This is a genomic window from Methanolobus sp. ZRKC2, from assembly GCF_045291185.1.
Taxonomy (GTDB): Archaea; Halobacteriota; Methanosarcinia; order Methanosarcinales; family Methanosarcinaceae; genus Methanolobus.
This window is the reverse complement of the sequence record NZ_CP146980.1, coordinates 2,766,694-2,882,036: the sequence shown is the minus strand read 5'-3', so window position 1 is coordinate 2,882,036 and position 115,343 is coordinate 2,766,694. Positions and strand designations below refer to the sequence as shown.

The window sequence follows — 115,343 nt, the reverse complement described above, 5'->3', positions numbered from 1 at the left end:
GAATTGCAAGACGCTCCTTTTCATCAGGCAAGGAGAACTCAATCTCTTCCTCGAACCTGCTTCTTACAGCCGCATCTATTGTATCGTTCCGGTTGGTAGCTCCTATCGTGCATACGCCCGGACGTTCGACTATCCCGTCCATTTCTGTAAGCAAGGCATTAACTATCTCAGCCACGTCACCACGCAGTTCCTGATGCCTCCTGTCCAGGGCAATAGCATCCAGTTCATCAATGAAGATAATGCATGGAGCCATTTCCTGTGCGCGCTCATAGAGCTGATGTATCTGTCGGGCACCTTCACCTACAAATTCCCCTATCAGTTCAGTAGCTTTGACCGGGAGGATCGGCACATGAGTCTTGTTTGCAAGAGCTTTGGCAAACATGGTCTTACCTGTTCCCGAAGGTCCGAAAAACAGAACATTTCTTGGAGCCCAGCGACCAAACATTTCAGGCTGTTCCAGAAAACGCTCTATCAGTTTGCACTTGCGCCTCGCAGTATGCTGCCCAACCACATCATCAAAAGAGATGTCACTGGTAAACTCAACTGCAGGAGCACTACTGACAACCGGATCCTTAACTATTATTTTGGTCTTAAGACCAATAACAGATTCCAGAGGATACACTTCATTAATGCTGTAAGCAAAATCCGGATACATCCGCCTGTCAAAAAGGTACTCACCCTCGCGGGCAACAAACCCATTCCACTGTTCCCGTGCATAATGCTCGAAAACACCCGGATTCTCAATCTCCGGGTACTCTTCCAGAACGCTGGTCATAGGATACCCTGCAGGCTCAAGAACAAGAAACTCGGCAGTACTTTCAACAGGGCTCTTACTCAAGTCCCTGCCTACTTTAGTATTAACTTTTTGTACAGTCCTTACTATGAATATCATTCCTTTCAGGTGTGTTAATTCCTAGAATGAATTGAGCAATATTAAACTTAGCCCTTAATTATGCAAAAGATACTTTTAAAAATATACTAGTTGAAAATATATAAATATATTGACTATTAATATAATTATTCAAACATGGACACATCTGAAGCTGAGCAATCTGAAAAGGGAAGACAGATGAAGATCCCGAATCTTGCCAACAGTGTATTCCTTCTAATAGTATGCGTTTTCGGCATAATTATAATATCACCACTTATAGTGACTGACAAAACGGATATGATCATCCTGAGTTCATTCCTGATAGCCGTGACATTTGCAACGATAATATATGCTAGTTCCCGCATTGACAAGATGAATCTGGAACTGGAGGGCAAAATCAATGAGCTTAACCTCGAAAAAGCGGAAGTAGAGAATCTGGTGGAAAAAAATTCAAAAATTGAGAACGCACTTTCTTCCCTTATCTCTTTGTTCATCGCTCCCAAAGATGTTGACATGGCCATTAAAGAGGCACTGCAGAGGACGGGGCAATTCTGCAATTGTGAATGTAACTATCTCATACTAATTGGCAAGGATGAAAACTCACTTCATATGACATGTTGCTGGAGCCAGGAGAATTCCAGAGACAGGAAAACAATGTTTGAGAACCTGAACATATCCAGTTTCCCCTGGCTTGCTGAAAGGTTACATGAAAAACAAATACTGTCGATTTCAGAACTTTGCTCTCTGCCCAATCAGGCAACGAAGGAAAAAAATATTATGATTTCCCGCGGAGTTGAGTCACTACTCATCGTGCCCGTAGATCTTGATGAGAAGACAATAGGATTCATAGGAATCGAGAATTCAGATATTTCTGATGGATTCAGTGATGAATGGGAGCAAACACTGAAGATACTCTCAGAGCTCCTCGGAATGGCCGTTCAGCACAAGTTTTTCTTGAATGACTTAAGCCTTTTCAAGAGCCTGATAGATGAGTCCAACGACTTTATTTTTGTGATCGAGCCTGGAAAGGGCACTATTATTGACGTAAACGAAACAGCCTGCCATGAACTGGGATATTCCAGGGACGAGTTCATGAAAATGTCAGGCGATGAAGTTGAAAAAATCTTTGGAGGCCGTTTCTGGGAAAAATACATACAGGACATATGCGGTGACAGATTCCTTGATATTGACAAAACAATGATCAGAAAAGAAGGTTCATCTATCCCTGTTGAGATAAACGTCACTTTCACCGATCATGAGAATAACAGCTATGCACTGGCAATAGTACGTGACGTCACAAAACGCAAGGAAATTGAGGAAAATCTCAAAAAGACCCAGGAGAGAGTAGAACTTGCACTCAAAGGTGCGGACCTTGGCATGTGGGACTGGAACCTCAAGACGAATGAACTCATCTACAATGAAAGATGGGCAGAGATGCTTGACTACGAGGCACGTGAGATAAAGCCAAAAATCGCATCATGGATGGACCTTATACACCCAGAGGATATACCAGCTGTAAAAAATAACATCAATCTCCACCTGGAAGATAAGACACCGTTTTTCGAATCAGAGTTCAGGATGCAGAACAAAAACAAAAGCTGGCAGTGGATACTTACCCGTGGAAAGGTAGTTGAGTGGACAAACATTAATGAACCATTCAGACTTGCCGGCACTACCATGGACACCAGTGAAAGAAAGAAATTCGAAGAGGAACTTCGCCATTCCAACGAGCTTAAAGATCTTTTCACAGATATCATGCGTCATGATCTCCTAAATCCTGCAGGCAATGTCAAAGGATTTACGGATCTGCTTCTTGAACTTGAGGATAACGAAAAAAACAAAAAACTGCTCAACAACATAAAACGCAATAATGATAAGCTGATCGAAATGATCGAGATTGCTGCCAAGTTCGCCAAACTCGAATCTGTTGAAGATATCCGGCTTGAAAGAATGGACATAGGTGCAATACTCAGGAATGTCATCGAACAGTTCGAACACAAACTTGAAGATAAGCAGATGACACTTGAACTGAGAGCAAAAGGAACCTACCATTCCATGCTCAATCCTATTATAGAAGAGATTTTCGTTAATTTCATTTCCAACGCAATCAAATATAGTCCTGAAGGAACGCCAATAATAGTCGATGTAGTTGACACTAACTACCACTGGAAAGTAGAGGTTGCTGATTTTGGAGAAGGAATACCTGATGATGATAAGCCCCTTGTATTCGACCGTTTCAAAAGGGTCAATAAAAGAGGTGTCAAAGGAACAGGACTTGGACTTGCGATTGTTAAAAGGATAGCTGAAATCGTAGGTGGAGAGGTTGGTGTTGAAGACAATCCCGAGGGACAGGGAAGCAAATTCTGGGTAAAGCTTAAGAAATATTCAGGCGACACGTTCTACAATGAGCCTGAAAACATATCGCAGGAAGAGACTTTGCCTCCAACATCTTTAAGGCAGATGCCTCCCATCAGACCATAATTCTGATGACTATAAAGAGGCGTTTGAATGGAATTAGATGAGCTCACTATTACAAGGGCTATAGTTGAGGAATATTCGAAGGTCTTCCTTGACTATACGGATGTTGATGTCGCACTTGTAGGCGGAGGACCTGCAAACCTGGTTGCTGCCAAATACCTGGCAGATGCCGGAGTAAAAACCATAATCTTCGAAAAGAAGCTCTCTATAGGAGGAGGAATGTGGGCCGGGGGAATGATGTTCCCACGCATTGTTGTGCAGGAAGAAGCCAGGCATCTCCTTGATGATTTCAATATCAACTATCATGAGTATGAAAAGGGTTACTACGTTGCAAGCTCCATAGAGTCAGTGGGAAGGCTCATTACCGGTGCAACTGCAGCAGGGGCAGAAATTTTCAATCTTATAGATGTGGAAGATGTGATGATACGTGAGAATGATGCGGTTTGCGGCCTGGTCATCAACTGGGGACCAGTGTCCATGAACAGGCTTCACGTCGATCCCCTTGCAATCCGTGCAAAAGTCGTCATTGACGGTACTGGACATGATGCAGCCATCTGCAGCACAGTACAGCGAAAGGTACCCGGTGCACAATTGGGAGATCTTGGAGTTGTAGGTGAGAAGCCAATGTGGGCAGATGTCGGTGAACGTATTCTCATGGAGACCACAAAGGAAGTTTATCCCGGACTCATTGTCACTGGAATGGCGGCAAATGCTGTTGCAGGTGCCCCAAGGATGGGACCTATATTCGGTGGCATGATGCTTTCCGGAAAAAAGGCTGCTGAAATTGCTATTGAAAAACTCGGAAGATAAGAATAGTATCAGAATCTTCCTTCCATTGCACTTTTTACCTTTTTCCAAAGGAAAAGTTTATGTAAGAAACGGACATCTATAGGGTGCTTTCAAGCAACGCACCTCCTTCAAGCCGGGGTAGGGTAGCGGTTATCCTGTAGCCCTGTGGAGGCTACGATCCGAGTTCGATTCTCGGTCCCGGCCCCATTACACTATTTTTTATACAACTTTGTATTCCAGAACTTTTTCTTTCAACTTTCAGAACAGAAGTAAATACTTATGCTGAAATTATTGGAACAAGTCACGAAAAGAACAAAATACTTATTGAGTCAACCCTCTGTAAAAAAATCGAAAAGAGTAACCCCACTCCCTCATTCGCAAGGGGTGGTACAGGCCTTGCAAATGAAGATTCCATAATAACAGACAAATAAATTTGCCTTCATACTACTACAGTTTTCTACTATTTAACTGTATATACAATGAAAAGATTACTGTACAAAGCCTACAAACTGTTGTATTGATTACTGGAATTCATTGATTTTCAACTGTCTTCGATGACACATCTTTTCGCCGGGAATATCAACCGGATAAGCTCCCGTAAGACAGCCAAGACAAAGATCATCCCTGTCAATTCCAATGGAATCCACCAGGCCTTCGATGCTGAGATAGCCAAGAGAATCCGCATTGATAACAGCTTCCACACCCTTTATGGTCTTGTGAGCTGCGATAAGTTCATCTCTGGAAGCCATATCTATGCCCAGATAGCAGGGAGCAACTATTGGAGGACTGCCTATTCTGGCATGGACTTCCCTGGCACCTGCATTCTTTATCATATCAATTATACGCCTTGAGGTCGTACCCCTTACAACGCTGTCATCAATCAGGATAATACGCTTATCCTTGATGTTCTCGTTAATGGTATTCATCTTAAGGCGAACTGCAGTCTCACGCATAGCCTGGCCGGGAAGAATGAAAGTCCGACCTATATAGCGGTTTTTCATGAGACTTTCTTCATAATCGATATTTGATTCACGGGAATAACCAATCGCAGAAGTAATCCCGGAGTCAGGAACAGGAGATACCATATCCGCATCCACAGGATACTCTTTTGCAAGTCTTTCACCTATCCGTTCCCTTACCTTATAGACAAGTTTGCCATCTATGATAGAATCAGGACGTGCAAAGTACACATATTCAAAAACGCAATGTGCAGAGTTGACTTCACGGAAAAGCTGGTGTGACTCCATCTCACCATCGCGGAAAATCACAAGCTCACCAGGATTAACATCCCTGAGCAATTTACCGTTGAGAGTATCAATAGCCACACTTTCCGAAGCAACAACATATCCCGAATCGATGGTTCCCAGGCACAAGGGCTTGAAACCAAAAGGATCCCTTACGGCCATCAGTGTATCATCTATGAGGATAGTCAGTGAATACGAACCATTCAGTTGCTTCATAACATGACGGATTGCTTCTACAGGTCCGTACTTAAGAAGTTCCTTTACAAGAAGATGTGCTATAACTTCAGTATCCGAGCTTGCAACGAAAAGATGACCTTCTGATCCTAGTTTCTTTCGAAGGTCAGGGCCATTGACAAGATTGCCATTATGGGCTATCGCAACACTACCGCTCTTGTATTTTACAATGAAAGGTTGGCAGTTCTCAATTCTGGAATCACCGGATGTGGAATAGCGTACGTGACCTATGCCCACCTTACCTTTCAATTCAAGAAGGTCATTTTTTTTATAAACCTCGGGCACAAGTCCCATGCTCTTGATAGTATGGGGCTCACTGCCGTCATGAACAGTAATACCCGAAGATTCCTGCCCACGATGCTGCAATGCATACAGGGCGTAATACATCTGAAGTGCAGCAGGCACCGGCTGTGATTCGTCGCCGTGTTTTACCACACCCACGACACCGCATTCTTCACGCATTTTGATCCCGGGCGTGTAAAAAAGAAGAAGAAGCAGTTAGTATTTGCACTTTGCCTGCCACTGGTAACTTCTCATGCGAGGTGTCTTCCCAAAACCACAGGAAGTGCACTGTTTTGTATGAATGTTAAGTGAGACACTACCGCAACGCCTACACTTTGCATGTGTGCGTTTTTGCCTTTTACCCATTGAGGGAGTACCTTTTGACATCTATTATCACCTTTTGAGTTGAATTAGTTGAATTTATAAGTATGATAGCATACCGGTTGGAATGACATCTGATATGGCTATTAGTTCTTATATGTTACGTTCGTCTCAGGGGGAAACGTAGACTATGTTATCGCCTCTGATAACAACACTACCCAACTTCCTTACAATATCTCCTTCTTTCAGTTCTTCCGCTTCGTCAAGTACAAGGTTCATATGAACATCGTAACCCTGAAGTTTGCCTCTAAATTCCCTTGCACCTTTCAATCTCACGATCACAGGAGTGTTCAAAGCATTGTTCAATATATCAAGAGGTCTATTTCCCATATTACTTGCCCTCAGTAAATAAATCTGAATAACTAAATTCCACGTATCTTATTTGTCTGCGTACATATACGTCTTGTGATGCTCCAATGTTGCGAATACAGTATATAAAACTATCGAAAGGAGAGCTTTTTAAGAAAAGGTGAGGACTACCTTTCCATTTCGTACGACCAACTACTATTTAAGTTACAAGTCTTTTAGCCTGCACAATCACAAAATAAACTGTATGGTAAGTTAAGTAAAGGGAGAATCCATATGACGAAGACAACTGTTGTAATGACTATCGCAGGATCAGATTCAGGAGGAGGTGCAGGAATAGGAGCAGACATAAAAACCATCTCTTCTTTGGGACTGCACGGAACATGTGCCATTACTTCAGTTACATCACAAAATACCCAGGGTGTTCTAAGTGCTTTTGACCTTCCTGTGGAGGTTATCAAAAACCAGATAGATGCCGTGTGCACTGACATGAACATCGAATGGGCAAAGTCAGGCATGTTGTCTTCTCCTGATATCACCGCAACTGTATCTGAAATGATCAGCAAATACAAAATAAAACTGGTCGTGGACCCTGTAATGGCTGCGGAGGCCGGTGGAGACCTGCTCAAAAAGGATGCCATATCCACACTAAAAGAAAAACTGCTTCCCAGAAGTTACGTCGTCACACCCAATATCAATGAAGCTGTGGCATTATCCGGCATGGAAATCACAAATATAGAAGAAGCAAAAAAAGCAGCCAAAGTAATTGCTGAGACCGGAGTCAGAGCAGTCATTGTCACCGGAGGACATCTTGAAGCATCAGATGTTATTTATGAAAGTGCAAATGAAGAGTTTACAGTTATCCCCGGAGATTTCGTCAAAGGCGGGACCCATGGATCAGGTTGCACATATTCGTCTGCACTCACATGTTTCCTTGCACAGGGAATGAATCTGCCGGAAGCTGCCATGAATGCAAAATATTTCGTAGTTAATGCCATCCGGGGCAGCCAGGATATAGGAAAAGGAGTAGGACCCGTAAATCCGCTGGCAGGATTATTGTCAGACGCCAGGAGCTATGCAGTACTGGAAGATCTAAAAGATGCAACCAGAATCATCTGCACCTCAGAGAATTTCGGTAAGATCATTCCGGAAGTCGGAACAAACATTGCAATGGCTTTACCTGATGCATCAGATACATTCGATATTGCTGCAGTCGAAGGAAGGATAATCAGACTTAAAGGCGTACCAAGAGTCGTCGGAAACATTGATTTTGGAGCAAGCAGTCATGTTGCACGCATAATACTTGCCACAATGAAACACAACCCACAAATCAGGGCTGCAGTTAATGTGAAGTATTCGGAAAGTCTTGTCAGGATATGCAAAGAAATGGATCTTCGCATATCATCCTTTGACAGGTCGGAAGAGCCTGAAAAAACCCACACAATGGACTGGGGCACATCAAATGCGATTAAAGAGTATGGAAGTGTCCCTGACATCATATTTGACAAAGGCGGACCCGGCAAGGAGCCCATGATAAGGATTCTTGGCAAGAGTGCAAAAGAAGTTGCCATGATTGCCGTTGACATATCCGAGAAATATATCATTGAGAAAAACTGAGCACAAGAAAATCAACAGGCAATTGAAGAAAAAATTATCTCTTGAACACCTGTTGTATTAAAGAGTGAGCCATAATGGAAAACAAAACATTCAAAGATCTCAGCATCTCCAGAGAAACATTGAGAGGCATTAAAGAGCTGGGATATCTGGAACCAACGGAAGTCCAGAGCAAAGCCATCCCGCTGATAATGGAAGGTAAGGATATAATAGCCCAGGCAAAGACCGGTACAGGGAAGACGGCTGCCTTTGGAATACCACTCGCAGAACTCATAGACAATAATGCAAAACTGACACAGGCAATGGTACTCTGCCCGACAAGAGAGCTGGCAAACCAGGTTGCGGACGAGCTTGCGGGTATCTCGAAGTGCAAGAAAGGACTGAACATAACAGCTATCTACGGAGGGCGTTCCATGGGACAGCAGACACAGGATCTTGAAAATGGCGTCCAGATAGTTGTCGGGACTCCAGGAAGGATCATTGACCACATAGAACGCAAACATGTAAAGATGGACAATGTTGAGATCATGATCCTTGATGAGGCTGATGAAATGCTGAAGATGGGATTTCGGGAATCTATTGAAAAGATACTTGAAATATCTCCCCGGGAAAGACAGACTCTCCTTTTTTCAGCAACAATGCCAAAACCTATACTTCGTATCACTGATGAATACATGCAGAATCCCGAGCACATAAAAGTTACCGGCAAAGAAATGACCGTTCCCGAAGTGAAGCAGTACTACCTTGAGATGAAGGAAAACATGAAGGTAGAGGCATTGCACCGTCTGCTTGAAGTCGAAAATATCAAATTGGCTCTTGTTTTCTGTAACACGATAAAACAGGTGGACAGACTATATATAAAACTTAGATCACGAGGACACGCCGTAGAAACTCTGCACGGAGATATCAAGCAGAAGCACCGGGAGAAGACCATTGGTAATCTGAAGGATGAGAATATTAACATCATTATTGCTACAGATGTTGCAGCAAGAGGTCTTGACATCGATAATATCGAAGCGGTTGTGAACTATGATCTTCCACAGGAAATTGAGACATACATCCACAGGATCGGCAGGACTGCACGAGCGGGAAGGCCCGGGAATGCTTACTCTTTCGTAGCTAAGGGCGAGATCGGAAAGCTGACAGCCATACAAAGGCATACAAAAACAAAGATCATCCCAAGAGAGATGCCTTCCATAAAGGATGTGGAAAGAGTAAAGGAAACACAAGTAGCTGATAATATAAGAATGAGCATTAGATCAGGTAATCTTGACAAATACGACGCATGGGTCGAAAAACTAGCAGGTGAAGGGCATAGTTACAGGGAAATTGCTGCATCTCTTGCAAAAATGATACTCAAGGAAGGGAAAAAAAGAACCTGAGATAAAAGGAGACATTTAACATGAAAGATTTTGTTATAATAGGCCATAAGGCGCTGACTACAGGTGATTTTTCCTTGAACGACCTGCCAGGTTCTGCCGGGCGCATGGATATACTTTGCAGATGCATCAACTCCGCACTGTTCCTTTCACACGGGATGAGGCGAGACATAAATGTGCATCTTGTATTGCTTGGAGAACCTGATCCAGGCAAAATCATTCGTTTCAACGGAGAGGAACTCAGGTACCTCAACCCTGACGAAAGAAGTAGTGGCTCACTGATAAAAAAAGCACTTGAGAAAGACGCAACTGATTTTGAAACACGCTCTACTCCCGGAGTCTGGATTCGCCGTGGAGGACTTGAAAAGCTAATAAAAGAGTTCAGTGAGAACAAGAGGAAGATGTACTACCTCCGTGAAGACGGAGAGGACGTCAGAGCTGTAACAGACCTTGAAGACGATGCTGTGTTCGTACTCGGGGATCATATGGGAGTCACAGAGGAAGAGGAAGACATCATTAACAATGATAACTCAGAAACATTATCTATCGGACCCCTGTCACTCCATTCAGATCATTGCATAACGATTATCCTGAACGAACTGGACAGGTTTGAGCAACCCAAAAAGGATTAATTACAGATCAACCATTTCGTGGCAATCATTCATAATCCAGATAATATAGTAAGTGATCAAATGACCATACTTGAAACTGCAAAAAAAATTATTAATGAAGGTCCTATTTGTGATAACTGCATGGGAAGGCAGTTTGCAAAGTTATCTACAGGCCTGACAAATGTGGAAAGAGGACAGGCCGTAAAGCTTGCCCTTGCCATGGAAGGTGACTTCCTTTTCAAGGAAAAGGGAGAGGACGACGTCCTGAAAAAACTTGCACCAAGCAGTCTTTTCGCAAGAAAGAGTCTTGGAGTTGCAGGAGACGATGAAAAATGCTGGGTATGCCTGGGATTATACGATAATCTTTACATATGGGCAGAACGTGCCATTGAAGCCATAAGAGATATCGAGTACTCAACTTTCCTTGTGGGAACAAAAGTCAGCGGACTGCTTGCAGAGAACGAGGAAATACTCTGGAGTGAATGCGGAATCACACATGCAGAACAGTTCAAGACTGAGATGAACAGGGAAGTTGGCAAGCTCATCGCCGCACGTAACGAAAAAGAGGTAGAGTTTGACAAACCTGATGTTCTGGTCACCCTTGACCTTTCCGGCGAGAAGGTCGAACTCCAAGTACGCTCACTCTACATTCAGGGCAGGTACAGAAAACTCGTGAGAGGTATTCCTCAGACTCGATGGCCATGCAGGACATGTGGCGGGAAGGGATGTGAAAGATGCGACTTCACAGGCAGGCAATACCCTGAATCAGTTGATGAGATAATCCGGGAAGAAGTCGTGAATATGTGTGACGCAGATGATACGACATTCCATGGAGCCGGAAGGGAAGACATTGACGCACTTATGCTTGGTAGCGGAAGACCTTTCGTGGTGGAAGCCCTTAATCCATCCATACGTTCCATCGATGTTGCCGAACTTGAGAAAAAGATAAATTCTTTTGCCAATGGAAAAGTAGAGGTGGAAGGCCTGAAGATAGTGGGGAAAGAAGTAATCGAGACTTTGAAGACTTCTCAGGCGGATAAAGTTTATAAGTTAAAAGTTACATTCAGTGAGCCTGTTTCCAAGGAAAAACTTATATCTGCCATCAACAGTCTAGTCGGAGCTGAGATATCACAGAGGACGCCTCAACGTGTATCCCACAGGAGAGCGGATCTTATCCGAAAGAGGTTTGTTCATGACATGCAACTTCTGGAACTGACAGATGAGTATGCTATTATACAGGTACACTGTGACGGCGGATTATATGTTAAGGAACTCACGTCCGGCGATGAAGAAAGAACTCAGCCAAGCCTTACCGGGATACTTGGCATACAGGCAAAGGTTACTGAACTTGATGTCATAAATGTTGACATCTAAGTATCTGCCGGTTCATAGACAGGTTCCGGAAATATTAAGCTAATCAAACTAACAAATTAGTTACCTATACAAAATAAAATTCAATAGAATCTTGTTGATCAACGGAGGAAAAATTATGCCAACATCACACGGAGAAAAAAGCTGTACACGTTATAAATTGAAGAAGAGCGTAAGGGAAAGAGGACTTTCACCTGTTAGCAAAGCCATTCAGGAGTTCGATGAAGGACAGATGGTACACATTGACATCGACCCAAGTGTACAGAAGGGAATGCCACATGCCAGGTTCCAGGGAAAAACCGGAAAGGTTCTCGGCCAGCGCGGACGTGCATACCTGCTCCAGATCAGGGACGGGAATGCTACAAAAGAAATCATCTCCCTTCCACAGCATCTGAAATTACAGAAAAATAACTGAAACAGGATATTTCAGATTTACATCTGAAATTTTCTGTAACGTTAGATATATCTCTATTGCCAGCAATGGAGATAATATCAGGCATTTTTAATAATGTCAGACGAGAGAACATAACTTAATTTTCCAAAGAGTGTATACCAATGATTGTGAAGGAAATTCTGAGCGAAGATATGTTGACTCTCCCTGAAGTGAAGGGAGTTTTGCACGATATTATGGAAGAGCGTTTGAATAACGAAGAAGAACTGGGATATGAGTTACGTAAGGCCATAAACCATGCGGAAATGTTCTCAAAGTCATCACCGGAAAAATCAAGGGAACTTGTGAACAAGCTTCTGGTACTTGAAAAAATGAAGCCTGAGATCGCCATCAGAATAGCAGATATAATGCCGCAGACAAGAGATGAACTCAGATCCCTCTATGCAAAGGAGAGGTTCACCCTATCTGATGAGGAACTTGACCAAATGCTTGATATGGTCGAAGAGGCAATGGATTAGGTTTATATCATATACATTCTTTTTTAAGAGCAAGAGCAATTTACCATAGCAGTGGGTATGCCGGAGGGAAAATATGACAACTAGGGGAAAGCCACCTGAGAGAGAAGAATACACATGGGTTCTAGACTATCTCCCGTATGGAAGCACTGACGACAAGCGGCCATCCTACCAGAAAAAGCCAGTTGTGCAGGCAGTCGGCGAAAAGAATTTCGTTTTAATGGAGCTTGTACCTAAGGAAGGCAAGATTCCCGACATACAATCCCGAGTATACATTGGTGAAGGAGACAGGGATGAGATCGACCATGTAAAACACAGAATCTCATACAATAATCTCAGCCACGGCGCTCAGATAGAACTCCCATTCATTCTTGAAATGAATATTATGCATGATGAAGAAAGGTTTGTCAAATTCTTCAACGATGCACACCCAATAACCAACAGGCTTCACATGCTGGAGCTACTACCAGGCATTGGGAAGAAACTGATGTGGGCTATCATTGATGAAAGGAAGAAAGGCCCATTCAGCAGCCTTGAGGAACTTCACGAGAGGGTTGGAGGAGTACATTCTCCTCAAAAAATAATTGCTAACCGCATAATTGAAGAACTCAAGGAAGATAACATAAAATACAGATTGTTCACCCTTCCTCCCAGACGCCCGAAACATTAAAAGGTGTTCTTTTCTTGGTCAGGGATATTCTCAGAAAATACGGCATCCGTGGAGGAAACCACGACCAACATTTTTTAGTGGATGAACGTATGCTTGACAGGATAGTCGAAGCAGCAGACATCCAGCCGGATGAGGTTGTTCTGGAGATAGGAGCTGGTATAGGCAATCTTACTGAAAGATTAATGCCACGTGCAAAAAAAGTGATTGCTATCGAGCGCGACACGAATCTTGTCGATGTCCTAGTGAACCGCTTTGGAGAAACTGAAAAGCTGGAAATCATACATGCCAATGTTCTTGATGTTGATTTCCCGAAGTTCGACAAAGTAGTATCAAACCTACCATACTCGATCTCCTCAGAAATCACTTTCAAACTCTTCAAATACAAATTCAACCTGGGAATCCTGATGTACCAATATGAATTCGCAGAACGCATGGTAGCCCGAGCAAACTCCAAAGATTACAGCAGGCTTTCGGTGAACACACACTATTTTGCGGATGCATCTATCATTATGAAAGTTCCAAGAGGAGCTTTTTCACCACCTCCCGAAGTGCTTTCCGCTGTGGTGGAAGTCGTGCCCCGACCTTCACCTTTTGAAGTTTTTGACGAGAAATATTTCCTTGACTTTGTTACTGCGGTCTTCGGGCAGAGACGTAAGAAAATGAGAAATTCCATAATCAGGAACAAACAATTACTCGGAATTCCTGACATAAAAGAGTTCATTAACGAGCTTCCACAGGAAATGCTTGGAAAACGACCCGAGAATCTTGAACCTGCCGAATTTGCATATCTTGCAAACCTGATGTACAAACATAAACAAGACATCTGAATATGGTTACTATCAACTACAGGAATGCAGAAATAAAGCTGGCAGAAAACGTATACGAGCCAGCAGAAGATTCTTTTTTACTCGCAGATGCTGCGCTTGAAGTTTGCACGGATGGCATGAATATACTGGAGATAGGAACAGGAACAGGTTTTGTGACCGCCGTCTTGCAGGCTAACATGAATGTCGAACTTACTGCAACAGAGATTAATCCCTATGCAGCTACCTGTGCAAAATCCAATGGCATACCAGTCATAAGAACAGACATGTTTAATGGCATAAAAACAAACAAACTCTTTGATATTATAATATTCAATCCGCCATATCTGCCAACATCCGATGAAGAGAAGGTTCCCGGATGGTTAAACTATGCCTTTGATGGGGGAGAAAATGGCCGTGAAGCAATCATTCGTTTCTTTGAGGAAACCAGTGGTTATCTCAAAGAAGATGGAACTATTCTGCTTTTGATATCTTCACTTACAGGCATAAGTGAGGTTACAGAGCTTATGTCAGAATACGGTTTTGAGCCAGAGATTATTGCGAGTACGAAATGTTCTTTTGAAGAACTTGTCGTCATAGAAGGAAAGCACGGATAATACAATCTAAGTAAAAAAAATGGAAATGGCCTGGCCATCCCTCACATGAATCCATCAATCAACTCATTTACAATCCCGGCTTTTGTTTCGCTCCTGATGAGAGGACCGGATTTAAGCATACTAAAACCGTCCTCAAAAACAGGCCGGTCATTAACATAGAATACGCCAAGAGGTATCCTATCACCCCATTCAAGAGATTTCTCAAAGGCTTTTACCGCGTCATTTGACGGGTATTCATCTACTTCCAGTTTGTAGACCCTTTTCGAGTACCATTTGAATGTATTCAGATGGTTAAAGGTGACACATGGTTGAAGTATATCCACAAGGGAAAAACCTTTGTGCTCTATAGCTTTCTTGATCAATTCACTAAGATGCTTTATGTCGCCTGCAAAACCTCTGGCCACAAAAGAGCAGTTCTGTGAAATTGCCAGAGAGAGAGGATTGAACCGGCTGTTAAAGACACCTTCCCGATTGATTTTAGTTGTCATACCTTTTTCAGTAGTTGGAGATGCCTGTCCTTTGGTAAGACCGTATATCTGATTGTCATGGACAAGCAGGGTGATATCCGGATTCCTTCGGATCGCATGTATAAAGTGATTACCACCTTCACCATAGCAGTCACCATCCCCTGCAATTGCCATGACTGTCAGCTCATGGTTTACTACTTTCGCACCTGTAGCCGGGGGAAGAGTACGGCCATGCAGTCCATTGAATAAGTTGCAGTTCAAATAATGAGGGAGTTTCCCGGACTGACCAATTCCGGAAACAAGTAACATCTCATCAGGAGATTTATCCATTTCCACTAAAGCTTTTTTCAGGGCTTTGAGTATTCCAAAATCACCACAACCCGGACACCATGCTGTCTCAAAATTTCCGTAGTCATCAATGCTTACCATTTACACCATCCCCTTCTGCTTAAGATCATCAATTATTGACTGCGGACTGAAAGGCAGGCCATCATACCTGAGAACCTTCTCAGATATCTCGATCCCGGTTTCGATCCCGAGTAGGCGGGCAAACTGGCCCGTGATGTTGTTCTCAACACAGACCCTTTTATTGAATCTCGAAAGTATATTTCGCGTGCGCTCTACCGGAAGAGGATAGATACGACTGAAATGTACCAGATTTACAGAACCACCCTTATCATTAAGTGTATCCACAACTTCAGCTAAGGGTCCGTAAGTAGACCCCCATCCGATCAGAGTTAGATCAGCATCCTCCGGTCCGTAAACTTCGGGAGGTTGCATCCCATCTGCAAGAAGTTCCAGTTTATTCATTCTCTTGCAGGTCATGTCAATTCTGTTCCCCTGGGACTCATCTATATGTCCGAACTCATTATGTTCATCGCTATCTGCACAAACAAGTACTCCTTTCTGTCCGGGAAGTGCACGGGGTGAAATCCCGGTAGAAGTTAATTCATACCGTTTGTATTCTTCTTCCAAGTCCCGTATATCTTCGTCAGACAGCAGATGCCGATCAATTGAAACTTTTGAAGGGTCAAATCTTTCACATGTGAAAAGAGAATCCGCAAGATACTGATCACTCATGACGATTACAGGTATCTGATACTGATCTGCAATATTGAAAGCCTCTGCAGTCATGTAAAAGCACTCTTCAGGAGTACCCGGGGCAAGAATACATCGCGGGAACTCGCCCTGTGCTGCATGAAGCGCAAACAAGAGATCACCTTGCTCTGTCATTGTAGGGAGACCTGTCGCAGGTCCCGGACGTTGTGCAAGGAAGATTACCACAGGGGTTTCTGTGGCTCCTGCAAGGCCAAGAGCTTCCACCATCAAAGAAAATCCGCCACCTGATGTTGTAACCATTGAGCGTGCACCTGTAAAGGAAGCACCTAAGGCCATATTAAGCGCAGATATCTCATCCTCCGCTTGTTCAACAACCACAGCTAATTTGTCGGATTTTCCTGCAATGTAATTCATTACCCCGGTTGATGGGGTCATCGGGTATGCAGATAGAAAATGCAGACCTGCGGCAAGAGCTCCTAATGCCACAGCATCGTTTCCCGCAATGAGCATCTTGTTCTCATGCTTTTCAGGCTCTTCAATACTGAATTTGCAACCCTGCGGATAGTTATCCTTTGCGTAATCATAACCCATTCGTGCAGCCTTGATGTTAGTATCAATTATTTCCTGGCCTTTCTTTTTAAATATAGAAGAAAGCACCCCTGCCAGTACATCGAAATCCAGACACATCAAGCCCATTGCTGCTCCGACAGCAACAGAGTTGGCATATAGCTTATTGCCACCGGTGTCCTTTGCAATCTTCAACAAGGGAACATGGAAAAGTGAGTCATGCTCTTTGTCAAACTGAACGACATCCCTGTCAACTATCACAACCCCATCAGACATCCCATCAATGTATTTCTCTATGGAATCCCTGTCAAGAGCTATCAATATGTCAACTTCCTCATCCATTGCACTTACAGGTTCATTGCTGATCCGTATCTGAAAAGTGTTATGCCCACCTCTTATTCTCGACAAATAATACTGGGTTCCGAAAACGAAAAAACCGCATTTCATTAAAGTTTTTGAAAGTACGCTGCCAATGGTATCCAAACCCTGGCCTGCTGCCCCACCTATTTTGATATTAAGATCTACTGTAATTGAAATCCCCTCCAGGTCCTTAAGCATGATATGTAGACATATTCACCGGAAAACATCGAAACCGGCAGATAATCAAAGGACTTTACTACCACACATATGTGGATTATTCGAGTTATGGCCTTATATTTTTAACTATCCTCCCGGGAAGTAGCAATATTGATGAAATAATAAATATTTTAAAAATAGGATATATTTATATAAGATATAATGTATTATAATCAGTAATTAGAAAACAAGCTCAAGTGTGATAAAAATGGAAAGGATGCCAACAGGTATTGAGAACTTGGATAAGAAGATTGCAGGCGGATATCCTAAAGGTAAAGGTATACTTGTAACCGGCGTTCCAGGAGCAGGGAAGACCATTTTCGGACTTCATTTTCTGCATAAATCCTGTATGGACGGGAAAAAGTGTATCATGGTTGCAACAGAAGAAACACCTGAAGACCTCATGTCACAGGCATCCATGTTGGGACTCGGACTTGATTCGTTCATAGAAAAAGGGAATCTGCAAATCAAACCTGTGATTGAATTCAGAGCTGGTGGTATTGCGCGAGATGCAAGACTGACAGAAGATTTTAGTGATACTGAAATAGAGATCATAGAAGAAACAGGACTTGACAGGTACATCAGACCCGATCAAACTGGTTTTAATATAGAAGAAATTGATCTCATTGACATTGTAAGGCTCATTCCGGAAGATACCGAAGTTGCTGTTATCGATAATATCGGAGTGCTGGCTTTCGGGCTGACAGCAAAGGAATTCAGGGACAAGTTTGACACTTTGAATCGCCTGCTTGCACAGCAAAAAACTACCACCCTGTATGTAATGGATGAAGCTGCATATGAGATGACACATAAAATAGCGGATTATTCCACATATGGTGCAGTAAAATTATTTGTTAAAGAGAATCCTTATACAGGAAATAACGAACGTTTCTTAAGCATACCCAAAATGCGCAGCACAAAAATTGGTCTTGATGTAAGTGTTTTTGATATAACTTCAGCAGGCATAAAACTCAAGGGTTCAAAAGGTAAGCTTGTAGAAATATGAAATAATAGCAAATTATTAACCATAGCTATTTCTTTTTTGTCTTTATGCTAGTATATCGGAAGTTCTCATTTTAAAGATCTAGGTGTCAAATTTTTTGCAACATGCTAATTGAATATAGCGATAATTATAAGAATAATTAAAAATTATCTAGTTATATAAAAATCAAAATTATAAATATTGTATTATCGGAGATTAAAAGGAGTTGTTAGAATTTCAAGCGAGGAGAAAGCAAAAATACTCATTGTTGATGATGAAATAATGAATATAGAATTGCTCCGGGCGTACTTGGAAGACAGTTATGAGGTAACCGCTGCTACCAATGGTCATGAAGCACTTGAAATTATCCAGGGGGAAAAGCCTGATATTATCCTGCTTGACGTAATGATGCCTGATATGAATGGGTATCAGGTATGCGAACACCTCAAGCAGAATCCTGAAACACAATTCATCCCCGTCATAATGGTGACAGCTCTTTCAGGAAGGAATGACTGGATATCCGGAATCGAGGCTGGTGCGGATGAGTTTTTAACAAAACCCGTTAACAAACTTGAACTTCTCACAAGGATAAATTCCTTACTCAAACTTAAGACCCTGCACTTCGACCTACTCGCCGAGAGGGACAAGCTTGAGCTTCAAAACCGCATACGCTCCGTGCTTACCCAGATAATTCCAGCTCTCCTGAAAACATTACCACCGGAACAAAAAAACATTGTCATTCATCAGATGATAGACATGGTAGTTGAAGCCATATTTGAAAGCTCCAATGATGAAATCAATTTTGTCGGATATGAATGCGTAGGCGAACTATGCTGCCAGATAATCAACCAGCTTGGAGCAAACTTTGAAGTTGAGAATATCGGTGAAGAAAAAAGTTTTACCCTTAAAGGAAATACATGCCCCTGGGGTAAAGAAGAAGCCCGGTCCAACCCCATACTCTGCACGCTTTCAAGAGGAATATTCTCAAGGATAATTAGCATGAAAGACGAGGACATGGAAATTGATGTCCTCGAGACCATGGGCAATGGAGACGAGCACTGCCTTTTCGAACTAATAAAGCTGGATTAAGGGATCAGGTCAAGTATCCTGATTGCAAGATAAGCTGCGTTGGCACCGTTATCTATTCCAACACTTGCAACAGGTACTCCCGGAGGCATCTGCGCTGTTGAAAGCAGGGCATCAAGACCCATCATTTTTGCACTCACAGGCACCCCGATCACAGGTTTCTTGGTCTTGGAAGCAATAACTCCGGGCAGAGCAGCCGACAGACCGGCAATAGCAATATAGACCTTCGAATCGCTCTGAGAAACGTATTCTTCAAGCTTGTCAGGATTACGATGCGCAGATATCACCTGTACATCATAAGAATAGTCACTGTTATCCAGTACACCAGTCACCCTATTAGCAATAGCCCTGTCTGACTCCGAGCCCATTATAACTGCAATGTCTACCATTTAATATCTCCTATGGAAGGTTTCCTTCACCACTCAATTCATGTTGACGTTCAATGCTCATACGTATAAGTATCTCAAAAATCTCTTTTACCGATGAAGTATCAAGGTTTTTCTCGGTGGCGGCATCAACAGCACGTCCAAGGACAACATGGTTCTGTCCCTTATCAGTAATCTGCATGCCTTCCTTCTGTTTTGATTCAAGAACTTTTTCTGCAAGATCGACCCTTTTGTGAATCAACTCAATAATTTCATGATCTATCTTTTCAATTTCCGCACGTACTTCTTTTATAGTGGTCATGTATCTCGCCGTTTAAAGTTTGCTTGCGCCCCTATTATTAATCTTCGTATTTATCAGAGTTCCGCTTACACCACATTCTTCCCATGCCTTCCTGAGAGAACATCCAGACTGCTTGTCAACAAGAGCAACATAAGAAGGACCAGTACCCGACAAAGTGACACCTTTAACACCAAGCTCAAGTGCACGCATCAGGAACTCCGTATCAAATCCAAGAGCATTGCAGTAAAGAAAACCGTTAAGCGTCATTGCCTTTTCATATTCATCTTCAAGGGAAAGACTGTAGGCGATATCCACCCAGGGAGCTATCAGTCTCGATCTTTCTACATTGGTAGAAGAACTAAAGGATTTTATGTCGGGTGCGAAAATCAATACTTCAGATTCCCTTTTTGTTCTTTTGACAAGTTTTAACTCCCGATTATCAGTAACAACAAGACCTCCGAAAAAAGAGGCACATGCATCATCAAAGGCACCGGTTATAGTAACACCTGAGTCCTTAGCTGCCTGCACACCAAGGCGAACGACCTCAAGAGGCTCCATTTCCTCACCGATGGCAGCCAGTGTTGCCAGTACTGTTGCATTGGCAGCCGCACTACTGCTTTTCAGGCCACTTGCAAGCGGGACATCACTCCGGGTTCTGACAGTACCTCCCATCTCCAGTCCAAAATGTTCCAGCACATACTCCACAGATTTCACTATAAGATTTGTATCAGCGTCAGGAACTCCTTCTATACTTCCTTTGATAGTGGACCCGTTTTTGGAAAGTTCCACATCTGCATACGTTTTTAGGTCTATACCAAATGCTGCACCTTTCCATGTAGCTATTGCATTGATAACAGTACCTGCACCCAGTGCATGGGCACTTCCTTCCAGAGTCATACCATCACACCATTTTTAACAATAATATTTGAGAGTTATAGCACACATATCCAAGATCCGTTTCTTGAAAGCTATATTCGTTTTTCTGAAATTATCCGCTCTCTTCCATACTCTCTTTGTAATGCAACATACATGGCAATATGCTATTTAAACATTCAGAAATATATGGGTGGATTATTTTAAGCAAATTGCGTAAATCGTGACCATTGAAACAATTAAGCAACATTTTATAACTTATGCAACTGAGTATAAAAAACAACTGCAGTTTTTTACGCCTTTGCATCCCTGAATCATTGCATTGATAGTATTATATGATAGAATTCTAAAGAACCATTTTTAGATACATTTATTAAAGAATACGAGAAAACAATTTGTAGAACAGGCAAAGCCTGTTCGGACAGATTATTAAGGGGGAGTAAGTTTATGGTAGCTGCTACTAATGCATGCAGTGTCCTGAAAAAAGGGCAGCGTTTTGCATGTGGAGAATGCGGGATCACTTTTGAAGTCGTCAGTGAGTGCAATGCTGGCTGCGCAGACGAGTGCGAAATAACACTCAAATGCTGTGGAAAAGAGATGAAACTAACTGAAGGTTAAGCCCGGGTTTGATCTTTTATTTTTTTTGGAGAACACTTTAATATAAGTGTTAGTTTCCTTTGCTTGTCAACCTATTCTTAAGTTCGCTATAGGACTTTTCATATGCGTCAAGAACATAAGGACTTAAGAGACCTTCATTTATCCCGTCCACGGTACAATTGCACATATCCCTGTCCTGTACCTTATCTTCATCACAGATCAAAGTCATCAGTTGGAACTTTGATTTTTTAAAATCTGAGAGAACATCTGCAAATGCGTCATTTTGGACACCATACAAAAGAAGGATACCACCGGAGATCTTACCATAGAACTTGATCTTCTCATAAGTCTCTTTTTTTATCTTTGATTTGTCGTTGTGCAAGGAAACACTTTGCAGATCCACAATTACATTAAGTCCTTTTCTTTCCTTCAGATCCATAGGTAACATATCAGGAGACAGCTCCTCATATTTGGCTCCAAGGTCATGAAGTTGCTTTACAATGTCTGATTTTTTTTCACTCATTATGATAAGGGATTCTATATCCCCATCTTTTCCAAGCAACTGTGATATCTCTTTTACAAAAATCTCACAGCCGATTATGCTCATCAATGGCATGTACCTTACTCCCGTAGCACTTGTTTCGAGTCTGGACAGATGCATAGACAGAGCAGTTTTTGGCAAAAAGGCCTGTGACAGTAAAATAAAGCCACCTACCAGAAGTCCGGGGCAAACTCAATGGCTTGCTTATCAGGTAGTGTATATCAGGACATTTCTGTTCATTATCCATCTGATACTGTCCCATAGGAAATGGGGGTTCAGGTAGTATATATAATCTCCGAAAAGTTTCTGTTCCCGAAATTAACACCAGTGAGCACACCATGCTCTATATAAGTACAGTGAATCACTAACAGGTACAAACGATACTTTTATAACAAATACGCGTCACTATATTTACAATTCTCTGAGATATACAATTCAAGAGAAGTAAAACCAGTTATTCGATAATTTGGAATTGAATTGCGGTAAACCTGATAGTTCTTATATTCAGTAATAATCGAGTTTACCTTAAAAGGCGTATTCATGCCACAAAAGAAAGAAAAAGTGCTCAATTATGGAACGTTCTACGGATTGCATATAGAGTGGAGTTTTGTCTAAGTGCTCACGTAACGTATCCGTCAACAGCAACGACCTAAAAAAGCATTTAAATGTTACAGGCAGGATTACGGAGAGATCAGATGAACGAAGTAGTGTTTGGAGAAAAAGACGACAAACAACTGATATATTTACCTGAGAAATGTATCGGTTGTGGAACGTGTACCATGGCATGTCCAAAAAGCTCCCTGGTCATCGGTTCAGTAGGAGCCGTTGCAAGGGGCCTTATAGACAAGGATTTCCTTGAGAATCAGTCAGAACTCTGCATTGTATGCGGAATCTGTGCAAAGACATGCCCCACTGGCGCACTCGAAATGAGACAGGCTGGAAAGTCTGTAAATGACAACAGCTACATCAGTGTTGCTCTTAAAGACACAACCGTCAATGACAATTGTGTACATTGTGGTCTCTGTGAGCAGGTGTGCCCACAGGGCTGCATTGAGGTTAAACAGTGGCTTGCAGATGACGGAAGCTCAAGTGTCGATGGTGAAACTATCATCGATAACGAGTGCTGTATTCACTGCAGCTGGTGTATGTCAGTCTGTCCTGTAGATGCAATTACAGTGGAAAAACCATTCGAAGGAACCTGGTTCAGGGATGAGAAAACCTGTACCGCCTGTAGGACCTGTGTAGACACATGTCCATGTAATGCTCTTTTCAACCCTGACTGGGAAGCCGGCCAGAGAGTCGACAAGGTTGCACAGCGTTCTGATGCATGCATATACTGTGGTGCCTGTGATATGTGCTGCCCGGTAGATGCAATAACAGTTACCAAGACAGCTATTATTCCTGAAGTTGAAAAGAGAGGACTCCTTGAGAAGAAACTTCTCAATGTTGAAATGCCAAGACCTACACTTACCTCAGTACTGGAAACCGACGAGGAAGCTTGCCTTGGATGTGGAAACTGTGTAATCGTATGCCCGGTTAACGCAACTGACGATGAAGTAGGAGCAGGTTACCTCAATGAAGTCGACGGTAAAAAACTCCTTGAAGTCAGGAATGGTACCGTCAAGGTAGTAGACCAGGAAATCTGTGGTTCTGACGGAGCTTGTGCCATGATATGCCCTGTAGATGCTATCAAACTCACGAGGAGGGAGTTATAATATGGCTGGAACAATTGCAATTAAAAACGGATATGTGTTCGATCCCCTCAACGAAGTCAACGGGGAAAAGATGGACATTTTCATAAAGAACGGTAAAGTCGTAACCGAACTTTCAGCCTCCGAACTGAAAGATGCAAAGGAAATCGATGCAACCGGCAAGACCGTTATGCCTGGTGGTGTGGACTCACACTCACACGTAGCAGGAGCAAAGGTCAACGTAGGTAGGATGATGAGGCCTGAGGACCACTACAAGTTCTACCAGAAGAAAACACCTATCACACACTCAGGATGTGGATACAGTGTTCCTTCAGTCTACCTTGGTGGTTACGAGTATTCCAAGATGGGATACACAACCGTATTCGAGGCAGCAGTCCCACCAATGGAAGCACGTCACACCCATGAGGAAATGCGCTCAACCCCAATGTTGGACATGGGCGGATACCTTGTACTGGGTAACAACTGGTTCCTTATGAGATACCTTAAGGAAGGAGACATCGAAAAGGCTGCAGCATACATTGCCTGGATGATGAAGACCCACAAGACCTACGGTATTAAATGTGTCAACCCTGCCGGTGTAGAGAACTGGGGATGGGGAGAAAACATAGGTGCTCTGGACCAGGCGAACATCCACTTCGAGGTCACACCGGAAGAAATCATCAAAGGACTCGCCGAACTCAACGAAATGCTTGGCTTCCCGATGCCGGTACACCTGCACGCAAACAATCTCGGACACCCAGGGTGCTGGGAGATCACGAGAGACTCACTTAAGATTCCAAAAGCCGTCAAGGCAAGACCAAATACCAATGTCGAATGGGCAGAAACTAAGATGAAGCCACAGAGGCATGAGTCTGTTTACCTTACACACTGCCAGTTCAACGCATTCGGCGGAACATCCTGGAGAGACTTTGAATCCGGAGTAAAAGGAATCACCGACTACGTGAACAGCCACGACCACGTTGTCATGGACAGCGGATGTGTCCCATTCGGTGATGCAACAGTCATGACCGGTGACGGTCCTGCAATCCACGATCTCTACATGCTTACCGGACACAAGTGGTCCAACACCGATGTAGAGTGTGAATGTGGTTCAGGAGTACTGCCATTCGAATACCTGAAAAACAACCCTGTACACAGTGTACAGTGGGCAATGGGTCTTGAAGTACTGCTCTATGTGAAGGATGCATGGAAGAGTATCATGACAACCGACAGCCCTAACGGTGGACCATTCATAAAATACCCACAGGTCATCGCATGGCTTATGTCAAACAAAGCAAGACAGGATACCTTTGCAGAATGTCACAAGTGGGCAACGGACAGGTCCGAACTCGCTGCTGAGACAAGAGAAATGGATCTCAATGAAATAGCCATTGTCACCCGTGCAAACGCTGCAAGGACTATTGGTCTCTCACACAGCAAGGGTACCCTTGCCGTAGGTGCAGACGGAGATGTAGCGATATACGATATCGATCCTAAGGCACTCGAAGTTAACGATTACGAGAGCATCATAAGAGGCTTTGAGAACGCAGCATACACCGTAAAAGGTGGACAGGTCGTATCCCAGAAAGGTGAGATCGTTGCAGTCCCTGAGAAGAAGACCTACTATACTGACATAGCTATCAGTGCTGACAACGAGAAGAACATGCTCGACGATGTCAAGGATTGGTTCAAGTACTACACTATCGGATTCAACAACTATCCGACACCTAACAAGTACCTTGCAAACCCAACTCCGATCAAGATAGATGCAGAGGTGTAATTATATGGCAGAAGTAACTCTTAAACCAACAGGAAATTTTGACCTGACAGTTGAAGCTGAAGTGGTCACACCTGACAACTTTGCCGGCAAAAGTGCAGAAGAGATCGGACAGTTGCTTGTCTGGCAGGGACCGGTGCAGTATCCTCTTTCTAACTATTTCGAAGTAAAGGGAGACGGTGCAGCTTCCGCTGAAGAAACAACTATTGTAATCGATGGCGATGCATCAAGGGTCAAGCGTATCGGTGAAGGCATGACTGCCGGAAAAATCCTTGTCAAAGGTTCAACCAGCATGCATGTCGGAGCAGAGATGAAGGGCGGCGAAATCATTGTCGAAGGTGACACTGATTCATGGGCCGGAATGGAAATGGAAGGCGGCCTGCTTCACATAAAAGGAAGCACAAAAGATCACCTCGGTTCCGCATACAGAGGCAGCTGGAAAGGTATGACCGGCGGACGCATAGTCGTAGACGGAGATGCTGTTAACCAGGTTGGCGGCGGAATGAGCGGAGGAGAGATCGTTATCAGCGGCAACGTAAAACACTTCTGCGGAATCCGAATTAACAACGGCCTTATCGTTGTAAAAGGAAATGCTCACAGGACAGTTGGAGCAGAAATGACCGGTGGTACTATCGTTATTGGTGGAACAATCGAACAGTTCACTCCGGGATTCGAGCTGGAAGACATTGAGTCAGACCTCAAGTTCGATGATATCGAGTGCGCCGGAGAATACAAGAAGTTCACAGGAGACTATGCTATCCCACAGAAGGGGAAAGGCACATTGTATGTTTCCTGTATGAACAATGAGTGTCTGTGAGGTGATATTCATGCAAGCATTACTCAATACAGGAAGTACTATCGAAGAAGGCAAGCTTGCCAAAGGCGGTAACAAGTACTCCGAAGAATACACAAAGGAATGTGCTGTCTGCTGGATGTGCGCAGAGGACTATGCAGTTCTCGGATTCCCTGAAAAGGTTTCTGTAACATCCAGGGATGGAAAGCACACGGTAGCAGTTTATCCGAAGGTGACCGAGGCAATGAGATCCGGTCAGGTATTCATACCAAGGTCTATCTGGGCCAATGTGGTTGTTGAACCTGACACATTCTCCACAGGTTCACCACGTTACAAGGGAAGCCCCGTTATTGTTGAACCTACCGATGAAGAGGTACTCAACGCCGAGGAAATTGTCTTGAAGCTATACATGGGAGGTGAATAAAATGGTCTACAAGAACATTATCTGCCCTGTTTGCGGAGGATCATGTGACGACGTCCAGATAGATCTGGATTCTGAGAATCGTACAATTGATGTCCAGAACGCATGTAAAATGGGTAACGCCAAGTTCCAGGAAGTTGTGAGCTCCCACAGGATACTTAAACCAACTATCAGGGAAAACGGCAAGGTCAAGGACGTCAGTTGGGAAGAAGCACTTGAGATGGCAGCAGACATACTTGTTGACTCAAAGCGCCCACTATTCTTCCTTGGAAGTGAGACATCATGTGAAGCCCAGGAAGTAGGAATGCACATCGCTGAATATCTTGGCGGTGCAGCCGACTCTAACGCAACTATCTGCCACGGACCAACCGTTATGGGAATCCAAGAATCAGGTATGGTAGGAGCTACAGCCGGTCAAGCAAAGAACAGAGCTGACATGATCGTCTATTGGGGTGTCAATGCACTGGAATCCATGCCAAGACACATGTCAAAGTATGGTGTTTTCCCAAGAGGTTACTGGACCAAGAGAGGAAGGTTCGACAGGACTCTCGTCACAGCCGACCCAAGGAGAACTCCCACAGCTGTCGCATCAGATCTGCACCTGCAGCTCAACCCAAACACTGACTACGAACTGCTCAGTGCCCTGTTTACCATCCTCAATGGCAAGGAACCACATCCATCCGTTGAAGAGATAACCGGAATACCAATCTCCGTGATGAAGCAGACCATTGAGATGATGAAGGAAGCAAACTTCGTAGCTATTTACGTAGGACTTGGTGTCTCATCATCATACGGCAAACACAGAAACATTGAGATCGCACTGAACTTCGTCAAAGAGATGAACAATTACACCAAGTGTAATATAGGTGCTCTCAGAGGTCACTGTAATGTGGCAGGATTCAACCAGCTTGCTTCCTACCTCTATGGTTACCCATTCGGTCTTGACTTCATGAAGGGATACCCAAGGTACAACCCTGGAGAGACAACCTGTGTGGACCTGCTCAGGGAGAAGGATGTTGACGCAGCATTTGTTATGTCCGCTGACCTTGTGAACCACATTCCTGCAGACTGTGCAAAATATCTCGCAGACATACCGATGGTCTGTCTTGATATCGCACCATGTCCCACAACAACAGCTTCAGAGGTTGTTATTCCTGGTGTAATTGATGCTATGGAATGTGACGGTACGTTCTACAGGCTCGACAATGTGCCTGTACACTTCGAACCATTCACAGATTCTCCATTTTCTGAAACAAAGAGCAATGAGGACACCCTCAAGCAGCTCTTTGCCAAGGTAAAGGCCAAGAAGGAAGCATGAGTGAGAACTGGTACTCAGAAAAGAACAGGAAAACTGAGGTCTTCCGAAAAGATGAGGAAAACATTTCCTCTCCCTTTTATGTTCCGCTGAAGTGCCTGGAGATCACTGAGAACAATAAACAACACATCAATGTGGACGTTATCATCGAGGAAAGGTTCGACCTTTTCGTGAATAACGTTCATATAACCACTTTTTTTGCAAGTCCGATGGAACTCAGAGAGCTTGCACTGGGATTTCTTGTCTGCGAGGGATTCATAGAACCTGATGTGAAAGTGGACTCCATCAGCGTAGAAGAGAAATCTATTTTCTGCGAGATCGACATCAATACTACGGAACTGGAAGAACTCACACATCTTGAGAGATGCGGTACCACATCATACAATAAAGACAACGTCAAAAAGGTTAATTCCAATACAGGATTTAGCACCGACGCCATTATCCATGCAGTAGGCCAGCTAAAAGAAGTAGGAAGAATCTGGCACCGCACCGGAGGAGCACACACATCCATCATCTGTAATAATCAGGGAGAAGTACTTTTCTTTTGTGAGGACGTGGGAAGGGCATGCTCGATGGACAAGGTTGTTGGCAAAGCTCTGATGAACGGCATAGACCTTTCCGGATGCGCTCTGGTAACTACGGGCCGGCTTGCCTCTACAATGGTCTCAAAAGCAGTTAACGCCGGATTCCCACTTGTCGCAAGCAAGGGAGCCACCGTGCGTGAAGCAGTGGAGCTTGCACAGGAGGCAGGGATTACACTGGTTGCTTTTGTGAGAGGGAGAAAATTGTATGTATATACCGGGGAAGAGAGGATAAACTAAACACTCTGACAAGTTAATCCTGTCAAAGAAATAGTCACCCTTAACGCCGAAAACAAAACCATTATATCACATAACCTCCCTAGTACACCCGCATTAAGTAACACAAATGCAATTAAGAATAATACTATCATTTTGAAAGAAGGTAACATTATGAGTGAAAAAATTGGAATTTTGGCTATTGGGCACGGCAGCAGATTACCATACAACAACCAGGTTGTAACAGAGATCGCAAACATGATTGCAGAGTCTCACCCTGAATATATAGTTAAAGCAGGATTCATGGAGAACAGCGAACCTACAGTTGAAGAAGCACTCATGTCCTTCGAAGGCACAGGAGTAACAACAATCGCTGCTGCACCAGTCTTCCTCGCATCAGGCATACACATCACAAAGGACATTCCTGCAATTCTCAAACTGGATGCTGAGACAAACGAGGGTGAACTCGAACTTGATGGAAACAAAGTCAGGATCGTCTACGCAAAGCCTCTGGGAAGTGACAGTCTCATTGCAGACCTTATCTTCAAGAGAGCACAGGAAGTTCTCTAAGACTGTGTCATAGACACAGTATTCTTTTTTCATCAGTAAATCGTTTTTTCAAAATCTTCATTTAATCTTATAATTAGCGATCTTTTTTGTACTTTTGAAAGATACTTCATCAAAGTAAAGTCTTAAAACTAATCATGGACAGAGTTCAACAATCCATGTTTTAGGCTATTAGATATCAAAGTATTTTGCATCAGTTGTAAAATAGATGGTTTTTCAGTTCTAAACATGCACTTCTTGAAAAGAGATATATACTTTATTGCTAATGATATTCCAGAAGGAAGAGCACATTATGAGCGAAAAAATTGGAATCTTAACTATTGGGCACGGCAGCAAATTACCATACAATAACCAGGTAGTCACTGAGATCGCTAATATGATCTCAAAAAAGTATCCGGAATATGTTATCAAAGTAGGCTTTGTAGAGCACAGTGAACCTACTGTTGAAGAAGCACTCATGTCCTTTGAAGGAACTGGTGTAACAAAAATAGCTGCAACACCCATATTCCTTGCATCCGGAGTACATCTCACCGAGGATATTCCAGAGATGCTTAAGCTAGATCCTGAAACCAACGAAGGTGAGATCGAATTTGAAGGACAAAAAGTAAAGATTGTCTATGCCAAACCTCTTGGAAGCGACAGACTCATTGCAAATCTCATTTTTAACAGAGTACAGGAAGCACTCTAAGTCTGTGTTACTTACACAGAACTCTTTTTTGTTTTTATTAGGATTCAGACAACAATACCGAGCTGACCTGATCTTGCACTGACCGCATTTTCTATAATATCTGCAAGATTATCACGCTCAATGTCAGTTACAGCTGCAAATACAGTTATTTTACTATCTTCATGAGCTCTGGTGCTGACATACTCTATCTCCGGTTGGTCCTGGTAGGAGGTCACACTGACTTTAAATGCTACAGATTCTGTGTGGAGAAGCATTTTCAGGTGTCCCAGGAACCGGGGATTCAACTTCATTATACTTTTTTTAATCGACTCTATCAGCTCCAGAACTATGTGAGTTACCTGATTCAGATCAGAAAAATCACTAATAGAATAGGAATCGGCATAACTGCTTACATTGAAGTGATTAAACTCATCCGCTTCAGGAGTACATGAATCGGCATGTACTTTTTTGTTTGTTTTTGTAGTTTCATCATTCATTCCTGAAAGATGTGGAGCATCTTTCAAGCTTCTGAGAAGTGAATCTGCAAAGCTGATGAATGAACCATCATCCCATTTCAATGACAAAGAGTGAAGTGTGGCATGAGGATTTATTTCTTTTATAGCTGTTTCAAATTCAGACAATTGATGTGTGCTTAGCAGGTCTTTTTTGTTAAGCAAAACAATATCTGCATTTTCTATCTGCTTTGTGATCGCTTCCCCCGAGTGCTGCATCAGATCTTCGAATTTACATCCATCAATCACCCCTATAACAGGACCCATACTTACTTCTGGACCAAAATCCATTTTCTCAATCTGCTCTTTCACCCTTAGCGGAAATGCAACGCCTGTCGGTTCAATAAGGAGGATATCAGGATCGTATTGTGCCTGTACCAGTGCTATATTTCCTTCCAGTGCATATTTCAGAGTGCAACAGATACAACCTCGTAGCATTTCTTTTGATTCCAGCCCGTTTTCACTGATAACCTGGCCGTCAACACCCACATCACCAATGTCATTAACAAGCACTGAAACACTCAATCCATTTTCTTGAAGGTATTTTCCTATTCTGATAACAGAAGTTGTTTTTCCACTGCCTAGAAAACCACCGATGATTACTATTTTCATGCACGTCTCCTCACTGAACAATTAAAACTGCTTACAAATCAAAGCAAGCAGTTATCATCTCCTGTACCGCAAACTGTCATGTCATGGTCATAGATATCATCCATAGCATCATTTTCTTCATGCAGATGTCCGTGCCCATGGTCCTCATGGTGATCATCGTCATGATCGTGGTGATGGTCGTGATCATGAGAGTCATGCAGACGTTGTGTTGTCATATTCCTGCTGGCAAATACATTTTCAACATTTTCATCCACAAGATGCACGAGACTATCCTCCCCTATCCCGGAAATCGCTGTCAAAATCTTAAACCGGGGCCCTGAATGGACAGCCGTCTGTATAATGTTCACTGCCGGACTTTCGGAATGTGAAGTTATGCTTATTTTTACAGTTTCTACTGAAGTCTCCAAGAACATTTTTATGTGTCCTACAAATTCAGGACTGAATTCAATAATTTCCGATTTGACATTTTCAGCAATTTCTATTGCAATTTCTCTTGCAGTCCCGGCATCAATGTCATCTTCCAGTATCCTGTAATCGTTTGCATATGAAGCAAGGCCTGAACTTTCACTATCATAGTGTGTATGATGGTGGTCAGCATGGTTATGGTGGCCATCGTGGTCATGTCCGGCTTCCTGATGAATTGTCTCCCCTGCCTTCATATGTTCTGTAGAAACTTCTTTATCTGTAACTTCATGTTTAACGGTTTCCGGAGCAATCACCCTCATCAATTCAATGAAACCTTCATCCTTCGCATTTGAAGACATTTTGATGACTTTTGCTTTTGGATTTAACTGCTGCACGGACTCTTCAAGAATTGGTACCCTTATAGAGTCTATCAAATCTGTTTTATTAATGGCCAGAATTTCCGCATCCTCTATCTGCCTTAATGCATATACCTTGACCGATTTCATAATGTCCTTAAACCGACTGCCGTCTATAAGAGTAACAAGAGGTGCAACCTTCACCTTGTCCCCAAAGTTCATCAGTTCAAGTTCCCTTTTGATAAGATTGGGAAAAGCAATTCCGGATGGTTCCACGAGAATAAAATCAGGATTATATGAGTTGTAAAGTTCTGTAAGTGTCGTTTTCATATTGAGTTTCAGTGTGCAGCAGATACATCCATTTGTTATCTCTTTTGTATCAAGTCCGTATTTTGATATCAGATCACCGTCAATACCTACTTCACCGACTTCATTCACTATTATCGCAACTGTGTTGCCTCTTTCAGCCAATTCTTTGCCTATGTTGATTACTGTTGTTGTCTTTCCGCTTCCTAAAAAGCCACCAATGACTATTGCATCCATCTCACCTACCTCCTTAAATGCAATTAAAAGTTAATTTCAACTTATACCATATAAACTTAACTACAAAGTTGGAGAATATCCAAAAAAAGCCTTGTAAATACAAAATCAAGTTGTAATCAGCCATTATTTAATTGATTTATCATTTATGAGCATAGAAAATACCCCTTATAAAATATATATTTTACAATGTCCTCAAATGGATTTGAATAAAAAACAAAGTCTAATGAACAACTCACTTGAAAATTTAAAAATAGAAGAAGTAACTATTTTTGCACTAATACCAACTATTAAGTTGGAAGGCTCAAGGGAAGTAAATGAAAGAGAACTCAAGTTTGACAGACACAAGGTCAAAATCGTTTATGTCAAACCCCTTGAAAGCGACAGGCTCATTGCAAATCTCATTTTTAATAGATTTACAGGAAGTCCTCTAAGTCTGTGTTACTTACTCAGCACTCTTTTTTGTTTTTTTACCTGGCACTCACTGCTAAAAGAGACCATTCCGACCATGAGACATTCTCATCAGAAGCCTCAATTCTGATATTCAAAAAAGCAAAAATCTTTGCCTTATTATTTTCTAAATGTTTTAAATAGAGTGACGTTGTGGTACACTATTTAAAAATTCATCATCTAGTTTTTCAATTGCATCATCTATTACTTTAATAGCTTTGTTCCTATCCCTTGGAAGCAATGCGTCAAAAGTAACTGTATTTATGGCATGTATACCTAAATAAGATACATTTTCAACTTCTATTAGTTCAATGAATTTTTTCTGTTCCTCAAGAACTTCCAATTCAGTTGCCAGTACAAATTTTCCATTTTCAACATCTTTTGCTAGCTGGCTATCACCGAAAGCTCCCATCGTAGTTACTGCTACAGCCGAAGGCTTTGTTGCATTGATCAATTTTGCTGTATCAATTGCATTTTGAATACCTTTTCCTCTGCCTGCTCCACCAAATATGAAAATACCAATATGCCTCATTCCAGCTTTGTTTAATCGTTCTAATTGCTCATATGAATCTTTTAAAGCAAAACCTTTATTCATGTAATTAAGAACTTCTTCATCTCCTGTTTCGAGTCCTACCCACAAGTCGTTTATTCTCAGATCACGTAGCTCACGAAGTTCTTCGTCTGTTTTACTTTTGATATTATTAACAGAAGCGTACATTGTAATAACTTCAACATCAGGTAAATATTTTATAATTAATTCTGCTATTGGCTTTAAGCGACTTGCAGATAATACAAATGCATCTCCATTTACCAGGAATACTCTTTTAGCATCCCCATGAAGCTTTCTTGCTTCCTGCAAATCCTTTTCGACCTGTTCAATAGACTCTGCAGCAAATTGAACATCTTTATACATTGTACAATAAGTACACCTGTTATGAGCACATCCCACTGTAACTTGGAGCAGTAAACTACCTGCTTCATAAGGAGGTCTATAAACTGGTCCTGTATACTTCATTTTACTTTCTACCTCAATTTCATGAATAAAACACAGAAAATACTAATTGCACAATCGGATTAACTAACCAGATCATTAGTTATGCTGATAAGCCTGGCAATTTCCGTTTCACTATAAGCATCTGAGTGCGCCATTCCAAAAGTCCCTTTATCATTGTCAAAATACTTCCCAGTAATCCCATTGTACTCTTCTGAAATTGACAAAGCATACAAAATATTTGCACCCTTATCAGCCGGAGACCAAAAGTTTCCGAAAACTTCTTTTACCATTTTTGTTCCAAGTAATGAGCCTGGATTTACTGCGACTACAGCTATATCTTTTAATTTTTTGGCTAAATAGAAACTCCACATAGTCAATGCCAATTTACTTTGTGCATAGGCTTCTCCTTCAGATAGCTCCTCTTTTCCTGATAGTGCTTTATACGATATCGAAGACTGTGCAGCCGAACTTAAATTTATAATGCGGGATTCTGCTCCTTTTTTTAATAGAGGTATTAACTTGTTAGTCAGTAAATACGGAGCTAGATAGTTTACTACAAAACGCACATCCAAGCCATCTTTATTACGAGATGGAGAACTGCTATAAACCCCTGCATTATTAATCAGTACATCAATTTTTGATATTTCTTTTTTGATTTGTTCAGCCATTTGTTTTACTGAATCTAAATCCGAAAAATCCGCTACAAATCCTTTTACTTTTTCATTTTTTGTTGTCGTTTTTATTTCAGAAACTACTCCACGAACTTTTTCCGGATTTCTTCCATGAATATAAATTGTATGTCCCTCTTTTGCTAGCTTTATAGCAGTAAGTTTTCCAATTCCATCCGTACTTCCTGTTATTAATATGGTCTTTTTCATTCTTTACTCCCCCTATGTAGCCTTTATTAGCCATGTCTTTTAAGCAATACGAATACAATGAATTGCTCCATATTTTTCTAAGAGAATCACGTAACTTCAAACGATTCGATATTTGCTTTCGCTATACCTCTACAAAACGCATTATGTCGTCAACATCTTTTCTTGGAGTTGGTGCCGGATGTTCTTCTTCATAGCCATAAACAACAAGTGCAGATACTGTTTTTTCTTCTGGCAATCCTACGATTTCAGAAATTGATTCATCACTAATGGCTCCCATTATACAGGTTCCAACACCCTTAGCATGTGCTGCTAAACAAAATGTTTGGCATGCAATGCCAGCATCAAAAACTTCCCAAACATTAGCTTTTGAAGTGATGTAATCACCTCCATCTAATTTGCCACTCTTACCTTTGACAAAGCTCAATATTGCAACACCTTGTGCTTCTTTCAATGTATTTATGTTATAAACAAATCCATTAACACCATCATTTGCAAGTTTTTTTATAGTTTTTTTATCATCAACCAATGTATACCTCGCTACCTGGAAATTTCCCCATGAAGGTGCCCATCGACTAATCGAAACAATTTCCTTCATAGTCTCCCTGTCTACTTTTTCATTTTTAAATTTACGAACGCTTCTGCGTTCTTTAATCATTGTAATTGCGTCCATTGCCTCTTTCTTCCTGTTTTATTTGTTCATGTTTGTGATTTTTTAAGCAAATCGCTTTTTAATCAATGCAAATTCAATGAACCATCTTGTGTACTATTAAAACACACTTAGTGTTACATATACCACATACAGACATTTTATGTAGTAGCTAACAAAAAGTATAGTTATACGAAATCCATGATAATCGATGAGAAGCTGATCAATATCAGAAACAACAAGGAATATCAATCTCCATAGAAGCAACTCTTGAAGTAATTAGTAGAAAGTAGAAGCCCCTAATCATCTAGTAGTTGAGATAATACGCTACAACAAACTGCAACAAAGAAACAATCACAATGTTTGCCCATCTATAAAGAGTGAAATGTTTGGACAAAAATACAAAAAGATAGTATATAGCATAATATTTTATGCCATTTTTTTATCGCAAATCCAAATTGATTTGGTTAACTGCATTAAAGCATTTCTATATAAAAAAACAGAAATTCAGTACATACAGCAGTACTGAATTACATAACTGAAATATTGCTTATCAGCAGGCGTAAGTACCAAACATGGACTTAGCAGATTCTACCATATCAGCCAGCATGCCAACAGGAATGCTCATTATCATTTCCTCTTCCTGTATCTCAGTGTATTTTCTGCTTCCACTGCAACCAACGGTTACTCCGGCCTCACCGGTAAGATATGGATAAGCAACTCCATCTGCACAGATACTCTGCTTACCCGCAAAGCCTGCGTTTATACGACCTCCTGATTTGTGAAGCAACGCCTGTGATAATTCCATTACCTTCTTGGGATTAGTAATGATGAGAATCACGTCAGGCATGAAGGTAGCTTTCTCAAGAGGGGAATAAACAACAGCCTTGATAGAAGTTGCAGGGACCATAGGTACCTTGTCCATAGTTGTCTTTGCAGAATCAAGGGTCTTGAAGTGGTTCAGGTTGTAGTAAACTTCACCAGACTTAAGTTTTGGATTCATTTCCATCAGACCCATTACAGCAGCCCCGCCCTTGCACTTCTGGTCATCAAGCAAAGCGTAGAACTGCGTACCCAGCCTTCTTACATTGTCTACCATCTGGCAATGCCTCGTATTTTCATCTATATGAGGAATTCCTTCAGGAATTTCCTCATCGGCCTTAACAAGACGTACAGCAACCGGAGAAGTATCGATTTTAAGTACGTCTATGAGTTCTTTCCCTAATTTCTGAATTTCTTCGTTGTTCACTGTGATAACTCCTGTAAAAAAGATCAGTTTCTCGGATGTGCAAATATTATGCACAACTGCTATATCAAACTTACCATTGAATAATTAGTAAAAAAGCATGATACTGCGCCACTATAAATTAACAGGCGTTAACATATGACAGATAATCATAAAGAAAAATAAAAGTAGATTATGTAATATTTCTTTTAGTATAAAAGACCGGGATTCTCAGAAGTTCTTTATTTTGTTTAAAATTTTGTTTAAAAAAAAGAGAAAGGAAGATATGAATTGCTTTTCATTAGTCCAAAGAAAACCTTAAATTCTCCAATGCTCTGCAGTGGACAGGCCGGAAACCTCGGAACCTATGTTCGGAGTGTCCATGACGCAACCAAAGGAGCATTGGAAGAAAGCTTCACTTAGATTCTTTTCTGCTATTCAACAATTTCCTGCCACCTGCAAATACAAGTCCAAGAACGAGGATACCTCCACCAATCATTGCAAAGCCTGCCATGTCGGAACCTGAGGAACCTGCAGGAACCGTCTCTACCTGGATCTTAATGGTGTCAGAAATCTGGCTGTGTCCGTCACTGTCCTCATACTTGATCTCACTATTAATTGCATATGGTTTGGATACTGCTGCTTCATCCACTTTCAGCTTGAATGCCGCTTCAGAAGTCTCACCCGGTGAAAGAGATCCGATAAACGACTGGTCATCCGTAGTACTGAAAGGATCATCGGCACTTATCCTCACAGTTGCATCTTTAACAGCCTCTTCACCGACATTTTTGTAAACAACGTACAACAAACCTTCCTTACCGGCTTCAAGTTGACCGGTTACATTTACTATTTCGAAGTCCGCTTCCTCTTCAACGACAATAGAGATTTGCTGCATCTGCTGACCGACAGCATACCACAATCCGACATCCATATTAGTGATACCGAGATCGGTTTCATTGTCACCATCGACCTGCACGTTTTCCTGGTAACCATAGTACATCAGCAGGTCCAGAGGATATTCCCCTGCAGGGGCATTCTTTGACACTTCTATGTTGAATTTTACAGGATTGTCCAGCTGCTGGCCACTGGCAAGAGTACCTGCTTCCTGAGGACCTGATTTTACTCTTATATAGGGAGTGCTTGAATTCATCATTGCAACAATACCGATTGCAGTAGTCCTTTGCGCCTCATAACCCATTTCTGCCTGCTGCAATTTCTGCTCAAGATCAGTCAGGAAATCATCATCTTCCTCAGATTCAAAACCTGTAACGACGCCCTTATTCATAAGATCGACATTAATGGTTACCTCATCACCGCGGGAAAACTCATTATCCCCCACAAGTGTTGCCTGTACATCCGGACCACCGTATACTGTATAGTAGTTCTCATCAAAATTGAAAAAATCGGGGAGTTCCAGATCCATTGTAGTCATTTCCTGAGCATATGCCTGTGAAGCAAACAACATCAGGAAAAGCATTGAAGCGATCGGGACTAAACGGGCCATGTTTTTGATCATTTTCATATCTTTCCCTCTTCATTATTTTTAGTTTTGTTATTGCCATTATTTCTTAAATTATTTCTTATACTCTTGATTACCAGCACCAATCCCATAACCAGAATTCCGGCCAGTGCAAGCCCTGTAACGTTCATCTGCCTGACAGGCACCTTGAGATCAATATTAACCTTCATGTTATCTGAGAAAGCAATTTCCCCGTCTTCATCAGTATACCTGACCTCACTGTCGATACCATACATCTTTTCCACTGCACCGCCCTCGGCACTGATGGAATAAGAGACAGTTTTGCTCTCACCGGGCTGAAGAGTCCCCAGACTCTTTACGGAACTTTCCGTGCTCAGAGGTTTCATAACAATGATTCTTGCCACAGCATCGTTTGCAGGTAACTCCCCGGTATTGGTATATGTTACATCGATTACACTGCTCTGACCTGCGGTGAGTCCCCCCGAAACGTCACTTACCGTAAAATCCGATTCACTTTCCACGACAACCGGAATGCTCATAGTTGTATTGACATTTGTATAGTATGTTGCATGGTCTGTGGATAGTCCCAGTTGCGCAATCTCAGTAGTTGTCATTCGAACATCGCTCTGATACTCATAGTCTACAGGCAATTCCAGAAGATAAGTGCCTGCAGGCGCATTATCCGAAATGGTAACTGTAAATGTCAGGGAATTGTCCGGCAATTCTCCCGGAGCGATCTTGTCCAGTGTCTGGCTGCTGGTTGTCGGGTCCACTTCAATAAATTCAGTGCCTGAGATCAGACTTGCCTTTACCCCATAAGCTGTGGTTCTCTGTGACTCGTATTCCAGTTCTGTTAATGATAGCTGCTGAAGTGCTCTTGAGTCATCCACATCCTTAACGGACTTAGCACCATACAGGACGCCCCTGTTTGACAGGACAACATTTAACTGAGCGGTCTCACCTCTGCTGAATTCGGCGTCACCGAGCACTGATGCAAAAAGTGCTGGCTCCCCATAGGCATCGTAATAATTTTCGGTGTATTCATAGCCCGGAGGAATGTAGTCCTTTGCAACTGCTGATGGCATATACATGGCAAGCAAAGCTGCGACAAGGATACAGACAGATAAGGAAATGAAAAACATCTTTGTTTTAGTACTCTTTTTGATAGGGAGTTTCATGTAATATTTGCCTCCGGTATCTTTTCATTTGAATTAAGCGGAGAGTTCACCGCTCTTTCTTGCAATTTCTTTTTTTGTTTCCTGCTCTCACGACGCTTATCTAGAAGTACGATTACTGCAGGGAAGACGATAAACGTAGCTAGCAAGGCGAGTATCACATCTATAACTGTGATCATACCAAAGCTGCTTGTGATCATAAAAGGTGAAGCTATCAGTGCGGAAAAACCGAATACCGTAGTCAGACCCGAAGTAAATATTGCCTTTCCAATCTTTACACTGGCTTCCTGCATAGCCTCTTCAGGTGTTGCGCCCCTGTCCTTCTCCTCAAAGTACCTTTCCATCATAAGGACTGCATATTCGGAACCTACACCAAGGATAAGCGCACCCAGTGTTGCCGTCATCGGGTTATATTCCATTCCCGAATAGTACATGATACCACCTGACCAGCCAACAACCATTGCCATGGTTATGACAGGTGTCAGGGCCTTGAGGTAATCGCGGTAGATAACAAGAAGACCAAAGAAGACCAGCACGATACCAAACAGTGTCATTTGTGTCCTGCCGGATGTCAGGGCGGCTATCACTTCTACAAAGACCATTGAACCTCCGGTGATAGTTGCAGTAGTACCCGGCGGAGGAGCCATCCAGGCAATATCTTCCTCGACCACATCGCTCAGGGCTTCAATGCCCTCCAACCCAAGCTCACCCATGGCATTACCGATATTGAGATTAAGCATTGTCATGGAATTTCCATGCATGAATCTCTCTTTAGTAGTATCAGGTATCTGAGCATAAATTGCTTCTATATCTGCCTCATTGTCAGGAATGGTTCCCCCATTCAGGCTCTTAACCACATCGACAATGCTGCTGGAATCATATACATGACTCCTTCCATCCACTTCATGTTGGGCGAACTCATCCATCCATTCAAGCAATTCAGGATCAGCATTATCCTCGGTTTTTATGATAATGTTAAGCTCATCCTCACCACCCAGAATATCACTCATATGTTCCAAATTGATAAGTCCGGGCATATCCTGTGGTACAAAGGTTTGAGTGTCGGTACTTATCGGAACCATTGTATCCACGTAGATACCACCGAGGCAGAAGATACCTGCAACTCCAAGTATAATGAGAGGATGACGCATGGAAATGGTAGCTGTCTTTCCGATAACCCTGTCCAGAAGATCAGGATCTTTCTCAGGATCAGCCACAACTTTTTTCTTTGACACAGATTTGGGTTTCAGTTTCCTGATGAAACTGTTTTTTCCCAGTCTGTCAAGGCCATAAATGACTGTCACTCCTACAAAAAGGGAGGAAAGGAAGCACATAACTATACCTATCATCAGAAGTTTCCCGAAATCCTGTATCATAGGTACAGACGACGTGAAAAGAGAGAAGAAACCAAGAGCCGTTATTATCACTGCTATGAGAACTGCCGGACCGGTATGTTTGATAGTGTCTATAACTGCTTCTTCAGAAGACTCACCTTTTTCAAGTTCTTCTTCAATGCGGTTGTGGAACTGGATAGCATAATCTATCCCAAGACCAATCAACACGGGGAAAGCAGCCATCGAGACCATTGTCATGGGAATTCCCAGGAACCCCATTGCACCGAACGTGTAAATAATTCCGAGAAGAACAATTGGAAGAGGCAAAAGTCTCCAGCGCACATGCCTGAACACAAGATAGAGAACTATCACCATGAGCACAACAGAAAGCATTAGCAAAAGACTCATACTTGTCATCATTTGCTCATTCATATCGATGTTGAATGCGGGCTGTCCTGTCACAATCAGGTTATAGTCCGCAGGGAAGCCTGCCAGCTCTACAGACTTCTCGGTTTCCCTCAAAATGTCCTCCTGCGTTGCTTCAGAAGCTGACCCGGCAAATACCACGGACACTACTGCATGAGTTTCATCTGGCATAAAGACCTCAGGGACACTTGACTCAATAATACTATCAAGCACAGCCCTGTCATCGGGTATCTCACTCCTCCCTGTCATCTCATAGTTAGTTTCCTTAATGACAGATGACGCGGAAGTTACCTCCAGCACGTTCGGGATGTTCTCTGCGGATTGCTGCAGTCGATCCATTGCCTTTAGGACTTCAGGCTGGGTTACATCACTTCCCTCCACCATCACAACAATAGACTCGGTACTGAACAGGTTCATGAAAAGATGATCGTAGTCCTGGTAAAGTTTTGAATCCTTATCCACAAAGGTATCCGTACCTGATGCCATCTCTATCAGAGAGGCACCCTGAAAGGAGATAATCATCAACAATAATGCAATAATTATGATAGGGATGGAATTACCCTCAATGAAAATTCCAAGTTTTTCAAAATTGTTTTTTATGATAGACACTCCTTATTCATGATTTGATAAATAAAACCTTTCTTTGGTTGTTTTAATCGTAATATTCGTATTTAAGGATTTTACCCCGAAAACAACTGAACAGAGGTGAAAACAGAAAAACGAGAGGAAATGCGAGACTGTTTTGTACAAAAGCATGACTTTCATCTCTGCTAAGTAATGCCGAGAATCTTCAGATACTCCCTGACCATACACATTCCTTGCAAGTAAATTATAATTAAGACGGACCCGACTATTAATAGTCATGCAGGACAATTTATACACAATCTTATATTTAACTTTTTGGATATGTTGCCTGTTTTGGAGTCTATTGAAGTGTAATCAAAAGAATTAGAGACATCTCCGATAGAGATGCCTCATTTCTTGGGGTGGTTGGGTGGTGGTACAAACTACACGGCAAAAGCCTTGCCGTAGGTACACAATTAATAATCAGAGTATTAATACATAAACCTTTCCATATATCGCAATGTTTGAATGTACAGAATCCAATAAGACGAGAAATAGCAATCTGAATTGCAGTTTAAAACAGTAATGAGCTATTAATAGCCATACAAAGATTAGAAAAGATTTAAAGATTTTACTCCTAAAAAAACTACTTCCAAGTTTCGTGATATAGTTTTCCAGAACTGGTTTTGAATTTTGCTTTGCAAAACTTTTATCTAAAACATCTGCTTAGTTGTTTTAGATCAAGCAACATGAAGTCAACTCCAATAATAAGAGGAGAAATAAAAACATGGATAATGAGAGACTACTAAAAGACCTGGGACTTACAAAATATGAATCATCTGCCTATGCTACACTGATTAAAGAAGGAATTATAGGTGCACAGGAACTCTCACGCATATCAGGGATACCTGTAGGAAAAATATACGAAGTACTTTCAAACCTCAACAACATGGGCCTGGTTGAATCCCAGAAATCACGACCCAGAAAATACAGGGCTGTAAAACCCAAGGTTGCACTTAACAATCTGTATAATAAAAAAGAAGAGGAAACAAAACACGAGCTTGAAAAGTTCAAATTGAAGGTAGCGGAAATTGAGGAAAAGTTTGCAGATATCACCACTCCTGACCACACGGAGGTCAAATTCTGGTCTACCGTGCTTGGCTATGAAGATATAATGAGAAATATCAAAAACACCCTGGATGAAACCGAAAAAGAAATTCTTCAGGTTCACTCGGGAAAGAAAAAAGATCATATTAAACAGCATAAATGCTTTGATCCGACTGTGATTCTTCCACTTGTTGCCGACGAGTTCGCAGAAGTTGCAAAAAAAGGAGTAAATGTGAAGATGATAGTTCCGGGAGAATTAGCCTCTAATGCATTTAATATATTTAAGGAAAGGTTTGGGAGTATAGAAGACGATGCTACAAGAAAAAAAATTGCCCAACATTTAGAAATTAAAATTCTTGAATGTGACTACGAATTTGCTATTATTGACAATTACCTCACCTTTATTCCGATTCCTGACCCGCTTGAGCCCAACATCATTTTCGGCGAAGTTAAAATGTATGACAAGGATTATGCAAAGAAGCTAAAGACAAAATTCAACGAACTCTGGGCTAAAGGAGAAAAAACCAATTTTACATGAAAACAATCTGACGAAGCAGAAGTCAATTCCAACAAATAAAGAAAAAATAAGAAAAGGATAGCCAGTAAAGTAGCCATCCCGCGTAGAATTTTCTTCTTGCTATATATTTATCCTATACGTGACTCCACATACTTATTGTGTAGTTTCCTTTATTTCAACAAGAATATCCTTTCCGTCAGAGTCCACTGTCACTGTTGAACCTTCCGGTACTTTACCCGCAACAATGAGCTTGGCGATCTTAGTTTCCACTTCATGCTGAATAACCCTGTTAAGAGGTCTTGCACCGAAGGTTTCACTGTAGCCTGCCTTACCCAGATAAGTCTTTGCTGCGTCGGTAATCACAAGATGGATACGCTTCTCCTTCAGTCTTACCTCAAGATCCTTTACTTTCAGTTCGACTATCTGTGACAGCTCATCGGGCTTGAGTGCATGGAAAATAACGACCTCATCAATACGGTTAAGGAATTCCGGCCTGAAATACTTGCCAAGTTCCTCCATTGCCCGTATTTGGAGTTCAGGATAACTCAGTTCTTTTTTCGCCTGCGGTTCGGGATAACCTTGTTCCGGCCTGTAAGTACCGTTGCTTGCACCAAGCATCTCTGTCAGGTCACCTGCAAAGATGTTGGAGGTCATGATAATAAGGGTGTTCTTAAAGTCAACAGTACGACCCTTGGAGTCTGTCAGTCTTCCGTCATCCAGTATCTGAAGCATGATATTAAAGACATCAGGATGGGCCTTTTCAATCTCATCAAACAGTACAACAGAGTAAGGTCTTCTTCTTACCGCTTCTGTAAGCTGGCCTCCCTCCTCATGGCCAATATAACCCGGAGGAGCACCTATCATACGGGCTACGGTATGCTTTTCCATGTACTCGGACATGTCAATGCGCACCATGTTATCCTCGCTGTCAAAAAGCTCAGCTGCAAGTGCCTTGACAAGCTCAGTCTTACCGACACCGGTCGGACCCAGGAAGATGAAACTACCAATAGGTTTACGGGGGTCCTTTATGCCTGCATAGTTACGTATGACTGCATCCGCCACAGCCTCGACGGCCTCATCCTGGCCGATTATGTACTCGTGAAGATTCTCAGCAAAATGCACCAGCTTTTCACGCTGGCCTTCCATAAGCCTTGTTACCGGGATATGAGTCCATTCACTTACTACCTCTGCAACATCTTCCTCGCCTACTTCTTCATTGAGGAGCATATCAGCCTGAACATCCTTGAGTCGCTCTTCCTCCTCTGCATATTCACGTTGGAGAGGTATAAGAGTACCATATTTGAGCTTTGAAGCAAGTTCGAGATTGTTATCATTTTCGGCAAGGTCCAGCTGCACTTTGGTCTCCTCAATCTGTTGCTTGAGGGAACCGAGCTTTGAGATAGTCTCCTTCTCAGTATTCCATCTGGCCCTGAGGGCATCGGATTCAGCCCTGATATCCGCAAGCTCCTTTTCCAGCATTTCGAGCCTTTCCTTGGAAGCTTCGTCCTTTTCTTTTTTCAGGGCTTCACGTTCAATCTCTAGTTGCATGATCTTACGATCGGCTTCATCAAGTTCCGCAGGTTTACTGTCAATAGCAGTTCTTTTCTTCGCTGCTGCCTCATCCACAAGGTCAATGGCCTTGTCAGGAAGGAACCTGTCACTTATATAGCGATCACTCATAACAGCAGCTGCCACAAGAGCTGAGTCCTTCAGACGGACACCATGGTGTACCTCATATTTCTCCTTCAGTCCACGCAGTATGGATATGGTATCCTCAACAGTTGGCTCTTCCACAAGCACCGGGAGGAAACGACGTTCAAGAGCTGCATCTTTCTCGATATACTTGCGGTACTCGTCAACAGTAGTAGCACCTATACAGTGCAGTTCGCCACGGGCAAGCATGGGCTTTAGCAGGTTCCCTGCATCCATAGCACCTTCTGTTGCACCTGCACCAACAATAGTATGAATTTCATCAATGAACAGAATTATCTGACCCTCTGAATCTGCAACTTCTTTCAGGACAGCCTTCAGCCGTTCCTCGAACTCACCGCGGAACTTGGCACCAGCAACCAGTGCACCCATATCCAGAGCAATAATCCTTTTGTCTTTCATGGCCTCTGGGACATCCCTTTTTGCCACACGCTGGGCAAGCCCCTCAACAATAGCAGTTTTACCCACACCGGCCTCACCTATGAGCACAGGGTTGTTCTTTCTGCGGCGTGACAGTATCTCCACTGAATGCCTGATCTCCTGATCCCTGCCTATCACAGGATCAAGTTTTCCCTGGGAAGCAAGTTCTGTGAAATCAATACCGTACTTCTTGAGTGGTTCCATAGTTTCTTCAGGATTTTCCGAGGTAACTCTTCTGTTGCCCCTAATCTGTTTGATCGCCTGTTTGAGGCGGTCCTTTGTCACACCCTCACTGGCAAGTATCCTGCTGCTTTCGCAGCTCCTCTCATCAATAATAGCCAACAATAGATGCTCAACACTGACGTACTCGTCCTGCATCTTATTGGCTTCCCTCATGGCTGTGTCAAGTACCCTCCGCAGGGTCTGGGTCATGTAAACCTGCTCACCACCGGGGCCGGATACCTGTGGCAGCCCTTCAAGATAAAGTTCGACTTTTTGGATGACATCTCCCACAGATACATCCATGTTCTGGAGCAGGGTTGGTACAAGACCCCCATTCTGCTCGAGCAATGCAAGGAAAAGATGTTCACAGTCAATCTGCTGATTCCTGTATCTTGCAGCAATAGTCGTAGAGCCCTGGATTGCCTCCTGGGCTTTTTGTGTAAAATTATTTAGATCCATATTCTAACCTACCACGATTATACGAAGACTTACCCCTCTGTAATTTTGGTCAAGGAACTATTAATTCTTTTTTAATACCCTACTGCATAAACATAAAGCAATGATCCAGTACTGATTCTAATACTTTCGACCCCACTTTACCATTCAGGACCTCATATGCTACTCCCATATGCTATGAGTTTTCGAGAATGCTTATTTTCTTCACCAGCTATACACATTGAACTGATACTAATATTAAATACGGACAAAACCTCCTATTTTATAGAATAAATGAAAAAGAAAGCGATCATATTATGATCGCTGGCGTCTGATCGTCTTTCTCATCGTCAAAATCAGTCACAAGTGCTTCTGTGGTCAGAACCATGCCTGCAATGGATGCAGCATTCTGAAGTCCGCTCCTTACAACTTTTGTGGGGTCGATGACACCTGCCTCAAAGAGATCCTCGAAAGCATCGGTTTTTGCATTGTAGCCATATTGCTCATTGCCCTCAGTCCTTATTTTCGCCACTACCTCTGCACCCTCACGACCTGCATTAATGGCAATCTGCCTCACAGGTTCTTCAAGCGCACGCTTTACGATGTTCAGGCCGATATTCCGGTCTCCCTGAAGCTCCATATTTTCAAGCACTGACACTGCATGGAAGAGTGTCACACCGCCTCCTGCGATAACTCCTTCCTCTACTGCAGCCTTTGTGGCATTGAGTGCATCGTCGATCCTCATCTTCTTTTCTTTCACCTCGGTCTCTGTTGCCGCACCCACTTTGATCACGGCTACACCGCCACCGAGTTTTGCAAGACGTTTCTTGAGTTCCTTCTTCTTAAACTCTGCTTCTGTCATCTCGACCTGAGATTCGATAAGGTCCATTCTCTTTTCAATTTCTGCCTTGTCACCCTTGCCTTCTACTACAGTGGTCTTGTTCTTGTCAATATTGACTTTGCGGGCGTGTCCAAGCATGTCCTCGGTGAACTCCTCGAGTTTCATACCTCTGTCCTCGCTGATCACCTGACCACCAGTGAGTATTGCAATATCCTCCAGCATTTCCTTTTGCTCGTCTCCGAAACCAGGTGCCTTTACCGCACATACCTTAAGGGAACCACGGATGATGTTAAGTATCAATGCTGCCTCTGCATCGCCTTCAATGTCCTGGGCGATCATAACAAGAGGCCTTCCTTCCTTTGCCACCTTCTCCAGTACAGGGATGATCTGGTTCATGGTGCTGATCTTCCTGTCAGTAATAAGCAGGTATGGGTCCTCGAACTCACAGGTCATCTTCTCATGGTCAGTTGCCATATATGGAGACACAAAGCCGCGCTCGAATTGCATACCTTCCACGACCTCAAGGGAGGTTTCCATGGTCTTGGAGTTCTCGACTGTGATAACACCATTGTAGCCTACCCTCTCCATTGCATCCGCGATGAGATTACCGATCTCCTCATCATTGTTTGCTGAAATAGTAGCTACCTGGATAATCTTGTGCTTGTCCTTGACATCCCTGCTCTTATCCTTCAGGTGCGCAACAACCTCTTCAGTTGCCTTCTCAATACCCCTTTTAACCTCAATGGGGTTTGCACCTGATGTGATATTCCTTAATCCTTCGGTAATAATAGACTGTGCAAGCAGGGTTGCAGTTGTTGTTCCGTCACCTGTGTTGTCCTGGGTCTTTGAAGCAACTTCCTTGACCAGCTTTGCACCCATATTCTCGAACTTGTCCACAAGCTCGATCTCTTTTGCAATTGTCACACCGTCATTGGTGACTACCGGACTGTTTGCCTTATCAAGTACCACATTACGGCCCTTTGGACCCAGTGTTATCTTAACGGTATTGGCTACCTTGTCAACCCCACTCAATAAAGCTTTGCGCGCATCAACGTCAAACATAATCTGTTTAGCCATCTTGATTACCTCTTATTTGCAGTATAATTGGTTATTTTTTATTCTTCCACTGCAGCTAAAATATCTTTGAAATCGATGAACAGGTGTTTTTCCCCGTCAACATCTATCTCATCACTCTTGTAGCCCCCGTAGATCACATGATCTCCGGCTTTAAGTGGAAGTGCCTTGCCATCCTCAAAAGTACCCACTCCAACAACGATACCTTCTTTTTTCTCTTCCTGTGCAGAGTCAGGAATGAATATACCACTTTCTGTGGTCTCTGCCTTTTTGACAGCTTTTATTAACACTCTTTCTCCGATTGGCCTTATAATCATACAAATCATCCTCTGGATTTTGCCCGGCAACACACCGGATCACAGACAACTATATCGTTAAACGAACATATAAACTTTTTGTACAAAATCTGGTTTTTTGCACTTTTATCGACATCATTTCGATAAATAATGCAAACATTTATATGCAATCCAAAAGATAGACACAAATCATGTCACAGCAGATATTACTTATCAAACTGGAAAAACCGCGGGAAAAAAAACTGGACCAGGATATCCACTGGCTGTGCAATAGTTTTGGATTGTCATCTGGAAGAGATACTGAAAACCTTGCTACAAAGATCGTTATTGACCTGCTGGAACAGATTTCCGATAATGAAGAGAAAGTGTCATCAGAAAAGATAGCAGAAAGCCTGGAAATTAACCCTTCAAGAGTCAATCACCATGTACGCAATCTCATCAACTCAGGACTGCTTTACAGGGAAAGGAGAAAACTCTGCTTGCGGGGAGGAAGTCTCAAGGCCGCAGTCCAGGAAATGAGAAAAGACTCCGAGCGCATGTTCAATGAGCTCGAAGAGATTGCCGAAGAGATCGATCGCCAGATGGGATTGAAGAACCGGTAAGCAACTGCAGCTATGAAAATTTATTCTTCGATTTTATCATTTATCATGAACCCAGAAATCACCATCTATTGTGAATTCTTTTTTCCATATAGGCACTTCTTCCTTTAATCTTTCAAGAGAATCTATCAGGGTCTTGAAAAGCTCTTTCCTGTGACCTGCAGCAACAACTATGTAGACTATGTCCTCACCCGCTTTGATCAGACCCGTCCTGTGATGCATAAGGACGTCTATAATACCCTCTCTTTGCTTCATTTCAGTGCATATTCTCTCCATTGCACTCTCGGCAACATCAGAATATTTCTCAAATTCAAGGGCCTTTGTATGAGTATCACCAGTGACCTGACGAACGATACCCGTAAAGGTAGCAATGCCACCTGAAAACTTTATATCAGGATTGCTTTTGATTTTCTTTACAAGGAAGCCCAAAGTTACCCAATCTTCCTGTTTAAGAACGAGGTTCACTAGTTCCCCGATGTTCCAGTCATCCTTTTCGGGAAGTTTTGCTACCACATTACTTAGATCTTCTTTCTCTCCTGCATCTCCCAGGACAATCTTTGGCAACTCGCTACTCTTTGCACCTTCCACGATGGCAAAGTCCATACCCATATCAGCCAGGGAATCAAGTGCTTCCTCAAGAGTAGGGTTCCGCTTGATGGTTACAAGCTCATTTTCGGTTATTGCAACAACACCAGCAGCTCCTGCTTCGAAATGTTTTCCCGTGTCAGTATATTCAGGATTGAAGCGGTGATGGAACATCATCTTGACAGTACCCACCGATCCTTTTTCAGAAAGTGCTTCTACAAGACGAGTGACCAACGTCGTCTTACCGGTTTTCTTGTAGCCTGCAACACAAATAACTTTCATAAAAATGGGTTATGCTTATTCATTCTATAAGTATACGACGAGCATTTTAGTCAGAATTAAATTGTAGCATGAAGAAAATTATATTAGCATTCTTCGAATAATTTATAAATGTAAAAATTGTTCTAAGCCACATGAGTGAATATAAAATATGTATCCGTGCAATGCCCGAAGATGAGCGTCCCAGGGAAAGATTGCTTAAATTCGGACCGGAAGCACTTTCAAATGCGGAACTTCTGGCCATCATATTGCGTACAGGATCGCGGAAAGAGAATGTGATCAACATGTGCAGCCGTATTTTCTCTGAGTACAGTCTTAAGCAATTGAGCCAGGCAAACATAAAACAACTGATGCAGATTCATGGTATCGGTGCCGCAAAGGCTGCACAGATAGCAGCAGTCTTCGAGCTTGCCCGCAAACTGGAAGGGTTCACGGATAAACCAAAGCGTAAGATCAGAAATCCTGCAGACGTGTACTCATTGCTCTACCCGAAAATGAGAGAGCAGAAAAAAGAAAAACTTGTGGCATTGTTTCTTGATACAAAGAATCAGGTAATTCGGGATGAAGTAATCTCAATCGGCACCCTGAATGCGAATATCGTGCATCCCAGAGAAGTATTCAAAGCAGCACTCATGGAGTCATGTGCCTCTGTCATACTCTCACATAATCATCCTTCAGGAGATCCCACACCGAGCATAGAAGACATTACAGTGACAGAGAAATTAGTAGAGGGTGGGAAATTACTGGGCATAGATGTACTGGATCATGTCGTTATAGGAGATGGTGGGTATGTGAGTCTTAAGGACGAAGGATACGTGAAATGAAGGAAACGACAGTCACGGATGATAATCCTGTGACTGAATTTATGTTGATAACACTTTGATATCAGCAAATCACATCATACGACAACCATCCACTACAATGGTTTCTCCGCTGACATAATCTCCAAGATCAGAACTCAAAAACAGTATCACTTTTGCAACATCCTCCGGAGTACCAATTCTTCCGAGAGCAATATTGGACAGCATTTTTTCCCGGACTTCAGTCTTGACATCTTTTATAAGGTCAGTCTCAATAAGACCGGGTGCTACAGCGTTCACTGTTATCCCGTACATCCCCATTTCCTTTGCCACGGATCTTGTAAATCCAAGAACTGCAGCTTTGCTCGCAGAATACACAGCCAGCCCGGCATCCCCATCAATCCCTGCTGTAGACGACAGGTTGATAATCCTCCCATGTCCCTGTTTTCTCATCATGTTCGCTGCATGCCTAGTGCACAGGAACATTCCTTTCAGATTAATACCCAGGGTATGATCGAACAATTCTGTGTTTGAGAGCAAAAAAAGACTGTTTTTCATAATTCCGGCATTATTAACCAGCACATCGAGCTTTGAATGTTTCTCCTTTATGTCTTTGAACATCAACCTCACATCATCTTCGGATGAGACATCGGCTTTAATCATTGAAGCATGAAACCCCTTTTTGTGAATCATATCCACAAGTTCGGCTGCCTGATCCTTACTTTTATTGTAGTTGATGATCACATGTGCATTGTTCTCTGCTGCCAGCAGGGCGGTAGCTCTCCCGATCCCCCTGCTTGCCCCGGTTACCAGCACAACTTTGCCCGAAAGCATTTTCAGTTGTCACCATTCAGGGAAAATACCGGTGCGACAGCACGTATATACTCAGTACTATCCTTGACATTGGCAATATGCTTATGAGCTTTGGTTATTTTCTCTTCAGACAAACCGGTGTTCTCCCTGATAATATCCAAAGGCAGTTGGTGCTCCTGGGAATAAAGTAATTGATCCATTATCTGGATGGGCATACGCCAGTAGAAGTCCTGGTCAGAGGTGTAATGACTCCATGTATCAGCGCTTGGAGGCCTCTGTATTATTTCCTCGTTGACATTGAGATAATTTGCCAGAGCATAGACCTGAGTCTTATAGCAATCCGCCAGAGGCTCAATATCTACGCCACCATCCCCATATTTAACGAATTGGCCCAGAACCATTTCGGTCTTATTGGTCGTACCACAGACAGCATAGTTCATTTTCTCAGCTTGCATATACTGAATTATCATCCTAGACCTTTGTTTGACATTTTGTAGCCCGATCAGTTCCAGATAATCGCTTGCTTTCAGCCTGTGCTGTGAAACCACTTCATCATCCTTAACCAGTTTTATGTAAGGAACAGTTACTAATCCCTGATCCAGAAAATCAGGCAGTACAAGTGATGTTTTATGAATCTCCGGATCATATTCCGGACAGGTTCGCTTTATGACCTCTTCCTTTTTCTCATATATATCAAGAGATTCCAGAATGGGAGATATAGGCATCTCCTCATATGGCACATCCAGGCTTTCACACATTTCTGCTCCAAGAGCCCTGCTGGAAGGAGCGGATTCTTTCTCAGGGAGAAGTAGACCATACACATTTTCCTTCCCCAGTTCCTGCACGGCAAGTGTAAGGGTCACTGCTGAATCAACACCTCCCGATACTCCCAAAAGCACTCCTTTCTTCTTGAAATCAACAACATTCTGTTTTATGAATCCCCTGAGATCCATAGATAATTTCTCTGTGTTTTTGTTAAGTTCTTCCAAAATTTGCATTACATTACTCCCCTAAATTTATTCCACTTTTAAGTTCAGTCTATTCGCAGCATCCAATATCATAGGCTGAGATAATTCCTGATTGAGTTTCTTCAATCCTTCTTCCCGGGACATATCACCGCTTCGGACAATTCCTGCTATGTCAAAAGCGTAAGCATGTATCCCATATTTTTGCAGATGATTGTAACAGGCAAATGAGTTCAATGTACAATTGGTCGAATTACTGTCATTGATGCCGGGAGGATTCCAGCCAAGTTCAACCAGTTTCTCCATAATCCTGCCTTCATTGTAATCCCACAGGCACAAAGGATGAATGATCTTCGGAGCAGTATTGTCTATGTTTTCAACTACTTCCTTTTTCATGATGAATAACTCATCCTTATCGTCAACACCAATATCCTGAAGCTGTTTCTCAAAAAGATCCCGTGACCAATTTATAAAACTGGAAGACAGATCAACAATTGGATTAGGGGTTTGCCCAGGTGTAAATGCAAACACGATAAAAGGTGCTTTGTGAACAACTGACATTTCGATAAGTTTCTGCTTTATGATGCCAATACAGGTATTGCATATGTCACTGGCCCTGTATTTGGCAACCTTGGGAAACATATCATAGGACTGGGCAGCCTTGCGAAATGTATCGTACAGTATCTCATCATCCATGGTCAGTTTGAAATAGTCAGATCCTGAAATCTCACACATCTTCTTTGCATTCTCAATTGCATTATCAGATATGAAGCCGTTATCGAACTGAACAGCCAGTACATTCAGGAAAGGATATTTCTTTTTGAGCTCATATAGAGTGTAAGAAGAATCTTTGCCACCGGAAAGAGCAAAAATCGCGTCATATTTCCCTTTGCCGCTTTCTTCTTGAAGTAACGTTTCCATCCGGGTAAGATAGCCATACTTTTCATCTGGAGAAAGAGGTTTATATGTCTCACAAAACTGACACATTCCGCTATCTTCATTAATACTTATACCTGGAATGTCCGAGTCCAGAATACATTTTTTACATACTGTTCTTGACATTTTGGTAACCTTCTATAATAGATCGATTTGATATTTTCCCGTTCTCGCTCAATGGTAACTGATCGATGCATAGTACTTCTAAAGGACATAGGTAACCAGGCAGATTCTCTCTGCAGAATGAAAAAATGGAATCTACATCCGTACCGCTACCGGGCATAACCATGAGACTTATTGCATTTCCCAGAAGTTCGTGGGAAACCGGAACAACAAAAACCCCGGAAACATCATTGTTGTCCTTTATATATTTTTCAAGTTCTCTTGGATTAACACGGTGATCACCTATCTTAATAATATCATCTTTGCGCCCCAATAATCTGAAATAGCCATTGGGTAACTTCTGCGCAAGATCTCCTGTGTACATCCAGCCGTTTATGATCTTTTTCTCCGTGGCAAACTCATCATCCAGATAACCCAGCATGATATTGTCACCCCTGGCAACCAGTTCACCTCTGTTATCCGGTTCAACCGACCGGCCACCTGAATCGAATACGTCCAGTGTAACACCGGGGATAGCTTTTCCTATCGTATCAACGAACTCGTCAACATCCTCCGAAGGCAGGTAGGCAAGCCTGGCAGTAGCTTCGGTCTGACCATACATTGGCATTACCCTGACATCAGGATTGGAATTTTTTAAATTCTCCACAATAGTAGCATCAATAGCCCCACCTGCCGTCGCAGCAAGCCTTATGTTCGTGAAAGCATCCCTGAACTTTTCCGGATATCTCAATAGCAGACGATAGGTACTTGGGACACCATAAAACATGGATATCCCGGATTCCATCATACTGAAAACAGAGCCCATAAAATTCATGGACCCCAAACATATGGAGCCTCCGGCCACCAAATGAGAATTGATTATGGAATTACCATAAGCATGGTGCGGAGATATTACCATTGCAGCTTTATCTGCAGGCGATATTCCGAGTATGTTTATTATAGACTCCGCATTTGCGACCATGTTCCTGTCACTTAACATAACACCTTTTGGGGTGCCAGTCGTACCGGAAGTATATAGTACCAGTCGAAGATGCGGATTGTTGTTTTCTTTTATAACCTCTTTTCGTAAAATATTTACGGAGTTATCTTCAGAAACAATTATCACTGTTCCAAAACGATCGAAAAAAGCCTCACTGAGCCTTGAATACTGCGCATCTGTCACGATAATGTTATTGATATTGGCAGTATCAAGAATTCTTTCCAGACTGAACATTGCCAGTTCAATTGGCAAGGGTATTGCAATGTTATCCGACTTATAAACGGCCATAAGCATTTCTATATACTGTATGCCAGGTTCTGCCAGAACAGCAAATCTGCAATTCCCAAATTCCATCATTGGTGAGGCAATTCTTTTTATTTCCTCATCAAGACAATCGTAGGAAATAGTGTTTTTGCCTTCTTCTAAAGCAATTTGATGAGGGTTTTTTATTGCATTTTCTGCTATAAAGGAATCGATTCTCATGATCTCTCTTTTTTCAGCTTGACGATCAGATCGGTAATTCCCTGCAATGAGTCTAAATTATCCGGAGTTAACATATCCTCCGGGATTTCTATCGAATATCTCTCACTTATGTGATCAAGAAGTCCTAGCAAACCAATTGAATCTATGATCCCGGCCTTCGTGAGAGAGTCATGGTCAGTAAACTGAGTGTCACTATCCATGAAAGATTGGCCTTTTAAAAAGTCAATTATATCTTCCCTTATTTGTTCCATGTGCTATACGCACCCCCTTTTGAGATAGAGTATACTACTCATACAACTGTTAAGTTATACAGACAGATCTACTCCCGGAACAGTCAATGTGTTTACTAATATATAAGAATTATCGGAGCATAGAGAAATAATTGTTCTTTGCAATTATATTATGGATACCATATACATCAGAATGAATACGCTGGCAGATTTTGAACCGTCCACGTCAGAAATTTTACCGAGCTACCACATCACTCAGGAATTATTTTCTCGAAATAGTTTATACTAACAGTATACTTGCCTGAACTGGTTACAACAGCAAGCAGATATCTGTTGTTTATAAAATAACCAGAATAAAAAATGTCGTTGGTGTCCAATGATTTACCGAGATATGAAATGATATTCCTGTTCGAATACTTGCAATACGCTTCTTTCAAAGTCCATGTTGTTAGTAAATTGAGATCGGTTGCATATCTGCCATCATATGAGGTTTCTGTTTTTAGGTATTTTGAAGCTTTTTTAAGAGACAGAGACCTCCTTATCTCAGCATCAATACCTACCTCTGTTTTTGAGATGGCCAGGAAAGACATATTTTCAGTATATGAAATACAGATATTCAGTTCATCATGGTTGCGGACATGGAGTCGTCCGTATTTGTCTTTGTAAAGAGATACATCAAAAACAGACTGCTTATCAAGGAGAATACACAGGATGTGTTTCAGGACAAAACGAGAAACTTTGAATCTTTTCCTGAAGTATTCGGTTTTCAAGCTTTCCAGATGCTCTTTTTCAACGTCTTCAAGATGACCGGCATCCAATGTGCTATAATCCTTAAGGTCTGCTATAAAGACAAGAATATCATTCTGTTTCCATAAATGTGATACATGCTCCAGGGAAACATGAGATGATACGTTCAAAGTTACTAATTCCATTATATTCTCTTAGTTCTTTGGAATAACTTGAATATAAAAAGTAATGTTTGAATCAGAAAAGTGTCGGAATACTGGATTATTCAGTCCTTTTCATTACTATGAGAAACTGTTTTCATAATTAACTCATTTTTAAAGTATAAATACTACTTCTTACAATTACTGTTTGGGGAAGAGAGATAGAGTTCGGGAAACTCTGTTCTCAATAGTGGAAGCTTGTTGACCACACAGTCATCACAAACAATTAACGAAAGGAATAGAGATTACTATCGCAAGGCTCCAATGCATTGTTCTCTCTGCGTATAATCATTTGTGCATGGAGATATTCCAGAAAAATGTGGTTCAAACATAGCTGCATAGAGAAGAATTAAATGTAGTCAGGAATAAATTCATAGTTGGTGGGGAATTTAATATTAGAGATTGTATATTGTCAATTGACTTGAGAAAAGCCAGGAAAATTAATTTTGGACCTTGTCCGGTGTATTCTGAATCTGTAAAAAGTATAGAGGCTGCTTGTTACTGATATTCACCTTTGAATTATATGCTGAGAATTCTACTCGAATTAGTAATAAATAGGTGTCTCTATTGAAAAGTAAAATCTATTTTAAGCCCGGTTTTTTGAATTCATTTCCTCGGAAATATTGGTGTATAAATGACTTTTATAGAATACAATATCGGAATATGTTCATGGTGCTTTGATGAAATCCAATGATTATCTTTATCGAAAAATCAGGTCATCAATGGGAACAGCCAAACTGGAAGAACAGGACTTTGCTTCCCTGATCAGGGCAATAGTAGGTCGTTTTTTCCAGATGTTTGCTTCATACCTGCCCATGACTCCGAGCATGAGGGTAAAATGCCAGAGAATCAGGGGAGTTAATATTGGAGAAAATGTGTTTGTTGGCTTTGAAGTTTATATGGATCCCGTGCATCCGCAAATGATAACCATAGAAGACGATGTCGCAATTAGCGGAAGAAATTCAATTTTAGTCCATACTTCTCCTCCTTCATATTTCAGGGAGTCTCATCCCCGAATGTCAAAACTCTTTGCAAAAACATCACCGGTAACAATAAAAAGAGGAGCCTGGATCGCTATAGATGTTGTAATACTACCCGGAGTCACCATTGGAGAAAACTCAATCGTTACAGCTGGATCGGTTGTAAGTAAAGACATTCCTCCAAATTGTATTGCACGAGGCAATCCGGCTGAAGTAGTACTTCGATTAGACAAATAAGCCAATTTCAAAGTTATAAATACTATTTCACATAATAATACTGTGGGGACTAAAGGGAGAAGTTCCCGGGATAATGCTTGGGATTTAACAGCTGAATAATGCCTGATAATGGCATTAAACTGAATCATACTGACAGATCAAGGAACTTAAAGGGGGATGTTCCGAAGATGATACTGAATATTGTTAAGTTGGATAGAATGGAGTGGAAAAATGAGTGGGAATCCAAAGAGCTCCTGTCGGAGACTCTGAAAAGTATTGTTGGAAAGGGAGGACTGGGATGAAGATTGCAATCATCCTTGGAACCCGCCCTGAGATAATTAAGATGAGCCCACTCATCAGGGAATGCGAGAAACTTGGTATTGACTATTATATACTGCACACAGGCCAGCATTACAGTTTCGAGATGGATAAAGTCTTCTTTGATGATTTGAAGCTACCTGTACCGAAATATAATCTTGATGTAGGCTCAGGTTTACATGGTGAACAAACTGCAAAGATGATCTCAGGTATCGAGGAGATACTAATTCATGATACTCCCGATGTGGTACTTGTCCAGGGTGATACCAACACCGTACTTGCCGGAGCACTTGCAGCATCCAAGATGCATATTAAAGTAGGCCATGTGGAAGCCGGCCTGAGAAGCTTTGACCGGAACATGCCTGAAGAGATAAACAGGGTCATTGCAGATCATATTTCTGACTACTTGTTTGCACCTACTGAAAACTCAAAGAAGTATCTTCTTGATGAAGGAATTCCCGGGAAAAAAATCTTTGTCACAGGCAATACTGTCGTTGATGCTGTTTATCAGAACCTGGAAATCTCAAAGCAGACCAGAAAAACCCTGTCCAGTTTAAACCTTAAAAATGGCGAATATTTCCTGACAACTGTTCACAGGGCGGAGAATACGGATAAAAAAGAACGCCTTTCAAGCATACTCAAAGGATTTGAACAAATATACCAGGCATTTAAGCTGCCGATCATTTTCCCTGCTCATCCGAGAACTGTAAAGATGACAAACGAATTCGGCCTGGAAATCCCCGAAGGTACAAAAGTGATTGATCCTGTCGGATATTTGGACTTCCTGCAGCTTGAAGGTAGTGCAAAGCTGATACTCACTGACAGCGGAGGTTTGCAGGAAGAAGGATGTATCCTCGGTGTACCCTGCATTACTCTAAGGGACAATACTGAAAGACCTGAAACGGTTGACGTGGGAGCTAATACCATAGCCGGAGTTAATGGCAATATAGCACAGCTTGCAAAGAAAATGACAGCTTCCGGAGTAAAATGGGATAATCCCTATGGCAATGGAAACACGGCTGCACTGACAATTAACAAAATCCTTGCTTGACAAATATACAGATATAAGATACAGTAGCTGGTACTATGACTAAATTATGTGTTCTGGGATTGGGCTATATCGGCCTCCCGACTGCACTCCTGTTTGCAAACAACGGAATCGATGTTGTTGGAGTGGACATCAACGAAAGAGTTGTGAATACCCTTAAAGAATGCAGGATGCCTTTTGAAGAAAAAGGATTCCAGGAACTTCTGGATGGGGCATATGAGAAGAAAAGCTTCAAGGCAAGCACAAAAATTGAGGATGCTGACATTTTTCTTGTAGCCGTTCCCACTCCATTTGACGCGGAACTCCGCATGGCGGACCTGAAATATGTAGTCTCAGCCTGCGAGATGATAGCTCCGCACCTGAAGAAAGACAATCTTGTGATTGTTGAATCCACTATTCCCCCAAAGACATGTGAAAAAAGGGTCAAAAGAATACTGGAAAAATCCAAGTTGAAAGCGTCCCAGGACTTTTACATCTCACACTGTCCGGAACGTGCCATCCCTGGAAATACTCTTCACGAAATGGTCAATAACGACAGGGTTATCGGAGGGCTTGATGAAACAGCCACTGAGCTCACACGAGACCTATATTCCAGCTTTGTCAAAGGTAACCTGTATCTTACAACCAGTACTTCGGCAGAAATGATCAAGCTCATGGAGAACACCTACCGTGATGTGAATATTGCCCTTGCAAACGAGCTTTCGATGCTGGCGGAAGAATATAGCATTAACATCTGGGAAGCTATAGATATCGCAAATAAACACCCCAGGGTTGACATCCACAGACCCGGGCCCGGAGTAGGCGGACATTGCATAGCCATAGATCCCTGGTTCCTCACTGAAAACGTAAATGACAGTAGCCTGATAACATTAGCCCGTAACATAAATGATTCAATGCCCATCCATGTTTTGAAAAAGGTAAAGGAACTTGTCAACGGTATCGAAAATCCTGTAATCACCGTGTTTGGCGTGGCTTATAAAGGAGATATAGCTGATACCAGGGCAACCCCTGCACTGAAATTCATCAAGCTGGCTGAGAAGGAAGGATACACAGTTAAAATCTATGATCCTTTCGTGAAAGACTTCGATTATCCAATCCTGAGTCTGGAAGAGGCTGTGGATGGAAGCGATTGTATAGTAGTGTTAACGGACCACTCGGAGTTTCGGGAAATGGAACCTGATATATTATATCATACGATGAAAAATCCGAATGTTGTGGATTCAAAGAATATCCTGTCAGTTCAGGAAAGAAGTAATTCAAAACTAATTTGATTTGAATGGGTGACATTTGATGTTAATTCAAGATTATTCTTTAAAGTTGAGTTCTCAAACTGATTTAATGACCTACCATCCTATTTCCAGAAGAAATGGCCTGAGTTCTTCCTTTTCAATGTTTCCTATTATTCTAAATACATTGTTTTAGAGATAGGTAAACGGGTGGTGCATACTCTGCAAATATATTGTTGCAGATGAAAATTATGGGATTGGGATATTTATTTTCAAATATCAAAATCTGAAATTTCTATGCTACGATCACAGAAAATAAAGATGAAACTATTGATTTGATGGGGAAGTATTCTGGTGATTAACTATAATGAGTTTGATTTTACACTTGACAAGTTCCAAGAGCTATGCTTTTCATTAGAAAAAAATGACTATTCTTCGATTACACTGGCTGAATACATGAAGGAAGACATGTTGCCTGAAAAATACATAATGATGCGGCATGATATTGACAGGAATCCCTCAAAGGCAGTGGAAACTGCAAAAATTGAGCAGGAATTCGACATAAAAGCAACTTACTATTTTAGAACAGTTAATGATAACCTGTTTTGTCCGGAAATTATAACCGAAATTAGTGATATGGGGCACGAAGTCGGATATCATTATGAGGTTCTAAATGAGTGTAATGGAAATCACGAAGATGCAGTAAAACTTTTCAAACGCAATTTGAAGAAATTTGAAGATTTATGCGATGTTAAAACTGTCTGTATGCACGGGCAACCTTTGTCGAAATATGATAATCGGGATATATGGAAAAAGTACGATTACAAAGACTTTGGAATTCTCGGGGAAGCTTACTTGTCAGTTGATGAGTCTATCAATTATTTATGTGATACCGGCAGGAGCTGGAATTTTGATCACTGTTTGAGAGACTTTATTCCCAATAAAACAGAAAATATTCGCATTCATTCGACTGATGATCTTATTGGATTGGTCGAAAGAGGCGATGTCAACAATTTCTATCTTTTGACTCATCCGGAAAGATGGTCATCAAACAGTTTTGAATGGCTATTTTTTTACTCAAAAGACATAGCAGTTAATATGGGAAAGAAATTTTTGCGGATGGCAAGGACATGGTAGAAATCACGGAAAATGCTACGGAAAAAGCATGGCATAAATTCTTACATGTATGCAATGATGCAACTATTTACCATACTCCCGAATGGAAAAAGTTCCTGGAAAAAACGTTTAATTATGAATCAAAATATCTGTTTGCAAAGGACGAATGTGGGAACATTGTAGGATTATTGGCCTTATTCTATGTCAGAAGTAAATTTGTGGGTAATAAGCTTTGCACAATGCCATTTTCCCATAGCAGTAGCTATATAGGTTCGGAAAATACGAAAAAACTTCTGCTGGATGAGGGAATAAAACTGTGTCACAAATTAAATGCAGGTTATTTTGAAATAAGAGACAAAGTAAACCATGAAAAATTCCAGTTTCAAAATTCATTTTGCATACATACAATTGAACTATCTTCGAATACTAACGAAATCTGGAGAAAAATCAGCAGAGGTGCCAGGAATTCGACTAAAAAACCAATAAAGCACGGTGTTGATGTTTATTCTACAAGGAAAGTTGAAGATTTAAAAGATTTTTATGAGTTAAACCGCATTACTAAAAAAAAGATTGGCGTTCCATGTCATCCGTGGAAATTTTTTAAAAATATGTTTGAATTGCTAAGTGAATATGTTAATCTTTATATTGTAAAATATAAGAATAAAACAATTGCAGGAGGAGTTTTTGAATATTTTAAAGACACCGTTACTTTCGGGTATGCAGCTCACAACCCCAGTTATCTGAAATTGCGTCCTAATAATTTGTTAGTCTGGAAAAGTATTGAAGATGCCTGTGTAAATAATTTTAAGAATTACAGCTTTGGGCGTACATCATACGACAACAAAGGACTGATGGCTTTCAAAGAAAGATGGGGAGCTGTAGAGACTGAATTATATTATAGCTACTATCCGAAAATTCCAAATTCATTAATAGCTGACCGTGGCAAAATTCAATATAGAGTGGGAACAAAAATTTTCAGGGATATGCCCGCCAGCGTTTACAAACCATGTAGTGATATGCTTTTTCGACACTTATATTAAAAATTTATAACTCAAAAATATTAGAGGATAAATGACTGATAATAACAAATCTGACAGGGAAAAAAAGCACAATATTTGCATGATCGCATACAGATCTTTACCTAAAAGTATTAACAGGATTAAAATAGCCAGTTCCTTGCAAAGTAATGGATATGATGTGGATTTTATAGGCCTGAAAGAAGGAGATCAACCTAAAGAAGAGAAGGTAAACGGCATAAACATCATAAAAGTAGCAAACGAATTAAAAACAAACAATTTTTTCATAGTCTCTATGAATCATTTAATATTCAGTATTAATGCTTTTTTTAGAATTTGCCTGATGTACAGATCAAAAAAATACTCTTTTTTCCATGTACATAATCCACCGGATTACCTGATCTTAATAGCCATTCCCTTTAAACTGGTTTTTGGCTCAAAAATCATTCTGGACTTACATGATATGTTTCCAGAAGCTGTGGAAAGTAATTTGCAATTCAAAGGAAATGGAGTCCTAGTGCGGGTAGCAAAAGCAATTGAAAGATTTGCAATTAGTTTTTCAGATGCAATCATAGCTACAAATTCCTACGATAAGCAGATTATTTCAGCCAGGAATAACTTTGATCCGGACAAAATATTTGTTGTGATGAACACGCCAAACTTAAAACAATACCCTATAGAAACCGCAATGAAAAAAGATTTCGGGTATGATAATAAATTCATCGTCCTGTTTGAAGGAACTATATGGAAAAGAAGAGGAATTCAAACTATAATAGATTCCGTTGATCTGTTAAAAGATACAATTCCGATTCACTTAATGATTGTTGGCGACGGTCCGTCCATACAATATTTGAAGGATATTGTAGCTGAAAAAGATCTCGGTAATTTTATCAAATTTACCGGCTGGGTTGACATAAAAGATCTCTCAAGATACATTTCAATATCAGATGTTTGCGTAATTCCCTTCTTAAAAACAAAAGTCAATGAAAGAGGAGTACCGAATAAACTATTTGAGTATACCATCCATGAAAAACCAGTTATTGCATCCAGGTTGAAGGGAATGGCTTTAACTTTTTCTGACAAGGAAATACTGTTTTTCGAACCGGGAAACCCGGACGACTTGGCAAAAAAAATACTCTGGTGTTTTGAGAATCCGGAAGAAACCGGGAAGATGACCACTAGCTCCAAGCAAAGATATGAAGAAGACTATTCATGGGACAAAATGGAAAATTCATTACACAAATGCTATGGAAGTGCGAACTGAACGCACTTTCTTCTATTGCTTGTGAAGTCCGGGGTATTTCAGAATCATCTTACAGAATTGGATGATTTATGCAATGTTGATAGCAAAATATATATTGTTAAATTTAGAATTTACGATGGGGTCGAAAGCATGGGTACTTTAAAAGATAATGATTTTATGTGGGAATCAGGAAAATCCCTTGGATGTTGGGAAAATCATGATACCTTGAATACTGAATTAGTTTACGTAATTTGTACGGATCAAAACATATCTCATCCTGGTATTGAAAATTTTAGTACAGGTCGGATGTGATTAAATATGGATCCAGCCACTTCCGGGGACTTATCTAATAAGAATTTACTTGTTATTACCCCATCATACCCTAATAAGGACAATACGTATATCACAGAGCTTTTTGTCAAAAACCAACTTGAGCCGCTTAAAAATTATTTCAATACGATCCACGTTATTGCTCCCGTACTGTTTAGCTTCAAAAGAATGAGCAAGGACAAATTATGTGAAAATTATGATTCAGACAACATCAAAGTTTATTATCCAAGATGCTACTATATTCCGATTTTTTACTTCAGCCAAATATTAATCGACAACCGTCTTAGAGTTGTTGAAAACCTGATCAAAAATGAAAACATCAACTTTGATTTGATTCATGCACATTTTACCTGGCCATCTTCCTATATAGGCACTAAACTGAAGGAAAAATATGACCGGCCGCTTGTCGTAACAATACATGAAAATTCAGAGTGGTTCGATAAAGAGCTAAGTATGAATCATCCTTTGATTAATGATTCATGGAAAAACGCAGATGCTTTGTTGAGAGTAAACAAAAAAGATATCCCGGTATTAAAGCAGTTTAATGAAAACGTCTTTTCCACTTTAAATGGGTATTCTTCTCAATTCAAAAAGATGGAGAAAGAAAAATGCAGGGAACAATTAAATCTGCCATCAGATAGCAAAATCATATTTAGTTTAGGATGGTTGATAGAAAGAAAAGGCTTTAATTTCCTCATAGATGCTATGAAGATAATTAAGGAAGAAAGAAATGACGTTTTCTGTTTCATAGGCGGATCCGTACCTGCAGAAGATGAGTTCAATAATAAAACCCGGGCAAAACTGGAAAAACAGATTAACGATTTAAATTTACAAGACCATGTGAAGCTGATAGGACTTGTTCCTGACGAGTCACTGCCATTATGGATGAATGCTTGTGATCTTTTTGTACTACCGAGCCTGAGTGAAAGTTTCGGGGTAGTTCAGGTAGAAGCTATGGCTTGTGGAAAACCGGTTGTTGCCACCCGCAATGGTGGAAGCGAAGAAATTTTAATCTCTGATGATTACGGTCTGCTGGTTGAACCTGCTAATCCGCAGGATTTGGCAGAGAAGATTGTAATAGCCCTGAATAAAGAGTGGGATAGTGGGAATATTTTGAATTATAGCCAGCAGTATCAATGGGAAAACATAGCTGAACAAATTCAGGAAATTTATAGTACTGTATTGTGCAAATAACTAATGTACTATGAATGTCAAAAATTAGTTAAGGTCATGAAGAATTGATGCTGCAGAATAATTTTGCATTTGACCAAAAAAAGTGATCAAACTTATTTAGTGGGGAAATAATGATCATTAGAATTAAAAAGCCACTTAAGGATAATATAATCAATAATTTAGCTTCGATTCTTCCATTTCTGATTATTTTTGCTATTTCAGGTGGTGTCCTGGCATCATCTGTTCTCAATCGATTTGATTTACTTTTGAGAGGATCAATAGTAGCAATTCCGGGAATATTTGCCGCAATTACTTTACATTTTGTATATGGCAGCTTAAACGAAAGAGAAGAGTATGAGTATAGTTTAGTTAAGCTAAAAGAAAAAAGCTGCATTAAACTATTTATCATTTTTTATTTATTCAGTATAGTCAGTCTAGCTATTTCCCCTACTCGATCTTTGTTATATTTTGGAATTATATTATTATTGTACGCTGTTATTTTTATCCAGATTTTCACCAAATCAAGCAATCATCATATAATTTTATTTGAAATTTTCCTGACACTATTGAATTTGATATATGGTGTTACTTTAAAATATCCATTATACTTCGGTGGAACTGATATATTGGGACATATGTTTTTGTCAGAAGTCACTTTTCTGTCAGGCCGTACAATCCCCATAGATTTGGACGGAGCTTATGCGAATTTTCCATTATTCCATATTTTAATATCTGAGGTTTCACATTTTCTTGGCTCCAATATCCAGTTTTCTTATTTTTTAGTAACAGCACCAATATTTGCAATTTCTATATTTTTTATATATTTCATGATGTTTAGTATATCAGGTGACAGGAGAGTTTCTTTATTATCAGCTTTGATTTTTTCTTCTTTTGGTGTTACTATTTATTCCGGAATGTATGTGGTGACACGCACCATGGCATTCATTGGTTTTGCAGCATTACTGTATCTAATGTACAACAGGCATAGCGAAAAATCATCTCTTTTCAAAATATTATGCCTTTTATTCGGGATGTTTATTATATTAGTTCATCAGGTTTCTATAACACAAATTATTCTCGTCTTTTTCTTCATTTTATTTGTCGAAATAGCCCTGGAAAAATTAATGCCGGGACAAAAAAAGTATATAAGCCAGACATATATTCTGCTTCTTCTGGTAAGCTTTATTGCTTATTGGATTTTTGTGAGCCATGTTTTTACTGAAGCATTGGTGACAAGCTACTTTGATTCTACAAATTATCAGTCCCTGTCAATGAAATCAACCATAAAGGCAGGTAACCAATGGTCTTTCATTTTAAACAGTATAGATTATACAGTAATCACTTTTTTAGCACTTGTGGGAATCGGAGGAACGTTGTTTGGACATAAGAAAAATTACTTGCAGGTATTTGCTTTAGTTTCTTTGTTGATACTACCGCTATACATTCCTACTCCGCTTCAACTTTTCTGGAACACAATGACATTCTTCAGGTTTGACAGGTTAATGTTACTTGTGAGTCCTTTTATGGCCATTATGATGGCTCTGGGTATAATTTACTTGATGAGGCTTTTCCAATACAAAAAAATTAATAAGAATTATTTTTATATATTTTCACTTTTACTTCTGTCAATACTTATTATTTTCTCAATAATATCAACATCTCCTGAACCCAATTACGGTGTAGACTCGGAGAGAAGATACTTTACTGCCACGGAAATGGCTAGCTTTAACTATGTTTTGAATTTCGTACCATATGATTCTCCGGTACATTCGGATTATTTTGCCAGGAGATACATTCCTTTCCAAAAGTTCAGCCAGACCGAAGCTCTGGGACTTCCCTATTATAACGGAACCTTCCGGACTTATCTTGACGTGCACAATCTTGATAGAACCGATGGCTATATAATTTGGCGTAACAAAGCTTTCTTTGAGTCGGGGTTAAGAGTGGGAAATGGAAAAATGGTTGACATCAGATCAGATAATCAATCAGAATGGAATAGTGTGAAAGCAGAGTTTGAGAAAAAGAATAAACTTTACTCAAATTCCGATGCAGAGATATTTCGTTAAAATTCTTGTTTAGTTAGGGGTTATTATTAATTTTAATTGAAGGGGTAATATGGCTAAAATTTGTATGTTAGTTACAAATCCTTGCGTGGATGATGCAAGAGTCTTAAAAGAGGCTACTTCACTCTCCGAAGGTGGACACGAGTTAGTAATCTGGGGAATAGCAGATGATGAAACACCGGCGTTCCAGCAGAATAATGGTTTTTCCATAAAGAGAATAAGCAGACAAATGAAACAGAATACTTTGCTGGGTAAACTGGCATATTCTTCAAAGTTCATATATCATTCTGCTAAAGAAAAGGCAGATGTTTACCATGCACACGACCTGAGTACCCTATTAGAGTGCTACATTGCTTCAAAATTGAACAAATCAAAAGTAATATATGATTCTCATGAATTATACATCAGAGATTTTAATAATAAAAATAATTACAAGAATTTATATTTTTATTTAGAACATTTTCTTATTAGAAAAGTTAATCTGGTAATTACGGTCAACAATCTAATATCCAAAGAATTACAGCAGCGATACAAGCTTGAAAATGTTCCATCTGTAATCATGAATTGCCCCTCATTAAGTAATTCTGAGGAGTGCAATAGGAATGACGAGTTGGACTCTAAATATGATGGAAAAAATGTTATTGTTTTTCAGGGAGTAATAAGAGAAGGTCTGGGTTTAAGGAATCTCATCAGATCTGTTGCTTACCTGAGTGATGATTACAATTTACTTATGATAGGCGATGGACCCATCCTTGATGAACTCATTGACCTGTCCAAAGAACTGTCCTTAGATGATAAAGTTCATTTTACAGGAAAAATTCCTCATGAAAAATTGCTTTCATATACAAAAAATGCTCATCTGGGAGTAATTTATCCGGAGAAATATAATTTAAGCCATTATTACATGGCTCCAAACAAATTTTTTGAATATATCCATTCCAACATACCGGTATTAGTCCCGAATTATCCGTTTTTGAAAGAAAATGTATTAAAATATAAAATTGGCTTGCTGGCTGACAATGAAAATCCGGAAGATTTCGCTAAACATATCACACAGTTTTTCAGCAACAGAGAAAAGTATGACGAAATGAAGCGGAATACTGAAGTTGCTAAAAATAATTTGAACTGGGAAAATGAAGAAAGGAAATTGTTGGAATTATACAGCAAATTGTGAGTGGTTTTTACAATTTTTTCCAACCATAGGAATGTAAATTAAACAGCGTCTTTTGAATTAAAGGTACCAGCAAATGAGTCAATCGGGGGGAAAAACAAATGATATTTCAACACATGAAAAAAAGAGTAAAAGCTTTGCATCTGATGTTTTAACACTTGTCGGCGGAACAACTTTTGCTCAGATACTCATTCTATTGGCGGCTCCTATACTTACCAGGCTTTACGGACCGGATGATTTTGGAGTGTGGGCTTTGTTCATTTCCATTACCGGAATTATAGGAGTTATTGTCTGTCTGAGATATGAGCTTGCAATAATGCTACCGGAGTCAGATGAAGATGCTATAAACCTTCTGGCCCTTAGCCTTGCCATTGTTCTGCTGGTATCAATAATAATGGTTCCATTATTGTACATATTCAAGGATTCCCTTGTGTCACTTCTCAATTCTCCTCAACTTGGAGACTATGTATGGCTGATACCTCCATTCATTTTTATTAGTGGGGTTTTTCTTGCATTAAATTACTGGAATTCCCGAACAAAAAACTTCAAAAGATTATCTTTTGCCCGTGTTTCCAGCTCACTCTCATCAACAGGAACCCAGATTGGTGCCGGAATTGGAGGATATACCTCAGGAATTGGCTTGATAGCCGGAAGTTTTGTTGGAAACTTCATTTCTACGGCCGTTCTTGGAGGACAGATATGGAAAGATGATCACAAACTGTTTAAAATATACACTCATCCCAGGAAAATGATTAGCGGTCTTAAAAGATACCGGAAATTTCCCCTTATTGATAGCTGGTCTGCTCTTCTAAATTCACTGTCATGGCAACTTCCAGCCTTTATACTCGCCTTCTTTTTCTCCCCTGCTGTTGTAGGGTTCTACTCGCTGGGATTCCGTCTGCTTCAAATGCCTATGAACTTTGTGGGTAAATCACTTTCACAAGTGTTCTTCCAGAGAGCTTCAATTGCCAAGTCTGAGAATAACCTGAATTTGCTTGTTGAAAACGTATTCAGAATTCTAGTGGTAGTGGGAATGTTTCCTATTCTCACTGTTACGATTGTTGGAAGTGATATTTTCAGCGTTGTCTTTGGACAGGATTGGGCCGAAGCAGGAGTTTATGCACAGATCCTCAGTATATGGGCTTTTACGTGGTTCATCTCTTCCCCGTTAAGTTCAATCTATGTAGTACTGGAAGAACAAAAGTTTGGTCTGAAATTCAATATTGTTAATTTTACAACCCGAATATTGGCCCTTTCAATTGGAGGCTATTTAGGAAACGCAAGAATAGCATTGTTCCTTTTTGCCGTATCGGGTATTCTGGTATATGGATATTTATGCCTGAAGATGATGCATTACGCAGAAGTAAAAATGTCAAGAGTAGCAAGGATAGTTGTTTCTAACTTCCTATACTTCATCCCTGCAGGAACTATCCTGATAATTTTGAAAATATTCGAAGTAAACCAGTTTGTTATTGTTGGCGTATCCGGTCTGCTTGTTCTTGCTTATTATAGTTATATTCTTTTAATAGATAAGCAGTTAAACCTGAAAAGTTATTTTGTTAACTGAAGCTCTTAAGAGCTTTTTGTCTGCTTTTCGAACTTTGCTTTGAAGATTGGACCATTATGCAGTCTCAATAGAAGAGTCATATATACTAACAGGAGAAGTCTTCAGGCTATCCTCAAATCTGAAAGATACTTTTGGTATTCAATATCAAATGTAAATTTATTTCGTCAGTGAAATCTGGAAAGATTTTGTGTAGATTGGATTTTAACCCAATGAAATACTGATGCTATTACAATTCACAAAACTATAATCGTAATACATAGCCATAATGTTACATAAGTGTATACTAGATTATATATATTACCTAATCTGTATTGTAGACTTGATGACTGATAAAACTAAAAATATATTTAAATGGTCATCTTTAAGATGGTCCTTGATTAGGAAAAACGTACTAATTGGGTTACTTGTACTATTCTGTATTAATGTTCCTCCTGCCCAGGCTATCCCCTCATCAGTACCGTCCACATCCGTAGCCACAGATGGTAGTGGCGACTACAATTGTGACGGAATAGCTGACCAGGTAGAAATTAATGCAGCTCTGCAATATGCCAAGAACAATGATTTGAATACGGTATACCTGAAATCGGGAACATACATCATAGACAATAGTATTGAAGTTCCGGATGGAATGACACTGGCAGGTGATCCGGATGCAACTGTAAAACTAATTGAAAACTGGGATGTCACACGTTCCGATATGTTCACACCAATGATTACAGGAACAACTGTAGTTACCGGGAAATATAAAGGTGGGTCTGATATTACAATTAGCGGATTTACATTAGATGGCAGCAAATTCGATCAAGATGTAATATTAGCAATGAAGGAAATTGACTCATTCCCTGGTATCCAGTTTTACTATTCAGACCATATTACGATCGAAGATATGGTAATTAAGGAAATACCAGGAGATGGTATCAGAATTAGTAATGGACGGGGAGAAAAAGAGAATGGTTATCACAAAATCCTGAATAACACAATTTACGATACCGGACACGATGATGTTTTTCTGATGTACGGGAATCATGATCTTATTGACGGTAACACACTCTCCCGAATTTCGCATGATTGTGGCATCAGGCTAGATGATTCTTCAAATGTGGCAGTTACAAACAACACCATATGGGCAGACAAGGATGCACTCTATGGACTTTCCGGCATATACCTGTTAAAACATGAAAATGACGCTGATTCGTATAATGTTACAATTGCCTATAATACGATATATGACACCCGGGAAATGGGTATCGTACTAGCCATGTATGCCGATAACATGCCAGTTACAAGTGCAAGAGACGTACATATCCATCACAATACAATATACGGAGCAGGCACCAATTACAGGGAAGGGTATTCATATGGAGGAGGTATCTGGCTGGATGGATGGGACAATACGATTATTGAAAATAATGTAATCGACGGTAGCCAGGGCGATGGTATTGCGTATGCTCAAAGGCTTCCCGGTCTTAATGATGCAGCTACATATACAACAATTGTCAGAAACAATGTTATAACAAACACTGTTGATTCTCCTCTCCAAAATGGAGATGGTTACGGTATCAACAACCGTCTTGGTAGCAATTACAGGTTTGTTCTTGAAAATAATGTTGTGTGGAACAATGAGAATGGTAACTATAACAATGTCAATTCTCATGACACTGACATTAATGCAGACCCAATGTTTGCTGATCCATCAAACCATGATTACCACCTGAAAAGTGCTGAAGGACGGTGGTCTGATGGAAAGTGGGTAACTGATACGGTTACAAGTCCACTCATCGACGCAGGAAATACGGTTTCGGATTACAGCAATGAGCCAGAACCAAAAGGTGACAGAATTAACATTGGCCGATATGGTAACACAGCCGAAGCCTCCAAAAGTGCTTCGGACAAGTCATCTTTAATGCAGGATAACCGGGAACCAATAATCACTCACTTCAAGCCTTTAGACGATGTAGTGCTTGAAAAAGGAAATACTGTTAATATCAGTGTGGAAGCAGTCGATGCTGAAAATGATCAGCTCAATTACACAATTTCCATCGACGGCTCACAGGTCAGCACCTCCACAAATTATGAGTGGATCCTGGACTCTGTATCAACAGGTTCACACACCATTGAGGTTACGGTGAGCGACGGAGTTAATACCGTCACAAGTTCCCATAATGTTTCGGTATCCGATCCGTAACAGGAATAGAACAATAATTGCATAGTTTCCCAGGGTTCTGATAAGAGCAATCAGAACCCGGGATAAAACCGAGTACTAATAGAGTGGTGTTCTCGGCTCAACATCTGAAATATTTTGTGGCCTGGAAACTGAAAATAGGCTAACTTGATTCTCAGTGTTGCAGCTTTTAACGATGATAATCTTATTTTTTATGTAGCATGCTTGCTGCAAACCAGACCAGTAATTAGGTTCAGAAATCTATCGTTTTTCAGACTGGTTTCAGGTTTTCCCTATTTATTTTTACCTGCATGAAAGACCTTCATGCTAGCCTGATCAGAAGACCAGTCACATAGACTGGAACACATTTCAGCATTTTTAATCAATGTAACAAAAAAATTATAATTATAGATAAAACCTTGACCCAAAAAACACTAAGCACAGCATGTTTTATGAACATAAAATCATGATACGTGTACATTAAACTTATTAAGTTATATACTACGTTATATATATTATGAGCTCCATACGGTGGAGCTTGGTGACTAAATAAAACAAAAATAGTTATCAGTAAGGTGGTCTTTAATGACAAAAAACGTACTAATAGGGTTATTAGTGCTACTATGCATTGGTATCCCTTTTGCCCAGGGTATCCCCTCATCAGCGTCAGCTATATCTGTGGCCACAGATGGCAATGGCGACTACAATTGTGACGGGATAGCTGACCAAGTGCAAATTAATGCAGCATTGAAATACGCAAAAAACAATAATTTAGATACAGTATACTTGAAATCCGGAACTTATACTATAGATGATAGTATTGAAATTCCGGATGGAATGACACTGACAGGCGATTCAGATACAACTGTGAAACTAATTGAAGATTGGGATGTCACACGTTCCGATATGTTCACACCAATGATTACAGGAACAACTGTAGTCACCGGGAACTATAAAGGAGGATCAGACATTACAATTAGCGGATTTACATTAGACGGAAGCAAATTCGATCAAGATGTAATATCAGCAATGAAAGAAGTAGATTCTTTCCCTGGTATCCAGTTCTATTATTCAGACCATATTACGATCGAAAATATGGTAATTAAGGAAATACCGGGAGATGGTATCAGAATTAGTAACGGACGAGGAAAAACCGCAAATGGTTATCACAAAATCCTGAATAACGTAATTTATGATACCGGACATGATGATGTTTTCATAATGTATGGAAATTATGATGTCATTGACGGTAACACACTTTCCCGCATTTCACATGATTGTGGGATCAGACTTGATGATTCTGCAAATGTGTTAGTTACGAACAACGTAATAAAAGCAGATAAAAACGCACTTTACGGACTTTCCGGAATATATCTCTTGAAGCATGAGAATGACGCTGATTCGTATAATGTGACGATTGCCTATAATACAATATACGACACCCGCGAAATGGGTATTGTATTAGCCATAGGCCAAGGCGCTAATTACATGCCAGCTACAAGTGCAAGAGACATACATATCCATCACAATACCATCTATGGTGCTGGTACCAATTACCGATCATATCCGTACGGAGGAGGAATATGGCTGGATGGATGGGACAATACAATCATTGAAAACAACGTAATTGACGGCTGTATGGGAGAAGGAATAGCATACGGAAGCAGATTCTCAAATACTCAAAATGCCGTATATACGACAATTGTGAGGAATAACATCATCACAAATACCCTCGATTCTCCAGTCATACCCAATGACGGTTTCGGAATCAATAACCGGCTTGGTAGCAACTACAGGTTTGTCCTGGAAAACAACGTTGTCTGGAACAATGAAAATGGGAACTACAATAATGTTGGTTCACATGATACTGATATCAACGCAGACCCACTATTCGCGGATTCAGCAAACCGTGATTATCACCTCAAGAGTGTTGCAGGACGATGGTCTGACAACCGCTGGGTAACTGACACAGCATCAAGTCCGGCAATCGATGCAGGAAAAACAGTATCGGATTACAGTAGCGAACCAGAACCAAACGGAAACAGGGTTAACATTGGCCGGTACGGTAACACTGCCGAGGCATCCAGAAGTGGCTCGGAGAAACCAGAAGAACCTACAGAAGCTGTTGTTTACGATAACCGATTACGTGAAGGATCTCCTGATGCCGTACTTGCAGAAAGCAGATACGTGGACATAGGACACCTTAGTGGTGTAGGTCGCTACAGAGATGTCATGTGGTTTGACCTGAGTGAGTACAAAGATACCGATACGATTAAAAGTGCAACTCTTTCTCTGTATTGGTACTATCCTACAAATTCAAGAGACAGTGATACAATCATAGAAATCTACAGGCCAGCTGAATGGGATCCGGCTTATGTGAGCTGGAACAACAGGGAAAAGAGTACACCCTGGAACAATGCAGGTGGAGACTGGTTCGATAAGAACGGCGTGGCTCAGGGTTCCGAACCCTACGCATCAATAACTTTCAGTGCCAGTGACCTGCCTGATAATCGATATTATGAATTGGATGTCACAGAGCTTGTACAGGACTATGTAAATGGTGAATACGATAACACCGGTTTCTTCCTGAAAGCACGGGATGAAAACAACAATTACATAGCTTTCTATAGTTCAGAATGGAGCAACCAGGATCAGAAGCCACAGCTAAATATTGACAATACAGCAACAAGCAATACAGCACCTGAATATGATGAAATTCCTGCAATTTCAGTATCCGAGGAAAATACAATCAGTTTCACGGTCAATGCAATAGATGCTGATGGAGATGAACTTAGCTACTCATGCACATCTATGCCTGAGGGTGCTACATTCAATGAAGACACTGCAACCTTCAGCTGGACACCGGAAGAGGGAAGTGCAGGCAATTACGAAGCAGTCTTTGCAGTTACAGATGGAGATCTGAGCGATTCTATCGCAGTAAGCATAACTGTCAGCCCACTTAACCGTGCACCAATAATAAATCTCTTCAAACCTGTAGATGCAGAAGTGTTTGAAGAAGGAAGCACTGTAAACATTAATGTGGGAGCAATAGATGCTGAAAACGATCCTCTCAGCTATACAATTGCAATCGATGGCTCACAGGTCAGCACTTCCACAACCTATGAATGGTATCTTGACTACTCATCCGCAGGTTCACACACCATTGAGGTTACGGTGAGCGACGGAGTTAGTACTGTTACCAGCTCGCATACTGTTTCAGTTACTGACCTTCATCCAAGATGGGACGTGAATGAAGATGGGATTGTAAATATTACTGACATCACCCTGATATGTCAGGATAGCGATCCTGCAACAACATTCCATCCAAGATGCGATGTCAACCAGGACGGAGTCGTGGATATCCAAGATGTCTCTATTGTGGTAAGCCACTTCGGTGAAACAGTAAATTAAGGCGCATATCCTGCGCCACTTTTTTATTTCATTTTTATTAATATATATTCACTTAGAAGATAACATAATAAACGGTTTATACCTTCAAATGCCTATTTACTAACATGCCATATTCGGTTGCACACGTGATGTTCTTTTTGTTCTGCACCAGTGTAATTGTGGTCCATACAATTCTTGGGGTTTTCTTTCGCAGGGAATTTCCACAGAGGAATTACATGCACATCCTATTGATTCTGTTTGTGGGAGGTTCTGGTGCTCTGTCGCCGGACCTTGCTGCGCATAGTATATTCCCGGGTAATTCAATGGAATTTTCCAGCATTAGTCCCGTTTCAATGTTTTTCTTATTTCCATCGGCATCAGTCATATCAGTATCCACCGATGGGAGCGGTGACTACAATTGTGACGGGATAGCTGACCAGGCGGAAATTAATGCAGCCTTACAATATGCCAAGAGTAATAATTTGAATACGGTTCACCTGGAATCGGGAACCTACACTATAGATGATAGTATTGAAATTCCGGATGATATGACACTTTCAGGTGATTCGGATGCAACTGTGAAACTAATTGAAAACTGGGATGTCACACGCTCTGATATGTTTACCCCGATGATTACAGGAACAACTGTAGTCACCGAGAACTATAAAGGTGGGTCTGACATTACAATCAGCGGATTCACTTTAGATGGTGATAGATTTAATCAAAGTGCAATATCAGCAATGAAAGAAATTGATTCTTTTCCTGGAATTCAATTCTACTATTCAGACCATATTACGATCGAAGATATGGTAATTAAGGATATGCCGGGAGATGGTATCAGAATCAATAACGGACGAGGAGAAAAAGCGAATGGCTACAATAAAATTCTGTATAACACGATTTATGATACCGGTCACGACGATATTTTTCTAATGTATGGAAATTATGATCTTATTGATGGAAACACAATTTCCCATGTTGCACATGATTGTGGGATCAGGCTTGATAATTCTGCAAATACGATGGTCACAAATAACATTATATGGACAGATAATGAGGGTCTTTCCGGCATATACCTGCTAAAGCATGAAAATGATGCTGATTCATACAATATCACAATTGCTTATAATACAATTTATGATACCAGAGAAATGGGTATCTTATTAGCGATGTATGCTGATGATATGCCAGTTACAAGTGCAAGAGATGTACATATCCATCACAACACGATTTATGGTACCGGTACGGAGTATGCCACAGGAAACCCATATGGGGGAGGTATCTGGTTGGATGGATGGAATAATACAATCATCGAAAATAATGTAATTGACGGTAGTCGGGGAGACGGTATCGCATATGCCCAAAGACTCCCAGGTCTTAATAATACTGCTACCTATACGACTTTTGTAAGGGATAACATCATAATGAATACCATTGATTCTCCTTTCCAAAGCGATGGTGGTTACGGAATTAACAACTATCTTGGTGAAAATTATACTTTTGTTCTGGAAAGCAATGTCATATGGAATAATGAAAACGGGAACTATAACAATGTTAGTTCGCATGACACTGACATTAATAGAAATCCACTCTCAGCGGATACATTTGACTATGTTCGCTATAAGATAGCCTTATGGTGGCGGCATTTAGTCGGAGAATGACACAGTTATTGAGAACAATTGATAGTAATATGGAAGATGGCTTAACGTATCCAAAGATTTCTTTAGCTTAATAATACACATAACAGTTCTAAAAATAACATTCAAAAAAGTACAGTTGACTTTCCAATAGTAACAGGTCCACTCACCAATATCAGGCATCTGACATCTTTTTCTACAAGTGTTTTTATTAATATATATTTACCTTTGAGATAATACAATAAATGGTTTATAGCTTCAATTCTTTATCTATTAGCATGCCTTACCCGATTGCACATGTTATGTTCTTTGTGTTTTGCATCTGTGCAGTGATGGTCTATGCACTCCTTGGAGCTTTTTTCCGCAAAGAACTTGCATATAGAAATTACAAAAATATTCTGTTGTTGTTGTTTGCAGGAGCCGGCGGTGCGCTATTGCCGGATATCATGGCTGCATACGGAATCATAACAGGTGGTTCTATGCAGCACTGTACTATTGGTCCGGTCTCAACACATTCTATACTGTTTGGTGTTTCTGCAGTCCTGTTTGGAATACTTGTTGGATATGTAGCATACAGAGATTCTGGAAAAGCTGCATACATGGGGATATTTTCCGGATCGGCTTTCCTTTCACACCTGTTGCTGGATGACATCGCAGGATACGAAATGGACTATTTATATCCATTTTTCAGGCCTATCAGTATGTTTTCTTATGTAGATTCGCAATTTGCCAGGACCGACCTTCTTCAGTATATGCTGGCATCCTATGTGGCGATAATGTCTATCTTCATTGTAATAATGCTGGCATTGTTTGCATTGAGTCATCTTGGTTTTGAGTTCAGGTATAAATCAGACGAGTAATATTATCCGTACTTTTGCCGAAAATATTGATTTATGGTTAATTTTATAATCAGAATGTATTAATCAGTAAGAACTTAATGAATGAACACATAAACAGCGTTAAGTGTAATCATGCTTACAGGTATAGTAACACCAACTGGTACATTGAGCTCTATATCTACAGGGATTCTGTCAATTATTACACCTGTTGATTTTCCGGATTACGGATTGCTGGCTGTCATTGCATTAATCCTGCTGCTATCTGTACGAGAAGTAGTATCAGTATCCACTAAGTGGAGCAAGTCCCTTGAATGTACATTTAACATGGCCATTATTCCACTGCTTGTAGCTTTTGTGGCAATCGTTGTTTTTAAGCTGGCAGAAATGAAATGATCTTTTAATGCTGAAATACTGCTCTGGATTCTTTGTTTTACATGAAGCAGTTATTCATTTTTATACATGTTTCAGAATAGTTACTGAGTTTGGACTAAAGCCCTGATTCTGACAACATAGTTGCAAACAAAACATTTAAGGTGTAAACCGGCAATTAGCCACACGAATGAAAGAGATTGAACTTAAAGATCCATACACCATTCCTTATAGGGGAATATATGCAGTATGTGATAAAAACAATGAATATGCGGAGATTATCGAACATACGAATTGCTACGGCGGTGCAGCCTGGTCTAAGTTCCATTATTCACATTCACCACTTATTCTTAATACAAGGTCAATCGGGAACATGATACGCTATCATGTGAAAACCGGGACATCGGCTCTTGACCTAAAACCCTCCAGATCAGCCGCAGGCATTGAGTCAGTTCTGGTTTGCGATGATGAAGTTCACATAACCTATGCAGGGCTTGGTGGCGGAGGAGTCGGTGCAACCAAATGCCGTGCCTTTGCCGAAGGTGTACTGCGTTACGAGTGCACCGAGTCCGGAGGAGGACGTGCTGCAAAGGGTACAATCGTAGTCCCCAGAAGAGAAAGGATACTGATCGGAATAGATGATACCGATACAAAGGAAAAGGGAGCTACATGGTCCCTCACACACAATATCGCAAAAGAACTCGATTGCCTGGAATCTGTTTACTTATCCCATACCCTGGTACAACTCTATCCGGTGGCAGCTAAAACACAGAACTGTGTTTCCACAGTACTTGAGTTCGGGTGCGTGGACAAAGAAGCAAAAAAAGAACTGCTGGAAAGCATCAGAGCAGCGCTTCTTAAATACAGTGTATCAAAGGAGACAGGAATGGTTGTTCTTTCGGACTTTGAAGCAAAAGATGTCTACGGATACAGCAAAGAATGTCGCTCTGGTGAGCTTACGAAAGATTATGCAATGCAGTATGCAGAGGAACACGGTGTCGAGGTATGGATGGATGGCAATGGAGTTATAGGTGCACTTGCATCGCTGGCATGGTTCGCAAGGCCTGATGAATCTATCTGTCTGGAAGCTGAAATCGAACAGATGAAAATATGAACGATAATCCTGAAATTACCGGACTTGAAGCATTATACTTTGCAGCCATTGATTCTGATGTAGAGCTTATCACCGCAGTTGCCGGGTTTCCAATTACTGCTGTTGCCGAGAAATTCATCCGGGAAAAGGGAACAGGGAAACACAGGATTCACTGGATCACGAATGAGAAATCTGCCCTTGAGACTGCATTAGGTGCATCGGTGACAGGACAAAGGTCACTGGTGCTGGTTAAACATGTAGGAATGAACGTACTTGCAGACCCTCTCATGACATCCGTCCTACATACCACGGGTGCAGGTCTTGTGATCTTTGCAGGAGATGATCCTGCGGCTACTGCATCACAGAATGAGCAAGATTCCCGATGGTACGGAAAAATTTCCGAACTTACAGTTTTCGACCCTGCGACTCCCGAAGATGCATACAAATGTGTGAAAAGGGCATTCGAACTATCTGAAGAAGCAAAAGTACCGGTTATTGTAAGAGTAACTGACAGGATTCAAAAAAGTGAGAGCTCGTTCGAGAGAAAGATAAAAAAGAACGGCTCTGTTGTCAAAAATGAATTTGACAGATCCATCTGGAAATTTACAATGCATGGGAAGCATCAGCGTTTCCATCAAAGATCATATCCACTTCTGGTCAGTGAGTCCGAAACCAGCCCGTTGAACAGGACAACAGGGACAGGCAAAGATATAGGTGTTATCTCATCGGGTTACCCTTCAGCAGTTGTTGACGAGCTCATTTCCTCAAATCCCGAATTTTCAGGAACATCAAATCTCACACTCAATGTGGTATCACCATTTCCCTTTGAGATGGTGAGAAAGTTCCTTCGCAACTACAGGCATGTACTTGTTATAGAAGAAAGTGAGGATTTTATTGAATCCCACTTGAGAATACTCGGAAATATAAGAGGGAAAGCCAGTGGACACGTGCCTGTAGGACTTGTAGGCAAAGAGCATATAGAGTTCGCACTCAAAAACATTGACAAGGACACTGTTACGAAGTACACCGATATCCAGACGATCAAGGCAAGAGGTCCACGCTCTGTATGTGACAGATGCCCATACATGTCACTTTACAATGTCCTGCGGGAACTTGACGTGATGGTTGCAGGAGATATGGGATGTTCCATACGTACCGCACCTGAGCCACTTGGTGCAGTTGATACCGGGTTCGCCCTTGGCGGTGCCATATCCACAGCCTGCGGATTTAAGAATAAGGGAATTGCAGTCATAGGAGACTTCGGACTTGCCCATTCAGGCATTGTAGGACTTATAAATGCCGTCAACTGCAATTTTGATGTTCTTGTTATCGTACTTGACAATAAAGTAGCAGCCATGACCGGAGGACAGGAAACGCCTGAAATCTTGGAAATGGTACGTACACTCGTTCCTGATATGACTATTTTTGACATTGATGAAAGCCTTAGTGTTAAAGGCATGCAGGGTACACGAGATGAACTTGAAGAAAAGATCAGTTCAAGGCTGATGTCCAAAGGCGTATCGGTGCTCTATGTAAAAGGAAAGTGTATCCTCTATTGAATTTTAGAAAAGAATCAAAAATCTAATTTTTATTAGAATTTCGGTTTTTGCCGTTATTTATATCCCGGCGTACAAGTACGAGGTAATAGGTATCTTGAATTTAAAATAGCTAAAAATTTGATAAATATTCTCTTAACCATTACTATTAACAGTTTGAAAATGAATAAAAAATAAAGTAGGCAGACTTGAAACTATTCTTATTTATGATATTAGTTTAGCAATAACTCTCTATTTCCGAAAAAATCTTCTTGTAAAGATTTAAGTAATCTTCATTAGGAGTCATATTATATTCTGACTTTAATGTATAGCACTCATTGAATGGTTTGCCTTTTGGTGAATCCAGCAATCGGTCTTTATATTTTGAATATATCTTGTTCACGACAGCGTTTGCATCTTCCATTGCAAGATGGGTTGCCATATGAGCAATTTCACCCATAAATCTAGATTCTAGGCCTGAAGATTGGTCTATCGACGCTCCACGACCACCAACAGGACCTATGAGAATATCCCTTCCACTTACAGTGTCACCAATTGCTTGGGCAGCCGTTTCATAGAACATCATATCAGTACAAGATCCAGCCCTGTTAAAGTAGTGTCTGGCTGTGTAGTATTGCATATTTCTAGAAATGGCAATTGAAGCCATATTAGAAGCCCAGATAATCTCTTTTGCTGAAGATGAATTTGTGCTTGCATGAACAGAACCTGACACATGGAAATTTGCTCCGGTGAGCATTTTGGATTGTATAGTCTCAGCCACATCAACTATAGCAAGTCCTTCTGCTGATCCTATACTATTCCCACCTAATACTGCAGATTGACTTGAAAAAAACTTGTTCCCATGTGTAAGGTGGAATATTGACTTGTTGAATGTTTCAAAGTCAGTTTTAATCTCGCTTAACTGATATACTTCCTGAGGATCATTCCTTGAATACATTTCATCAGATGATACAAGCATATAAGAAGGAGAACTTGTTGGCGTGCAGGGTCCTAATAATGCAAGGCCTTCCCTTGAAGCTACTTTTGTAGAGAGCCTTTCAAGTCTGGCTTCCTTTAATGTAGAAAGCAATCCAAAGGGACTGTTGCCCTGGACGTAATCGCCGCCCATAGTCTCCATTGCACCACCATAGACACCCTGTATTAAAGGTTCGTATGCTGAACTTAGGTGTATTTCCAGGAAGTATTTCTCAGATACTGTACCACCCATTGGACCACCTATGATAACTGGTGGTTCTGAATCCATGGTATACCGGTTTGGAACAGACACAACTTCGTTGAATCTTCCAATTTCCAGCGTTTTTGGAACTTTTATTGAACTTAAAATTTCATCCTCATCCAGTTTTATGACTCTACCCGTATCAATACAATAGATACCTACTTTGAGTAAAAGATCCAGAGCTGCTTCAAAAACCGAATCTGCAAATTCTACCTCAGAAGGAACAAATTCATCCTCGTCGTAAGTTATGCCATGAGAAGAAACAAGTTTCTGGGATTGCCTGAAAACTTCCAAATCATGCTTTTGCTCATCTTTTTTTTCACCATTCACTGCCCTTCTCAAATAGCTGTGGATATCCGCCATGTTAAGTCACCTTTAAGGACTATACTGCTCCATCAAATAGAGGCTGTTTAAGCAATTTATCTTTTATTATAAATCACCAAATTGATCAACTGTAAACTACAATCAAAATCAATTATTGAATGGATTTCATATTGTCAGACCATAATATGTTAGTCTCTGTAGTTAAGAAAGTGTTTTCAACAAAAGAAAGCTACAGATCCTTATTTAGTCCAAACCACTTGTAAACCTTTAAATAATCCTTTCACCTACAGAATTACAGTCGGTCAGGCATTGGATGATTCTATGAAAAGCAACATATTCGGAGCAGGTAACATGAAAATATTCAGAGATAGATCAGTACTATCTCCAAAATATTTGCCTGAAATCCTAGTTGCCAGAGACCAGCAAATAGAAAATATTGCTAATGTATTAAGACCTGTGCTTTCTAATGGTGAACCGAAAAATGCGTTCATATATGGAAAAACCGGTTCTGGAAAAACTGCTGTTGTCAGGTATGTACTCAGATTATTGAAAGAGGTGACAAGAAAAGAATTCAGGAATGTAAATACCATCATCTTGAATTGCAAACAGGTTAACAGCACGAGTCATATCATTTTTGAAATCATTAAGAGTATTGATCAAGATATTGATATTCCAAGAAGTGGTCTTTCTATAGGAGAATATTACACTATACTCTGGAAAGTAATTAATAAAAATCAGTCAATAATAATAACAGTCTTTGATGAAATTGACCAGCTAAAAGATCATAATATTCTCTACAATTTAAGTAGAGCAAGTGAAAACATGAACATCGAAAATGGTCTTTATATTGGTATCATAGGCATATCAAATGACCTTTTCTTTTCAGAAAAATTGGACCCCCGAGTCACCTCATCCCTTAATAAAAGAGACTTCGTATTTCCACCTTATAACATTGAGCAAATTTCCCAGATTTTAAATGATCGTACAGAGCTTGCTTTTAAGGAAGGAGTCATTGATAAAGAAGTTGTTAACCAATGCTCAAAAATTGCATCTCAGGAAGATGGTGATGCACGTAAAGCATTAGCATTACTGGACATTGCAGGCGAGATTGCAGAAAGAAATAACCAGGAAAGAATAACAAAAAAACATGTTCTACTTGCTCATGAAGAATTGAACAAGGATTGTTTTTTTGAGCTCGTGGGAAGTCTTCCTATCCAATCAAAATTAATGCTCCTCAGCATAGTTCAACTAATTGAAGAGCTAAATGATAGAATTACTACTGGTCAAGTCGAAGTAAGATACAAGGAACTAGCTGACCGCAATAACCTAAGAATTCTTGGTCGTTCGAGTGTCTCCAGAATCATCGCGGAATTTGACATGCTGGGAATAATTAATGCACCTGTAAGAAGTAAAGGACGTTTTGGAAAAACCCGCTTGATCTCGATAGATGAGAAACTGGATAAATTTAAAGAAGCACTTTATTCAGATCACAGGTTAATAAAAGATTGAAGTAATGGGCAGCTTTTTTATTCCTTATTGGCTGCATCAGTTTATATTCCACCTGCATCAATACCCATACTGTATTGCACTATTACAACCTTCAATTTGTTGTTTTTTTTGAATGATAATTCCATTACATTTTAAATCCAGAAAATCGGATATTACTGAAACTATGCTATTGTCAAATTGGTGAAATTCCAGGCATCCTTTTTAATAAATGGGAAAAGGAATTTGATGATATGTAATTTCATCAATCGCCTCTTTTTTCAGGAATTATGTTTTCTTCGACTGTTTTTCCATAAGGGCAGATAAGATTACATATAGTACATTCCATGAAACCTCTGTCTGTTATACGACGTATGTACTTCTCGTGTTGGGAAGAAACTTCCTTATCGAATTCATGAGAAACTACACATTTGTCGTAGATTAGTTTCTTTCCGGGTTCTACTCCCTGAGATGGGCCTGGAATGATTGCCTGATATGGGCAGCTTTTTACACACAATGATTTTTCCTGACATAATGGCTGTTCTGCACACAAGTCTCTTGTGAATGGCTCATCCGGCTCAAGTTCTGCATCAGTTAGTACTGTCATCCATCGGACCCTTGGACCATATTCCGGAGTTATTACCTGAGTATTGTGACCTATAAATCCCAATCCTGCAAGAGTTGCAGCTATCTTTTCCTGAACTGTATGAGTTGGTATGGCCTTGTATCCTTTGTCCTTTAACCATGAAACCAGGCGCCATCCTCGGGTTTCTGTAACCTCGTAATACATGTTGTAGTAGTCTGCTTCTCCACCGGAAAAATCACCGGTACTTACAGATGATATAGCAGCATTCAGACCCTCATCCCAGAGGACAAAACCCATAACAAATGCAGACTTGGCTTCCGGCATGACTTCAGATGGTCTCATAAGCCCTCTTCCATCCGGAAACTCAGCCTCTTCCAATTTTTTGATGTCAGAAACACCAAATAGCTGGAAACCCACTTCAAAGGCTTTTTCTTGAATCTCTTCTTTTAATGTCATATTTTTCTCTCCATCACAAAAATAGGAACCTCTTTAAAACGATCCCATTTTTGCCATAATTAAAATAGATATCAGTAGCTATAAAAATCTTTCCATGTATAATAAGTATACACCTTTTTTGACATGGAACTTTTTTGTTTATCACGAGAAACTCACTTTAATCCACAGATAGCAGTTGAGAAAAAATTCATTGACAAGTGAAGAAGGCACAGGAATTCATCAATGAAAAATCAATCTATGATTTCATCCTGAATCTAACACCTGAGAAAAAACGCCAAATTACAAGGCTGGGCACCTGTAACTGTTGGAAGTGCTCATTACCTCAACATAATGGAACAGGCTAAGAATGAATACCTGAGGATCATGGGAAAGTTTTCGATATGATTCATATATGATATTCACTGTTTGTCAATTCTGGAACACCTGGATCAGTTGGAACGTTTCTCATGTATACTCTATAGTGCAGTGCATGCATGTCATCCCTCTACGGTTATTGCGGTTATCATGACGATCACATCTCTTGATCTTCTATTTTTGTGACCTTGCGTGCAGTTTGTCTTATCTCTTCACTACTTGTTTTCTCGGGATCGTATGTCACCGTGACCTCAAGGTCTGCAAGGCTGATATCCATTCCAGATACTCCGTCCATTGCAGAAAGGGCTGTTGTGATGGCTGTCTGGCAATGTCCGCACATCATCTTTTTTGTCTTTATCTTAACCTTGTTCATGGCAGGCTCCGCATGTCCCTTACCTCTGTCTCTGAGATATATGCAACGCTAAACAAGTTTACGCTCGATTTTTAAGAAGTTCGAATTGCACTGATTACTCCTGTTAGTCCTAAACCTTCAATTCCTAAGGAATCAACGGGACTTATTCTTCCAAGTCCTGCTTTGATTCTAAGTCTAACAAGGGGAAAAACTCTTTTATCCAATTACATCTTCTTACAAGATCACTCAAGTTTTTCTACCCCACAATTTAGAATAAGTTCTCTCATTTGTTCGTTCTTCATTTTGTATATCCTGCTCCCCTCCCTTTTTCAAAATCAACAATGTTAGCTTTATAAATTACTTTTAAAGTTCAAGATATAGTTGTCTGATCTTTTTCTTGAAGAATACAAGAGACACTATGAGATTATGGCAGTTCCTCACCGAATAAAAACATACTTGTTTGAAGTTTAAAGTTTTAAACAAATCATTTAATGTTTCAAACAAAAAACCTGCTTTGGGTTCACAGATTAACAGGAATACCAAGTATTTCTCGGCTGCCATCGGCAATGTCCCTGGCTATCTCCGCGCATCCGATAGCAGCACTCCACCTGTCCAGCGTATGGCAATCCATATCAAGATGGGCTTTTATTTTCTCTGCTACGCGAGGCATCTCAACTACGGAACCCTCGAGTATGATTTCACCCACGGAACCATAATCTTTCATCAGAACTTGCATGCAGGATATTTCCATTGCAGCAAATAGCGCTATGGTATCCAGTGCAAAGATAGCGTCAGGATTTTCCTCTCTGGCAGCTTTCAGTAATTCCTGCCTGTCGGAGAAGGGAGTATGCTTGAGGACACCTGCGTTTGTAAAGGCTTCATTTGCACTAAGTTTACCGACATCCACGTCCCTTAAGGCCTGTACGTCAAGAGGACCATGACTCAGGCCCGGAGCAAAAATACAGGCATCAATAGCACCGATAACTTTACTGTTTGCAACTCCAAGGGTCACGGTATTGGAACTGATATCAGAAAGGACAAAATCTGTAAAACCCATACATAGTGCATGATATGCAATACCTATTTTCTCAGGACTTGTTGAATGAGAGAAAACGTTCAGTCGAGGGTCTGTCTGGCTTCTGTCATGTATCCCGGGGATCACAACGGCAGGAATTCCCGAACCCTTTATTGCATCGAACACACGACTTCCACCGCCGGTTTTCTTGCCAGCTCCTTCAATACTCCTGACACCCCGGTTCTCAACATTATTCATGTGCTCAATAGACGTTATGCCATCTCCCATGGAATAGGTTATAGCTATCATCTCAATCTCATTTCTGGTCACACCGAACTTTTCCTCGATAAGGGAGATGACCTGGGATTCACTCATAGGAGCAACGTCTTGCCGGGGAACTTCCAGTTTCCCAACTGCAGATTTTTCCGGGTCAACAGATGCAAAACGCATTGCTGTAGTACCGTGATCTATTCCGATGAACATGATGAGCACTCTGTTATTTGGTCAGTCTACTATGAGCATTGAATTGATTTCTTCCATTACACGCTCACCTTCAAGGGCGTTCCCGACAGTCGTAACAATTCTGAGTTCCTGTGAAGAAGTACCATGCGAAATGAGCATTCGGAGGTTTCCCCTGTCATCCGGGCGAAGTACTTTTGCGGATAAGAGACCTCCTGAACTTCCCTTCCCTTTGACAGTAATTACCGAAGGGATTATTTTCTTGACCTCTGGATGCTGGCTTACCAGTGCTACAAGCTTTTTTCCCTGGCGATTTCCAATGATGGTCGTGTGAGAGCCACCAAGCTTGCTCTTTGGTTTACTGGGTCCGTCTACAGGCTTACCGGCATTCATTTGAGTGAGTAAACAGTAATAAATATAAAATATTGATGGTTGGTCGGTCAAAAAAGGAAAGGATTATCCGGAAAGATCATATTTTATATCTGCTGGATATCCACCATGTCGATGAGTTTGACACCGGAATTCTTCAGGACAGTAATGGCAGTTTCGATGTTATTGACCCTGAGGATCAGCAGTGCTTTTTCCGTCTTTGTGACAAAAGCATAGGCATAATCTATGTTAATATCCTTCTCGCCCAGGACATCTGCTATCTTGCCCAAACCCCCGGGTACATCTTCCATCTCAATACCCAGGACACTTGTTTCAGATACTGTGAAACCCGCATCATGCAGCACAGTATGTGCAAAGTCCGGCCTATCCACAACCATCCTTATAATACCGAAATCACCGGCTTCAGCTATGGTAAAGGCCCTAATATTAATATCTTCCTTCTGGAAATTGCTGGCGATATTAGCAAGCCTTCCGGGCTTGTTCTCAGCGAAAAGGGATATCTGTTTGATAATCTTGTCTTCCATGAAACCACCTGATAATAAAATTATATCCTATGTAATATTATAGCTTCCTGTTATCTATTACTTTCTTAGCCTTACCCATGGAACGAGGAATAGTTCCGCTTTCTACCAGTTCCACTTTAACTGCGATGTTCAGGACACCTTTAAGGGCAGATGAGACTTTCTTCTCCAGAGTAATAATGTCATTTACCTTATCGCTGAAGGCTTCATCCGTCATCTCAATCTGGACTTTCATAGTATCAAGTTCGTTCACCCTGTCCACAACTATCATGAAATGCTCGCCGACTTCAGGAATATTCATGAGCACAGATTCGATCTGACCGGGGAAGACATTGATACCGCGAACTATGAGCATATCATCAGCACGACCAAGGACACGCATGATACGTGGATGAGTCCTTCCACATTTGCATGGCTCTTTGTTGATAACGGTAATGTCACCGATCCTGTATCTTATAAGAGGAAGAGCTTCCTTGAACAGTGTGGTAATTACAAGTTCACCCCTTTCACCTTCCTTCAATTGTTCTCCGGTCTCAGGGTCAATTACCTCAATAAGAAACTGGTCAGCCCAGATGTGAATACCATCCTGATACTGGCATTCCGTAAAAAGGGGGCCACTGAGTTCTGAAGTGCCATATATATCATAGGCTTTTATTCCGGTTGCCTGCTCGATTCTTGTCCTCATCTCCTCGGACCAGGGCTCCGCACCGAAAATGCCCACACGCAGGCCAGTATCCTTTTCTATGTCAACATTTGCCTTGTTTGCAACCTCGTTCATGAAAAGGAAATATGAAGGAGTACAGGCGATTACTGTTGAGTTGAGATCCTGAATTAATTCAATCTGCCTTTCAGTGTTACCTGAACTTGTAGGAAGCACGGTCGCACCAATTTCTTCCGCACCATAATGGGCCCCGAGTCCACCTGTAAACAGACCATATCCATAGCCCACCTGTATAATGTCACCTCTTCCGACACCTATAGAGGTCATAGCCCTTGCAAGTGAAGTAGTCCATCCGTCGATATCGTTCCTGGTATAGCCCACAACTGTTGGTTTCCCTGTTGTCCCGGATGAGACATGGAAACGTACAAGCTGTTCGTTAGGAACGCAGAACATCCCGGTGGGATAGGTATCCCTGAGGTCACTCTTATATGTGAATGGTAATTTTTTCAGATCGTCAAGTGTTTTAATGTCCCCGGGACTTACACCTGCATCATCGAAGCGCTTCTTGTAGAAATCCGAATGCTGGTAAACATAGTCCACCAGGTGTTTCAACTTCTTCTCCTGTATTTTTTCCAGCTCTTCAACCGGCATACGTTCAATCAACGGGTTCCAGTACTCTATCATTTTTTCACCTCTTTTCGGTTTATTCCGATTCTTCCTGTAAGACCTCACAGATAGAAGGATTCGGTTTTCCCTGGAGAACACTACGAATCCTGTTTCTGCATTCCTCAATTATAACATCTATATCCGCTACTACATCAATTCCGGCAGCACCTGCATGACCTCCTCCGGTACCCTGATAATTGGAGCTTATATCCTCCATTATCTTTCCAAGGTTCACGCCGGAATTCACGGCATCACGCTTTGCCCTTCCACTGACCCTTACATTCCTGTCACGTGATGTGCCTATCAAAGCGACATCAGCTCCTATATTCAGGAACATAGAGGATGCTGCACCTCCGAATGAATTTACGTGAGAATCAACTAGCAGCCAGTCATCAATACGCTCGATATTGGCCCTTGTAGCACACTTTAACATGGCTATACGCATGGATATATCCTGAGGGGTTGAAGCCATCATTTCCAGAACTTCAGCATATTCCACTCCACTTGCTTCTATAATATCCGATACAGCCCTGAAGGTATCTGACGTTGCATGTTTGAAATGGCCGGTGTCTGTTATAATACCTGTGAGAAGACCAAGTGCTGTTCTGCGCATTATGGGAGCACCCATTATACGGAGAATATCGAACACCATCTCTGCAGTGGATGTAGCATGGCGATGAAGGTAGAATTCCGCATTATCGATAAGTGCGGTAGTCGCATGATGATCGATAACGCAATACTTACTCAATTTAATATCGTTCAATTGTGAACTGGTAGATGTGTCAACTACCAGTGTGATATCATATTGTGACGGATCGGGATTATCCTCCACATTTATATTAAGCTTATCAATAAGAAGCGAGGCAACGCGGTTACAACCGTCCACTAGTCCGATAGTTCCGCCTAGTGCCTCGGACAGTGCAAAAGCACTGCTCACAGCATCTGGATCTGCATTACGATGACACAAGTAAAGAATATTTGAATAATCCAGAAGTCTATTGTAAAACTCCAGTTCTTCAACTTGCATGGAAACCTCTGATTATCAGAAAGGAAGATAATCCGAGTAATGTTAGCAGTAAGGAAAAAGGCTTTATTCTGCCTGATTCCCCATTGCCTGTTCAATTTGTTCCTGAAGTTGTGTAAAACGCTTGGAGATACGCTCTTCCTGTCTGGAGATAGATTGAAGTCTCAGGGAAAGCGTTTCTACCTTTTCCTTCATCTTGCCAACAGTTTCCTCTTTATTGGCCTTGACCTGCAACTCACCGACAGTTCTGTATATCACTGCATCCTCAGGGAGCTTCTCAAGCTCTTCGAGAGCCACTTCGGATTCCTTCTGCAAGGATTCCATCTGAGCTTTCTGCATTGCAAGTGACTGTGCCTGCTGCTGTACTTGCTGCAATTGTGCCAGTTGGTTCTGTATCTGCGGGGGTATTTGTGTACTCATTTGGTTTCACCTGGCATACCAATAAACTTAAAGTGATTTTAATGTTTCCATAAAGAATACAATGTTAAAACAGCTAGTCCAGCTTTGTTTTTCACCAAAAGAGAACTTGAATATATTATGTACTATCCGTAAGGACAGCTACTTCATAAGCTACCTGTATCAATCTTAACCAGGTGTTCAGAGTAGACCTCATAGATACGAGATCATCAGCTTCTACAGTAAGATACAGATACGAGCCATCAACCTTAAATTCGATTCTGGACCTGTCGGTCACCTGTGTTTCGATTTCAGGCTTAAGTGACAAGTATATTGAACAGGCAGCATCGGTCTCAAAAACAGATTGGCTTATCAACTGCAATCGGTACCACCATCAAATATCCTGTAACTTCTGATCTTCAAGGTAAAAAGAGTAGTTTCATCTTCATTAAAATCGATCCGATCATCTGAAATAACCATTTTCAGAGGATAGGAGGGGTTTTCACTACTATCCGGGAGAAACAAATTTGAAAATAACGAAGCAATCTCCCCTTCCCCAACTATAAATGGTTCTGCTTGCCCGGACCGGGGATAAGGTTTTTCAGATGCAGATAACGAAAGATATAAAGAGAGAACACAGTAACCTTCCGGATCGTACATGCTTATACTGCCGGGGTTTCCGTGGTATTCACCCACGATCATGAGGGAGGAACCATCTGCCTGGTCCAGAACCTCACCCATGCCCATCTTTCCGCGATTAAAATAATCACAGTTAAGAAAAGATGCCAGCAGCTTACATAGAGTACGCGTGCCGGCTGATGGTTTGCGAGAAGAAGTTATTTGCATCTACTTCTTACATTGCTTTGATGCGTTTGATGGATGTCGGACGCTCTTTCACAAGTATCCTGTGCCCACAGTAAGGGCAGCGAATACCTGTGTACTCGTAGTCGATCTCAACATTTCTTTTGCATCTTGTGCATTTGTAATCCATGCTCACCTTACTCTATCTTTTCAGTGGCTTTCCTGACGGAACGTGCAACTGTCTTACCCACACTGGTCTGTGGAAGATAGGTTCCGCCTGCAAATGTATAGTCACACTTGCTGCATCTCCAGATACCTGTACAGACTCTGCTTACTGTAGGACGGGCACATTTTGCGCATACATGGGGCATACGCATTTTTTCTTCCAGATCCGCTACCAGCTTACGGTCTCTTCTACCATATCGTACACCAAACCGGCCTGCTGATCTGGATACGCGTCCTTTTCTTGTATATTTTTTACCCATGAATCTAATCTCCTTGAATCAAATGTGAATTTACGATATTAACGTGATTAATCCCGGATATTTGAGAGATGAACCTCACGCAGTTGGGCTGCTTTCTCGCATGACATTTCCACAGCCTTCAACAACTGTTCTTCCGTCAATGCTCCGTCACCGCTCTTTTGCATTCCTGAGATCGAACCATCCTGATTTGAAACAATAGTGATTTTGGTATCACATACAGTTTCTTCATCAAGTCCCGGATCAACCATCAGCGAGCCACCGATATTTATAACTGTAACTGACAAGGGCATATCCTTGATAGGCATAGCCATATCCTCACCTTTTCCTGCACGTTCCATAGGAATGGTTGTGGTAAGTAAGGCTGCGATAGCGCCCAAGGAAGAAGCGTCCTGAATGTTTCCGGAATTATTGAGAACATGGATATCGATGAATACTATCCATACTTCTTCTCCCTCCGTAATACACAACTTACTTAAATCAATTGCGCCTGACTCACGGACACCACGGTCGGTAACACGGGCCATTTCAATAGCATTCTCTCTTGGCGGACCTGCCTCAAAGTCCGGAGAAGCTATGGGATTCAGCTCAAGACTGGTGATAATGACTCCCTCACCAGGAGAATCAGGGAACGGAGCTCCTGCCTGAAGTTTCACACCTGCAAGAACCTCTGTTTCTCCAATCTTTACCCATGCAGATCCTTCAGCTTTATCGATGACATTTGTTTTTACTTCAATATCCCTTATCTCATCAAAGGAACGACCATCAGCACGGTTTCCCTTGAGCATAAGGTTATAAATATAATCTCTTTTCAGTACAGACATCACTTCATTGCTCACGGACATCACTTCCCTCGGCAACTTCTTCTTCGTCAGTAGTTTCCTCTTCGACTAGATCAACGAACTCTTCTTCTATATCTTCCGGAACTTCTTCTTCCTCTTCAGCCTCTGAAACATCCGATTCTTCAATGGACTCTTCCTCAGTCTCGGATTCTTCTTCTTCCTCTTCTTCTGCTTCAGATTCTAATTCCTCGGAAAGAGCATCCGATTCTTCGGAACTTTCTGCCTCAGATTCCTCAACCTCGCATTCGACCATGGCTTCAACATCGAGTTCTTCATCAATATCATCCGGCACTTCAATTGCGACATCGTCAGCAAACTTGTTCTTCAAAGCCTCTTTCTGCACTTCGAAGATCTGACGGCAACCTTCCTTACACATTTCAACAGCTTGCTTAAACTCTTCCTGAGTAAGATCTCCATCCATCTGAAGAAGTGTGATCTCTCCATCCTCGGTCATCGCTATCGGAAGATCTGCCTGACCATAATTGTCTTCAGGCTTGTTCAGATCAAGTACCAGTTTCCCGTCGACTTTTCCGGCTGCACAGGCAGCCACAAGACCTTTCATAGGAATTCCGGCATCTGCAAGGGCAATTGAAGCTGCATTGATAGCAGCAGTCCTTGTACCAGCATCTGCCTGAAGTACCTCTGCAAAGACATCGATCACTGCACTCGGATAAAGCTGTGTCATTACAACAGGTTCGAATGCCTCACGACTTACTTTTGATATCTCGATACTCCTTCTGCTGGGACCGGGACGTATGCGGTCCTCAACGGAAAAAGCTGCCATATTATATCTATACCTTATCAGAGCGGAATCAGCTTTCTGCAGTCTTCTTGGATGAAGTTCTCTGGGACCGTAAACCGCCGCCAATATCTTATTGTTTCCCCATTCCAGATAACAGGAGCCATCCGCACGGGAAAGCACTCCTATCTTAATCGTCATCGGTCTTATTTCATTAATTTGCCTGCCATCGAGGCGTAAACCATTCTCATCAATGAATTTTTCAGGTTTATCATTCATACTAATTCTCCAATATTCACGCAATTGGCCGCTCACTTTTACAAAAAAGATTTTCCGGGTTAATCATCCGTTTCTTCCAGAAGTGCATCCACTTTTCTATAGGTATCCTCAGGAATCCCGCCTTCATCTTCTTCTACTTCTTCGGCATCGGCAAGATTTTCCTCAGTATCAACGTCAACATCTTCCCCGTTTCTCAGGAAACGGCAAACCCTGTCTGTCAATCCCGTTGTATGTGACTGTTGCATTATCATGTCTATAGCTTCGGTAAGACGATCCATATCAGCGTCTTTTCCCTTTATCCATATCCTTCCGTTCTGACCTACAAAAATCTCACAGTTGGTTTCCTTTTTAAGCATTGAGACCATCGAACCGCCATGTCCTATGACCCGGGGAACCTTTGCAGGGACAACATTGATTATTCTGCCTACATTGAGCGGTTTCAAACCTCTCTCGCGCATTGACAGTTCCACTTTCATAGACGGATTTACGTCTTTTACACGCAGAAGTGCAGAGTCACCAGCGCCCATAATTCCTGGCATCTTGTCAGACTCCACTCTTTTAGGGTACTCCGAGACATGCAGCAGGCCATCGTAAGGAGAGCCTATGTCAAATATCCAGTTTGAAGGAGTTACCTCGATCACAGTACCGATTACAAAATCCTTGCTTGAAGGAATGTATTTTCCTGAGAACGGAATCACAGATAGCTTATTTCTTGCATTCTTGATCCCGTATAAAAGAGAATAGACTTTTCCATCCTTCACATAAGTACCAGGTCCCGATTCTGCCTTGTTCTCAGACAAAAGCTGGCCCGGAAGTACAATTTCTCGCTCCATTATCCATCCTCATAATAATTTAGATTCAGCATCTCCTTTAGTCAGGTGATTTACCAGACCATAGAAATCGTTCTGAAGACCTGCCGGCATCCTCACAACAGCAACCCAGGATCCATCGTTTTGCCACTCATTCTTCAGGAGAGTTGCAAACTTAGAAACATCTCCATAGGATTTGGCAGCATACTCCGCAGGTATCTTTACCGCTACATCGACCTCCTCAAACCTGATAGGAATGATAGGACGGATGGCCTTCATGACGATATTTACCTGCTCATCCACGCCCTTGAAAAGATCTATGTGGACCTTTGCCTCCTCCATAGCCTTCTCGATTCTAGCCCGTGGGTGAGGTGTCTTTGTCTGAGGATTAATAGCATTCTGCACTATCACAGTTACAACCTGCCGGGTTTTTTCTTCAAGCAGGAGTTTTCGCTGTTCTGTAGTTAACTGGAGTTCCCCATGTTCTATGATCTGACTGGCAACTTCCATAACATCAGAAGTGCTAAAGGTATTCTCAATATCGGACTCAGCTGCATGGTCCCCTTGATGAGCATCAGAGAATACGGATTCAACAGCGAGTATATCTTCCATTTTGACATCTTCGCCTCTCTTCAACGCAAACGCTCCGTCCGGATCTACAAGAACCTCGAACTGGTTCTTCCCTTTCTTGAGCCTTGCGATCACAGCTTCATCAAGTGACACCATTTATCTTCACCCCTTATTTTAATCCTTGATTCTTTTTATTCCTCGGCCCCTTCTTCGGAGCTTTCGGTATTTTCTTCTTCGTCAGCAAACTCGTCTTTTAGTTCTTCCTGGATACGGGTCACGTATGTTTCAACCTCATCCTCCGAAAGCTTTCTGAACTGCCTTTCCTCAAGGGTAACAAGACCTACTTCGAGGGTAGCTGCATTGAGTTTACCTTCAGTGGATCTGTAAAGCGCCTTCATGCCAAGCATGATAGCAGCGTCCATATCCATATCGTCGCTGTAGTCAGTCTCGAATATCTCCATAAAAGAGCTTCTTCCTGCACCTATTGCAGTTGCCTTGTATTCAAGAAGTGCACCGCTTGGATCTGTTTCGAACAAACGAGGCCTTGAATCATCGACTCCTGCAATCAGAAGAGCAGTACCATAAGGACGGGCACCGCCATATTGGGTGTAGCTCTGTTTATGATCGCAAATCTTCTTTGCAAGTACTTCTACTCCCACCTGCTCATCATAAGATACTTTGTTAATCTGGGCTTCTACTCTTGCCCTGTCTACCAGTGCGCGGGCATCTGCAACCAGACCGGATGTAGCAGCACCGATGTGATCATCTATCTGGAATATCTTCTCGATGGATTCTGCTTCTATCAATCTGCTTGTTATCCTTTTATCGACAAGAAGGACTACTCCGTCCTTGGATTTCACACCCGCTGCAGTCGTACCCCTCTTAACGGCCTCCCTGGCATACTCTACTTGAAAAAGACGCCCATCGGGACTGAAAACAGTAATTGCACGATCATAACCCATTTGTGGTGTCATTTGCATCTTAATTTCATCTCCTGTATCAAAATAGTAAACAGTAACTTGTAGTCTTACTAACTGAAATATGCATTCTACTCATTTATATGTGACTGTTCTTCCGGGTTAAATACATCCACACCCGCTAAATACTTTTTTGTCGCACCCCGGACAGTTCCGGAGATACCGAGCACATGACATAGGGCCCTGGTACCCTTCACATCCGCAATAGTTGCAAGCACTGCACGCGTATTATCAGTTCTTTCGGGAGAACAGCGAATAATTCCCCTGGAATCTTCAAAGGCAAGTAATCTGATAGCGCACTCACTTGCACCGACATCACCAAGAAGTGATCCGGCAGCTGAAAACAATTCTCTAATCAGGTCTTCCCTTCTGACAGGAGCCTCAGAAATAAGTTCGAAGGCCAGATATCTTTTTTTGGCACGTAACGTCGGAGGGAGAATCTTCATTTGAGATCATCCCCTTCCGGACCTTCGTCAATCATTTCAGTTCTGATTACCTGCACACCTTCACCAACATACCCACTGGGAGGGCGATTTCTGGAAATGATCGATTGAGGATTCGTTGTAAGACCTGATATCGCTTCCTCGCGAGACATACCAAATAAAGCTGCCAGTGCAACCATTTCCCTGGGAGCACGCATATCATAACATGATCTGGGACTGGTCGTCAGCAGGAAGGGAACATCATATTTTCTTACAAGCTGCAGGTTCTTCCGAAAATTGCTGAGTGCATATACCCTCCGACCTCCCTTGAGTTTTATAAGCTCACCAAGATCGAAACAAATCGCAACCTTATTCGCACTTGCAGCTTTTGCCAGTACATGATTGAATCCACTTTCCTGGCCAATATTAATATGTGTCAGAAGGTCTACCTTAGGATTTTCCACAGCAGCCCGATTAATACCCTCACTACCACCACATACTGCGATGATATCTACCTTGCTACGACATTTTTCAATTATACTGTGCATCTTCGAGGCTTTTTGAATCCTTATTTCAGCGCCTGAAAACAACTCGATACCAGCAAGGTTAGCAGGAACATTTAAAATTTCAGAAGAATCAGGACATGTAATCGCAATTCCACTGTAACCCAGGTGTTTTGCAATAGCAACTAGTTCTTCGACCTTATCGCCGTCTCCGGTAACTGGACAAACATTAAGGTCATAAAATCCGGATTCAGCCAAACAATTCCTCCACGATACCGCCTGCCTTTAACCGGTTCTTAGGATAAGTTGCAATCTTCACCCTGGCTGCAATAGCATCTGAGGATGACGTCAGTTTTACACGTCCCTCAAAAGCTGCCTGTTTATCGAATCTCATATAGAATACCTGCTCATCATCAAGACGATCCGGCATCTCCGAGCGAAGTAGCTCCACATCCTCATCAGACATATTCTGCCTGATAAATAAGGCAAGAGCCTTTGAATCCTGTTTGCGTGAAACCTGTGCACTGAAGATCCTTATTGGATTGCCATAGTGGCCTTCCGCATCAATGATTTCCACAGCATCATCGATATCTGATTCTTCTTTTTTGCCTGCGGAATTAAGTAAAAAGAAATCCAGGGCTTTTCTTACCCTGGAGAAGTCTTCAGTTGAGTGTGAGATCACACGCAAGTCGATATAATGAATCACTTGCCCTTGTTTTGATGTGACCTGATGCTTGGTCGGGTCTTCTCAGTACCGGTACCACGTGTCATCATACCTCTGCCCTTGCGGCCTGCACTGGTCTTACCACGTGGAGCACGTCCCTTGTGGGAACTGTTGCATATCCAGTTGAGATTCTTGTCACTCTTAATAACAGGATGGTTAGGATCTACGAGGATAACTTCGTACCACTTGAGTTTACCGTCTTCTCCTACCCAGTAGGAGTTCAGTACTTCCATGTTGGGGAACTTTCTTCCTGCACGCTCTTCAGCGATCCTCTGGATGCTCTTGCCTGCTGTGATCTTGTTCTTACCCATGTTGTGTGTACGTCTTCCGCGCATGTACCTGGACTTTCTGAGGCCACCCCTGCGTACCTGTACGCGGGCAACAACTATACCCTGCTTTGCCTTGTAGCCAAGTGAGCGGGCACGGTCGATACGAGTAGGACGTCTGATTTTTGTAACAGATCCTTCCTTTCTCCATTCCTGAAGTCTTTCCCATCTAAGTTCACTGACGTAAGTATCGCCAGGGTTCTTCCATGCATCTTTGATATATCCGTAAAATGATTTGGACAATATATTCACCTTGTTTCATCTTCTTGTTTCACGGTTCAGCTTTTTATTAAAGCCACATTCCCACGGGACAGATCCCGACAATGAAACAGGACTAGTACCAACCTGATATGATTTAAACTTTTTTGCCCATCAAAAAACAAGGCCATTTTCATATGTGACTTGAAATCGAATGCAATGAACAAAATAGGAGTTAATTATCCCACAGGCATAACTCGTACACTACTTTTTACTTTAGTTGCATTCATCGGCCTGTTGATGACAGTCTTAGTAAGGATGGATTGCCTGCAATATGAGAAACATGTCCAGTAAAAACAGCCAGGAGAAAAAGTGACACCTCAAAACAGGAATGATGGGAAGGATATCATTCCAATCTATGACAATTCATTCTTCGAATATGCTCAGGTCCTCACCGGAACATATGACCCCGGTTATATTACCGTCGCCATCTTTGAGCAGAGAGTCATACCAGCGAACCAAAATTTCACTACCATCTTTGCACTCCACCACTAGTTCGGAATATTCAGGCAGGCTGGAGCCGACCACAGCAGCCTCAAGATAAGCCCTTACATCAGACCTCATATCCTCTTTAATTAGAGTATTTACGAAATCCTGACCAATCAACTCAAATTCTTCATACCCGAGAGATTGGTTGCCTTTTTTATTTACCAGATTAATCTTCAACTGCGTATCTATTACAATAGCAATGAAACCGGCTTCATCGAAATAGTTTATTGCATCATTCCTTTCAGCCAGCATCTTGTCCTGAAGGTGTTTTATGCGTAGCAGTGACTTTACCCTTGTAACAAGCTCCAGCCGGTTCACAGGTTTACCAAGGAACTCATCTGCTCCTACCTCAATACCTTTTATACGGTCATCCTTGCCAGACAATGCAGTAACCATTATCACAGGAAGGAATTGAGTTTCAACGGAAGTTTTCAGGATTCTGCAGACTTCATACCCATTCATGTCAGGCATCATCACATCAAGAAGGACTAGATCAGGTTTGTCAGCTTTCACCCTTTCAAGTGCTTCTCCACCATTATAAGCATTTATAACCTCATAATCCGATTTCAGATAGAGCCCCATTAGTTCTACTATGGCCTGTTCATCATCAACTATGAGTACTTTGTCCCTTTTCTGCATGCACCATACTCCATTTTACTGCACATTTCAGATTAATAAATGCGTCTCAATATAAATATGATGGTTATTCAATCATTCCTGCATTTACTTTCCTGACAAAAACATATGTCCTATACTAGATATTAGGACTGTCAGCATATAAAATTTTAGGCAAATGATAACAATAAGTCTGAATAAAGAAACAAAATGGGGCTGGTGAGATTTGAACTCACGATCGACGGGTCTCTCCGAACTGCTGCAAAACACAGCATTTTTCTTTAAGAGCCTTTATCAGTGCTCCAACGGTTCCTCACAGGCCAATCCCGTCGGATAAGCCTCAGTAGACCCGTTGTTCATCATTTATCCGCTGGAGCCCGTCGCCATGCCGGACTAGGCCACAGCCCCTTAAATTCAGGCAGTATCCCCTGAATAAATCTTATCTGTGATATATTTGGCGGTACCTAGGTACCAAGTATGGCTTACACCGAGACTGCCAGATCAGCATTTTTCACATTTCACACGGTCAAGACTTCCAAGTTTGCACAGCTCAGAACAGAGTCCCTCTATTTCCGAGCGTATATCCTCCCGGGATTTACCGTACATGAGGGCAAGGTACATGGCACCTCCGGCACCCACACCTTCCTTTACAAAACCAAGTTCATACTGTCTAAGGCCCTCTGAGCAGGACTCACCAAAGCACGGGTCCACACCATAGCACCTAGCACCCAACTGTTTGGCTATGTCCCCGAAATTAGCAGACCCATCACTTGAAACATAGCTTGTAGTCACAATCATGATATTATCCGTCGGATAACCCAGATGCTTGATAACAGCGTAGATAGATTCCATCTGAGTCCCGCCAGCGAGTATCAAACGCGTATCTCCAAGACCTGCAGCGATTCCTGCAACTGCAACCATCATCGGATCACCCACACAACTGATAGCCTTGAACGGGTCATTGCGAAGTGAACCAAATGTTATATCCGAGGATTTCAAAGCAGCTTCAACTACATCTCTTTTAAGCGAAAGAGGATTTGAAGATGAGCTGCTGCTCACATTCCCATCATAGCCGAGTGATTGCAATACGGCGTTGGCAGTTGTTGTGCCAGCCGGTATACTCTCACCAATCATTATGAAGTCATGTTTTTCAGCAAGTTCCTGCCCTAGCTTGAATGCGTTATTGAAAGCAGTCTCAACATCCCTGACTGCAACAGGACCGCGAATATCCTCACCTGGTTTGCCACCTATATCTACAAGAGGAACCTCTTTTGAAGGCAGGACTCTCAGACCGGCATTCACCGTTATGTGAGGTACACCTGTTAACTGCAGAGCAGCCCTTGTAATGAGTGCAGGGGTGGGCGTGTCATAGGGAGGAGTCATTGGCAGGATAGGAATATCGATGATTGTACCTTTGTACAAAACCTCCGCATCTCCCGCAGGAGTATAGTCTGTAAGTTTTGCGGTTTTTCCTGCTGCGGAAAGGCCCTCTACATAGGCAGTTGCAGTGTTGGCAAGAACACATACGAACAACGGCCTTTCAGGCAAACTGGCATTTTCGGGGGATAGGGAGTCCATAATTATCAACGTACCTATTTTCGAGGGTGTATATGTTATTTTCCAGACAGAGTATGCGAAGAATCAATAGGTTCTCGCAACATACACCATTGTACCTGCATCCGCACCGCACACGACGCATTTACCCTGACAGCATTCCTGTGAAGTAGGTATACCCAGGATGCCCGCACCGACCTCATCTTCCAATTTGAGTCCGCAGTCTTTTTCGCCACACCAGAATACTTTAGCAATACCTGTTGTAATGTTCTTCTTGACCTCGTCAAGACTCATGCAATCAAGTATGCGCCTGTCAACTTCCTGCTTTGCTTTCTCATAAAGACTGTCCTGTATAACAGAGAACATGGAAAGGACCTCGTCCTCAATATTATCAAGAGATACCTGCTGCTTTTCTCCAGTGTCGCGGCGCGCCAGCATAGCTGCATTGTTCTTAAGGTCCCTTGGGCCGATTTCCAATCTTACGGGAACACCTTTCATTTCCCATTTGTAGTATTTGGCACCCGGACGGTTGTCACTTGCATCCAGCTTGACACGTATGCCTACAGCTTCCAGTTTCTCCTTTACTTCTTCGCAGGCCTGCAGAACATCTTCAGCTTTCTTGAAGACAATAGGAATAATCACAACCTGCACAGGAGCTACTTCCGGCGGCATCACAAGTCCCTTTTCATCTCCATGTATAGAAATTAATGCTGCAACTGAGCGCTCAGAGACACCATAGCAGGTCTGATGGACATAGACCTGTTCACCTTCAGAGTCCTCATACTGGATATCAAAAGTCTTGGCAAAATTGTCCCCCAGATGGTGGGCAGTACCGACCTGAAGAGTCTTGCCATCCGGCATGAGTGCATCGGTAGCTATTGTATAGTCCGCTCCAGGGAACTTATCCCAGTCAGGCCTCTTTGAAGGAAGAACAGGAATAGCAAGCTTGCGATAGAATTCCGTGTAGAGCCTGATAGCCTCATCAACCTGGGCTGCCGCATCTTCCCAGGTGGCATGGACAGTATGCGCCTCCTTGAAAGAAGTGATCTCACGTAGCCGGATGAGAGGACGTGTATGCTTGGTCTCGTACCTGAAAGTATTGACTATCTGGTACAGCTTGAGAGGCAGGTCGGCATGAGAGCGAACCCACAACTTGTACATCGGATAAATAGCAGTTTCACTTGTCGGGCGCAGTGCAAGTTTAACGTCAAGTGGGGAGACGCCTCCGTGAGTTACCCAGTACACTTCATCCTCAAAACCTTTGATATGCTCAGCCTCTTTCATGAACTCATTTTCCGGGATTAAAAGAGGAAAAAGTGTCTCCTGGTGATCTTTGTCAAGCAGTTTTCTCATAATATCATAAACGTTTCGCCTGAGGTTGAAACCAAATGGATACCATACATACAATCCCTTAACAGGATAACGGACATCCATTATTTCGCCTTTCTGCAGGATGTCATTATACCATTCGCTGAAACTTTCCTTTGAAGGAAGTGCAGCCTCTTTCTCTTGTTCTGCCATGTAGTCACCTATTATGATCACTTGATTTTGGCTACATAAACAAGTACATTGCTTATAGGCATTTCCTTCGGAACTTCAAAGAGAAAATGCCTGCAGCATAGGCCAATAGAAAATGTGTAAAAGTTATTCCTGCTTATCCTCTTTCAGGCACAAAAACCAGGTCCCACATTTTTTGAGCTTCTCCGAGCTGTTCATCAGCTCCTTTGCTTCATCCCATGTGGGTGGATTGGGAACGATCACATCCTCACCCGGATGCCAGCCCTCGGGAGTGAAGACATGCTCACGATCTGATTTCTGTATAGCCATAAGCAGCCTTTTAATTTCATCCAGGTTCCTGCCATTGGAAAACGGATAGTACAGCATCGCACGTATTTTTGCCTGCGGGTCAATGATGAATGTTGCGCGGACCGTTTCAGTACTGAATTCCTGCAATCTTAATTTTCCCCCGGAACGCTCAAATCTCTCAAGCACTTCTTCAGGAGTATAATGAGAGTGAGGATGAATCATACCATACTTTCTTGCAACTTCCAGACTCAGATCCTCAATTATGGGGAACATTACATCAACATTTTTTAACCCCTTATATTCCACCTTTTCCCGGATAGCTTCAAGCCAGGCTATATGAGACTGATTACTGTCTACTGAAAGCCCCAGAAGCTCGGTATTAAGTTCAGCAAATTCTTTCTTCATGGTCGCAAACCTTATGAACTCTGTTGTACAGACGGGAGTGAAATCACCGGGATGGCTGAAAAATATAAGCCACTTCCCCTTATAATCGTCCGGGAAATCGATCACACCCAAAGTAGTCTTGGCTCTGAAAGAAGGTGCATCGTCCCCTATCAGGGGTATTTTTACCTGATGGCGATCTTCCTCTTGCAAATCTGAGTCCTCCCACAGTTCATTAAAATTAATACCATTTTGGTATCAGATTGCAAGCTATTTAAGGTTTCGGAGCCTTGCTGAAAACTGCTTCCGAATATCAAAAAAGATATTGAAAAAACTAAAAGAAGTATGAGAAAAGGAAAAAGCTTCAATTGGTGACAGAATGATCAGAATCACATGCATCGACTTCCATATCGGAAGAAGATGTGTCGAAAACAATCATTCCAGTCTTGAGCTCGGAGGCTTCCTGCGGTGTCAGTTCCCTGGAAAAGGCCTTATCAGATATGATAGCACTATTCCCCAGAGGATCTTCCATAATCACAGTAAGCTCTTTTTTACCTTCCATAGCATCCCTGAGAGCCTGCTGGATTTCAAGTCCTTTAGAATATTTCTCTTCATCAGCGTCTTCTTTTGACCATTTGGTAGCAGTGATCACCACATTGAGTATCCTGTCCAGTACACCTTCAATGTTTGTAACGTAAGACTCGGATATCGAGCCAGGCTCCACATCAATACCCAACTCAGGTATACGTATAGTTCCAGAGGTGGAACGAACAACTCTGCTGTGGAGGTCTTCAGAATTTTCGATCTTTAGCTCATATCTCACCGGATCGCGCTGAGCCAGGATAATAGTATCGGCAAATCTAAAACTGCAGTCACACCTTGCGGTAATATGCATTACCTCGCCAAAATAAGGAATATCATCACCCTGCCAGTTGATGATCAATTCTTCATGACAAAGCGGACAGGAAGTGGCAGTTACAAAATTATGGCAGGAGCTTTCTTCACTCAATATCTTCCACCAAGAATCTTTGATCTGTCGATCTTTATGCCGGATGGTGTTACGAGCACCTGGTCATCTTTAATTCCTGCAATGTCGCCGTGAACATCAACTACTACATCCTTAAGATCCTTTAATGCACGGTCAAGCAGGAGTTTATCCGCCTTAATGTTTGAGATGTCGATCATTACAATATTACCGTCGTATATCTCTCTTTTTAGTGCGGTCAGCTCATTCAGATTGGTCAGCTCAGCCACCCGAATATAGGTCTCTGCAGGCTCTTCATCAAGCACTTCTTCATACTTGGTAAGATCGAGTTCCGTATATTCATCCTCAACAGTTGTGGTTTTGGCACTGCCACCAAATATCTTATTCATGATCTTTGCCATAATGCGCCCTCATGTATTCAAAAACATTGATGCTTATTAATAATATCGATACTACTTAAATTGTTACTGGACAGATGCTTCAGACTGTTGCTTTTAATTATATTTCCTGTCATTGTATATTAATCATTTCTTTCAGATGTCAAGGTTCCATAACTTGTCACCTACGTAATGGACAGACTTTATCGCCTTTCCGGAACTCGCTTTCATCTGGGGACCAGGAATCAAAGCAGTACCTACAGCAAGGGGTTTACCATGTGTTTCCTCTGTAATTATAACCGGGTCACCGGCTCCAATATCATCATCCGCAGATACTATACCGGGACACATTACATCAGCACCATTGACGACAAAGCGCACGGCTCCGGCATCCACTACAACAACATTCTTCTTCAGGCCAAGCTGGAGTACTCCCTTCACAGTCGGAAAATAAACATCTCCTGTCTTGAAAAGAAGCACGTCTCCTTCTATCATCACAATAGGAATATCATCAGCAATCGCCGTTTCAAATTTCCTGTCAGAGAACGTATCAACGACATCACCAAATGAGGATTTTAGTTCCTTCAGTAGCTTAATCTTATCTGATTTCCTGATCTGAACCCTGGATTTCACTTTCAACTGATCACCTGAAATAGAATAGTGTAACTGAATTTGATTATGATGGGGTGACTCTTAAAGGTTGCGCGGATTGATGTATGCTTATACAACCATCCGGCCACCTCCACTTAATGCATCATCTTACAATTACAACAGGAACTCCACTGACATCAAGAACATCCACTGATCTTCCTGCTGAAACAACTTCTTTCTCGATTTCCACATAGTCGGGCTCAAGCTCGATAAGTTCGCCGTCAACTGTAATGGTGATCTTACCGTTTGATACCTCATCTGCAATCTTTTTGGGATTTTCATCCAGCAGGGCATTGATGATAGATTTTGCCTTTCCCCTGAAAAGAGGACCGATCTTTCCCATACTAGGCTTTACGCTTACTGGCACATGTTCAAAATCCGGTTCACCTTCTATCATTTCGATAGGCGAATTTGTTACACCCGTCAGGTCGCTTGTGTCCGTGGTAATACCATATATCTCTATCTTCTCAAGAGGCTTATTCAATGCCATACCATTCTCAGATTTGTACCTTCTGACACTGCTTGCAACCTCTTTGATGAACTCACCGGAACTTTCAATGTCCGGGTCAATCAATTCCTCCCTGGCAGAAGGCCATGATTTAACATGCACACTTCCCTCACCTAACCTTGAGAACATCTCCTCGGAGAAGAAAGGGGCAAAGGGAGCAAGTAGCTTTGAAAGAGAATCAATAGTAACAAAGAGAGTGTACTTTGCAGCCATTTTTGCTTCTTCGTCATCGCCGTAAAGACGGGACTTAACAATCTCAATGTAGTTGTCTGCAAGGACATCCCATGTGAAGCCGCGTATTGCCTTAAAAGCTTCGTCGAACTGATATGCATCCATGCTGTCAGTTACTGACTTTATCAACCTGTGAAGATGGCTCAGAAGCCACCTGTCGATTACTTTCAGATCTTCTGTGTCCATTTCAGTATGCTCATAGTCCTCCAGATGAGACATTGAGAACCTATAGATACTCCATGTTTTGGTGAAGAACCTTGATGCTGAAACGACATCCTTCCACCTGAACATAACGTCGGAACCTGGGGAACCGCCTATTGCTGCCCACTGCCTGAACGCATCGGCACTGTAATCCTTAATTACTTCCTCGGGAGAAATGACATTACCCAAGGACTTGCTCATCTTATGGCCGTCCTCACCCAGGACCATACCATTAACAAGAATCGAATCCCACGGCCTTTTTCCCGTAATTGCCATGGAACGTAATATGGTATAGAATGCCCACGTACGAATGATATCATGACCCTGCGGACGCAATTGGGTCGGAAGCCTCATATCATGATCCGAGAGCCAGCCGGATACATGCAGTGCAGTAATGGAGGAATCCATCCAGGTGTCCAGTACATCTTCCTCGGCTTCGAATTCGGTGCAGCCACAGCTACAGGCTTCAGGAGGCTGTTCCATTGTCGGGTCTATAGGCATCCATTCTTCCTTTGCCACCAGCACCTCACCACATTCCTTACAATACCATACAGGGATAGGGGTAGCGAACAGCCTCTGGCGAGAGATGCACCAGTCCCATTCCATTGTTCCGATCCAGTTTTCCAGCCTTACTTTCATGTATTGTGGAAGCCATTTGATCTCATCCGCGGCCTTTGCAACAGCATCGGTATCAATTTTAACAAACCACTGACGCTCGGAAAGTATCTCGATGGGTGTATCACAGCGCCAGCACATGCCCACGTTCTGGTCAAGGGTCTTTTGTTCGAAAAGATAGCCCTCTGTCCTGAGATCTTCAATTATAGCATTCTTACATTCAGGAATTGTCATTCCCTTGTACTTTCCTGCAATGGAAGTCATAAGACCGTTCTTATCAATTGCCTTACGAAGAGGAAGTTCATGCTCCATCCACCAGCGGACATCCTGCTTGTCACCGAAGGTACAGATCATGACCACACCGGTACCAAATGCAGGATCAACGTCCTTATCAGCAATTACCGGGACATCATGTCCGAAAATAGGGACCTTTACATTACCTCCCACATGTTCGTTGTAGCGCTCGTCCTCAGGGTTGATGGCAACAGCCACACATGCAGCAAGAAGTTCCGGTCTTGTGGTAGCGATCTTAAGTGTATCAAAATTCAGGAAATTAAGCTTAGTATCCCTTGCCTCATATTCAACCTCTGCAAAGGCAATAGCAGTTTCACATCGTGGGCACCAGTTGACCGGATGTTCTGCCTGATACACACGACCCATGTCATACATTTTCCTGAAAGACCTCTGGGTCTTGGAATAGTATGCCGGTTCCATAGTGACAAATTCATTACTCCAGTCAGTAGAGAAACCGAGGTTCAGCATTGTTTCCCTCATTTTCTCGATATTGTCATGAGTAAGTTCCCGGCACATCTGCCTGAATTCTTCTCGTGGGACTTCGTTCTTGGTTATGCCATGAATCTCCTCCACCTTTACCTCGGTGGGAAGACCGTGACAGTCCCAGCCCTGGGGAAACATAACATTGTATCCACACATTCTCTTATAGCGTGCGACAAAATCAATGTAACACCAGTTAAGTGAGTTTCCAATATGGAAATTGCCGGTTGGATATGGAGGAGGGGTGTCAATAATGTATTGGGGCCTGGTACCTTCATTCCAGTCGAAATGATACATCGACATATCCCATGCTTTTTTCCATTTTGGCTCAATCTCATGGGGAATATATTCTTTGGGAACCGTCATTAGAACTCTCCGATAAATATTATATTGTGATAGTATTTTTTATCTTACAGTGGTCTAAGATTATTTAAACATATGGTTGCATGCTAGCAATCATTTAGCTAGCAGGATACCAAGAGTAGGAGATATGAAGTTGAAATTTACTCACTTTGGAATGTTCCGGAATTTTCTGTTTATTCTCCGGAAAGTTCTTCGAAAAAACAGAGTAAATTTCACCTGAGCCGATCAAATGCCTGCATGAAAGAGAGGGGCAGGCGGTACAGCATTTAACCACTCCTGAGGACTTTACATCCCGGAGGAGTCAATAGCAAGCAATTGGTGTACGAATGAAGCATGCTGAATTGGATGGCAAACAGATACTGACATTTAAGCTATGATAGCCCTGCCCCTGACAGGCATTATGCCCATGTTTTGGGTTTTACACAATTCTATATTAACTTTACGAACCCGACACTAAATAATCGATTACATACGAAGAATTAGAACTTCTACAATAAAGTCAGATACCGAAAACACTTTATGCAAATCTATCCAAGTGTAGGAAGGGGTATTCAGGACTTAGGTCGTAGAAAATACTGGAAATATATACATTCCACCATCATACGATTTGTTTCCGGAAAAGAAATGAAAACTATTGCTTAAACCCTTACAGATAGCAAGCAATAAAATTATAGAATGATTTACCACCAGTTGTAGTTTCAGAGGAGTTATAGAGATGTTAAGCAAAAAAATGACCGAAGCTTTGAATGAACAGATCAATAAGGAGATGTATTCGGCATATCTTTACATGTCAATGTCCGCCCACTGCACTAATGTCGGACTGGACGGTTTTGCAAACTGGTTCATGGTACAATACCAGGAAGAAATGACACATGCAATGAAGATATACGATTACCTTAATGAACAGGGAGAAAAGGTAAGGCTCGAAGCTATCGAGAAACCACCATCAGAATTCGGAACTATCCTTGACATGTTCGAAGCTACCCTTGGGCATGAACAATTTATCACAAAATCAATCCACGGACTTGTAGACCTTGCTAACGAGGAAAAAGATTACGCTACCCAGATTTTCCTCCAGTGGTTCGTAACCGAGCAGATAGAAGAGGAAGCCAATGATAACGAGATCATAGCAAAGTTGAAAATGGTAGGCAATGAAGGTAACGGTCTTTTCATGCTCGACAGGGACATGGCAGCAAGAAAATTCGCCGAACCTTCTGGAGAATAATAGATTTTTAAAGAGGTAAGAAGATGAATTTCGGAGAAATACTCAAAGGAAAAGAAGTAGAGGGAAAAGAGAAACATGTTCCTGAAATAGAGATAATCAGGGGACACGGGCAGGCAAAGGCTGACTTTGTACGTGTGATCGTGGGAAAAGAAGTACCACACCCCAATACCGTTGAACATCACATAGAGTGGGTAGAACTCTATGGTATTACAAAGGAAGGTAGAACTGTTGATTTCGGAAGGATGAACTTCGAACCTGTTCACACCGATCCCATCGCAACTTTCCATGTGAACAATATCGATGATTTCAAGGCATTCTGTGCACTTGAATACTGCAACATACACGGCGTATGGCAAAACTGTATTGAAGTTTAAACAGGCTCTTTTTAATATGGCACGATTTTTGCCATATCTCTTTTATAGGTGGACATACCAGTATTAATATAATATACCATACATAAAATAAAAACATCAACTGGAAGGTGAACTAAATGCTGGTACAGCTCGCCATGAAGCTAACATTGCTTGCTATTATAGCCGGTACACTGACATATGTATATCTCAGTTACATGGCACCATTTATGTGATACTTAAAAAAGGAGATAACGAATAAAGAATTATTCGCTTTCAAAGTAGCCGATCTCTTCATCGGTCAGGTAACATGCAGGGTCATCGGCCCATACGTTATCATGCACAGCTTCTGCTCGCACACGGAAGTTACCATTGCAGACATCGAACCATTTACATTTTGCACATCTGTCAGCATTGGCCTTGATGAGAGGTTTACGATCTTTAAGGCCTGCCATAAGCGGATCAGACATATCAGTCCATATCTCACTGAACTTGCGCTCCTTAATGTTGCCAAAGCTGTAATGTCTCCAGAACTGGTCAGGATGGACGGAACCATCCCATGAAACACACCCTATGCCTATACCAGTGGAGTTACCACGGTTCATCTGGAGCAGTTCAAGGACCTCTGCCGCACGTTCCGGATCCTCTTCTAAAAGACGCAAATAGATATACGGGCCATCACAATGGTTGTCAACTGTGAGAACCTCAACCTTTTTACCCCTGGCATGAAGCTGTCCTGTTCTTTCCAGTAACATATCAACTGTCTTCCGTGATTCTTCCAGGGAAAGATCCTCATTCCTCATTTCGGAACCCCTGCCCGAGTAAACCAGATGATAGAAACATATTCGGGGAATATTTTCTTCTTCGAGCAAGTCGAAGATAGCAGGAATATCATTTACATTGTGACGGTTAATCGTGAAACGAAGTCCGACCTTGATGCCTGCGGCCTGGCAATTGCGCACTCCCTGCAAAGCTTTGTCAAAAGATCCTTCCAGGCCCCTGAACTTATCATTAGTTTCCCTCATACCATCCAGGGATATTCCCACATACGAAAGACCGATTTCTTTGAGCTCACGGGCTTTTTGCTCCGTGATCATTGTGCCGTTTGTGGAAATGACAGCACGGATGCCTTTTGAAGTTGCGTATGCAGCAAGTTCAGGAAGGTCCTTGCGCATTAAGGGTTCCCCTCCTGAGAAAAGAATAACAGGGGTACCGAATTCAGCAAGATCGTCTATGAGCTCCTTTCCCTGCTCAGTTGTCAGCTCATTCTTATACTCAATGTCTTTTGAATGAGCATAACAGTGAACGCAGCGCAGGTTACAACGCTGGGTCACATTCCATACGACAACAGGTTTCTTATCTTTGGAGAACTGGAGCAGATGGGAAGGAAGCCTTTTTGAATCACGCCCGTAGCGCAATGCATCAGAAGGCTCTACGGTTCTGCAATATAATTTTGAAATACCTATCATGATGAGTGCTCCCTGAATTGAAATAACAAAAATGATTATGGTAAGTGGTATGCGACCACCTATATGGTAATACTATATTATATCTGTGGTACACACCCAAAGCTTTGAAGGAAAGACATTCAGGGCTTATTGATATATCTTAAGAAACGTTCAGGAAAGTTGTTCCTGAACCTTTTTCAATACTTCCTTAAAAGTAAACTTATCGGGAATAACGGATACATTGACACCATAAACTTCAAGGGTCTTAGCAGTCGGACCACCTATTGCAGCAACTATGGAGTTATTCAATTCAAGGACTGCTTTTTCCCCTAAGCCACGTAATTCGGCGTGTTCAATGAAGTTGCGGACCATCATTGAACTTGTGAATGCGAAGACAGGTATCTCACCATTCACCGTAGCATCTATGAGCCAGTCCTGTTCATCTCCTTCGGGTTTTTCCAATGTATAGACATTTGTCTCATGTACCGTAGCACCACATTTACGCAGACCTTCTATTAGCAGGGTCGAGCCATAGAAGCTTCTGGCTGTATCTATTGTCTTACCGGATGCGTCGGCACACAGGTAATCGACAATACCTTCGGAACTGTAGACACCAGGCATTCCCATGACGACTAAACCCAGGTTTTCAAGGGCTTTACGGGTGGTAGGACCTATAGCTACTAAATTTGTGGAATTGAGGGCTGCTATGAATTTCTCCCTTGATTCAGAAGGAATCTTCTTCAGGGTGAAATCTATACCGTTGGCGCTTGTGAAAATTACATAATCCGACTTGCCTGAAAGCACCCTTTCAACAAAACCGTCAAAACCTTCATCCTTCATTTCTGTTATCTCGACCATAGGCACCATGACCGCTTCAAAACCCATAGATTCGGCCAGCTCTTTTGATTCCTTCATGTACCTTTCAGGCCTCATGATCGCAACTTTTGGCTTAACGGATGTTTCACTCATAAGCATACCTCACTCAAAATCCGGCAATATCTGCTCACCGAGTTCTTCCTGGAGCTTCACAACATCACCGATAACTGTAATTGCAGGTGCCTTGACACCTCTTTCCTTTGCAAGGATTGCAATGTTCTCAAGTGTTCCAACGGTAACTCTCTGGTCAGGACGTGTACCCCTCTCTACAAGTGCAACCGGAGTCTTGGGATCCTTACCGTGTTTAATGAGTTCACCCACATTTCTTCCAAGCATCTTGACACCCATGAATATTACAAGAGTACCTTCAAACCTGGCAAGAGTTTCCCAGTCCAGGGCGCTTTCATCTTTAGTGGGATCCTCATGACCGGTAACGAAAGTCACCATAGAGGCATGATCCCTGTGAGTTATAGGTATACCGGCATATGCAGGCACAGCTATCGCAGAGGTGATACCAGGCACAACTTCGAACTCTATTCCTGCATTGATGAGTTCCTGTGCTTCCTCACCTCCACGACCGAACATATATGGATCTCCTCCTTTAAGACGAACAACACTCTTTCCTTCCTTTGCCTTTTCAATTATGAGGGCATTGATCTCATCCTGCCTTAAAGTGTGATCACCGGAATGCTTTCCGGCATCAATCTTCTCTGTTCCAGCCGGGATTGAGTCGATTATTACCTTTCCCGGAAGCTGGTCATAGACCACAACATCAACAGTGTCAATCAACCTACGGGCTTTCAGTGTCATAAGCTCGGGGTCCCCGGGACCTGAACCAACCAGATATACTTTTCCATATTGGGTCATGTTAGCGAAATCCTGTCTGTCTTACTTTGGTTCTAATGAACGTGTCAACTTATAAATTCATTGTTCCGAACAAATCTTAATGACATAGGTACCTTTTATGTTCTTTGACAACATTATTAATGACGACATAGAAAAGCCATGTTCTCTGGGACCGGGGGAGTAGGATAATGGACTTTTATCAAGAAAAGATTACAACGATACATAATTTTTACAGCGATAACGAGAGAATGTTACAGCACCTGCATGATCTATCTTTTATCAGGCCTGCTGTTGTGGTAATACCAATGTTATATGAGGAAATCGAGAATCCACCTCTAACTCATATTATAAGTGAACTGAACAAGTGCACATATATCAAAAAAGTTGTTGTCGCTCTTGCTGCGGATGACGTAGATCATTATAAGAAAACTGTGGACTTTTTTGAACAACTTGAGCTTGACCACATGATCGTGTGGTGCAACGGACCGCGTATTACTACAATAATCAGCGGAATGAAGGAAAATGAACTCGACATCACAGGATTCAGTGGAAAGGGAAAAGATGCCTGGATAGCAATAGGGATAGCAAGCCTGTATGCATATGCAATAGTGCTTCACGATGCCGATATTGTAACATATAACAAGGATTTCCCTGCAAAAATGCTTTATCCGATAATGAATCCCCAACTTAATTTTTATTTCAACAAAGGATATTATGCCAGAATTAAACTTAATGAAAAGACAATGCATGGACGTGTGTATCGCCTTTTCGTCCGCCCTCTCTTGGACACACTTGTGAAAGACGTACGCCACGAGTCAGATGTGCTTGAATATCTTCAGGCTTTCAGGTATACACTTTCGGGAGAATTTGCCTTTACAAGGGACCTCGCACTCAACATCCGGGTACCTTCAGACTGGGGTCTTGAAGTTGGTTTGCTTGCGGAAATATACAGGAACACAACCCTGAAAAAGATATGCCAGACAGACCTGGGCTTCTATGATCACAAACACAAGGAATTGGGAAATAGCCCTTCAGAGGGACTTGGAAAAATGGTAAACGATATCATGGTAACTTTTTTGCGTATTGTTAATGAAACTACCGGCACTAACGTCTCGGAGACATTTCTCAAGGGAATACAGGTAAAATACAGACGATCCGCACAGGACCTGATAAGACAATACAATGCAGATGCCATATGTAACGGACTGCATTATAGCAGGCATCAGGAAGAAAAGTATGTTGACACGTTTGCTGAAATATTCATGAAAGCCGGGGCCCAGTACTTAAAAGACCCCTCAGGCGCTCTTCTCCCGGACTGGGAACGCGCACTTTCTGCAATCCCGGACCTGCGCGAGCAGCTTAGAGATGCAGTTCATGCTGACCTGAATGAAATAAAATCAGAACATACTTGATGAATCTAAAATAATTAATGCAAAATAATAGTTGTATCGTATCAAACGATACTTCACTATATTCAGGCAGAGCAAAGTTATTTCTTACTCAGTATGTAAAAGAGCATGTCTCTGTTCAGTTTCCCCTCACGTTCTAGTTTATTGACTATATCCTCATCAGACATACCTTCGGATTTGAGCTCTTTGATCTTATCAAGAAGCGCCGGAGATACGCTGTAGTACTCGTTGATATCTTTCCTGTGACCCCATACGTCCCCTTCAATGAGTTTAATATTCTGCATTTCCAGAAACATTTCTATTGATTTGGAAACCGTACGACGATACGAGCTTGGTATCTGTATCACTTCAACTTTAGGACAGGTCTGTACCAAGGAAAAAATATCTTTGTTTGATGGTCTGAAAGCAAGATGGATTACCTTTTCACCTGGATTTAAATTTGGTATTTCCTCTCGCGAACTTACAACTCTGATCTTCATGAAACTCCCTCACATTCAGTTCTTCAAATGAAGAACTTACTAAATTAGTGTATGTGCTTACCTATTAAATAATTATCGATTTACTAAACAAAAAAAAAAGATTGTTAGTTCCTGAACCTAGTTCTTATTGATTCGGCATGTGCCATGAGGCCTTCCTCCTCTGCTATTGAAATAACAGGGTCTTTCAAGGTCAGGAGACCTTCTTTGCTTATCTTCTGTATACTTGAGCACTTGAGGAAGTGAAGAATATTAAGCCCGGAGTATATTTTGGCGTAGCCCGCCGTGGGAAGAACATGATTTGTCCCTGAAGCATAGTCTCCTACAGGAACCGGGGCATAATTGCCCACAAATATCGATCCTGCGTTATCTATATCATTGAGAACCAAATCAGAGTCAAAGACCATGATCTCAAGGTGCTCAGCTGCAAAATCGTTAGAAAATTCAATACAACTTTCCATAGAGTCGGCTATCAGCACCGCAGCGTTTTTCAGGGAAGCATTTACGATCTCAGATCTCACAGCCCGGGAAGCCTGCTCCAGTACTTCCTTATGGACCTTGTCAGCAAGTTCTTCAGAAGTAGTCACAAGTACGGAGACAGCATTTGGATCGTGCTCTGCCTGCGCGATAATATCCGATGCCGCCATTGCAGCATCAGCCGAGTCATCAGCAATAATAAGAACTTCACTGGGACCTGCAGGGAAATCGATTTCGGCCTTGTCACGAACCTGCATTTTTGCTGCAGTGACATAGACATTTCCCGGACCGACGATCTTGGACACGGAGCATACACTGTCAGTGCCATACGCCATTGCAGCAACAGCCTGCACGCCACCGATCTTATAAACATGGTCCGCACCTGCAATCCTGGCTGCTGCAAGGGTAAGCGGATTTACCTTCCCGTCAGGTCCGGGAGGAGTACACATTACTACTTTTTTCACACCGGCAACCTTTGCAGGAACAATTGTCATAAGAGCCGTGGAAGGGTAGGATGCCCTTCCCCCTGGAACGTATGCACCTACACTTTCAAGGGGAGTGAACTTTTGCCCAAGCTCAAT

112 protein-coding genes and 2 tRNA genes (2 of these 114 only partly in view) are annotated in these 115,343 nt (G+C 41.7%); 48 read left to right on the top strand and 66 right to left on the bottom strand.

Going from position 1 to position 115,343, the window contains the following annotated elements; translation table 11 throughout:
- Positions 1–892, bottom strand: partial view of an AAA family ATPase gene (locus V7O62_RS13910; protein WP_406656939.1) — the 5' portion only. It extends 236 nt beyond the left edge of the window; 892 of the gene's 1,128 nt are visible here — the first part of the coding sequence; it begins with the start codon at positions 890–892; its stop codon lies beyond the left edge, outside the window.
- Between the two features lie 135 nt (positions 893–1,027).
- Here V7O62_RS13910 and V7O62_RS13905 point away from each other — a divergent pair, with 135 nt between their 5' ends.
- From V7O62_RS13905 to V7O62_RS13895, 3 genes are all read left to right on the top strand, one after another.
- Positions 1,028–3,352: an ATP-binding protein gene (locus V7O62_RS13905; RefSeq protein ID WP_406656938.1), complete on the top strand. Its 2,325-nt coding sequence runs from the start codon at positions 1,028–1,030 to the stop codon at positions 3,350–3,352.
- A 27-nt stretch (positions 3,353–3,379) separates the two neighbouring features.
- Positions 3,380–4,159: a sulfide-dependent adenosine diphosphate thiazole synthase gene (locus tag V7O62_RS13900; RefSeq protein ID WP_406656937.1), complete on the top strand. Its 780-nt coding sequence runs from the start codon at positions 3,380–3,382 to the stop codon at positions 4,157–4,159.
- A 111-nt stretch (positions 4,160–4,270) separates the two neighbouring features.
- Positions 4,271–4,345 (top strand) — tRNA-His (locus V7O62_RS13895).
- 314 nt (positions 4,346–4,659) lie between these two features.
- On the opposite strand, the gene purF is transcribed toward V7O62_RS13895, so the two are convergent.
- From purF to V7O62_RS13880, 3 genes are all read right to left on the bottom strand, one after another.
- Entirely contained in the window at positions 4,660–6,078 is a 1,419-nt protein-coding gene (gene purF, locus V7O62_RS13890; protein ID WP_406656936.1) for an amidophosphoribosyltransferase, read from the bottom strand.
- A gap of 36 nt (positions 6,079–6,114) precedes the next feature.
- On the bottom strand, positions 6,115–6,285 hold the full coding sequence (locus V7O62_RS13885) for a 50S ribosomal protein L37e (protein WP_406656935.1): 171 nt from the start codon (positions 6,283–6,285) through the stop codon (positions 6,115–6,117).
- 105 nt (positions 6,286–6,390) lie between these two features.
- Positions 6,391–6,609, bottom strand: coding sequence for an LSm family protein (locus V7O62_RS13880; protein WP_015054685.1), 219 nt, complete (start codon positions 6,607–6,609; stop codon positions 6,391–6,393).
- Positions 6,610–6,861: 252 nt separating this feature from the next.
- On the opposite strand from V7O62_RS13880, the gene thiD reads away from it, so the two are divergent.
- The 9 genes from thiD (at position 6,862) to V7O62_RS13835 (ending at position 14,556) form a co-directional block, all read left to right on the top strand.
- On the top strand, positions 6,862–8,202 hold the full coding sequence (thiD, locus tag V7O62_RS13875; RefSeq protein WP_406656934.1) for a bifunctional hydroxymethylpyrimidine kinase/phosphomethylpyrimidine kinase: 1,341 nt from the start codon (positions 6,862–6,864) through the stop codon (positions 8,200–8,202).
- 74 nt (positions 8,203–8,276) lie between these two features.
- Entirely contained in the window at positions 8,277–9,581 is a 1,305-nt protein-coding gene (locus V7O62_RS13870) for a DEAD/DEAH box helicase (RefSeq protein ID WP_406656933.1), read from the top strand.
- A gap of 20 nt (positions 9,582–9,601) precedes the next feature.
- Positions 9,602–10,210 (top strand): tRNA (pseudouridine(54)-N(1))-methyltransferase TrmY, encoded by a 609-nt coding sequence (trmY, locus tag V7O62_RS13865; RefSeq protein WP_406656932.1) that lies wholly within the window; start codon positions 9,602–9,604, stop codon positions 10,208–10,210.
- Between the two features lie 60 nt (positions 10,211–10,270).
- Positions 10,271–11,563 (top strand): tRNA pseudouridine(54/55) synthase Pus10, encoded by a 1,293-nt coding sequence (locus V7O62_RS13860; RefSeq protein ID WP_406656931.1) that lies wholly within the window; start codon positions 10,271–10,273, stop codon positions 11,561–11,563.
- A gap of 115 nt (positions 11,564–11,678) precedes the next feature.
- Entirely contained in the window at positions 11,679–11,975 is a 297-nt protein-coding gene (locus tag V7O62_RS13855; RefSeq protein ID WP_406656930.1) for a 50S ribosomal protein L21e, read from the top strand.
- A gap of 140 nt (positions 11,976–12,115) precedes the next feature.
- Entirely contained in the window at positions 12,116–12,469 is a 354-nt protein-coding gene (locus V7O62_RS13850; protein ID WP_406656929.1) for an RNA polymerase Rpb4 family protein, read from the top strand.
- Between the two features lie 73 nt (positions 12,470–12,542).
- Positions 12,543–13,136: a DUF655 domain-containing protein gene (locus tag V7O62_RS13845; protein WP_406656928.1), complete on the top strand. Its 594-nt coding sequence runs from the start codon at positions 12,543–12,545 to the stop codon at positions 13,134–13,136.
- Between the two features lie 14 nt (positions 13,137–13,150).
- Complete coding sequence (gene rsmA / locus V7O62_RS13840) at positions 13,151–13,963, top strand: 16S rRNA (adenine(1518)-N(6)/adenine(1519)-N(6))-dimethyltransferase RsmA (protein WP_406656927.1); 813 nt, start codon at positions 13,151–13,153, stop codon at positions 13,961–13,963.
- Between the two features lie 2 nt (positions 13,964–13,965).
- The gene (locus V7O62_RS13835; RefSeq protein WP_406656926.1) at positions 13,966–14,556 is read left to right on the top strand and encodes a HemK2/MTQ2 family protein methyltransferase; all 591 of its coding nucleotides are present in this window, start codon (positions 13,966–13,968) and stop codon (positions 14,554–14,556) included.
- Between the two features lie 41 nt (positions 14,557–14,597).
- Here V7O62_RS13835 and V7O62_RS13830 read toward each other — a convergent pair whose 3' ends face one another.
- Positions 14,598–15,452 carry a 2-oxoacid:ferredoxin oxidoreductase subunit beta gene (locus tag V7O62_RS13830; protein WP_406656925.1) on the bottom strand — a complete coding sequence of 285 codons (855 nt, stop codon included), beginning with the start codon at positions 15,450–15,452 and terminating at the stop codon, positions 14,598–14,600.
- On the bottom strand, positions 15,453–17,207 hold the full coding sequence (locus V7O62_RS13825) for a 2-oxoacid:acceptor oxidoreductase subunit alpha (RefSeq protein ID WP_406656924.1): 1,755 nt from the start codon (positions 17,205–17,207) through the stop codon (positions 15,453–15,455).
- Positions 17,208–17,433: 226 nt separating this feature from the next.
- Between V7O62_RS13825 and V7O62_RS13820 the strand changes: the two genes are divergently transcribed.
- A complete protein-coding gene (locus V7O62_RS13820) occupies positions 17,434–18,231 on the top strand; it encodes an ATPase domain-containing protein (protein ID WP_406656923.1) in 798 nt (265 codons plus the stop codon).
- A gap of 177 nt (positions 18,232–18,408) precedes the next feature.
- Positions 18,409–19,296 carry a methanogen output domain 1-containing protein gene (locus tag V7O62_RS13815; protein ID WP_406656922.1) on the top strand — a complete coding sequence of 296 codons (888 nt, stop codon included), beginning with the start codon at positions 18,409–18,411 and terminating at the stop codon, positions 19,294–19,296.
- On the opposite strand, the gene V7O62_RS13810 is transcribed toward V7O62_RS13815, so the two are convergent.
- Genes V7O62_RS13810 through V7O62_RS13800 form a run of 3 tightly spaced genes read right to left on the bottom strand, consistent with a single transcriptional unit; the run spans position 19,293 to position 20,856 of the window.
- Positions 19,293–19,682 carry a 5-(carboxyamino)imidazole ribonucleotide mutase gene (locus V7O62_RS13810; protein ID WP_406656921.1) on the bottom strand — a complete coding sequence of 130 codons (390 nt, stop codon included), beginning with the start codon at positions 19,680–19,682 and terminating at the stop codon, positions 19,293–19,295. The two genes, V7O62_RS13815 and V7O62_RS13810, sit on opposite strands and share 4 nt — an antisense overlap.
- Before the next feature lie 10 nt (positions 19,683–19,692).
- Positions 19,693–19,980, bottom strand: coding sequence for a chorismate mutase (locus tag V7O62_RS13805; protein WP_406656920.1), 288 nt, complete (start codon positions 19,978–19,980; stop codon positions 19,693–19,695).
- Positions 19,981–19,992: 12 nt separating this feature from the next.
- Positions 19,993–20,856, bottom strand: a complete 864-nt coding sequence (locus V7O62_RS13800; protein WP_406656919.1) for a shikimate kinase — start codon at positions 20,854–20,856, stop codon at positions 19,993–19,995.
- Between the two features lie 423 nt (positions 20,857–21,279).
- Here V7O62_RS13800 and V7O62_RS13795 point away from each other — a divergent pair, with 423 nt between their 5' ends.
- Positions 21,280–21,450, top strand: coding sequence for a hypothetical protein (locus tag V7O62_RS13795; RefSeq protein WP_406656918.1), 171 nt, complete (start codon positions 21,280–21,282; stop codon positions 21,448–21,450).
- 49 nt (positions 21,451–21,499) lie between these two features.
- On the opposite strand, the gene V7O62_RS13790 is transcribed toward V7O62_RS13795, so the two are convergent.
- Together V7O62_RS13790 and V7O62_RS13785 are read right to left on the bottom strand one after the other, a co-directional pair.
- Positions 21,500–22,045 (bottom strand): hypothetical protein, encoded by a 546-nt coding sequence (locus V7O62_RS13790; protein WP_406656917.1) that lies wholly within the window; start codon positions 22,043–22,045, stop codon positions 21,500–21,502.
- The gene (locus V7O62_RS13785) at positions 22,017–22,232 is read right to left on the bottom strand and encodes a hypothetical protein (protein ID WP_406656916.1); all 216 of its coding nucleotides are present in this window, start codon (positions 22,230–22,232) and stop codon (positions 22,017–22,019) included. The genes V7O62_RS13790 and V7O62_RS13785 overlap by 29 nt, the downstream gene beginning before the upstream one ends.
- Before the next feature lie 433 nt (positions 22,233–22,665).
- On the opposite strand from V7O62_RS13785, the gene V7O62_RS13780 reads away from it, so the two are divergent.
- From V7O62_RS13780 to cfbA (V7O62_RS13745), 8 genes are all read left to right on the top strand, one after another.
- Positions 22,666–23,685, top strand: a complete 1,020-nt coding sequence (locus V7O62_RS13780) for a 4Fe-4S binding protein (protein WP_406656915.1) — start codon at positions 22,666–22,668, stop codon at positions 23,683–23,685.
- Position 23,686: 1 nt separating this feature from the next.
- Positions 23,687–25,441 carry a formylmethanofuran dehydrogenase subunit A gene (locus V7O62_RS13775; RefSeq protein WP_406656914.1) on the top strand — a complete coding sequence of 585 codons (1,755 nt, stop codon included), beginning with the start codon at positions 23,687–23,689 and terminating at the stop codon, positions 25,439–25,441.
- A gap of 4 nt (positions 25,442–25,445) precedes the next feature.
- On the top strand, positions 25,446–26,255 hold the full coding sequence (locus V7O62_RS13770) for a formylmethanofuran dehydrogenase subunit C (RefSeq protein ID WP_406656913.1): 810 nt from the start codon (positions 25,446–25,448) through the stop codon (positions 26,253–26,255).
- Positions 26,256–26,265: 10 nt separating this feature from the next.
- On the top strand, positions 26,266–26,655 hold the full coding sequence (locus V7O62_RS13765) for a molybdopterin dinucleotide binding domain-containing protein (RefSeq protein ID WP_406656912.1): 390 nt from the start codon (positions 26,266–26,268) through the stop codon (positions 26,653–26,655).
- Between the two features lies 1 nt (position 26,656).
- Positions 26,657–27,970, top strand: a complete 1,314-nt coding sequence (locus tag V7O62_RS13760) for a formylmethanofuran dehydrogenase subunit B (protein WP_406656911.1) — start codon at positions 26,657–26,659, stop codon at positions 27,968–27,970.
- Complete coding sequence (gene fdhD / locus V7O62_RS13755; protein ID WP_406656910.1) at positions 27,967–28,788, top strand: formate dehydrogenase accessory sulfurtransferase FdhD; 822 nt, start codon at positions 27,967–27,969, stop codon at positions 28,786–28,788. Before V7O62_RS13760 ends, fdhD begins: the two co-directional genes overlap by 4 nt.
- 150 nt (positions 28,789–28,938) lie before the next feature.
- Complete coding sequence (gene cfbA / locus V7O62_RS13750; RefSeq protein WP_406656909.1) at positions 28,939–29,334, top strand: sirohydrochlorin nickelochelatase; 396 nt, start codon at positions 28,939–28,941, stop codon at positions 29,332–29,334.
- A gap of 262 nt (positions 29,335–29,596) precedes the next feature.
- Positions 29,597–30,019, top strand: a complete 423-nt coding sequence (gene cfbA, locus V7O62_RS13745; RefSeq protein ID WP_406656908.1) for a sirohydrochlorin nickelochelatase — start codon at positions 29,597–29,599, stop codon at positions 30,017–30,019.
- 44 nt (positions 30,020–30,063) lie between these two features.
- Here the strand turns inward: cfbA (V7O62_RS13745) and V7O62_RS13740 are convergent, their stop codons facing one another.
- Together V7O62_RS13740 and V7O62_RS13735 are read right to left on the bottom strand one after the other, a co-directional pair.
- On the bottom strand, positions 30,064–31,122 hold the full coding sequence (locus V7O62_RS13740; RefSeq protein WP_406656907.1) for a GTP-binding protein: 1,059 nt from the start codon (positions 31,120–31,122) through the stop codon (positions 30,064–30,066).
- 38 nt (positions 31,123–31,160) lie between these two features.
- Entirely contained in the window at positions 31,161–32,426 is a 1,266-nt protein-coding gene (locus V7O62_RS13735) for a GTP-binding protein (RefSeq protein WP_406656906.1), read from the bottom strand.
- Between the two features lie 202 nt (positions 32,427–32,628).
- Here V7O62_RS13735 and V7O62_RS13730 point away from each other — a divergent pair, with 202 nt between their 5' ends.
- Positions 32,629–32,964: a hypothetical protein gene (locus V7O62_RS13730; RefSeq protein WP_406656905.1), complete on the top strand. Its 336-nt coding sequence runs from the start codon at positions 32,629–32,631 to the stop codon at positions 32,962–32,964.
- A 45-nt stretch (positions 32,965–33,009) separates the two neighbouring features.
- Here the strand turns inward: V7O62_RS13730 and V7O62_RS13725 are convergent, their stop codons facing one another.
- The 7 genes from V7O62_RS13725 to V7O62_RS13695 form a co-directional block, all read right to left on the bottom strand.
- Positions 33,010–33,888, bottom strand: coding sequence for a radical SAM protein (locus V7O62_RS13725; RefSeq protein ID WP_406656904.1), 879 nt, complete (start codon positions 33,886–33,888; stop codon positions 33,010–33,012).
- A gap of 59 nt (positions 33,889–33,947) precedes the next feature.
- Positions 33,948–34,745, bottom strand: coding sequence for an SDR family NAD(P)-dependent oxidoreductase (locus V7O62_RS13720; RefSeq protein WP_406656903.1), 798 nt, complete (start codon positions 34,743–34,745; stop codon positions 33,948–33,950).
- Between the two features lie 121 nt (positions 34,746–34,866).
- The gene (locus V7O62_RS13715) at positions 34,867–35,415 is read right to left on the bottom strand and encodes a nitroreductase family protein (RefSeq protein WP_406656902.1); all 549 of its coding nucleotides are present in this window, start codon (positions 35,413–35,415) and stop codon (positions 34,867–34,869) included.
- A 529-nt stretch (positions 35,416–35,944) separates the two neighbouring features.
- Positions 35,945–36,640: a DUF169 domain-containing protein gene (locus V7O62_RS13710; protein WP_406656901.1), complete on the bottom strand. Its 696-nt coding sequence runs from the start codon at positions 36,638–36,640 to the stop codon at positions 35,945–35,947.
- 391 nt (positions 36,641–37,031) lie between these two features.
- Entirely contained in the window at positions 37,032–38,138 is a 1,107-nt protein-coding gene (locus tag V7O62_RS13705; protein WP_406656900.1) for a COG1361 S-layer family protein, read from the bottom strand.
- Positions 38,135–39,274 (bottom strand): COG1361 S-layer family protein, encoded by a 1,140-nt coding sequence (locus V7O62_RS13700; protein ID WP_406656899.1) that lies wholly within the window; start codon positions 39,272–39,274, stop codon positions 38,135–38,137. Before V7O62_RS13700 ends, V7O62_RS13705 begins: the two co-directional genes overlap by 4 nt.
- A complete protein-coding gene (locus tag V7O62_RS13695; RefSeq protein ID WP_406658307.1) occupies positions 39,271–41,631 on the bottom strand; it encodes a hydrophobe/amphiphile efflux-3 (HAE3) family transporter in 2,361 nt (786 codons plus the stop codon). The genes V7O62_RS13700 and V7O62_RS13695 overlap by 4 nt, the downstream gene beginning before the upstream one ends.
- Positions 41,632–42,382: 751 nt before the next feature.
- Between V7O62_RS13695 and V7O62_RS13690 the strand changes: the two genes are divergently transcribed.
- Positions 42,383–43,240: a TrmB family transcriptional regulator gene (locus V7O62_RS13690; protein WP_406656898.1), complete on the top strand. Its 858-nt coding sequence runs from the start codon at positions 42,383–42,385 to the stop codon at positions 43,238–43,240.
- Positions 43,241–43,372: 132 nt separating this feature from the next.
- On the opposite strand, the gene clpB is transcribed toward V7O62_RS13690, so the two are convergent.
- From clpB to groES, 3 genes are all read right to left on the bottom strand, one after another.
- Entirely contained in the window at positions 43,373–46,030 is a 2,658-nt protein-coding gene (gene clpB / locus V7O62_RS13685) for an ATP-dependent chaperone ClpB (RefSeq protein WP_406656897.1), read from the bottom strand.
- 286 nt (positions 46,031–46,316) lie between these two features.
- Positions 46,317–47,924, bottom strand: coding sequence for a chaperonin GroEL (groL, locus tag V7O62_RS13680; protein ID WP_406656896.1), 1,608 nt, complete (start codon positions 47,922–47,924; stop codon positions 46,317–46,319).
- 38 nt (positions 47,925–47,962) lie between these two features.
- Positions 47,963–48,238: a co-chaperone GroES gene (gene groES, locus V7O62_RS13675; protein WP_406656895.1), complete on the bottom strand. Its 276-nt coding sequence runs from the start codon at positions 48,236–48,238 to the stop codon at positions 47,963–47,965.
- 170 nt (positions 48,239–48,408) lie between these two features.
- Here groES and V7O62_RS13670 point away from each other — a divergent pair, with 170 nt between their 5' ends.
- Positions 48,409–48,819, top strand: coding sequence for a winged helix-turn-helix transcriptional regulator (locus V7O62_RS13670; protein WP_406656894.1), 411 nt, complete (start codon positions 48,409–48,411; stop codon positions 48,817–48,819).
- A 36-nt stretch (positions 48,820–48,855) separates the two neighbouring features.
- Here the strand turns inward: V7O62_RS13670 and V7O62_RS13665 are convergent, their stop codons facing one another.
- On the bottom strand, positions 48,856–49,683 hold the full coding sequence (locus V7O62_RS13665) for a molybdopterin synthase (RefSeq protein ID WP_406656893.1): 828 nt from the start codon (positions 49,681–49,683) through the stop codon (positions 48,856–48,858).
- 131 nt (positions 49,684–49,814) lie between these two features.
- Between V7O62_RS13665 and radC the strand changes: the two genes are divergently transcribed.
- Complete coding sequence (gene radC / locus V7O62_RS13660; protein ID WP_406656892.1) at positions 49,815–50,504, top strand: DNA repair protein RadC; 690 nt, start codon at positions 49,815–49,817, stop codon at positions 50,502–50,504.
- 69 nt (positions 50,505–50,573) lie between these two features.
- On the opposite strand, the gene V7O62_RS13655 is transcribed toward radC, so the two are convergent.
- The 6 genes from V7O62_RS13655 to V7O62_RS13630 all read right to left on the bottom strand — a co-directional run bounded on the left by V7O62_RS13655 (position 50,574) and on the right by V7O62_RS13630 (position 55,941).
- A complete protein-coding gene (locus V7O62_RS13655; RefSeq protein WP_406656891.1) occupies positions 50,574–51,314 on the bottom strand; it encodes a 3-oxoacyl-ACP reductase family protein in 741 nt (246 codons plus the stop codon).
- A 2-nt stretch (positions 51,315–51,316) separates the two neighbouring features.
- Complete coding sequence (nadE, locus tag V7O62_RS13650; RefSeq protein ID WP_406656890.1) at positions 51,317–52,291, bottom strand: NAD(+) synthase; 975 nt, start codon at positions 52,289–52,291, stop codon at positions 51,317–51,319.
- A gap of 18 nt (positions 52,292–52,309) precedes the next feature.
- Positions 52,310–53,320: a hypothetical protein gene (locus V7O62_RS13645; protein ID WP_406656889.1), complete on the bottom strand. Its 1,011-nt coding sequence runs from the start codon at positions 53,318–53,320 to the stop codon at positions 52,310–52,312.
- Positions 53,301–54,779, bottom strand: coding sequence for a class I adenylate-forming enzyme family protein (locus V7O62_RS13640; protein WP_406656888.1), 1,479 nt, complete (start codon positions 54,777–54,779; stop codon positions 53,301–53,303). Before V7O62_RS13640 ends, V7O62_RS13645 begins: the two co-directional genes overlap by 20 nt.
- Complete coding sequence (locus V7O62_RS13635; RefSeq protein WP_406656887.1) at positions 54,776–55,030, bottom strand: acyl carrier protein; 255 nt, start codon at positions 55,028–55,030, stop codon at positions 54,776–54,778. The genes V7O62_RS13640 and V7O62_RS13635 overlap by 4 nt, the downstream gene beginning before the upstream one ends.
- A 230-nt stretch (positions 55,031–55,260) precedes the next feature.
- The gene (locus V7O62_RS13630; RefSeq protein ID WP_406656886.1) at positions 55,261–55,941 is read right to left on the bottom strand and encodes a 4'-phosphopantetheinyl transferase family protein; all 681 of its coding nucleotides are present in this window, start codon (positions 55,939–55,941) and stop codon (positions 55,261–55,263) included.
- A 695-nt stretch (positions 55,942–56,636) separates the two neighbouring features.
- Between V7O62_RS13630 and V7O62_RS13625 the strand changes: the two genes are divergently transcribed.
- The 17 genes from V7O62_RS13625 (at position 56,637) to V7O62_RS13545 (ending at position 80,471) form a co-directional block, all read left to right on the top strand.
- The gene (locus tag V7O62_RS13625; protein WP_406656885.1) at positions 56,637–57,173 is read left to right on the top strand and encodes an acyltransferase; all 537 of its coding nucleotides are present in this window, start codon (positions 56,637–56,639) and stop codon (positions 57,171–57,173) included.
- 277 nt (positions 57,174–57,450) lie between these two features.
- The gene (gene wecB, locus V7O62_RS13620) at positions 57,451–58,521 is read left to right on the top strand and encodes a non-hydrolyzing UDP-N-acetylglucosamine 2-epimerase (RefSeq protein ID WP_406656884.1); all 1,071 of its coding nucleotides are present in this window, start codon (positions 57,451–57,453) and stop codon (positions 58,519–58,521) included.
- A gap of 35 nt (positions 58,522–58,556) precedes the next feature.
- Positions 58,557–59,789 (top strand): nucleotide sugar dehydrogenase, encoded by a 1,233-nt coding sequence (locus V7O62_RS13615; protein ID WP_406656883.1) that lies wholly within the window; start codon positions 58,557–58,559, stop codon positions 59,787–59,789.
- 423 nt (positions 59,790–60,212) lie between these two features.
- Positions 60,213–60,881: a hypothetical protein gene (locus V7O62_RS13610; RefSeq protein WP_406656882.1), complete on the top strand. Its 669-nt coding sequence runs from the start codon at positions 60,213–60,215 to the stop codon at positions 60,879–60,881.
- Positions 60,875–61,900: a lipid II:glycine glycyltransferase FemX gene (locus V7O62_RS13605; protein ID WP_406656881.1), complete on the top strand. Its 1,026-nt coding sequence runs from the start codon at positions 60,875–60,877 to the stop codon at positions 61,898–61,900. The genes V7O62_RS13610 and V7O62_RS13605 overlap by 7 nt, the downstream gene beginning before the upstream one ends.
- A 31-nt stretch (positions 61,901–61,931) precedes the next feature.
- Entirely contained in the window at positions 61,932–63,140 is a 1,209-nt protein-coding gene (locus V7O62_RS13600; protein WP_406656880.1) for a glycosyltransferase family 4 protein, read from the top strand.
- Between the two features lie 297 nt (positions 63,141–63,437).
- A complete protein-coding gene (locus tag V7O62_RS13595) occupies positions 63,438–64,643 on the top strand; it encodes a glycosyltransferase (RefSeq protein ID WP_406656879.1) in 1,206 nt (401 codons plus the stop codon).
- Positions 64,644–64,753: 110 nt separating this feature from the next.
- Positions 64,754–66,688, top strand: coding sequence for a hypothetical protein (locus V7O62_RS13590; RefSeq protein WP_406656878.1), 1,935 nt, complete (start codon positions 64,754–64,756; stop codon positions 66,686–66,688).
- Between the two features lie 85 nt (positions 66,689–66,773).
- Positions 66,774–67,859, top strand: coding sequence for a glycosyltransferase family 4 protein (locus V7O62_RS13585; protein ID WP_406656877.1), 1,086 nt, complete (start codon positions 66,774–66,776; stop codon positions 67,857–67,859).
- A 73-nt stretch (positions 67,860–67,932) separates the two neighbouring features.
- On the top strand, positions 67,933–69,423 hold the full coding sequence (locus tag V7O62_RS13580) for a lipopolysaccharide biosynthesis protein (RefSeq protein ID WP_406656876.1): 1,491 nt from the start codon (positions 67,933–67,935) through the stop codon (positions 69,421–69,423).
- A 373-nt stretch (positions 69,424–69,796) separates the two neighbouring features.
- Complete coding sequence (locus V7O62_RS13575; protein ID WP_406656875.1) at positions 69,797–71,608, top strand: right-handed parallel beta-helix repeat-containing protein; 1,812 nt, start codon at positions 69,797–69,799, stop codon at positions 71,606–71,608.
- Positions 71,609–72,169: 561 nt separating this feature from the next.
- Positions 72,170–74,995 carry a disaggregatase related repeat-containing protein gene (locus tag V7O62_RS13570; RefSeq protein WP_406656874.1) on the top strand — a complete coding sequence of 942 codons (2,826 nt, stop codon included), beginning with the start codon at positions 72,170–72,172 and terminating at the stop codon, positions 74,993–74,995.
- A 215-nt stretch (positions 74,996–75,210) separates the two neighbouring features.
- Positions 75,211–76,635 (top strand): right-handed parallel beta-helix repeat-containing protein, encoded by a 1,425-nt coding sequence (locus V7O62_RS13565; RefSeq protein WP_406656873.1) that lies wholly within the window; start codon positions 75,211–75,213, stop codon positions 76,633–76,635.
- Positions 76,636–76,889: 254 nt separating this feature from the next.
- Complete coding sequence (locus tag V7O62_RS13560; RefSeq protein WP_406656872.1) at positions 76,890–77,471, top strand: metal-dependent hydrolase; 582 nt, start codon at positions 76,890–76,892, stop codon at positions 77,469–77,471.
- Positions 77,472–77,582: 111 nt separating this feature from the next.
- Positions 77,583–77,843, top strand: a complete 261-nt coding sequence (locus V7O62_RS13555) for a hypothetical protein (RefSeq protein WP_406656871.1) — start codon at positions 77,583–77,585, stop codon at positions 77,841–77,843.
- Between the two features lie 166 nt (positions 77,844–78,009).
- Positions 78,010–78,933 carry a methanogenesis marker protein 11 gene (gene mmp11, locus V7O62_RS13550; protein ID WP_406656870.1) on the top strand — a complete coding sequence of 308 codons (924 nt, stop codon included), beginning with the start codon at positions 78,010–78,012 and terminating at the stop codon, positions 78,931–78,933.
- Positions 78,930–80,471, top strand: coding sequence for a thiamine pyrophosphate-dependent enzyme (locus V7O62_RS13545; protein WP_406656869.1), 1,542 nt, complete (start codon positions 78,930–78,932; stop codon positions 80,469–80,471). The genes mmp11 and V7O62_RS13545 overlap by 4 nt, the downstream gene beginning before the upstream one ends.
- A 214-nt stretch (positions 80,472–80,685) precedes the next feature.
- Here the strand turns inward: V7O62_RS13545 and V7O62_RS13540 are convergent, their stop codons facing one another.
- Positions 80,686–82,047, bottom strand: a complete 1,362-nt coding sequence (locus tag V7O62_RS13540; RefSeq protein ID WP_406656868.1) for a monomethylamine:corrinoid methyltransferase — start codon at positions 82,045–82,047, stop codon at positions 80,686–80,688.
- Between the two features lie 282 nt (positions 82,048–82,329).
- On the opposite strand from V7O62_RS13540, the gene V7O62_RS13535 reads away from it, so the two are divergent.
- The gene (locus V7O62_RS13535; protein ID WP_406656867.1) at positions 82,330–83,517 is read left to right on the top strand and encodes a Cdc6/Cdc18 family protein; all 1,188 of its coding nucleotides are present in this window, start codon (positions 82,330–82,332) and stop codon (positions 83,515–83,517) included.
- A gap of 241 nt (positions 83,518–83,758) precedes the next feature.
- On the opposite strand, the gene V7O62_RS13530 is transcribed toward V7O62_RS13535, so the two are convergent.
- The 30 genes from V7O62_RS13530 to V7O62_RS13385 form a co-directional block, all read right to left on the bottom strand.
- A complete protein-coding gene (locus V7O62_RS13530; protein ID WP_406656866.1) occupies positions 83,759–84,535 on the bottom strand; it encodes an epoxyqueuosine reductase in 777 nt (258 codons plus the stop codon).
- Positions 84,536–85,046: 511 nt separating this feature from the next.
- Positions 85,047–85,262, bottom strand: coding sequence for a heavy-metal-associated domain-containing protein (locus V7O62_RS13525; protein WP_406656865.1), 216 nt, complete (start codon positions 85,260–85,262; stop codon positions 85,047–85,049).
- A gap of 499 nt (positions 85,263–85,761) precedes the next feature.
- Complete coding sequence (locus tag V7O62_RS13520; protein ID WP_406656864.1) at positions 85,762–86,739, bottom strand: methanogenesis marker 12 protein; 978 nt, start codon at positions 86,737–86,739, stop codon at positions 85,762–85,764.
- A gap of 21 nt (positions 86,740–86,760) precedes the next feature.
- Entirely contained in the window at positions 86,761–87,108 is a 348-nt protein-coding gene (locus tag V7O62_RS13515) for a DUF2103 domain-containing protein (RefSeq protein WP_406656863.1), read from the bottom strand.
- A gap of 83 nt (positions 87,109–87,191) precedes the next feature.
- Positions 87,192–87,629: an ACT domain-containing protein gene (locus V7O62_RS13510; RefSeq protein WP_406656862.1), complete on the bottom strand. Its 438-nt coding sequence runs from the start codon at positions 87,627–87,629 to the stop codon at positions 87,192–87,194.
- A 37-nt stretch (positions 87,630–87,666) separates the two neighbouring features.
- Positions 87,667–88,971 carry a phenylacetate--CoA ligase family protein gene (locus V7O62_RS13505; protein WP_406656861.1) on the bottom strand — a complete coding sequence of 435 codons (1,305 nt, stop codon included), beginning with the start codon at positions 88,969–88,971 and terminating at the stop codon, positions 87,667–87,669.
- A 19-nt stretch (positions 88,972–88,990) separates the two neighbouring features.
- Entirely contained in the window at positions 88,991–89,980 is a 990-nt protein-coding gene (locus V7O62_RS13500; RefSeq protein WP_406656860.1) for a DHH family phosphoesterase, read from the bottom strand.
- Positions 89,981–90,043: 63 nt separating this feature from the next.
- On the bottom strand, positions 90,044–90,397 hold the full coding sequence (locus tag V7O62_RS13495) for a prefoldin subunit beta (RefSeq protein ID WP_406656859.1): 354 nt from the start codon (positions 90,395–90,397) through the stop codon (positions 90,044–90,046).
- Between the two features lie 115 nt (positions 90,398–90,512).
- Positions 90,513–90,755: a KEOPS complex subunit Pcc1 gene (locus V7O62_RS13490; protein ID WP_406656858.1), complete on the bottom strand. Its 243-nt coding sequence runs from the start codon at positions 90,753–90,755 to the stop codon at positions 90,513–90,515.
- Positions 90,746–91,219, bottom strand: coding sequence for an rRNA maturation protein (locus V7O62_RS13485; RefSeq protein ID WP_406656857.1), 474 nt, complete (start codon positions 91,217–91,219; stop codon positions 90,746–90,748). The genes V7O62_RS13490 and V7O62_RS13485 overlap by 10 nt, the downstream gene beginning before the upstream one ends.
- Positions 91,220–91,226: 7 nt before the next feature.
- Positions 91,227–91,364, bottom strand: coding sequence for a DNA-directed RNA polymerase subunit P (locus V7O62_RS13480; protein WP_406656856.1), 138 nt, complete (start codon positions 91,362–91,364; stop codon positions 91,227–91,229).
- Positions 91,365–91,371: 7 nt separating this feature from the next.
- Entirely contained in the window at positions 91,372–91,659 is a 288-nt protein-coding gene (locus V7O62_RS13475) for a 50S ribosomal protein L37ae (RefSeq protein WP_406656855.1), read from the bottom strand.
- Between the two features lie 47 nt (positions 91,660–91,706).
- Positions 91,707–92,501 carry an exosome complex protein Rrp42 gene (gene rrp42, locus V7O62_RS13470; RefSeq protein WP_406656854.1) on the bottom strand — a complete coding sequence of 265 codons (795 nt, stop codon included), beginning with the start codon at positions 92,499–92,501 and terminating at the stop codon, positions 91,707–91,709.
- A complete protein-coding gene (gene rrp41 / locus V7O62_RS13465) occupies positions 92,485–93,516 on the bottom strand; it encodes an exosome complex exonuclease Rrp41 (protein ID WP_406656853.1) in 1,032 nt (343 codons plus the stop codon). The genes rrp42 and rrp41 overlap by 17 nt, the downstream gene beginning before the upstream one ends.
- Positions 93,517–93,575: 59 nt before the next feature.
- Complete coding sequence (rrp4, locus tag V7O62_RS13460) at positions 93,576–94,349, bottom strand: exosome complex RNA-binding protein Rrp4 (RefSeq protein WP_406656852.1); 774 nt, start codon at positions 94,347–94,349, stop codon at positions 93,576–93,578.
- A 9-nt stretch (positions 94,350–94,358) separates the two neighbouring features.
- A complete protein-coding gene (locus V7O62_RS13455) occupies positions 94,359–95,051 on the bottom strand; it encodes a ribosome assembly factor SBDS (protein WP_406656851.1) in 693 nt (230 codons plus the stop codon).
- Between the two features lie 35 nt (positions 95,052–95,086).
- The gene (psmA, locus tag V7O62_RS13450) at positions 95,087–95,875 is read right to left on the bottom strand and encodes an archaeal proteasome endopeptidase complex subunit alpha (protein ID WP_406656850.1); all 789 of its coding nucleotides are present in this window, start codon (positions 95,873–95,875) and stop codon (positions 95,087–95,089) included.
- A 68-nt stretch (positions 95,876–95,943) separates the two neighbouring features.
- Positions 95,944–96,318, bottom strand: coding sequence for an Rpp14/Pop5 family protein (locus V7O62_RS13445; RefSeq protein ID WP_406656849.1), 375 nt, complete (start codon positions 96,316–96,318; stop codon positions 95,944–95,946).
- Entirely contained in the window at positions 96,315–97,055 is a 741-nt protein-coding gene (gene rnp3 / locus V7O62_RS13440) for a ribonuclease P protein component 3 (RefSeq protein ID WP_406656848.1), read from the bottom strand. Before rnp3 ends, V7O62_RS13445 begins: the two co-directional genes overlap by 4 nt.
- Positions 97,048–97,503, bottom strand: a complete 456-nt coding sequence (locus V7O62_RS13435) for an RNA-binding protein (RefSeq protein WP_406656847.1) — start codon at positions 97,501–97,503, stop codon at positions 97,048–97,050. Before V7O62_RS13435 ends, rnp3 begins: the two co-directional genes overlap by 8 nt.
- Entirely contained in the window at positions 97,500–98,090 is a 591-nt protein-coding gene (locus tag V7O62_RS13430; RefSeq protein WP_406656846.1) for a 50S ribosomal protein L15e, read from the bottom strand. The genes V7O62_RS13435 and V7O62_RS13430 overlap by 4 nt, the downstream gene beginning before the upstream one ends.
- A gap of 381 nt (positions 98,091–98,471) precedes the next feature.
- Entirely contained in the window at positions 98,472–99,233 is a 762-nt protein-coding gene (locus V7O62_RS13425) for a response regulator (RefSeq protein WP_406656845.1), read from the bottom strand.
- A gap of 187 nt (positions 99,234–99,420) precedes the next feature.
- Positions 99,421–99,617: transfer RNA gene (locus tag V7O62_RS13420), tRNA-Trp, on the bottom strand.
- Between the two features lie 93 nt (positions 99,618–99,710).
- On the bottom strand, positions 99,711–100,787 hold the full coding sequence (gene cobT / locus V7O62_RS13415) for a nicotinate mononucleotide-dependent phosphoribosyltransferase CobT (RefSeq protein WP_406656844.1): 1,077 nt from the start codon (positions 100,785–100,787) through the stop codon (positions 99,711–99,713).
- Positions 100,788–100,850: 63 nt separating this feature from the next.
- Positions 100,851–102,284: a proline--tRNA ligase gene (proS, locus tag V7O62_RS13410; RefSeq protein ID WP_406656843.1), complete on the bottom strand. Its 1,434-nt coding sequence runs from the start codon at positions 102,282–102,284 to the stop codon at positions 100,851–100,853.
- Positions 102,285–102,407: 123 nt separating this feature from the next.
- Positions 102,408–103,133, bottom strand: coding sequence for a redoxin domain-containing protein (locus tag V7O62_RS13405; protein WP_406658306.1), 726 nt, complete (start codon positions 103,131–103,133; stop codon positions 102,408–102,410).
- A gap of 181 nt (positions 103,134–103,314) precedes the next feature.
- On the bottom strand, positions 103,315–103,959 hold the full coding sequence (locus V7O62_RS13400) for a ZPR1 zinc finger domain-containing protein (RefSeq protein ID WP_406656842.1): 645 nt from the start codon (positions 103,957–103,959) through the stop codon (positions 103,315–103,317).
- A complete protein-coding gene (sepF, locus tag V7O62_RS13395; protein ID WP_406656841.1) occupies positions 103,956–104,336 on the bottom strand; it encodes a cell division protein SepF in 381 nt (126 codons plus the stop codon). The genes V7O62_RS13400 and sepF overlap by 4 nt, the downstream gene beginning before the upstream one ends.
- Before the next feature lie 132 nt (positions 104,337–104,468).
- Entirely contained in the window at positions 104,469–104,951 is a 483-nt protein-coding gene (locus V7O62_RS13390; RefSeq protein WP_406656840.1) for an RNA-binding protein, read from the bottom strand.
- 115 nt (positions 104,952–105,066) lie between these two features.
- Positions 105,067–107,658, bottom strand: coding sequence for a valine--tRNA ligase (locus tag V7O62_RS13385; protein WP_406656839.1), 2,592 nt, complete (start codon positions 107,656–107,658; stop codon positions 105,067–105,069).
- Positions 107,659–108,370: 712 nt separating this feature from the next.
- On the opposite strand from V7O62_RS13385, the gene V7O62_RS13380 reads away from it, so the two are divergent.
- Together V7O62_RS13380 and V7O62_RS13375 are read left to right on the top strand one after the other, a co-directional pair.
- Positions 108,371–108,880: a ferritin gene (locus V7O62_RS13380; protein ID WP_406656838.1), complete on the top strand. Its 510-nt coding sequence runs from the start codon at positions 108,371–108,373 to the stop codon at positions 108,878–108,880.
- 23 nt (positions 108,881–108,903) lie between these two features.
- The gene (locus tag V7O62_RS13375; protein WP_406656837.1) at positions 108,904–109,254 is read left to right on the top strand and encodes a desulfoferrodoxin family protein; all 351 of its coding nucleotides are present in this window, start codon (positions 108,904–108,906) and stop codon (positions 109,252–109,254) included.
- A gap of 242 nt (positions 109,255–109,496) precedes the next feature.
- Here V7O62_RS13375 and ahbC read toward each other — a convergent pair whose 3' ends face one another.
- The 3 genes from ahbC to cobA all read right to left on the bottom strand — a co-directional run bounded on the left by ahbC (position 109,497) and on the right by cobA (position 112,421).
- On the bottom strand, positions 109,497–110,699 hold the full coding sequence (gene ahbC, locus V7O62_RS13370) for a 12,18-didecarboxysiroheme deacetylase (protein ID WP_406656836.1): 1,203 nt from the start codon (positions 110,697–110,699) through the stop codon (positions 109,497–109,499).
- Between the two features lie 150 nt (positions 110,700–110,849).
- Complete coding sequence (locus V7O62_RS13365) at positions 110,850–111,647, bottom strand: uroporphyrinogen-III synthase (protein WP_406656835.1); 798 nt, start codon at positions 111,645–111,647, stop codon at positions 110,850–110,852.
- Between the two features lie 9 nt (positions 111,648–111,656).
- On the bottom strand, positions 111,657–112,421 hold the full coding sequence (gene cobA / locus V7O62_RS13360; RefSeq protein ID WP_406656834.1) for a uroporphyrinogen-III C-methyltransferase: 765 nt from the start codon (positions 112,419–112,421) through the stop codon (positions 111,657–111,659).
- A 167-nt stretch (positions 112,422–112,588) separates the two neighbouring features.
- Between cobA and gpgS the strand changes: the two genes are divergently transcribed.
- On the top strand, positions 112,589–113,812 hold the full coding sequence (gpgS, locus tag V7O62_RS13355; RefSeq protein ID WP_406656833.1) for a glucosyl-3-phosphoglycerate synthase: 1,224 nt from the start codon (positions 112,589–112,591) through the stop codon (positions 113,810–113,812).
- A 77-nt stretch (positions 113,813–113,889) separates the two neighbouring features.
- On the opposite strand, the gene V7O62_RS13350 is transcribed toward gpgS, so the two are convergent.
- Together V7O62_RS13350 and hisD are read right to left on the bottom strand one after the other, a co-directional pair.
- Positions 113,890–114,288, bottom strand: coding sequence for a DUF1699 family protein (locus V7O62_RS13350; RefSeq protein WP_406656832.1), 399 nt, complete (start codon positions 114,286–114,288; stop codon positions 113,890–113,892).
- A gap of 104 nt (positions 114,289–114,392) precedes the next feature.
- Positions 114,393–115,343: the 3' portion of a histidinol dehydrogenase gene (gene hisD, locus V7O62_RS13345; protein ID WP_406656831.1), read on the bottom strand. 330 nt of this gene lie beyond the right edge of the window; the window shows 951 of its 1,281 coding nt (coding positions 331–1,281); its start codon lies off the right edge, out of view; it ends in the stop codon at positions 114,393–114,395.

Coding starts and splice junctions, on each gene's coding strand:
- V7O62_RS13905 (WP_406656938.1), top strand. CDS start 1,028: ATGGACACATCTGAAGCTGAGCAATCTGAAAAGGGAAGACAGATGAAG.
- V7O62_RS13900 (WP_406656937.1), top strand. CDS start 3,380: ATGGAATTAGATGAGCTCACTATTACAAGGGCTATAGTTGAGGAATAT.
- purF (WP_406656936.1), bottom strand. CDS start 6,078: ATGCGTGAAGAATGCGGTGTCGTGGGTGTGGTAAAACACGGCGACGAA.
- V7O62_RS13885 (WP_406656935.1), bottom strand. CDS start 6,285: ATGTCAAAAGGTACTCCCTCAATGGGTAAAAGGCAAAAACGCACACAT.
- V7O62_RS13880 (WP_015054685.1), bottom strand. CDS start 6,609: ATGGGAAATAGACCTCTTGATATATTGAACAATGCTTTGAACACTCCT.
- thiD (WP_406656934.1), top strand. CDS start 6,862: ATGACGAAGACAACTGTTGTAATGACTATCGCAGGATCAGATTCAGGA.
- V7O62_RS13870 (WP_406656933.1), top strand. CDS start 8,277: ATGGAAAACAAAACATTCAAAGATCTCAGCATCTCCAGAGAAACATTG.
- trmY (WP_406656932.1), top strand. CDS start 9,602: ATGAAAGATTTTGTTATAATAGGCCATAAGGCGCTGACTACAGGTGAT.
- V7O62_RS13860 (WP_406656931.1), top strand. CDS start 10,271: ATGACCATACTTGAAACTGCAAAAAAAATTATTAATGAAGGTCCTATT.
- V7O62_RS13855 (WP_406656930.1), top strand. CDS start 11,679: ATGCCAACATCACACGGAGAAAAAAGCTGTACACGTTATAAATTGAAG.
- V7O62_RS13850 (WP_406656929.1), top strand. CDS start 12,116: ATGATTGTGAAGGAAATTCTGAGCGAAGATATGTTGACTCTCCCTGAA.
- V7O62_RS13845 (WP_406656928.1), top strand. CDS start 12,543: ATGACAACTAGGGGAAAGCCACCTGAGAGAGAAGAATACACATGGGTT.
- V7O62_RS13835 (WP_406656926.1), top strand. CDS start 13,966: ATGGTTACTATCAACTACAGGAATGCAGAAATAAAGCTGGCAGAAAAC.
- V7O62_RS13830 (WP_406656925.1), bottom strand. CDS start 15,452: ATGGTAAGCATTGATGACTACGGAAATTTTGAGACAGCATGGTGTCCG.
- V7O62_RS13825 (WP_406656924.1), bottom strand. CDS start 17,207: ATGCTTAAGGACCTGGAGGGGATTTCAATTACAGTAGATCTTAATATC.
- V7O62_RS13820 (WP_406656923.1), top strand. CDS start 17,434: ATGGAAAGGATGCCAACAGGTATTGAGAACTTGGATAAGAAGATTGCA.
- V7O62_RS13810 (WP_406656921.1), bottom strand. CDS start 19,682: ATGGTAGACATTGCAGTTATAATGGGCTCGGAGTCAGACAGGGCTATT.
- V7O62_RS13805 (WP_406656920.1), bottom strand. CDS start 19,980: ATGACCACTATAAAAGAAGTACGTGCGGAAATTGAAAAGATAGATCAT.
- V7O62_RS13800 (WP_406656919.1), bottom strand. CDS start 20,856: ATGACTCTGGAAGGAAGTGCCCATGCACTGGGTGCAGGTACTGTTATC.
- V7O62_RS13795 (WP_406656918.1), top strand. CDS start 21,280: ATGGTAGCTGCTACTAATGCATGCAGTGTCCTGAAAAAAGGGCAGCGT.
- V7O62_RS13790 (WP_406656917.1), bottom strand. CDS start 22,045: ATGCCATTGATGAGCATAATCGGCTGTGAGATTTTTGTAAAAGAGATA.
- V7O62_RS13785 (WP_406656916.1), bottom strand. CDS start 22,232: ATGGGACAGTATCAGATGGATAATGAACAGAAATGTCCTGATATACAC.
- V7O62_RS13780 (WP_406656915.1), top strand. CDS start 22,666: ATGAACGAAGTAGTGTTTGGAGAAAAAGACGACAAACAACTGATATAT.
- V7O62_RS13775 (WP_406656914.1), top strand. CDS start 23,687: ATGGCTGGAACAATTGCAATTAAAAACGGATATGTGTTCGATCCCCTC.
- V7O62_RS13770 (WP_406656913.1), top strand. CDS start 25,446: ATGGCAGAAGTAACTCTTAAACCAACAGGAAATTTTGACCTGACAGTT.
- V7O62_RS13765 (WP_406656912.1), top strand. CDS start 26,266: ATGCAAGCATTACTCAATACAGGAAGTACTATCGAAGAAGGCAAGCTT.
- V7O62_RS13760 (WP_406656911.1), top strand. CDS start 26,657: ATGGTCTACAAGAACATTATCTGCCCTGTTTGCGGAGGATCATGTGAC.
- fdhD (WP_406656910.1), top strand. CDS start 27,967: ATGAGTGAGAACTGGTACTCAGAAAAGAACAGGAAAACTGAGGTCTTC.
- cfbA (WP_406656909.1), top strand. CDS start 28,939: ATGAGTGAAAAAATTGGAATTTTGGCTATTGGGCACGGCAGCAGATTA.
- cfbA (WP_406656908.1), top strand. CDS start 29,597: ATGATATTCCAGAAGGAAGAGCACATTATGAGCGAAAAAATTGGAATC.
- V7O62_RS13740 (WP_406656907.1), bottom strand. CDS start 31,122: ATGAAAATAGTAATCATCGGTGGTTTTCTAGGCAGTGGAAAAACAACT.
- V7O62_RS13735 (WP_406656906.1), bottom strand. CDS start 32,426: ATGGATGCAATAGTCATTGGTGGCTTTTTAGGAAGCGGAAAGACAACA.
- V7O62_RS13725 (WP_406656904.1), bottom strand. CDS start 33,888: ATGAAGTATACAGGACCAGTTTATAGACCTCCTTATGAAGCAGGTAGT.
- V7O62_RS13720 (WP_406656903.1), bottom strand. CDS start 34,745: ATGAAAAAGACCATATTAATAACAGGAAGTACGGATGGAATTGGAAAA.
- V7O62_RS13715 (WP_406656902.1), bottom strand. CDS start 35,415: ATGGACGCAATTACAATGATTAAAGAACGCAGAAGCGTTCGTAAATTT.
- V7O62_RS13705 (WP_406656900.1), bottom strand. CDS start 38,138: ATGAAAATGATCAAAAACATGGCCCGTTTAGTCCCGATCGCTTCAATG.
- V7O62_RS13700 (WP_406656899.1), bottom strand. CDS start 39,274: ATGAAACTCCCTATCAAAAAGAGTACTAAAACAAAGATGTTTTTCATT.
- V7O62_RS13690 (WP_406656898.1), top strand. CDS start 42,383: ATGGATAATGAGAGACTACTAAAAGACCTGGGACTTACAAAATATGAA.
- clpB (WP_406656897.1), bottom strand. CDS start 46,030: ATGGATCTAAATAATTTTACACAAAAAGCCCAGGAGGCAATCCAGGGC.
- groL (WP_406656896.1), bottom strand. CDS start 47,924: ATGGCTAAACAGATTATGTTTGACGTTGATGCGCGCAAAGCTTTATTG.
- groES (WP_406656895.1), bottom strand. CDS start 48,238: ATGATTATAAGGCCAATCGGAGAAAGAGTGTTAATAAAAGCTGTCAAA.
- V7O62_RS13670 (WP_406656894.1), top strand. CDS start 48,409: ATGTCACAGCAGATATTACTTATCAAACTGGAAAAACCGCGGGAAAAA.
- V7O62_RS13665 (WP_406656893.1), bottom strand. CDS start 49,683: ATGAAAGTTATTTGTGTTGCAGGCTACAAGAAAACCGGTAAGACGACG.
- radC (WP_406656892.1), top strand. CDS start 49,815: ATGAGTGAATATAAAATATGTATCCGTGCAATGCCCGAAGATGAGCGT.
- V7O62_RS13655 (WP_406656891.1), bottom strand. CDS start 51,314: ATGCTTTCGGGCAAAGTTGTGCTGGTAACCGGGGCAAGCAGGGGGATC.
- nadE (WP_406656890.1), bottom strand. CDS start 52,291: ATGCAAATTTTGGAAGAACTTAACAAAAACACAGAGAAATTATCTATG.
- V7O62_RS13645 (WP_406656889.1), bottom strand. CDS start 53,320: ATGTCAAGAACAGTATGTAAAAAATGTATTCTGGACTCGGACATTCCA.
- V7O62_RS13640 (WP_406656888.1), bottom strand. CDS start 54,779: ATGAGAATCGATTCCTTTATAGCAGAAAATGCAATAAAAAACCCTCAT.
- V7O62_RS13635 (WP_406656887.1), bottom strand. CDS start 55,030: ATGGAACAAATAAGGGAAGATATAATTGACTTTTTAAAAGGCCAATCT.
- V7O62_RS13630 (WP_406656886.1), bottom strand. CDS start 55,941: ATGGAATTAGTAACTTTGAACGTATCATCTCATGTTTCCCTGGAGCAT.
- V7O62_RS13625 (WP_406656885.1), top strand. CDS start 56,637: ATGAAATCCAATGATTATCTTTATCGAAAAATCAGGTCATCAATGGGA.
- wecB (WP_406656884.1), top strand. CDS start 57,451: ATGAAGATTGCAATCATCCTTGGAACCCGCCCTGAGATAATTAAGATG.
- V7O62_RS13615 (WP_406656883.1), top strand. CDS start 58,557: ATGACTAAATTATGTGTTCTGGGATTGGGCTATATCGGCCTCCCGACT.
- V7O62_RS13610 (WP_406656882.1), top strand. CDS start 60,213: ATGTTGCCTGAAAAATACATAATGATGCGGCATGATATTGACAGGAAT.
- V7O62_RS13605 (WP_406656881.1), top strand. CDS start 60,875: ATGGTAGAAATCACGGAAAATGCTACGGAAAAAGCATGGCATAAATTC.
- V7O62_RS13600 (WP_406656880.1), top strand. CDS start 61,932: ATGACTGATAATAACAAATCTGACAGGGAAAAAAAGCACAATATTTGC.
- V7O62_RS13595 (WP_406656879.1), top strand. CDS start 63,438: ATGGATCCAGCCACTTCCGGGGACTTATCTAATAAGAATTTACTTGTT.
- V7O62_RS13590 (WP_406656878.1), top strand. CDS start 64,754: ATGATCATTAGAATTAAAAAGCCACTTAAGGATAATATAATCAATAAT.
- V7O62_RS13580 (WP_406656876.1), top strand. CDS start 67,933: ATGAGTCAATCGGGGGGAAAAACAAATGATATTTCAACACATGAAAAA.
- V7O62_RS13570 (WP_406656874.1), top strand. CDS start 72,170: ATGACAAAAAACGTACTAATAGGGTTATTAGTGCTACTATGCATTGGT.
- V7O62_RS13565 (WP_406656873.1), top strand. CDS start 75,211: ATGCACATCCTATTGATTCTGTTTGTGGGAGGTTCTGGTGCTCTGTCG.
- V7O62_RS13560 (WP_406656872.1), top strand. CDS start 76,890: ATGCCTTACCCGATTGCACATGTTATGTTCTTTGTGTTTTGCATCTGT.
- V7O62_RS13555 (WP_406656871.1), top strand. CDS start 77,583: ATGCTTACAGGTATAGTAACACCAACTGGTACATTGAGCTCTATATCT.
- mmp11 (WP_406656870.1), top strand. CDS start 78,010: ATGAAAGAGATTGAACTTAAAGATCCATACACCATTCCTTATAGGGGA.
- V7O62_RS13545 (WP_406656869.1), top strand. CDS start 78,930: ATGAACGATAATCCTGAAATTACCGGACTTGAAGCATTATACTTTGCA.
- V7O62_RS13540 (WP_406656868.1), bottom strand. CDS start 82,047: ATGGCGGATATCCACAGCTATTTGAGAAGGGCAGTGAATGGTGAAAAA.
- V7O62_RS13535 (WP_406656867.1), top strand. CDS start 82,330: ATGAAAAGCAACATATTCGGAGCAGGTAACATGAAAATATTCAGAGAT.
- V7O62_RS13530 (WP_406656866.1), bottom strand. CDS start 84,535: ATGACATTAAAAGAAGAGATTCAAGAAAAAGCCTTTGAAGTGGGTTTC.
- V7O62_RS13525 (WP_406656865.1), bottom strand. CDS start 85,262: ATGAACAAGGTTAAGATAAAGACAAAAAAGATGATGTGCGGACATTGC.
- V7O62_RS13520 (WP_406656864.1), bottom strand. CDS start 86,739: ATGTTCATCGGAATAGATCACGGTACTACAGCAATGCGTTTTGCATCT.
- V7O62_RS13515 (WP_406656863.1), bottom strand. CDS start 87,108: ATGAATGCCGGTAAGCCTGTAGACGGACCCAGTAAACCAAAGAGCAAG.
- V7O62_RS13510 (WP_406656862.1), bottom strand. CDS start 87,629: ATGGAAGACAAGATTATCAAACAGATATCCCTTTTCGCTGAGAACAAG.
- V7O62_RS13505 (WP_406656861.1), bottom strand. CDS start 88,971: ATGATAGAGTACTGGAACCCGTTGATTGAACGTATGCCGGTTGAAGAG.
- V7O62_RS13500 (WP_406656860.1), bottom strand. CDS start 89,980: ATGCAAGTTGAAGAACTGGAGTTTTACAATAGACTTCTGGATTATTCA.
- V7O62_RS13495 (WP_406656859.1), bottom strand. CDS start 90,397: ATGAGTACACAAATACCCCCGCAGATACAGAACCAACTGGCACAATTG.
- V7O62_RS13485 (WP_406656857.1), bottom strand. CDS start 91,219: ATGCAAATAACTTCTTCTCGCAAACCATCAGCCGGCACGCGTACTCTA.
- V7O62_RS13480 (WP_406656856.1), bottom strand. CDS start 91,364: ATGGATTACAAATGCACAAGATGCAAAAGAAATGTTGAGATCGACTAC.
- V7O62_RS13475 (WP_406656855.1), bottom strand. CDS start 91,659: ATGGGTAAAAAATATACAAGAAAAGGACGCGTATCCAGATCAGCAGGC.
- rrp42 (WP_406656854.1), bottom strand. CDS start 92,501: ATGTCCGTGAGCAATGAAGTGATGTCTGTACTGAAAAGAGATTATATT.
- rrp41 (WP_406656853.1), bottom strand. CDS start 93,516: ATGAATGATAAACCTGAAAAATTCATTGATGAGAATGGTTTACGCCTC.
- rrp4 (WP_406656852.1), bottom strand. CDS start 94,349: ATGGAGCGAGAAATTGTACTTCCGGGCCAGCTTTTGTCTGAGAACAAG.
- V7O62_RS13455 (WP_406656851.1), bottom strand. CDS start 95,051: ATGGTGTCACTTGATGAAGCTGTGATCGCAAGGCTCAAGAAAGGGAAG.
- psmA (WP_406656850.1), bottom strand. CDS start 95,875: ATGCAAATGACACCACAAATGGGTTATGATCGTGCAATTACTGTTTTC.
- V7O62_RS13445 (WP_406656849.1), bottom strand. CDS start 96,318: ATGAAGATTCTCCCTCCGACGTTACGTGCCAAAAAAAGATATCTGGCC.
- V7O62_RS13425 (WP_406656845.1), bottom strand. CDS start 99,233: ATGCAGAAAAGGGACAAAGTACTCATAGTTGATGATGAACAGGCCATA.
- cobT (WP_406656844.1), bottom strand. CDS start 100,787: ATGGACTCCCTATCCCCCGAAAATGCCAGTTTGCCTGAAAGGCCGTTG.
- proS (WP_406656843.1), bottom strand. CDS start 102,284: ATGGCAGAACAAGAGAAAGAGGCTGCACTTCCTTCAAAGGAAAGTTTC.
- sepF (WP_406656841.1), bottom strand. CDS start 104,336: ATGGCAAAGATCATGAATAAGATATTTGGTGGCAGTGCCAAAACCACA.
- V7O62_RS13385 (WP_406656839.1), bottom strand. CDS start 107,658: ATGACGGTTCCCAAAGAATATATTCCCCATGAGATTGAGCCAAAATGG.
- V7O62_RS13380 (WP_406656838.1), top strand. CDS start 108,371: ATGTTAAGCAAAAAAATGACCGAAGCTTTGAATGAACAGATCAATAAG.
- V7O62_RS13375 (WP_406656837.1), top strand. CDS start 108,904: ATGAATTTCGGAGAAATACTCAAAGGAAAAGAAGTAGAGGGAAAAGAG.
- ahbC (WP_406656836.1), bottom strand. CDS start 110,699: ATGATAGGTATTTCAAAATTATATTGCAGAACCGTAGAGCCTTCTGAT.
- V7O62_RS13365 (WP_406656835.1), bottom strand. CDS start 111,647: ATGAGTGAAACATCCGTTAAGCCAAAAGTTGCGATCATGAGGCCTGAA.
- cobA (WP_406656834.1), bottom strand. CDS start 112,421: ATGACCCAATATGGAAAAGTATATCTGGTTGGTTCAGGTCCCGGGGAC.
- gpgS (WP_406656833.1), top strand. CDS start 112,589: ATGGACTTTTATCAAGAAAAGATTACAACGATACATAATTTTTACAGC.
- V7O62_RS13350 (WP_406656832.1), bottom strand. CDS start 114,288: ATGAAGATCAGAGTTGTAAGTTCGCGAGAGGAAATACCAAATTTAAAT.